Source organism: Vibrio bivalvicida (genome assembly GCF_001399455.2).
Lineage (GTDB): Bacteria > Pseudomonadota > Gammaproteobacteria > Enterobacterales > Vibrionaceae > Vibrio > Vibrio bivalvicida.
In genome coordinates, this window is record NZ_LLEI02000090.1 from 1 (window position 1) to 115,343 (window position 115,343).

At 44.9% G+C, this 115,343-nt stretch carries 92 protein-coding genes, 2 tRNA genes and 1 other RNA gene (1 of these 95 running past the window's edge); 26 read left to right on the forward strand and 69 right to left on the reverse strand.

The window, feature by feature from the left end:
- Positions 1-223: 223 nt before the first annotated feature.
- The 10 genes from deoD to APB76_RS20875 all read right to left on the reverse strand — a co-directional run bounded on the left by deoD (position 224) and on the right by APB76_RS20875 (position 10,387).
- On the reverse strand, positions 224-943 hold the full coding sequence (gene deoD / locus APB76_RS20835; protein ID WP_049842853.1) for a purine-nucleoside phosphorylase: 720 nt from the start codon (positions 941-943) through the stop codon (positions 224-226).
- Positions 944-1,031: 88 nt separating this feature from the next.
- Entirely contained in the window at positions 1,032-2,252 is a 1,221-nt protein-coding gene (locus APB76_RS20840; RefSeq protein WP_049842854.1) for a phosphopentomutase, read from the reverse strand.
- Positions 2,253-2,440: 188 nt separating this feature from the next.
- Positions 2,441-3,769: a thymidine phosphorylase gene (deoA, locus tag APB76_RS20845; RefSeq protein ID WP_054962004.1), complete on the reverse strand. Its 1,329-nt coding sequence runs from the start codon at positions 3,767-3,769 to the stop codon at positions 2,441-2,443.
- 114 nt (positions 3,770-3,883) lie between these two features.
- A complete protein-coding gene (deoC, locus tag APB76_RS20850) occupies positions 3,884-4,660 on the reverse strand; it encodes a deoxyribose-phosphate aldolase (RefSeq protein WP_054962005.1) in 777 nt (258 codons plus the stop codon).
- A 265-nt stretch (positions 4,661-4,925) separates the two neighbouring features.
- Positions 4,926-5,096, reverse strand: coding sequence for a XapX domain-containing protein (locus tag APB76_RS20855; RefSeq protein ID WP_004744928.1), 171 nt, complete (start codon positions 5,094-5,096; stop codon positions 4,926-4,928).
- A gap of 425 nt (positions 5,097-5,521) precedes the next feature.
- Entirely contained in the window at positions 5,522-6,784 is a 1,263-nt protein-coding gene (locus APB76_RS20860; RefSeq protein WP_049842857.1) for a NupC/NupG family nucleoside CNT transporter, read from the reverse strand.
- Positions 6,785-6,988: 204 nt separating this feature from the next.
- Positions 6,989-7,762 carry a TatD family hydrolase gene (locus tag APB76_RS20865; RefSeq protein ID WP_054962006.1) on the reverse strand — a complete coding sequence of 258 codons (774 nt, stop codon included), beginning with the start codon at positions 7,760-7,762 and terminating at the stop codon, positions 6,989-6,991.
- Positions 7,762-7,908, reverse strand: coding sequence for a DUF5363 family protein (locus APB76_RS23190; RefSeq protein WP_160316780.1), 147 nt, complete (start codon positions 7,906-7,908; stop codon positions 7,762-7,764). The genes APB76_RS20865 and APB76_RS23190 overlap by 1 nt, the downstream gene beginning before the upstream one ends.
- A gap of 31 nt (positions 7,909-7,939) precedes the next feature.
- Positions 7,940-8,713 carry a peroxide stress protein YaaA gene (gene yaaA, locus APB76_RS20870; protein ID WP_054962007.1) on the reverse strand — a complete coding sequence of 258 codons (774 nt, stop codon included), beginning with the start codon at positions 8,711-8,713 and terminating at the stop codon, positions 7,940-7,942.
- 243 nt (positions 8,714-8,956) lie between these two features.
- On the reverse strand, positions 8,957-10,387 hold the full coding sequence (locus tag APB76_RS20875) for an alanine/glycine:cation symporter family protein (RefSeq protein WP_049842860.1): 1,431 nt from the start codon (positions 10,385-10,387) through the stop codon (positions 8,957-8,959).
- A 706-nt stretch (positions 10,388-11,093) separates the two neighbouring features.
- Between APB76_RS20875 and APB76_RS20880 the strand changes: the two genes are divergently transcribed.
- Positions 11,094-11,276: a DUF3545 family protein gene (locus tag APB76_RS20880; protein WP_049842861.1), complete on the forward strand. Its 183-nt coding sequence runs from the start codon at positions 11,094-11,096 to the stop codon at positions 11,274-11,276.
- 43 nt (positions 11,277-11,319) lie between these two features.
- Here APB76_RS20880 and APB76_RS20885 read toward each other — a convergent pair whose 3' ends face one another.
- The 3 genes from APB76_RS20885 to nfo all read right to left on the reverse strand — a co-directional run bounded on the left by APB76_RS20885 (position 11,320) and on the right by nfo (position 13,797).
- A complete protein-coding gene (locus APB76_RS20885; protein WP_049842862.1) occupies positions 11,320-11,871 on the reverse strand; it encodes a hemerythrin domain-containing protein in 552 nt (183 codons plus the stop codon).
- A gap of 100 nt (positions 11,872-11,971) precedes the next feature.
- A complete protein-coding gene (ung, locus tag APB76_RS20890; RefSeq protein ID WP_049842863.1) occupies positions 11,972-12,658 on the reverse strand; it encodes a uracil-DNA glycosylase in 687 nt (228 codons plus the stop codon).
- A gap of 245 nt (positions 12,659-12,903) precedes the next feature.
- A complete protein-coding gene (gene nfo / locus APB76_RS20895; RefSeq protein ID WP_193395099.1) occupies positions 12,904-13,797 on the reverse strand; it encodes a deoxyribonuclease IV in 894 nt (297 codons plus the stop codon).
- A 323-nt stretch (positions 13,798-14,120) separates the two neighbouring features.
- Here nfo and grcA point away from each other — a divergent pair, with 323 nt between their 5' ends.
- A complete protein-coding gene (grcA, locus tag APB76_RS20900) occupies positions 14,121-14,498 on the forward strand; it encodes an autonomous glycyl radical cofactor GrcA (protein WP_054962008.1) in 378 nt (125 codons plus the stop codon).
- 592 nt (positions 14,499-15,090) lie between these two features.
- A complete protein-coding gene (locus tag APB76_RS22775; RefSeq protein WP_074181743.1) occupies positions 15,091-16,092 on the forward strand; it encodes a TetR family transcriptional regulator in 1,002 nt (333 codons plus the stop codon).
- A 64-nt stretch (positions 16,093-16,156) separates the two neighbouring features.
- Here APB76_RS22775 and APB76_RS20910 read toward each other — a convergent pair whose 3' ends face one another.
- Positions 16,157-17,224 (reverse strand): 3-deoxy-7-phosphoheptulonate synthase, encoded by a 1,068-nt coding sequence (locus tag APB76_RS20910; protein WP_054962009.1) that lies wholly within the window; start codon positions 17,222-17,224, stop codon positions 16,157-16,159.
- Between the two features lie 378 nt (positions 17,225-17,602).
- Between APB76_RS20910 and APB76_RS20915 the strand changes: the two genes are divergently transcribed.
- From APB76_RS20915 to APB76_RS20935, 5 genes are all read left to right on the forward strand, one after another.
- Positions 17,603-18,223 carry an isochorismatase family protein gene (locus tag APB76_RS20915; RefSeq protein ID WP_054962010.1) on the forward strand — a complete coding sequence of 207 codons (621 nt, stop codon included), beginning with the start codon at positions 17,603-17,605 and terminating at the stop codon, positions 18,221-18,223.
- Positions 18,223-20,151: an anthranilate synthase family protein gene (locus APB76_RS20920; protein ID WP_049842867.1), complete on the forward strand. Its 1,929-nt coding sequence runs from the start codon at positions 18,223-18,225 to the stop codon at positions 20,149-20,151. Before APB76_RS20915 ends, APB76_RS20920 begins: the two co-directional genes overlap by 1 nt.
- A 28-nt stretch (positions 20,152-20,179) precedes the next feature.
- The gene (locus APB76_RS20925; protein WP_049842868.1) at positions 20,180-21,661 is read left to right on the forward strand and encodes an MFS transporter; all 1,482 of its coding nucleotides are present in this window, start codon (positions 20,180-20,182) and stop codon (positions 21,659-21,661) included.
- A gap of 78 nt (positions 21,662-21,739) precedes the next feature.
- The gene (gene car / locus APB76_RS20930) at positions 21,740-25,138 is read left to right on the forward strand and encodes a carboxylic acid reductase (protein WP_049842869.1); all 3,399 of its coding nucleotides are present in this window, start codon (positions 21,740-21,742) and stop codon (positions 25,136-25,138) included.
- 96 nt (positions 25,139-25,234) lie between these two features.
- Positions 25,235-26,101 carry a LysR family transcriptional regulator gene (locus APB76_RS20935; RefSeq protein WP_054962011.1) on the forward strand — a complete coding sequence of 289 codons (867 nt, stop codon included), beginning with the start codon at positions 25,235-25,237 and terminating at the stop codon, positions 26,099-26,101.
- An 8-nt stretch (positions 26,102-26,109) separates the two neighbouring features.
- Here the strand turns inward: APB76_RS20935 and APB76_RS20940 are convergent, their stop codons facing one another.
- The 6 genes from APB76_RS20940 to secA form a co-directional block, all read right to left on the reverse strand.
- The gene (locus APB76_RS20940; RefSeq protein ID WP_054962012.1) at positions 26,110-26,892 is read right to left on the reverse strand and encodes a TSUP family transporter; all 783 of its coding nucleotides are present in this window, start codon (positions 26,890-26,892) and stop codon (positions 26,110-26,112) included.
- 177 nt (positions 26,893-27,069) lie between these two features.
- Entirely contained in the window at positions 27,070-30,300 is a 3,231-nt protein-coding gene (gene carB, locus APB76_RS20945; RefSeq protein ID WP_049842872.1) for a carbamoyl-phosphate synthase large subunit, read from the reverse strand.
- A gap of 16 nt (positions 30,301-30,316) precedes the next feature.
- Complete coding sequence (gene carA / locus APB76_RS20950) at positions 30,317-31,456, reverse strand: glutamine-hydrolyzing carbamoyl-phosphate synthase small subunit (protein WP_049842873.1); 1,140 nt, start codon at positions 31,454-31,456, stop codon at positions 30,317-30,319.
- Positions 31,457-31,938: 482 nt separating this feature from the next.
- Complete coding sequence (gene dapB, locus APB76_RS20955) at positions 31,939-32,748, reverse strand: 4-hydroxy-tetrahydrodipicolinate reductase (protein ID WP_049842874.1); 810 nt, start codon at positions 32,746-32,748, stop codon at positions 31,939-31,941.
- A 91-nt stretch (positions 32,749-32,839) separates the two neighbouring features.
- Positions 32,840-33,238 (reverse strand): 8-oxo-dGTP diphosphatase MutT, encoded by a 399-nt coding sequence (mutT, locus tag APB76_RS20960; RefSeq protein ID WP_049842875.1) that lies wholly within the window; start codon positions 33,236-33,238, stop codon positions 32,840-32,842.
- A gap of 125 nt (positions 33,239-33,363) precedes the next feature.
- Complete coding sequence (gene secA / locus APB76_RS20965) at positions 33,364-36,093, reverse strand: preprotein translocase subunit SecA (protein ID WP_049842876.1); 2,730 nt, start codon at positions 36,091-36,093, stop codon at positions 33,364-33,366.
- Between the two features lie 320 nt (positions 36,094-36,413).
- Between secA and APB76_RS20970 the strand changes: the two genes are divergently transcribed.
- The gene (locus tag APB76_RS20970) at positions 36,414-36,872 is read left to right on the forward strand and encodes a DUF721 domain-containing protein (protein ID WP_049842877.1); all 459 of its coding nucleotides are present in this window, start codon (positions 36,414-36,416) and stop codon (positions 36,870-36,872) included.
- A 92-nt stretch (positions 36,873-36,964) separates the two neighbouring features.
- Here the strand turns inward: APB76_RS20970 and lpxC are convergent, their stop codons facing one another.
- The 16 genes from lpxC to rsmI all read right to left on the reverse strand — a co-directional run bounded on the left by lpxC (position 36,965) and on the right by rsmI (position 55,165).
- Complete coding sequence (gene lpxC, locus APB76_RS20975) at positions 36,965-37,882, reverse strand: UDP-3-O-acyl-N-acetylglucosamine deacetylase (RefSeq protein WP_049842878.1); 918 nt, start codon at positions 37,880-37,882, stop codon at positions 36,965-36,967.
- A 97-nt stretch (positions 37,883-37,979) separates the two neighbouring features.
- Positions 37,980-39,215 carry a cell division protein FtsZ gene (gene ftsZ, locus APB76_RS20980; RefSeq protein ID WP_004744949.1) on the reverse strand — a complete coding sequence of 412 codons (1,236 nt, stop codon included), beginning with the start codon at positions 39,213-39,215 and terminating at the stop codon, positions 37,980-37,982.
- 30 nt (positions 39,216-39,245) lie between these two features.
- Positions 39,246-40,508 carry a cell division protein FtsA gene (ftsA, locus tag APB76_RS20985; protein WP_049842879.1) on the reverse strand — a complete coding sequence of 421 codons (1,263 nt, stop codon included), beginning with the start codon at positions 40,506-40,508 and terminating at the stop codon, positions 39,246-39,248.
- Positions 40,501-41,283: a cell division protein FtsQ/DivIB gene (locus APB76_RS20990; RefSeq protein WP_054962013.1), complete on the reverse strand. Its 783-nt coding sequence runs from the start codon at positions 41,281-41,283 to the stop codon at positions 40,501-40,503. The genes ftsA and APB76_RS20990 overlap by 8 nt, the downstream gene beginning before the upstream one ends.
- 186 nt (positions 41,284-41,469) lie before the next feature.
- Positions 41,470-42,930 (reverse strand): UDP-N-acetylmuramate--L-alanine ligase, encoded by a 1,461-nt coding sequence (gene murC, locus APB76_RS20995; protein ID WP_054962014.1) that lies wholly within the window; start codon positions 42,928-42,930, stop codon positions 41,470-41,472.
- 11 nt (positions 42,931-42,941) lie between these two features.
- Positions 42,942-44,003, reverse strand: a complete 1,062-nt coding sequence (gene murG, locus APB76_RS21000) for an undecaprenyldiphospho-muramoylpentapeptide beta-N-acetylglucosaminyltransferase (protein ID WP_054962015.1) — start codon at positions 44,001-44,003, stop codon at positions 42,942-42,944.
- Positions 43,990-45,186, reverse strand: coding sequence for a cell division protein FtsW (gene ftsW / locus APB76_RS21005; RefSeq protein WP_054962016.1), 1,197 nt, complete (start codon positions 45,184-45,186; stop codon positions 43,990-43,992). Before ftsW ends, murG begins: the two co-directional genes overlap by 14 nt.
- A 14-nt stretch (positions 45,187-45,200) precedes the next feature.
- On the reverse strand, positions 45,201-46,523 hold the full coding sequence (gene murD, locus APB76_RS21010; protein ID WP_082880319.1) for a UDP-N-acetylmuramoyl-L-alanine--D-glutamate ligase: 1,323 nt from the start codon (positions 46,521-46,523) through the stop codon (positions 45,201-45,203).
- A 13-nt stretch (positions 46,524-46,536) separates the two neighbouring features.
- Positions 46,537-47,619, reverse strand: coding sequence for a phospho-N-acetylmuramoyl-pentapeptide-transferase (gene mraY / locus APB76_RS21015; protein WP_049842884.1), 1,083 nt, complete (start codon positions 47,617-47,619; stop codon positions 46,537-46,539).
- A complete protein-coding gene (murF, locus tag APB76_RS21020; RefSeq protein ID WP_054962017.1) occupies positions 47,616-48,974 on the reverse strand; it encodes a UDP-N-acetylmuramoyl-tripeptide--D-alanyl-D-alanine ligase in 1,359 nt (452 codons plus the stop codon). Before murF ends, mraY begins: the two co-directional genes overlap by 4 nt.
- On the reverse strand, positions 48,971-50,455 hold the full coding sequence (murE, locus tag APB76_RS21025; protein ID WP_054962018.1) for a UDP-N-acetylmuramoyl-L-alanyl-D-glutamate--2,6-diaminopimelate ligase: 1,485 nt from the start codon (positions 50,453-50,455) through the stop codon (positions 48,971-48,973). The genes murF and murE overlap by 4 nt, the downstream gene beginning before the upstream one ends.
- An 11-nt stretch (positions 50,456-50,466) precedes the next feature.
- Complete coding sequence (locus APB76_RS21030; protein WP_049842887.1) at positions 50,467-52,191, reverse strand: penicillin-binding transpeptidase domain-containing protein; 1,725 nt, start codon at positions 52,189-52,191, stop codon at positions 50,467-50,469.
- Positions 52,188-52,505 (reverse strand): cell division protein FtsL, encoded by a 318-nt coding sequence (ftsL, locus tag APB76_RS21035; protein WP_049842888.1) that lies wholly within the window; start codon positions 52,503-52,505, stop codon positions 52,188-52,190. The genes APB76_RS21030 and ftsL overlap by 4 nt, the downstream gene beginning before the upstream one ends.
- Before the next feature lie 4 nt (positions 52,506-52,509).
- Entirely contained in the window at positions 52,510-53,460 is a 951-nt protein-coding gene (rsmH, locus tag APB76_RS21040; RefSeq protein WP_049842889.1) for a 16S rRNA (cytosine(1402)-N(4))-methyltransferase RsmH, read from the reverse strand.
- Positions 53,461-53,643: 183 nt separating this feature from the next.
- Positions 53,644-54,074: RNase P RNA component class A (rnpB, locus tag APB76_RS21045), an RNA gene on the reverse strand.
- A gap of 227 nt (positions 54,075-54,301) precedes the next feature.
- Positions 54,302-55,165, reverse strand: coding sequence for a 16S rRNA (cytidine(1402)-2'-O)-methyltransferase (rsmI, locus tag APB76_RS21050; RefSeq protein ID WP_049842890.1), 864 nt, complete (start codon positions 55,163-55,165; stop codon positions 54,302-54,304).
- Between the two features lie 62 nt (positions 55,166-55,227).
- Here rsmI and APB76_RS21055 point away from each other — a divergent pair, with 62 nt between their 5' ends.
- From APB76_RS21055 to APB76_RS21070, 4 genes are read left to right on the forward strand one after another with little or no spacing between them, the layout of a single operon-like run.
- Positions 55,228-57,042 (forward strand): penicillin-binding protein activator, encoded by a 1,815-nt coding sequence (locus APB76_RS21055; RefSeq protein WP_054962019.1) that lies wholly within the window; start codon positions 55,228-55,230, stop codon positions 57,040-57,042.
- Positions 57,029-57,394, forward strand: coding sequence for a YraN family protein (locus APB76_RS21060; protein WP_082880320.1), 366 nt, complete (start codon positions 57,029-57,031; stop codon positions 57,392-57,394). Before APB76_RS21055 ends, APB76_RS21060 begins: the two co-directional genes overlap by 14 nt.
- Before the next feature lie 3 nt (positions 57,395-57,397).
- Positions 57,398-57,988, forward strand: a complete 591-nt coding sequence (locus APB76_RS21065; protein WP_049842892.1) for a phosphoheptose isomerase — start codon at positions 57,398-57,400, stop codon at positions 57,986-57,988.
- A 3-nt stretch (positions 57,989-57,991) separates the two neighbouring features.
- Positions 57,992-58,558, forward strand: coding sequence for a BON domain-containing protein (locus tag APB76_RS21070; RefSeq protein WP_054962020.1), 567 nt, complete (start codon positions 57,992-57,994; stop codon positions 58,556-58,558).
- Positions 58,559-58,610: 52 nt separating this feature from the next.
- On the opposite strand, the gene sspB is transcribed toward APB76_RS21070, so the two are convergent.
- The 8 genes from sspB to zapE all read right to left on the reverse strand — a co-directional run bounded on the left by sspB (position 58,611) and on the right by zapE (position 64,958).
- Complete coding sequence (gene sspB, locus APB76_RS21075; RefSeq protein WP_049842894.1) at positions 58,611-59,102, reverse strand: ClpXP protease specificity-enhancing factor; 492 nt, start codon at positions 59,100-59,102, stop codon at positions 58,611-58,613.
- An 11-nt stretch (positions 59,103-59,113) separates the two neighbouring features.
- A complete protein-coding gene (sspA, locus tag APB76_RS21080) occupies positions 59,114-59,749 on the reverse strand; it encodes a stringent starvation protein SspA (RefSeq protein WP_049842895.1) in 636 nt (211 codons plus the stop codon).
- Between the two features lie 97 nt (positions 59,750-59,846).
- Complete coding sequence (locus tag APB76_RS21085; protein ID WP_049842896.1) at positions 59,847-60,584, reverse strand: cytochrome c1; 738 nt, start codon at positions 60,582-60,584, stop codon at positions 59,847-59,849.
- Positions 60,581-61,846 (reverse strand): cytochrome b, encoded by a 1,266-nt coding sequence (locus APB76_RS21090; RefSeq protein WP_049842897.1) that lies wholly within the window; start codon positions 61,844-61,846, stop codon positions 60,581-60,583. The genes APB76_RS21085 and APB76_RS21090 overlap by 4 nt, the downstream gene beginning before the upstream one ends.
- On the reverse strand, positions 61,846-62,439 hold the full coding sequence (petA, locus tag APB76_RS21095) for a ubiquinol-cytochrome c reductase iron-sulfur subunit (RefSeq protein WP_049842898.1): 594 nt from the start codon (positions 62,437-62,439) through the stop codon (positions 61,846-61,848). The genes APB76_RS21090 and petA overlap by 1 nt, the downstream gene beginning before the upstream one ends.
- A 330-nt stretch (positions 62,440-62,769) precedes the next feature.
- The gene (rpsI, locus tag APB76_RS21100) at positions 62,770-63,162 is read right to left on the reverse strand and encodes a 30S ribosomal protein S9 (protein ID WP_004415472.1); all 393 of its coding nucleotides are present in this window, start codon (positions 63,160-63,162) and stop codon (positions 62,770-62,772) included.
- 15 nt (positions 63,163-63,177) lie between these two features.
- The gene (gene rplM, locus APB76_RS21105; protein ID WP_004744972.1) at positions 63,178-63,606 is read right to left on the reverse strand and encodes a 50S ribosomal protein L13; all 429 of its coding nucleotides are present in this window, start codon (positions 63,604-63,606) and stop codon (positions 63,178-63,180) included.
- 245 nt (positions 63,607-63,851) lie between these two features.
- The gene (zapE, locus tag APB76_RS21110; protein WP_049842899.1) at positions 63,852-64,958 is read right to left on the reverse strand and encodes a cell division protein ZapE; all 1,107 of its coding nucleotides are present in this window, start codon (positions 64,956-64,958) and stop codon (positions 63,852-63,854) included.
- A gap of 152 nt (positions 64,959-65,110) precedes the next feature.
- Between zapE and zapG the strand changes: the two genes are divergently transcribed.
- The 3 genes from zapG to degS all read left to right on the forward strand — a co-directional run bounded on the left by zapG (position 65,111) and on the right by degS (position 68,252).
- Entirely contained in the window at positions 65,111-65,569 is a 459-nt protein-coding gene (gene zapG, locus APB76_RS21115; protein ID WP_049842900.1) for a Z-ring associated protein ZapG, read from the forward strand.
- A 123-nt stretch (positions 65,570-65,692) separates the two neighbouring features.
- On the forward strand, positions 65,693-67,060 hold the full coding sequence (locus APB76_RS21120) for a DegQ family serine endoprotease (RefSeq protein WP_049842901.1): 1,368 nt from the start codon (positions 65,693-65,695) through the stop codon (positions 67,058-67,060).
- A 127-nt stretch (positions 67,061-67,187) separates the two neighbouring features.
- Complete coding sequence (degS, locus tag APB76_RS21125; protein ID WP_049842902.1) at positions 67,188-68,252, forward strand: outer membrane-stress sensor serine endopeptidase DegS; 1,065 nt, start codon at positions 67,188-67,190, stop codon at positions 68,250-68,252.
- A gap of 54 nt (positions 68,253-68,306) precedes the next feature.
- Here degS and parC read toward each other — a convergent pair whose 3' ends face one another.
- The 6 genes from parC to nudF form a co-directional block, all read right to left on the reverse strand.
- Positions 68,307-70,583 (reverse strand): DNA topoisomerase IV subunit A, encoded by a 2,277-nt coding sequence (gene parC, locus APB76_RS21130; protein WP_054962021.1) that lies wholly within the window; start codon positions 70,581-70,583, stop codon positions 68,307-68,309.
- 3 nt (positions 70,584-70,586) lie between these two features.
- Positions 70,587-72,467 (reverse strand): DNA topoisomerase IV subunit B, encoded by a 1,881-nt coding sequence (gene parE / locus APB76_RS21135; protein ID WP_054962022.1) that lies wholly within the window; start codon positions 72,465-72,467, stop codon positions 70,587-70,589.
- A 225-nt stretch (positions 72,468-72,692) separates the two neighbouring features.
- Positions 72,693-73,274 carry an esterase YqiA gene (yqiA, locus tag APB76_RS21140; RefSeq protein WP_049842905.1) on the reverse strand — a complete coding sequence of 194 codons (582 nt, stop codon included), beginning with the start codon at positions 73,272-73,274 and terminating at the stop codon, positions 72,693-72,695.
- Between the two features lie 9 nt (positions 73,275-73,283).
- On the reverse strand, positions 73,284-74,105 hold the full coding sequence (gene cpdA / locus APB76_RS21145; protein WP_049842906.1) for a 3',5'-cyclic-AMP phosphodiesterase: 822 nt from the start codon (positions 74,103-74,105) through the stop codon (positions 73,284-73,286).
- Between the two features lie 9 nt (positions 74,106-74,114).
- On the reverse strand, positions 74,115-74,555 hold the full coding sequence (locus APB76_RS21150; RefSeq protein WP_049842907.1) for a DUF1249 family protein: 441 nt from the start codon (positions 74,553-74,555) through the stop codon (positions 74,115-74,117).
- Complete coding sequence (nudF, locus tag APB76_RS21155; RefSeq protein WP_054962023.1) at positions 74,543-75,172, reverse strand: ADP-ribose diphosphatase; 630 nt, start codon at positions 75,170-75,172, stop codon at positions 74,543-74,545. The genes APB76_RS21150 and nudF overlap by 13 nt, the downstream gene beginning before the upstream one ends.
- A gap of 232 nt (positions 75,173-75,404) precedes the next feature.
- Here nudF and tolC point away from each other — a divergent pair, with 232 nt between their 5' ends.
- Positions 75,405-76,733, forward strand: a complete 1,329-nt coding sequence (gene tolC, locus APB76_RS21160; protein WP_049842909.1) for an outer membrane channel protein TolC — start codon at positions 75,405-75,407, stop codon at positions 76,731-76,733.
- 76 nt (positions 76,734-76,809) lie between these two features.
- Here tolC and APB76_RS21165 read toward each other — a convergent pair whose 3' ends face one another.
- From APB76_RS21165 to APB76_RS21180, 4 genes are all read right to left on the reverse strand, one after another.
- Positions 76,810-77,256, reverse strand: coding sequence for a hypothetical protein (locus APB76_RS21165; RefSeq protein WP_049842910.1), 447 nt, complete (start codon positions 77,254-77,256; stop codon positions 76,810-76,812).
- A gap of 16 nt (positions 77,257-77,272) precedes the next feature.
- Positions 77,273-79,618 carry an aerobic respiration two-component sensor histidine kinase ArcB gene (gene arcB, locus APB76_RS21170; RefSeq protein WP_049842911.1) on the reverse strand — a complete coding sequence of 782 codons (2,346 nt, stop codon included), beginning with the start codon at positions 79,616-79,618 and terminating at the stop codon, positions 77,273-77,275.
- A gap of 126 nt (positions 79,619-79,744) precedes the next feature.
- Positions 79,745-81,493 carry a sensor domain-containing diguanylate cyclase gene (locus tag APB76_RS21175; protein ID WP_054962024.1) on the reverse strand — a complete coding sequence of 583 codons (1,749 nt, stop codon included), beginning with the start codon at positions 81,491-81,493 and terminating at the stop codon, positions 79,745-79,747.
- Between the two features lie 63 nt (positions 81,494-81,556).
- On the reverse strand, positions 81,557-82,504 hold the full coding sequence (locus tag APB76_RS21180) for a TIGR01212 family radical SAM protein (protein WP_054962025.1): 948 nt from the start codon (positions 82,502-82,504) through the stop codon (positions 81,557-81,559).
- A 538-nt stretch (positions 82,505-83,042) separates the two neighbouring features.
- Here APB76_RS21180 and gltB (APB76_RS21185) point away from each other — a divergent pair.
- The 5 genes from gltB (APB76_RS21185) to APB76_RS21205 all read left to right on the forward strand — a co-directional run bounded on the left by gltB (APB76_RS21185) (position 83,043) and on the right by APB76_RS21205 (position 95,917).
- A complete protein-coding gene (gene gltB, locus APB76_RS21185; protein WP_049842914.1) occupies positions 83,043-87,590 on the forward strand; it encodes a glutamate synthase large subunit in 4,548 nt (1,515 codons plus the stop codon).
- Positions 87,590-89,059, forward strand: coding sequence for a glutamate synthase subunit beta (locus APB76_RS21190; protein ID WP_049842915.1), 1,470 nt, complete (start codon positions 87,590-87,592; stop codon positions 89,057-89,059). Before gltB (APB76_RS21185) ends, APB76_RS21190 begins: the two co-directional genes overlap by 1 nt.
- Positions 89,060-89,488: 429 nt before the next feature.
- Positions 89,489-93,952 (forward strand): glutamate synthase large subunit, encoded by a 4,464-nt coding sequence (gene gltB / locus APB76_RS21195; RefSeq protein WP_054962026.1) that lies wholly within the window; start codon positions 89,489-89,491, stop codon positions 93,950-93,952.
- 21 nt (positions 93,953-93,973) lie between these two features.
- On the forward strand, positions 93,974-95,386 hold the full coding sequence (locus APB76_RS21200) for an FAD-dependent oxidoreductase (RefSeq protein ID WP_054962027.1): 1,413 nt from the start codon (positions 93,974-93,976) through the stop codon (positions 95,384-95,386).
- Positions 95,387-95,488: 102 nt separating this feature from the next.
- Positions 95,489-95,917, forward strand: coding sequence for a DUF1499 domain-containing protein (locus tag APB76_RS21205; protein WP_049842918.1), 429 nt, complete (start codon positions 95,489-95,491; stop codon positions 95,915-95,917).
- 68 nt (positions 95,918-95,985) lie between these two features.
- Here APB76_RS21205 and truB read toward each other — a convergent pair whose 3' ends face one another.
- The 10 genes from truB to ubiT all read right to left on the reverse strand — a co-directional run bounded on the left by truB (position 95,986) and on the right by ubiT (position 104,160).
- Positions 95,986-96,936, reverse strand: coding sequence for a tRNA pseudouridine(55) synthase TruB (gene truB, locus APB76_RS21210; protein ID WP_049842919.1), 951 nt, complete (start codon positions 96,934-96,936; stop codon positions 95,986-95,988).
- Entirely contained in the window at positions 96,936-97,343 is a 408-nt protein-coding gene (gene rbfA / locus APB76_RS21215; RefSeq protein WP_049842920.1) for a 30S ribosome-binding factor RbfA, read from the reverse strand. Before rbfA ends, truB begins: the two co-directional genes overlap by 1 nt.
- A 114-nt stretch (positions 97,344-97,457) precedes the next feature.
- The gene (gene infB, locus APB76_RS21220) at positions 97,458-100,145 is read right to left on the reverse strand and encodes a translation initiation factor IF-2 (protein WP_049842921.1); all 2,688 of its coding nucleotides are present in this window, start codon (positions 100,143-100,145) and stop codon (positions 97,458-97,460) included.
- Between the two features lie 20 nt (positions 100,146-100,165).
- Entirely contained in the window at positions 100,166-101,653 is a 1,488-nt protein-coding gene (gene nusA / locus APB76_RS21225) for a transcription termination factor NusA (protein ID WP_049842922.1), read from the reverse strand.
- Positions 101,654-101,677: 24 nt separating this feature from the next.
- Positions 101,678-102,133 carry a ribosome maturation factor RimP gene (gene rimP / locus APB76_RS21230; RefSeq protein WP_049842923.1) on the reverse strand — a complete coding sequence of 152 codons (456 nt, stop codon included), beginning with the start codon at positions 102,131-102,133 and terminating at the stop codon, positions 101,678-101,680.
- Between the two features lie 208 nt (positions 102,134-102,341).
- Positions 102,342-102,418, reverse strand: a tRNA-Met gene (locus tag APB76_RS21235).
- A 56-nt stretch (positions 102,419-102,474) separates the two neighbouring features.
- A tRNA-Leu gene (locus APB76_RS21240) sits at positions 102,475-102,558 on the reverse strand.
- Between the two features lie 31 nt (positions 102,559-102,589).
- The gene (gene secG, locus APB76_RS21245; protein ID WP_049842940.1) at positions 102,590-102,922 is read right to left on the reverse strand and encodes a preprotein translocase subunit SecG; all 333 of its coding nucleotides are present in this window, start codon (positions 102,920-102,922) and stop codon (positions 102,590-102,592) included.
- A gap of 223 nt (positions 102,923-103,145) precedes the next feature.
- A complete protein-coding gene (locus APB76_RS21250) occupies positions 103,146-103,649 on the reverse strand; it encodes a GNAT family N-acetyltransferase (RefSeq protein ID WP_049842924.1) in 504 nt (167 codons plus the stop codon).
- Positions 103,633-104,160 carry a ubiquinone anaerobic biosynthesis accessory factor UbiT gene (gene ubiT, locus APB76_RS21255; protein WP_049842925.1) on the reverse strand — a complete coding sequence of 176 codons (528 nt, stop codon included), beginning with the start codon at positions 104,158-104,160 and terminating at the stop codon, positions 103,633-103,635. The genes APB76_RS21250 and ubiT overlap by 17 nt, the downstream gene beginning before the upstream one ends.
- A gap of 195 nt (positions 104,161-104,355) precedes the next feature.
- Here ubiT and APB76_RS21260 point away from each other — a divergent pair, with 195 nt between their 5' ends.
- From APB76_RS21260 to APB76_RS21270, 3 genes are all read left to right on the forward strand, one after another.
- Positions 104,356-106,395, forward strand: coding sequence for an EAL domain-containing protein (locus APB76_RS21260; protein WP_049842926.1), 2,040 nt, complete (start codon positions 104,356-104,358; stop codon positions 106,393-106,395).
- Positions 106,396-106,512: 117 nt separating this feature from the next.
- On the forward strand, positions 106,513-107,526 hold the full coding sequence (ubiU, locus tag APB76_RS21265; protein ID WP_054962028.1) for a ubiquinone anaerobic biosynthesis protein UbiU: 1,014 nt from the start codon (positions 106,513-106,515) through the stop codon (positions 107,524-107,526).
- A 34-nt stretch (positions 107,527-107,560) separates the two neighbouring features.
- Complete coding sequence (locus tag APB76_RS21270) at positions 107,561-108,439, forward strand: U32 family peptidase (protein WP_054962029.1); 879 nt, start codon at positions 107,561-107,563, stop codon at positions 108,437-108,439.
- A gap of 52 nt (positions 108,440-108,491) precedes the next feature.
- Here the strand turns inward: APB76_RS21270 and APB76_RS21275 are convergent, their stop codons facing one another.
- From APB76_RS21275 to rpsO, 5 genes are all read right to left on the reverse strand, one after another.
- Positions 108,492-109,829 carry an MATE family efflux transporter gene (locus tag APB76_RS21275; RefSeq protein ID WP_054962030.1) on the reverse strand — a complete coding sequence of 446 codons (1,338 nt, stop codon included), beginning with the start codon at positions 109,827-109,829 and terminating at the stop codon, positions 108,492-108,494.
- 45 nt (positions 109,830-109,874) lie between these two features.
- A complete protein-coding gene (locus tag APB76_RS21280) occupies positions 109,875-110,285 on the reverse strand; it encodes a MarR family winged helix-turn-helix transcriptional regulator (protein ID WP_054962071.1) in 411 nt (136 codons plus the stop codon).
- Positions 110,286-110,390: 105 nt separating this feature from the next.
- Complete coding sequence (gene nlpI / locus APB76_RS21285; protein ID WP_049842930.1) at positions 110,391-111,320, reverse strand: lipoprotein NlpI; 930 nt, start codon at positions 111,318-111,320, stop codon at positions 110,391-110,393.
- A 134-nt stretch (positions 111,321-111,454) separates the two neighbouring features.
- Positions 111,455-113,587 (reverse strand): polyribonucleotide nucleotidyltransferase, encoded by a 2,133-nt coding sequence (pnp, locus tag APB76_RS21290; RefSeq protein ID WP_049842931.1) that lies wholly within the window; start codon positions 113,585-113,587, stop codon positions 111,455-111,457.
- A gap of 333 nt (positions 113,588-113,920) precedes the next feature.
- A complete protein-coding gene (gene rpsO / locus APB76_RS21295) occupies positions 113,921-114,190 on the reverse strand; it encodes a 30S ribosomal protein S15 (RefSeq protein WP_004728948.1) in 270 nt (89 codons plus the stop codon).
- 529 nt (positions 114,191-114,719) lie between these two features.
- On the opposite strand from rpsO, the gene mtnN reads away from it, so the two are divergent.
- Positions 114,720-115,343, forward strand: the 5' portion of a protein-coding gene (gene mtnN, locus APB76_RS21300; RefSeq protein ID WP_054962031.1) for a 5'-methylthioadenosine/S-adenosylhomocysteine nucleosidase. It continues 72 nt past the right edge of the window; the window shows 624 of its 696 coding nt (coding positions 1-624); its start codon is at positions 114,720-114,722; its stop codon lies beyond the right edge, outside the window.

Genomic DNA, 115,343 nt, shown 5'->3' on the forward strand with positions numbered 1-115,343 from the left:
CGAGAAGCGAGAAGCGAGAAGCGAGAAGCGAGAAGCGAGAAGCGAGAAGCGAGAAATATTGAAGGGTTGGCACATTGTGTCAACCCTTTACTTTTATATCCAGACAATTAGATCCTAAAAAAAGTATCACTGCCTGCAGTTTTCGACTCACTTACCGCGGCCACATCTCGAAGGGCGAAGCCCGATCTCGCAGCGGAGCGATCTCAAGGACGTAGTCCGCCCCCTACTCTGCGTCACCAAGAAGAACAGAGTCTAGAGCAATGATCATCATATCGTTAAACGTTGTTTGACGCTCATCTGAGGTGGTTTGCTCGCCAGTCTTAATGTGGTCAGAAACAGTACAGATTGTTAGTGCTTTTGCACCATACTCAGCACATACGCCGTAAATGCCTGCTGCTTCCATTTCAACACCGACAATACCGTACTTATCCATCACCTCAAACATTTCCGGGTCTGGGGTATAGAACAGTTCTGCAGAGAACATGTTGCCGACTTTCACTTCAATGCCGCGCGCTTTTGCTGCATCTTCCGCTGCGCGTACCATTCTGTAGTCTGCGATAGCGGCGAAGTCATGACCTTTGAAGCGAATACGGTTTACCTTAGAGTCCGTACACGCACCCATGCCAATCACTACATCACGCACTTTAATATCTTCACTTACTGCACCGCAGCTACCGACACGAATGATTTTCTTAACACCGAAATCTTTAATGAGTTCTGTCGCATAAATTGAGCATGACGGAATTCCCATACCATGCCCCATCACCGAAATTTTGCGGCCTTTGTAAGTGCCTGTGTAACCGTACATATTGCGTACATCACATACCTGAACAACATCTTCTAGGAAGGTTTCTGCAATGTATTTGGCACGTAGCGGGTCACCTGGCATTAATACTACGTCTGAAAATGCACCCATTTCTGCGTTGATATGTGGAGTTGCCATGATTCAATTTCCTTTTATTAAACTGCGTTAGTTTAAGCAAACAAAATAATAGAGGGCTAAGCCCTCTATCTAATTTAGTCGATTTTGATTACAAGAAGTTTTTACCGTAATCCATTGGTGATGTACCAAAATAGCTAGCCAAAGTTTGGCCGATATCAGCAAAGGATTCACGAAGGCCCAATGAGCCTGCTGGCACTTTCTGACCGTAAACAATCACAGGAATATGCTCACGAGTGTGGTCAGTACCTGGCCAAGTAGGATCACAGCCATGATCAGCAGTTAGAATCAGCACATCGTCCTCTTCCATCATCTCCATCACTTCGTGGATACGGCCATCAAAGTACTCTAGCGCCGCTGCATAGCCCGCAACGTCACGGCGGTGACCATAAGCAGAATCGAAGTCAACAAAGTTGGTGAATACGATAGTGTTGTCACCCGCCTCTTTGATCGCCTCTTTTGTTGCTTCAAATAGAGCAGGAATACCTGTTGCTTTGGTCTTCTTAGTGATACCGCAGCCTGCGTAAATATCAGAGATCTTACCGATCGAGTGAACTTCACCGCCCTTTTCATCCACTAATTTTTGCAAAATAGTCGCAGAAGGTGGCTCTACCGATAGGTCACGACGGTTACCCGTACGCTCAAATTGACCTTTACCTGGACCAACAAACGGACGAGCAATAACGCGACCAATGTTGTAATCTTCAAGTTCTTCACGCGCGATCTGACAAAGTTCAAGTAGACGATCAAGACCAAACGTCTCTTCGTGACAAGCAATTTGGAATACAGAGTCAGCAGAAGTGTAGAAGATTGGCTGACCAGTCTTCATATGCTCTTCACCCAAGTCATCAAGAACTTGAGTACCCGATGCGTGACAGTTACCTAGGAAACCGTCAAGACCTGCACGCTCAAGAATGCGGTCAGTTAGCTCTTTAGGGAAACTATTCTCTTTGTCGGTGAAGTAGCCCCAATCAAACAGTACAGGTACACCTGCAATCTCCCAGTGACCTGATGGAGTATCTTTACCAGAAGAGAGTTCTGCAGCATAGCCGTATGCGCCGATGATTTCTGTATCAGCCTCAAGACCCGGCGCAAAACTACCTGTCGACTCTTTGTGCGCCATCGCCAGACCAAGCTTGGATAAATTAGGCAGCTTTAAAGCGCCGCTACGATCGGCGTTATTCGCCAAACCTTTATCACACTGCTCAGCAATATGACCCATAGTATCTGAACCAACATCGCCAAAGTCTTTCGCATCAGCCGATGCACCGATACCAAATGAGTCTAAGACTAAAATAAATGCTCTTTTCATTGCTCTCTTCCTTTAACTGGCCGAGAGCAACAGCTCAATCGACCAATCTAATTAATATTATGTTAATCCCTAAATAATTGGAGTTGCAGCTAGGCGACAAGCAAATTCAGCCCTATGAGCATAGAGGCTCTATGTGATTAGGGTGAATTTGCGCCGTCAACAAAGCTGCAGCTTCAAGTATGACGGGATTAAAGATCTTCAGCGCGAATCTGACGATACACCTCTGGCGTTGATGTGTACTCACCACCAATCGTGATTGCGGCTTTTAGTGCATGCGCTGCTTCTTGCCACTGCTCTTCATTGCGAGCGTGGATAACCGCTAGAGGCTTGTCACTTGACGCCTCTTCACCTAAGCGGATGAAGCTGTCAAAACCCACGGCATAGTCAATAACATCTGTCGCGACGCGGCGACCACCGCCCATAGAAACAACGGCCATGCCAATCGCGCGAGTATCCATGGCTGATACAGTGCCGTTTTCATCAGCATATACTGGCTTGATGATGTCCGCTTTTTCTAGGTAGTTATCGTAGTTTTCAACAAAATCAGCAGGACCACCAAGACCAGCAACCATCTTGCCGAAACACTCTGCGGCTTTACCGTTGTCGAGCACTGCCATCAGCTTAGAACGGGCGTCTTCGGTGTTGTCAGCAAGTTTAGCCAGCACTAGCATTTCTGCACATGACGCCATAGTCACTTCGAGAAGACGAGGGTTGCGGTATTCACCCGTTAAGAACTGAACGGCTTCTCGAACCTCGACCACGTTACCCGCAGAAGACGCCAATACTTGATTCATGTCGGTTAGGATAGCCGTTGTCTTAGTGCCTGCACCATTTGCTACGGCAACAATAGATTTTGCTAGCTCTTCAGACGCTTCGTAAGTTGGCATAAATGCACCTGAGCCTACTTTCACGTCCATCACAAGAGATTCAAGACCTGCCGCTAGTTTCTTAGAAAGAATTGAAGCTGTGATCAGCGAGATGTTATCAACCGTCGCGGTAATATCACGCGTCGCGTACACACGCTTATCGGCCGGAGCGAGATCGCCCGTTTGACCAATGATAGCCACTCCCGCATCTTTCGTGACATCACCAAACACATCATTGGTTGGCGTAATGTTGTAGCCTGGGATCGACTCAAGCTTATCTAGCGTGCCACCGGTATGACCTAGGCCACGACCAGAGATCATAGGTACAAAACCACCACATGCTGCCACCATTGGGCCAAGCATTAGAGAAGTTACGTCGCCAACACCACCCGTTGAGTGTTTATCGACAATTGGGCCGCCAAACTCTTTGTGGCTCCAATCGATGACCATACCAGAATCACGCATTGCACACGTTAGTGCGATGCGCTCAGGCATTGTCATTTCATTAAAGAAGATAGCCATAGCAAACGCCGCTATCTGACCTTCAGATACGGTGTTTTTCGCTACGCCTTGGATAAAGAAGTTAATTTCTTCCGCGGTAAGCACTTCGCCATCGCGTTTTTTACGAATGATTTCTTGAGGTAAGTACATTAGATCCTCCCATGCTTTAGCAAGCAATGGTTATAAGGTAAAGAGGTAATGTGGAGCAGCGGTTCGCTACTCCACCAAACAGACTTTGTTTTTATCTACTCTCGAACGAGAGAATTAGTAAGCTGCTGGATCAGCAGTCTCGTCTGTCACTTCTAATGTATTTAGTAGGTTTGTTAGCAGGCTTGACGCACCGAAACGGTAGTGACGAGCATCAACCCAGTTATCGCCTAGGATTTCATCAGCCATTGCGAGGTAGTCCGCTGCATCTTCAGCAGTACGAACGCCACCAGCAGGTTTGAAACCAACTGTTTGTGCAACACCCATATCACGAATCACTTCTAGCATCATGCGAGCGTATTCAGGTGTTGCGTTTACTGGCACTTTACCCGTTGAAGTTTTAATAAAGTCTGCGCCAGCTTTGATACAGATTTCAGATGCTTTCTTGATTAGTGCTTCTTGTTTTAGCTCACCAGTTTCGATGATCACTTTCAGAAGAATATCACCACAAGCTTCTTTACATTGCTTAACTAGCTCGAAGCCCACTTCTTCGTTACCTGCCATAAGAGCACGGTATGGGAATACGACGTCTACTTCATCTGCACCGTAAGCTACTGCCGCTTTAGTTTCAGCAACAGCAATGTCAATATCATCGTTACCGTGTGGGAAGTTAGTTACGGTCGCAATGCGAACCTCTGGTGTACCTTGCTCACGAAGTGTCTTCTTAGCAATAGGAATAAAGCGAGGGTAAATACAGATTGCAGCTGTGTTACCTACTGCTGATTTTGCGTCATGACAAAGTGAAATAACTTTCGCATCAGTGTCATCATCATTCAGCGTAGTTAGGTCCATAAGTTTTAGTGCACGTAGTGCTGCTGCTTTTAAATCGCTCATTTCTATCTCCGATCAATATTCAAAAAAGTTACTGCCCTAAAAACATTTTTAGAGCTGCAGTCATTTATGAACGGACTTGGTTCCCTGAAGACTCGGCATATACAGCGAGTTTTAATATGCCAATTGCTATCCTTGTCACCGCACAGTACCAGTTTGGTCTATGGCACAACAATCTACGATTGCGGTGTCTAACGTATATGGGCAAACGCCCAAGCAACGGTGTCGTTGCTGCCAGCGCCAATCATACTCCTTGTATTAATTATCGCTAGCTGAAAAACTTCTCAATAATCCATTGATAAGTTACGCCACCAAGATAAACACCAACAATGCCCATTACACCTGCTAAAACAGGCGGGGCTGGTATCGGCAACTTGATAGCGGAAAACAGGACTCCAACGACAAAACCGGCTAAGGTTGCGAGGAAAACTTCATTCATAAGTTTTACCCTACTTTCTATAGATACCTACATTATAGATATTTATCGCGGAACTGTAGTGGCTCATAGAGCGCAAACGGTTTGTATCTCAAAAAAGATTCTGCTTAACGATTGCTCAATCTAATCAGTTGCTCAAACGTTATGAATCTTGTTGTCCGAACTCATTCCAGACCTTCGCACAATCCAACGAAAGCTCTCGTTGTCTTATGCTGAAGTTTTTTCAAAATAGTCAGTGTGAGAGCAAGGCAACGAGGATTTGAATCCCTGGGAGCTTAGCTCGCTAAGTGACTAGGGTGAAAACCGCAGTTAACGCAGCTATCGCACTTACTATGCTGAAAAAAACGAAAAAGCCCCGTAGTACATAGCAAGCTATGCAACTACGGGGCTTAATCAAACGGCGTCTATATAATCTTTCGCTTATTCAATTAGAAAGATAGGAAGAAGCCAGCGATTGTCGCCGCCATTAGGTTAGACAGTGTACCTGCACAAACCGCTTTCACACCCATACGAGCGATGTCGTGACGACGGTTTGGAGCTAGACCACCTAGACCACCTAGTAGAATCGCAATTGAAGATAGGTTTGCGAAGCCACATAGAGCGAATGCGATGATTGCTTGAGTCTTCTCAGACATTACTTGACCTGTTGCTGCAACAACTTGAGCGCCGTCACCAACGTAAGGTACAAAGTTTAGGTAAGCTACGAACTCGTTAACAACCAGTTTCTGACCGATAAACGAGCCAGCTACTGTTGCTTCTTCCCATGGCACACCGATTAGGAATGCTAGAGGCGAGAATAGGTAACCAAGTAGAATTTCTAGAGTTAGCTCAGGCATACCGAACCAACCACCAACACCACCTAGGAGACCATTGATTAGCGCGATTAGACCGATGAACGCCAGTAGCATTGCACCAACGTTTAGAGCTAGTTGTAGACCAACTGAAGCACCACCAGCCGCTGCATCGATAACGTTAGCAGGCTTGTCGTCACCACCGTCGATATCATCACCAAGATTCTCATCTGGTGTATCAGTTTCAGGCTTGATGATTTTAGCGAACAGTAGGCCACCAGGTGCAGCCATGAATGACGCTGCGACAAGGTACTCTAGAGGTACACCCATAGATGCGTAACCTGCTAGTACACCACCAGCAACAGACGCTAGACCACCACACATTACTGCAAATAGCTCAGACTGAGTCATTTTTGGTACAAACGGACGAACCACTAGCGGTGCTTCAGTTTGACCAACGAAGATGTTGGCTGCTGCAGACATAGACTCGGCACGTGAAGTACCTAGTGCCTTTTGTAGACCACCACCAAGAATCTTGATAACCCACTGCATTACACCAATGTAGTAAAGTACAGAGATAAGTGCAGAGAAAAAGATTAGCGTTGGAAGTACTTGGAACGCGAAGATGAATCCGATACCGTCAACTGAGAAGTTAACTAGGCTGCCAAATAGGAAACCAGTACCGTCTTTACCGTAGTCGATAACGTTCTGTACACCAGCTGAGAAACCAGCTAGTAGGTCGCGACCCCATGGTACGTATAGAACGAAACCACCGATGATGAATTGGATAGCAAATGCGCCACCCACAGTTCTTAGATTGATAGCTTTGCGGTTATCAGACAGTAGTAATGCAATTCCTAGCAATACTGCCATACCGACTAGGCTCATAAACAGGCTCATAGTTTATGACTTCCTTATATGTTATTTATTGGCGTGTTACAAAATGGAGCTCAAAAGCGGAGGCAATTATACTCATCCGTCCATTGATAAAGTAATGCCGTCCTCACAGTTTCTAATAAGATTCATCATGCATTCACTCAGTAACGTGAAGCCGGTCACCATTCACCACGTCTGTAATCATTAAAAGAACAATTTAATTAGAAATTATTCACAAAGACCGAATACTGAATGGCTATTTTTCCAAACACTTTCAGCAATCGTTTGCTCTGGTATCCCTTTCAGCAATGCGAGGCAAGATAAAATCTGAGCTAACATCTGTGGATGATTTGAGTTGCCTTGATATCCATAAAGGGGCATATCAGGCGAATCCGTCTCCAAGAGAATACATTCAAGCGGTAACTGAGACACTGCTTGCCGCGTTTTCTTCGCTCTTGGGTAAGTGATCACTCCACCTACTCCGATATAAAAACCCAATTCGACAAACTGCATCGCTTGCTGGTAGCTGCCAGAGAATCCATGTAATACACCTCCTTGCGAGAAACCATACTGTTTAAGCAATTGTAGTAGGCGATTGTGAGTTTTCCGAGCATGAAGGATAATTGGAAGCTGATATGATTGTGCAAGCTCAAGTTGTTGAATGAATACGCGCTCTTGAATCTGACTGTCAACTTTTACCATTGCATCGAGCCCACACTCTCCAACAGCAACGCACTTCTCATTATTTTGGCTCAGTAACTCATCAAGCTGCTCTTGATAGATATGGCTATCTGTATCGACGAAATACGGGTGTATGCCTACAGCGTAATATATCGATGAATATTGAGCAGCAAGCTGTTCAAGCCTGTTCCAGTTTGACGGCCCTATAGAAGGAATAACAAACCGCTCAACGCCGACTTGATTGGCCAATTTAATCTGCGCGGCTAGATTTGGCTTGAATGCATCAAAATCCAAATGGCAATGGGTATCAAAAAGGCGCATTACTTGTGCGCCTTATTGTGGCTATTCGGTGGAGAAGTAGGATCACTGCGATAGGGTACACAACTGCGTTTGTTCTCTGGTGTTAAGCCCATTGAGTGACACCAGGCGTCATATTTCGCTAGCCAGAGCTTAAACCAGTTGAGCATCCTCTACTCCTTACAACCTATGACTCGTTCATTACTGCTCTTCACGTTTAAAGACGAGTTCTGTTGGCGTCGACTCATCTTCAACAAAGTAATATCCCGCAGTATCAAACTTAGTCAGTTCAGCGACGCTTGAAATGCGATTTTCAATAATGTAGCGCGCCATCATGCCGCGGGCTTTCTTGGCATAAAAGCTGATCACCTTATATTGACCATTTTTGCAGTCTTTAAATACAGGTGTAATCACTTGGGCCTCGAGATTTTTGGGCTTAACCGCTTTAAAGTACTCATTCGACGCAAGGTTAACCAATACATTATCACCTTGATCGGCAATCGCCTCGTTAAGCTTATCGGTGATCACATTGCCCCAAAAATGATAAAGGTTGCTGCCTTTGTCGTTAGCAAGCTTAGTGCCCATCTCAAGACGGTAAGGCTGCATTAAATCGAGTGGCTTAAGTAAACCGTACAAACCCGACAGCATACGCAGATGCTTTTGCGCGTAATCAAAATCTTGCTCAGATAATGACTGCGCATCTAACCCTGTGTAGACATCGCCCTTAAAAGCTAAGATAGCTTGGCGTGAGTTATCTGAGGTAAATGTCTCGCTCCACTCTTGAAAACGGCCTACGTTCAGATCGGCGATTTTATCGCTAACCTTCATTAAGCTCGCAACATCAGCTGGTGTCAGTTTACGGCAAACATCAATAAGCTGCTTAGAGTACTCAATTAAATCGGGTTGAGTATATTTCTCTGTTGCCAGTGGCGATTCATAATCTAAGGTTTTCGCAGGTGAAACGACGATTAGCATGACTTAACTCTATCTGTTTAATTATGTTGTTAGATATAGGTTACAAAAAAAGCCATGCAATGTCTGCATGGCTTTTTGAATCGTTTTAATAGTCAAAAGTTATAACCTAAATAATTGGAGCTGTAGCTAGGCGGCAAATCAATTCAGCCCTATGAGCATAGTGTTCCTATGTGATTAGGGCGGCCGGCGCTCCGGGGGATTTATGCGGCCAACGACGCTACGGCTTCAAGTATGACGGTTATATTAATCTTTTTTGCTCTGATCCCAGATACCATCCTCAAGCTGAGACTTCAGCTCTGGGAAGTCGTTTGAATCAAACGTCGGCACTTTACCTTCGTCTAGCTGGCGGTTGTAGTCTTTCGCTAGCTTAATAACGATGCCAGATAGGAGAATAATCGCCACTAAGTTCACAATTGCCATCAACCCCATAGAAACATCCGCCAGCGCCCATACTACAGGTAGCGATGCCACGGCACCGAACATCACCATACCAAGTACGATAATACGGAAAATACCAAGACCTGCTTTATGGTTGTGCTCTAGGAAGATTAGGTTGGTTTCGGCGTAAGAGTAGTTTGCAATAATTGAGGTAAAGGCAAAGAAGAAGATCGCCACAGCAACAAAGATACCGCCCCACTCACCGACTTGAGAACTCAAAGCCGTTTGCGTTAGCTCGATACCTGTTACTTCACCGTGTGGTACATATTCACCCGACATTAGGATGATAGCAACGGTTGCTGAACAGATAACGATAGTATCCATAAAGACACCTAACATCTGCACGTAACCTTGTGATGCCGGGTGTGGTGGATATGGCGTTGCAGAAGCCGCTGCGTTCGGTGCTGAACCCATACCTGCTTCGTTTGAGAACAGACCGCGCTTAATACCGTTGATCATCGCCTGTGCGATTGCGTAGCCAAGACCACCAGCGGCCGCTTCTTGCAAGCCAAATGCACTCTTAAAGATAAGCGTCAGAACTGCTGGTAGCTTCTCTAGATTGGTCAGCATGACATACATAGCAAGCAGCAGGTAAGCCAGTGCCATAATCGGGACGATCAGCTCAGCCACTTTAGCGATACGCTTAATACCGCCGTAAATAACAATAGAAGAGAGTGCAACGACCACGATACCAACATAGGTATCTTCCCAGCCAAATGCGTTGTTCATTGCATTAGCAATAGAGTTCGCTTGTACGGCGTTAAATACTAGGCCAAAGGCAATGATCAGGAATACTGAGAACAGAACCCCCATCCAACGCATTCCAAGACCTTTCTCCATGTAGTACGCTGGACCACCACGATAGTTGCCGTCATCATCTTTGGTTTTGTATAACTGCGCTAGGGTGCTTTCGGCGAATGATGTTGCCATACCTAACATAGCAATTAACCACATCCAGAAAATAGCGCCAGGACCACCTGCGGTAAGTGCAACAGCAACACCTGCCATGTTACCCGTACCGACACGTGCAGCTAAACTTGTACAAAGAGCTTGGAAAGAAGAGATACCGGCTTTGTCTGCTTTACGGCTGTTCTTAAGAACAGAGAACATATGGCCAAAGTGACGAAATTGGATAAAGCCCAAACGGACTGTAAAATAAATTCCCACACCGACCAGAAGGTAAACAAGAATAGAACCCCACAAAAGGTCATTCATTAAATTGATTAAGTCTGTCATAACATCCTCATATTGAGTTTTCGCTGACCTCTGCTTCCAAGCCATCCATCTAACTGCCCAACTAAGTGTCAAGATTGCTTAGTATTGGTTTTGTTGTTTTATGCAGTCTAGACCTGTAAAACTCGCTTCGTGCTTCCATTTTACGTGTCAGCGTATTTTTTGACGGGCGGATAATGCAGCGAAGAGTGACAAAAATCAATATGAAAATAAATTGATATGGTTGTTATTTTTCACTATATGGTCACCACCAATTAACACAAGCCAGAACATATAACCAACACACAACAAACAACCAATACGAGAATTTGCAACATGCGACATTTTCAGAAACATAATTTCATAAGAGCTTCCAGATAAGCAGTTTTCCTTGCTAAATAAGGCATCAAACAGCAGTTACAAAACAACACCCCATATAATCAACACAACAGATAGTCATCAATAATCATATAGTGAGCCATCTATACGAAAGGCTATTATTTACACAGCCAATTAACATTCTCACCAATGCAATTTAATCGTTCTCACCAACTCAACCGTGCAAAAAATCGTCAACAGGGCAATTTTTTTTGTGACTTACACGCACAATATGCGTAAAAACTTCATTGAAACGTAACAAATGAGAAACGAATCAAAGTTACCTTCGTTTTGAATATGGTATTAAAAACTTGCCCCATCTAGAGGGATAAAAATCATAACGAGGTAGCTTATGGAAGGCTTAAACTTTGAAGAACTATTGGAACAGGATTTTCCCAAAGGGCGCGCGGCTCGTTCAAAACCCGTGAAGCGTAAATGGCGCGAAATTGAGGCGATAAAGGATCGTCAGCGTCTGCAAAAAGAGCTGATGGATATGGATATCGGCTTTGATGACCTAGATAAACTTGAATATTAAAAATTAGAAAAAGAGGCGATTGTTCGCCTCTTTTTTGTTTTCGCTAGATACATTCATGCTCAGTTTGATGGACTCGCTCTGCTAGCTGAGCATATTGCTCTGCGATCGTCTCACCAAATACTGGGTCGTCTTCACAGACGCTCCATTGCTCTTCGACTGCTTGCCAATCCTTTACAGTAAATTTCTCAATTAGATAAGGAAATACATTTTTCTCTTCGATCTCGAGATGTCGCTTCTGAGCATCTAAGAAAGATTCTAACTGCTCAATAAACATATCTTGCGGAATCACCGCATCTTGCAACACCATATCAACCACATTTAAGAATTCATGAGTCTTTTCTGATAAAGTTTGGTGTTCAAGTTCAAGATTGTCGATTTCGTAATGGTGGCCATAATGCTCAAGGTAATAGTGGTAAAGAATATCCTCTTTAGGGTGATGCACTTTCTCTGAATGATTAGCGAGATAGTCCACCAGTTCCCTCAACACAGCGTAGTTAACCTGGCGTTCACTTTTGAGCAAGGCCAACTTGTGTCTCAATAGCGCCAATAAGCGCACCATATAACCGTGCTCGCGCCTGATCCTTTCAATCATCATAGCGTTTCTCCTTAACACCTACATTCTTTAAGTGTATAAGAGAAGACCATATTACGCTTTGACATTGTTCGAAATTTGGGCAAATGCTCTGTAAACAAAGCTATGCATCTACCTCTAAAGGCAATCGCCACTCTATCTTGTCTTTTCCTTGTTGCTGTAAAATATCGTTGGTCTGTGAGAAATGACGACAACCGAAAAAACCACGATGAGCAGATAGCGGTGAAGGGTGAGGCCCAGCCAATACAAAGTGTTTACTGCGATCAATAAAGCGCCCTTTTTTCTGTGCATGAGCCCCCCAAAGTAAAAAGACCACACCGGACTGATGTTGGTTAAGTGCCTCGATAACTTTGTCTGTAAAAGTCTCCCAGCCAGTTTTTGAGTGGGAGTGTGCCTTACCTTGCTCAACCGTCAATACCGTGTTCAACAATAAGACCCCTTGCTCTGCCCAACTCTGCAGGTAACCATGTTGAGGGATTTCAAAGCCTTCAATGTCTTGAGCCAGTTCCTTGTACATATTAACCAAAGAAGGCGGCGTCTTTACTCCAGGTAAAACAGAAAAACACAGTCCGTGAGCCTGATTCGGGCCATGATACGGATCCTGACCAATTATCACGACTTTGACATCACCAAACTCAGTGACTCGAAACGCATTGAAGACATCTTTTGCTGGCGGGAACACGACTTTACCAGACGCTCTTTCCCCTTCAACAAATGCCAACGTCTGCTGAAAGTATTCCTGCCGTTTTTCCGCACCAATAACATCATGCCAAGTCATTGACTGACTCATAATCTGTTCCTTCTTCTATATAGGAAAATCAAATTGTCGCAAATATAGCAAAAGGAACAAAGAATTTAGTCATGATGGGCGTTATTTTTCTGCGGTGTTCGATAGTGTCCCTGCCCTGCAATATGACGGTTAGGAGCAGGCAAGCGCGCAGGACGGATAGTGGTATAGCAACGTGAAAAAGGCATAGTAGCACCCTCATATTAGTAAACTCATCTATTGCTATGAAAAAATGATGCCACCTTTGTCTAGCCAACAATTTCAACCAGAGCTTGTGCATGAAAATTACGTAACTGGTTGATCTCATCGGGCCAAGTTTCAGGCTCAATAGTTTCTAAGATCAATGGGATAGCGTCAAAACGAGGATCTTTTGCGATGTACTCAAAACAGCTCCAGCCAATCTCTCCTCTACCCAGTGCCTGGTGCCTATCGACCTTGGCACCTAAGGCAACCTTTGAATCGTTAATGTGCATTGCCCTTAAATAATGCATACCAACAATGCGGTCGAACTCAGCAAACGTTGCCTCACAAGCATCAAAACTACTCAGATCATAGCCAGCGGCAAAGGTATGGCATGTATCAATGCAAACACCGACCCGAGATTTATCCTCTACCTGCTCGATAATCTCCACCAGATGTTCAAATCGCCAGCCCAAATTTGTTCCTTGCCCTGCCGTGTTCTCAATCACAGCAATAACATTGGGCACAGTTTGATGAGCAAGATTGATTGACTCCGCTATTCGCGCTAAACACTCTTTCTCAGATATCTTCTTTAAATGACTCCCAGGATGAAAATTGAGCAGTGTTAACCCCAACTGATTGCACCTTTCCATCTCATCTATAAAAGCCGCGCGAGATTTAGCTAGTTTCTCTTCTTCTGGAGCGCCAAGGTTAATTAAATAGGAATCGTGGGGAAGTATCTGCTCACTACTGAAGCCTAACATTTGGCAATTTGCCCGAAACGCTCGGATGGTTTTCTCTTCTATCGGTTTTGCCACCCATTGGCGTTGATTCTTAGTAAATAGCGCAAACGCATTCGCGCCAATTTCCCTTGCTCTTAGCGGCGCTTGATCGACCCCGCCATCAGCAGAAACATGGGCTCCAATATACTTCTTACCAAACTGATTTTTACGCATTGTCATTTAATCACTTTACACTTTCAGACTATGAACCTACTTACAGTCACTTAGTTGATCCAGTTCAATTTCAAAACCCATTTTGTAGTAAATTTACAACACAATCGGTTATTAAATATTTTTTAAATTATCAAATATATTGTAAACATATTGTTTTCAAAGATTTTATTGATTTAGAACAACAAAATAACCTTTATAAAAGAAATGTTTTTGGTTGTTTTTTGACTTAAATCAATATTATCATAAGGGATATTCGCTATATAATACGTAGCTCAATAAAATTCGAAAATTAACACCAATAAACCACTAAAGTGGACTAGGAGATAGTGATGATCCAAGGTATTCAAATTACAACTGCAGCTAACGACGCTCTACTGAACTCAATTTGGCTTCTAGACAGCGAGAAGAACGAAGCACGTTGTATAGTTGCAAACTCTGGCTTTGAAGCCGATCAAGTAGTAGCGATCAACGAGTTAGGCGAGTACGAGAGCCGTGAAGTTGCTATCGAAACTGCGCCACGTATCGAAGGTGGTCAGCACCTAAACGTTAACGTTCTAAAGCGTGAAACTTTAGAAGACGCAGTCGCTAATCCAGAAAAGTACCCTCAACTAACTATCCGCGTTTCTGGCTACGCTGTTCGTTTCAACTCTCTAACTCAAGAGCAGCAACGCGACGTAATCGCACGTACTTTCACCGAAAGCCTGTAATCTATCCAAGAGTTAAATATAAAGGCGCTGTACATCAAGCGCCTTTTTGCTATCTATTGAACTAAGAAATCCTACAGAACTTGTTTTTCTCAACTCCCCACTCATAAAAGTCGCTACAGAGTTAAAACTCAAACGGGAGCCTCACCCAGTTTTCTCCTAAGTAAGAATCCAGTTTAGGGAGAGTAATGTCTTGACTCGAGATCTCAATAACTTCGCACTCATGAGTATGCCAGAGCGTGTTCATCGACTTCAGGACTGTATAGTGGTTCATTTGAAGCTAGCCTGATTGATACAGATAGCCGAACTCTTATGATAAAATCTTGTTACGAAAAACAATATTGCCCGCTAGAAGCACGAATTGTTCGCCTAAAAAACTGAGCAACCGACAACGTTAACGATCAAAAATGAAAGTTTGGTAACGGAAAATTTGTACTAACAGAAACTCCACCCACAATACACATAAGCAAGCCTAAGCAATATGCATGTTGAAATTTTTCGGTATTCAATGAGGCTGATAGTTGGCACCTTTAGCGGAGTAACAACATTTGCGCTGTGACGTGAGATGCAGAAACAATTTTAATTGAGGTATTGAATGATTTCTTTTGCAAATAAGCAATTTCCACCTGCAACCATTATCATGGCGCTTCGATGGCACGTGTATAATGAATTGAGCTATCGAGAAATAGAAGAATTGCTAAATCGACGCGGTATCAATGTAGATCACGCCACAGTACAACGCTGGATTTCGGAATTCTGCCCTAAATTTGAAGGTAGTTTTTTTGATGCTTCCCCACTTAAAACTTCTCCTTGGCGAATGGAACATAAAGAGATAAAGGTTAAGGGAAAAAAAGTATTTCTTTATGAAGCCATTGATAAAAATGGTGTTTTAATTGATTTTCTAATAACAAATCGTATTGATGAGTCGATGACGAGACAGTTCTTCCAAGATAGCATGCATCTCGCAGATAAAGAGCCTCCTATTGCTCCGAAAGAAGTCAATCGCAGAGAAAGAAAAAAGCAAATGGTGAGGAATGCTCTTTTAGAGGCTTCTTACCAACTTTTTGTGAGTAAAGGCTTTGACGAAACTCGAATAGAAGACATTACAGACATTGTAGATATTTCAAGTCGAACTTTTTTTAGGTATTTCTCTTGTAAGGAAGATCTTGTACTTGACTACTACGAAGTAGAACAGAAAGAGATTTTAGTTGCTTTGGCCTCTCGACCTATGAGTGAATCAATTTATACAGCGATTCGCAAAGCTGCAGTAGAAGTAACCAAAGGTTGTGAAGAGGGTAGCTATGGTATTGATCCAAAGCGATTCGCCACGATAAGAAATTTGATACGTAAGCATCCTATGGTATGTGCTCGAAAACTTTCCCGTTCGGAAAGCTATAACCAAGCTCTTAGCGATCTCATTGCCGCTAGAATGGAAGTATCGATGCTCAAGGATATTAGACCCAGAGTTCTAGCTGCAAGTATCGAGTTTGCATACAGTACTTCCTATGATCTATGGAAATCAGAGAGTCAAAATAATATGTCTTATTACGAAGTGCTCAATGATGTTTTTCTATTTTTGGAAAACAACGAATTGTGAATTCATAGTCATTGAGTTTTGATTAAGGAGAAATAAACTCTCCTTAATCGATTTAAATTAATGACTAAGCAACTGAAAGTAAATTGTAGCGTTTATTTTTTATCGCATTAGCTAAAACGTCGATTATCTGTAACGTATCATCCAAACATAAACAATCATCTGTTACTGATTGCCCTTTTATCAGCTCATTTGAATTTATACACTGTTTACCAGAAACCAAAAAGCTCTCAATCATCACACCTGAAACATTATCCTCTCCGTTGGAAATTTGCCAAGCAACATTATTGGCAACTATAGTTTGATTCTTTGCAACTTTCCCACTATTACCATGACTGCAATCAATAATAACCCTAGAGTTCAAGTTGTTATCCTTTAGTTTTTTAGTCGCATTTTTCACGTGCTTCTCTGTATAGTTTGGCTCTTTGCCACCTCGAAGAATTATATGCCCAAACTTGTTTCCTGATGTCGTTATTGCAATGGGGTTCCCCTTTCCACAAGAGGTATATAATACGTGAGGCTCTAACGATGAAACAATTGCATCTATTGCAATGTCAATATTTCCATCGGTACCATTTTTAAATCCTATTGGACAAGGAAGCCCAGAGGCCATCTGCCTGTGAGGTTGTGATTCTGTAGTTCTAGCGCCAATTGCACCCCAACAAATCAAATCAGAAATATACGGAAATAAGCCACTATCAAGAAATTCCGTGGCGGTCGGAAGCCCAAGATTTAGGACTTTCTCTAAGAAACTTCTCGCTTCATATATACCCTTGCGGACATTAATCCCATCGGTTAAATCAGGCTCAATAAGCAACCCTTTCCAACCAACTCTGGTTCTGGGCTTCTCAAAATATGTCCGCATTACTATTAGCAAGTCTTCACTATACTTATCTGATATTGACGCCAGTTTCTTTGCATACTCGAAGGCATCAGATGTATTATGAATAGAACAAGGGCCTACAATAACTAATAACCTTTCATCTTCACCGGATATTATACTTTCTATTTCCTGTCTCTTTTTTGAAATAAATTCCTGTATTTTTTCTGAGATAGGTAGTTCATCTATCACCTCTTCCAAAATAGGTAAATTTTGATAGTTTTCATAGTTAATCCGTTCAGCCAAACCACGCATTAAATAACTCCTCCTTTATTTTAGAAATAATTAATTTCACAAATCAGTTCCCTGGAATATGAGAGGCCAAATAATGATTGCTGTTTTTTTTCCTGTCAATAGTGAAGTGTCGCATAGTCCTATACATTTACTATTTCATCAAAAGTATTAATAAGAGATGGAGACATGTATTTAGTGGGTTTAGTGTGTTTTTTATCTCCAAGGTACTAATAAATATGTATAAAGTTAAAGTTATCGATATGTGACAAGTTTCACACATCAGCAATAAGCTAGGTAAATACTTCTTGAAAAAAAGTGTCACTAACATAAGTATGGCACCCAAAGAAAAGTGTCATGGACTGACACTTTGTGGGTTTTTAGTATTTGTAAGGGAAAGTAATGACTGGTATTCCAAAAATTTCACCGTATTCAATACCCAATAAAAATGAACTTCCAAGCAATCAAGTAGATTGGCAGTTTGATCCAGAGCGCGCTGTGCTATTGGTCCACGACATGCAGAAATACTTTGTTGAACCGTTTTCTGAAGAAATGCAATCTCTGTTGATAGATAGAGTCTATAAACTCGTGAGCTACTGTCATGACCAATCAGTTCCTGTGTGTTATTCCGCACAACCAGGCTCGATGACTAGTAAACAAAGAGGATTACTTAAGGATTACTGGGGAGAAGGAATGTCTCGTGACGCCTCTCATACATCGATCGTCGAACCGCTTTCTATTCGCGAGCATGATTGGCAAGTTGTGAAATGGAGATACAGTGCATTTCAAAAAACGAACCTCTCCCACATGATGCAAGAAGCCGGGCGTGACCAGCTAGTTATTTGTGGCGTTTACGCTCATGTTGGTGTGTTAATGACCGCTGTTGATTCATTTTCCAATGATTTTGAGACCTTTGTCGTCGCAGACGCTATTGCTGATTTTTCCCGTGAAAATCACCTGCTCGCTCTCGACTACGCGGCACGCAATTGTGCAGTGCTCACAACAACAGAGGAGTTTGTGTAATGGAAGTATGCGCTTCAACTCATGCTTTTAATCGAATATTAAAGGAAAGCTCTCAACCATTTGCAATCATACAACGGTCTGAAAATAGTAAAGATGGTCATATTGACATCATAACCGGAAAAATATCAGAACTTGAGGTTCTTTCCGATATCGATCAAACCATTAACAGCTCTGTTCTTTATTCCCAGCTGGTGCTCGTTCCTTATCGTCAAATAAGAGAAAAAGGGTTTGAGTATGTTGATGATAAGACGCCGTTACTCTCTCTTTCTATTCAAAATCATCATACGATGACGTCTAGCACTTTTTTGTCATTGGCACCGGATCTCGACATTGCTCTGGTAAATGAGCATTTCGATATAGAAGATCATGAATATCAAAACATCGTCACTCGGATCATTGAAGACGAAATTGGCATGGGCGCAGGTGCAAACTTTGTGTTGAAGAGGCATTTTCAGTGTCAAATTAACAACTTCGACCGGAACTTGGCACTGTCTTTGTACCGTAAGCTCATCGAAAATGAATCTGGGTCTTACTGGACATATATTGTTTTTACTGGTGAGCGCTACCTTATTGGGGCAACGCCAGAAAGACACGTCACTTTGAACAACCAATCTGCTGCAATGAATCCGATTAGCGGAACCTATCGCTACCCGAGTTTGGGCCCTGATAGGCATAGCTTTGAGCAGTTCTTAGATAACGGCAAAGAGAAAGACGAACTCTTCATGGTTGTCGATGAAGAACTGAAAATGATGTCTAGTATCTGTGAACACGGAGGCACTGTTCTTGGGCCCTTAATAAAGTCAATGTCTAAGGTCGCCCATACAGAATATTTAATACATGGGCAATGCCATCTCTCACCATCAGAGGTTCTCAAACAAACCTTATTTGCCCCCACAATCACAGGAAGTCCATTAGAAAACGCGTGTAGAGTGATTCGCAAATATGAACCGGAAGGGCGCGGATACTATAGCGGCATCATTGCATTGGTAGGAAACGACGCATCCGGCCTTGCGACCATGGACTCTGCCATCCTTATTCGCAGTGCAGACATTAGCCTTCAAGGCGAGTTAAAAATTGCTGTTGGTAGTACACTGGTTCGCCACTCTAACCCCAAAGAAGAGTCAGAAGAAAGTCGAGCTAAAGCTCAAGGTTTCCTCTCTGCAATTAAGAAGCAAACCAAAGGTAGACATACAGAGGACTTTCACTCCTTTTTTGAACACACCACACTTCAAGAGAAGTTAACGGCTAGAAATACTCTAATTTCACCATTTTGGCTCACTCATGCCGAGAGAAGACAGAGTTCACATCCAAACACGTCCCAGTACCGAGTGCTTATCTTAGATGCTGAAGACACATTTACTGATATGATCGCTCATCAGTTTCGCGCATTGAACTGCCAAGTTACCGTCAAGAGTTGTGAAGATAAATACGATACTGATGATTATGATTTGACTGTTCTCGGTCCCGGCCCAGGAAATCCCGCGGATTTTACCGACTTGAGAGTCACCGCGCTCAATAGAACATTAAACCATCTCCTTGAGCATCAAAAGCCTTTCATTGCCGTATGCCTAAGTCATCAAATCTTATCGATGAATTTGGGCTTTCAAGTTAAAAGAAAAGAGCAGCCGAATCAGGGCGTCCAGAAACAGATTGACCTATTTGGCTCTGCTGAAAACGTCGGTTTCTACAACTCTTTTTCTGCCTACGTGCCAGAAGATCACAGCAATAGATATTTTTGCAAAGGCATTCGCTTTAGCTACGACTTTGACTCCCTAGAGGTTCATGCGCTTCGTGGCGAACACTTCGCATCATTTCAATTCCACCCTGAATCTCTTCTGACTCAACGAGGTATGGAGATTTGGCAAGGTAGCCTAAAACGTCTTTTAGGCGATAACAACACAATAATCACTCACAACGCAGTAGCTTAGTTTAATTAAAACCGGAGATTAATATCAAATGGATGATATAGCAGTAAAGCACTCAAGTGCTTCCGATAGTGCAACCCAAAAAGCTTGGTTAGGCTTGCTTATGGTTTTAGGCCCTGTCGGTCTCGTCGCCATGGACGGCTCAGTCCTTTATTTGGCCATGCCCAAGATTACTACGGCACTGATGCCGACAGCAGACCAAGCCCTTTGGATACTCGATATTTACGGATTCATAGTTGGTTCCTTACTCGTGGCATTCGGTAACATTGGTGACCGCTTTGGCCGTTTAAAACTGATGATGATTGGGGCACTTATTTTCGGCTTAGGTTCTGTCGGTGCTTCATACTCTACCTCACCAGAAATGCTAATTGGATTTAGAGCGTTAATGGGGCTTGGTGGAGCGACTTTACTCCCTTCCGGTTTAGCTATCGTGAGTGAACTCTTTCCTAACCCAAAACAAAGAGCTCAAGCCATAGGTATATTCGCAGCAACATTTGCAGGCGGTTTTGCAGTTGGACCTTTAATTGGAGGGCTTTTACTTGGTAAGTTTGCTTGGGGAGTGGTTTTTCTTATCAATATACCCATAGTTGTACTGTTTCTGATTTTTGCTCCAATTCTACTAAAAGAAGTTAGAGATGAAGGTGTTGGTAAAATTGATCTACTAAGCCTCGTGCTCTCTTTTGTCGGCATGCTGTTATTTACTTATTCAATTAAAACCGCAGCGGCTGAAGGTTTTTCAACCGAGCAGATGTTAACAGGTGCCATTGGCGTGTTCGCGATGCTTTGGTTTATTCGCCGTCAACGAGTACTTGATGACCCATTACTTGACCTTTCGCTATTCAAAGATCGTGTTTTCACCGTAGCGATCCTGACAGGCCTACTTTCGCTCGTTGTTTGGTCAGCAACGGGCTATCTTGCTGGAATTTACCTTCAGTCAGTTCTAGGGTTGCCTGTTCTAACTGCCGCTTTGGTCACCATTCCGGGGGCTGTGGTCTTAACTGTCACATGTGTTATCACCAACAAAATTGTTGAGCGAACCGGAAGAAAATATGGCTTAGTTCTCACCCACTTTTTGATAAGTATCGGCTCATTTATTCTGTTGTTTACAACAACCGATAATGGGGTATTGCTGTTTATCGCTTCAACCATAATCGCTGGAGTTGGCTATGGCTTATCTTTTAGTTTGGTTGCTGATATTGCAGTTTCTGCCGCGCCACCAGAGCGAGCGGGAGCAGCCGCAGCGATTGCAGAAACAAGTAATGAAATTGGAAATGCGCTTGGAATTACATTGTTGGGCTCATTGGCAGCACTGACCTTTCGTATTTCAGGACCGGGTGAAGCAGGGACTTTAAACGAAACTTTAGATGTGGAAGGGATCTCAATTGACACCATTGCACATGCTCAAAATGCCTATATGGAAGGGATGCATCTAGCACTAGGTGCTGCCGGGATCATGACGCTTATCGTGGGTATTCTTGCCATTATTTGGGTTCCTAGAACACTCCCAGAATAACCTTTTCAACATCTACCTCTATGCCTGAACGAACTTATCTTCGTTCAGGCTCTATACACTATTCGGAGAAACACCACGATGCAATTGCTCCAAATTGTACGCTCTGTAATGGAAAAATATGCTCACCGTCCAGCTATTTCAGAACGTAGAAGACGCAAGCCTCTACCAAGCTCAAACCAAACAGCTCCTCAACCATCGCTAGATAACGAGTACTCTCATATGAGTTATCAGCAAGTATGGCAAAATGCTGAAAACACGGCCAAAGCACTTTTCTTTTGCTCTAAAGCTCCAGTTTTTAATCAAACTAAAGTGGCATTTTTATCCTTTACAAGCGGCCAGTATGCGGTCTTTGACTTAGCATGTATTCGTTTAGGTGCGGTTTCAGTTCACTTACAAACTAGCTCCAACGAAGAGCAGTTATCTCATATCATTAAAGAGACGCACTCCAATACTCTAGCTGTTAGCCACAACTACCTTAGCACTGCTCTCAGCCTTCTAGCACACTGTTCGTGCATAAAAAGAGTCGTTATTCTTGATCATGACCACAAAGACAAAACACACCAGAATAGCTACCAAGATGCACTTAAAACTCTGTCAAAACAACAAACAGATATCGAATTAACAAGCTTAGAACTGTTAATTGACGACGGTCACTCCCTCAGAGAATCAATACCGGATTTTGAAGAGCAAGATGATGAACTATCTATGCTTATTTATACTTCGGGTAGTACAGGGACTCCAAAAGGGGCAATGTACACCAAGAAGCTGGCGGCAGGAATGTGGGGAGGAACTTGGGCAAGCCTTTTTTCCGACCAACCGACTTCGACTTTTCACTATATGCCAATGAGCCACGTTGCCGGGCATTCTTCCTTAAAGAACACATTTGTTCGTGGCGGAAACTGCTTCTTCGCCTCTGAAAGTAATTTATCAAGTTTCTTCGAAGACATAGTACTTGCACGACCAACTGAGCTGTCACTAGTGCCACGTGTTTGCGAAATGATCTACCAAAAGTTCGTTTCAGAGCTGAACAGACGACGCCAAACTGAAAGCCTAGTATCGAAAGAAATAGAACAAGCACTCAAACACGAATTTCGGACAGAAGTTTTTGGCGGGCAGGTAAACTGGATCAGTTGTGGTTCGGCTCCATTGTCAGAGCAAATGAAATCTTTTATGGAATCACTGTTTGATCTGGAGCTCAACATAATATACGGCTCTACGGAAGCTGGAGCTATTGCAGTCTCTGGTCAATTATTGTCTCCTCCGGTAGAAAACTATAAGTTAGTCGATGTACCGGAATTGGGGTACTCAACGCAAGATTCTCCCTATCCCAGAGGTGAGCTATTAATTAAAACTCAGTCGATCATACCTGGATATTTTAATCATCCAGAGCTCGATAAAGAGCTGTTTACACTTGATGGATACTATAAAACTGGTGATATATTTGCGGATCATCAGAACGGAAAAATACGTTATATTGATCGCCGCAGTAACGTTATAAAATTATCACAAGGTGAGTTTGTCACAACTGCAAGCCTAGAAGCTATCTACACTTCAAGCCCACTAGTACGCCAAATTTTTGTTTATGGTAATAGCCAGAGATCCAGCTTGCTCGCAGTGGTTGTGCCTAAAGAAGAGCTACTTAACAAATACGAAAACGAACTAAATACGCTAAAGCGACTTATTTCAGAGTCTTTCCGCTCTCTGGCCAAAGCTTATACACTGAATGGTTATGAGATTCCTAGGGACTTCATCATTGAACCTCAAGCCTTTACGCATGGTAATGGACTACTTTCAGATCACGGCAAAGCACTGTTCCCTAAACTCAGATTAAAATATGAAGATAAGCTAGAAAAACTATACGAAAGCTTGGAGCAGCAAGAATCCAGCCTAGTTAGTGAGTTACATCAAAACAGTGCACATTTGACGGTAGAAGAAATCGTCTTAAGAGCAGCCACCAGCCTCATCGGTAACGATAGCCATGAGGTTCTGACAAGTGATAATTTTCGTGACCTCGGTGGCGACTCCTTATCTGCAGTTTCATTTGCGACCATGCTAGAGGAGCTGTTCCAAGTTCGCGTACCTGTCGATATTGTTATAAGTCCAGCCTATGACCTGAAATACATAATTGAATTTATCGCCGACAACAATCAAAACGGCAACGCACCCAGCTTTGAAGATATTCACGAAATAGGAGCAACTGATGTCTATGCCGAACAATTAAAAATAGATAAGTTTATTGATGAAAGTATCCTAAAAAAAGCCCACAACCTACCTAGTTCAGAAAAACCACAAGTGGTTCTATTGACTGGTTCAAGCGGTTATTTAGGGCGATTCCTACTATTAGATTTGCTTGAGAAAGCTGAGCAATCTGATGGGAAAGTCATATGCTTAGTTCGAGCCCGAGACAAACAGCAAGCCATTAGCCGTATTCGTGATGCCTTTTCTTACCTCGACGAAAAAATAAGCATAAGACTAGATAAACTCATTTCACAGCGACTTGAGGTTATTAATGGAGACTTATCACAACCCAAATTTGGTTTAGAATCCACGCAATGGCACTACCTTACTACTGAAGTGGATACCATTATCCATGCTGGTGCCTTGGTAAATCACGTACTGCCATACCGAGATTGCTTTGACGCGAATGTAGTTGGAACCGCTCAACTAATAGCTCTAGCTCTTGAAAATAAGATCAAACACTTCTCTTTTCTATCCAGTATTGCTGTCGCAGATCGAGGGGAGCGAGAACCAATTGATGAGTATCAAGACATTCGAATCATCGAACCAGTACGAGTCATAAGTGATAGCTATGCGAGTGGTTACGCAACGAGTAAGTGGGCATGCGAGGTGTTACTGCGTGAAGCACACCAGCATTACGGTTTACCAGTGACAATATTTCGCTCTAGCATGATTCTCGCTCACAGCAAATACGACAATCAACTAAACTTACCGGACATGTTTACCCGACTGCTAATTAGTTTAATTGAAACTGGGATAGCACCTAAGAGCTTCTATGCCAATCAAGGAGTACTTCCTCACTATGATGGCTTACCAGTCGACTTTACTGCTAGTGCGATCATTAGACTGGGCTCAGAAAACGAGTCTGAATTCCACACCTACAATCTAGTCAACCCTCACCATGATGGTATCTCGTTAGATACATTTGTCGATTGGCTAGAAGAGATAGGAGTAAGATTCCACAGAATTGAGCAATATTCCGCTTGGTATCAATTGTTTAAAGAGGCTCACCAACAACTAGGAGAAGAGCGTAAGGCTGAATCTTTGTGGCCACTTATTCATAGCTACCACTCACCGTTAGCTGCCGTTTCTGGCTCGCCTATTCCTTCAAAACACTTTGAATCAAAGGTAGCTAAAACCAAAATTGCTGATTTTGGAAATGGTATTCCAAGAATAGATAAAAATTTGATTAATAAGTACTTTAATGATCTCACTAGATTGAAAAAAGTAAGTATCTAATCACAAGTAGTATTTAGCTTCAGTCGGCGCTCATTGAGCGCCGCTTTTTTATTGGGTACAGTATCACACCTCTTCGACTCTCAGGGACATGATGGCATGCTGTTAGAAGGTATAGAAACACTGTTAGCGCTCAGTAAGGCCAAAACCATGAGCCGTACTGGCAGCCAGCTCTATATTAGTCAATCAGCGGTCAGCAAACGCATTGCCAACCTTGAGAAGAAGCTTGGCAAAAAGTTGATTGTTCCGGATGGAAGAAATGTTCAGCTCACACAAGATGCAATCAATCTTATCGAGAGTATTGGCCCAACCTTCAATGAACTAAGAGGCCGTATCTATGAGCAGCAATCGATGGAGGAGCAGAGCACAATAACCCTTGACTGCTCTGAAACTTTAGTGGCGAGTTACCTTGCAGATATCCTTGGTCAGCACTTTAGATCAGATCCTTACATTCGCATCACCACTAATCATACACCACGAATCGTTGAGCATGTTCAGTCAGGCAAAGCGCATCTAGGTATTTGCGCGGGTTTACTTCCCCCGCAGCATGGGCTAAAAACATTTCATCTAATCGACGAGCCGTTTTTTATTGTCGCCGATCGCCCTCTTAAGCAACTGCCAAGGACGATCATTACCAATGATCTTGCCAACACTGCCAATACGTACCAGCTAAAGATCCTCAAAAATCTTGCTATGACACCGGTTATGGAGATGGACTCTTATGCCGCGGCAGCCCAGCTTGCCCTTTCTGGGATTGCTCCTGCTTTGGTGCCCTTATCAGTCATCCAAACGCTAAAGATCGAGCAACAGCATTGCCATCACTTTGAGCAGTTACAGCCACTCTATCGCCCACTGCATGTGTGCCTGCGCGCTTCTTCGTATAAGAATCAACGAATCAAAGCCCTAGTTGATAAAGTGGTTGCTTCGGTAGCTAAGTCAGCAAATACATCACTTAATACTCACTAACTAAAACGCTAGGCAATAAAAGAGAGTAACCATTGTGAATGCTCTTGCCACAATAACTTTGCTGCCATCAGTATCGACATCGTAATCACCAATGGGCGAATCCACTGTTGTCCTTTGCTCACCACCACTTTAGCGCCGAGCCGTGCCCCAATAAATCCTCCGACGGCCATCACAAGCCCTAACTCCCAAATCGGCAATCCGGCAAAAATAAAGAACAGCAGTGCTGCAATATTGGAGGTGAAGTTAAGCACCTTAGTACGCGCTGTCGCATCCACCAGCGAGAAGTGACCTAATGCAACAAAGCAAACTGTGAATATCGATCCTGTGCCCGGGCCAAAGAAGCCATCATAAAAGCCGACACCTCCGCCAACCGAGAAAGCAAACATGGCTTCAGATAGCTTTGCCTCACCTTTATGCTGTTTCGCTTTAGGCATCATTAGGAAATAGAGCGAGATCGCAACCAAACAAATCGGAATTAGGCTCGTAAGTACCCCGGCATCTATGTACTGGACGGCTTCTGCACCCACCGCCGAGCCAATAAAAGTACAAACGATCGCAAGGCGCATCTCTTTAATGCTGACAATACCATTGCGCACGAAATACCAACTGGCAGAAAAGCTGCCAAATGAACTCTGAAGCTTGTTTGTAGCGAGCGCCTGAGTCGGAGGGACACCAGCCGCGAGTAGAGCGGGCAGAGTAAGTAGCCCCCCTCCCCCAGCCATGGCATCAATGAAACCCGCTGCGGTCGCCACGAAGAAAAGTATCGTCAGTAATTCGAGTGTCAGTTCCATTCTCAATCAATCGGTTATCTACTTATGTCTGTCAAAATACCACTAAGTTAACAATTCCCTTAGAGAAAGATTAGACTTTAATTCATTCCAACTATTCATCAATAAAACAAAAGCCCACTCAAATGAGTGGGCAATGATGTTGTCATATAAGCTCTAAGTTGAGCTTACTGATTTTTATTACGCTTCGTTCGCTTTCACCTTTGCGTGTAGCTCTTGAACTGAAGTTACCGACGTTTTCGCGTCAGCCGTATGTGCCATACATACTGCAAATGCAGCGTTCAACGTCGTTGTATAGTTCACCTTCTCAGCTAATGCGCCACGACGAAGTACTTTAGAGTCTTCAATCGCTTGACGGCCAGCAGCCGTGTTCACGATGTAGGTGTACTCGTTATTCTTGATACGGTCAAGAATGTGTGGACGACCTTCGTGTACCTTATTCACTAAACGTGGGTTAATACCCGCTTCACCCAGAATAACTGCCGTACCATGCGTTGCATCTAACTGGTAGCCAAGCTTAGTCAGCTTAGACGCTAGGTCAACAACACGCTGCTTATCACCTTCACGTACAGATAGCAGTGCACGACCACCTTCAGGGTAAACCGCTCCACAGCCTAGTTCAGCTTTAGAGTACGCTTCTGCGAATGTTGCACCTACACCCATTACCTCTCCTGTTGAGCGCATTTCTGGGCCTAACAGTGGGTCAACACCAGGGAATTTATTGAACGGTAGCACCACTTCTTTTACAGAGTAGTATGGTGGGATGATTTCTTTGGTAAAGCCTTGAGCTTCTAGAGATTGACCCGCCATAACACGTGCCGCAATCTTAGCGATTGGTGCGCCCGTTGCTTTCGATACAAACGGTACAGTACGTGCTGCACGAGGGTTAACCTCGATTAGGTATACTTTGTTGTTCTTAACGGCAAACTGTGTGTTCATCAGACCACGAACACCCAACTCGAACGCTAGCTTTTCAACTTGCTCACGCATTACGTCTTGGATTTCTTGGCTTAGGGTGTATGCAGGAAGAGAACATGCTGAGTCACCTGAGTGAACACCTGCTTGTTCGATGTGCTCCATGATACCGCCGATAACGACGCGCTCACCGTCACAGATAGCATCGATATCCACTTCAACTGCGTCGTCTAGGAAGCTATCAAGAAGAACTGGAGATTCGTTCGATACGCTTACTGCTTCGTTGAAGTAGCGACGTAAATCTTGCTCGTCGTATACGATTTCCATCGCACGACCACCCAGTACGTATGAAGGGCGTACAACTAGTGGGTAACCAATTTCACGCGCTTTCTCTACCGCTTGTTCCATTGTCGTTACAGTCGCGTTCTCTGGCTGTAGAAGACCTAGACGGTCGACAGCAACTTGGAAGCGCTCACGGTCTTCTGCACGGTCGATAGCATCTGGGCTAGTACCGATGATTGGCACGCCTGCGGCTTCAAGTGCGCGTGCTAGTTTCAGTGGCGTTTGACCACCGTACTGAACGATAACGCCTCTTGGCTTCTCAACGCGAGCAATTGCTAGTACGTCTTCCAGTGTTACTGGTTCGAAGTACAGGCGGTCAGAAGTATCGTAGTCTGTTGAAACTGTCTCAGGGTTACAGTTAACCATGATAGTCTCATAGCCATCTTCACGTAGTGCTAGTGATGCGTGTACACAACAGTAGTCGAATTCAATACCTTGACCGATACGGTTAGGACCACCGCCAAGAATCATGATCTTGTCTTTATCAGTTGGGTTCGCTTCACACTCGTCATCGTAAGATGAGTACATGTAAGCGGTATCAGAAGAGAACTCAGCCGCACAGGTATCTACGCGCTTGTAAACTGGGTGGATATCGTACTGGTCACGTAGGCGACGGATTTCACTTTCAGACACACCTAAAATCTTAGATAGGCGAGCATCTGCGAAACCTTTACGCTTCAGCTTTTTCAGTTCTTCTTTGTTCAAGCCTGCGAAACCTTTCACTTTAAGCTCTTGCTCAAGCTTCACGATGTCTTCGATTTGAACTAGGAACCAGCGGTCGATTTGCGTTAGGTTGAATACGCCATCTACTGACATACCAGCACGGAATGCATCCGCGATGTACCAAATACGCTCTGCACCCGCTTCTTTAAGCTCATGACGAATTGTTGTCAGAGCATCAGGAGCATCTAGGTCGACCATTTCATCAAAGCCAGTTGCACCTACTTCTAGACCACGAAGTGCTTTTTGTAGCGATTCCTGTTGGTTACGGCCGATAGCCATAACTTCACCAACTGACTTCATTTGCGTCGTTAGACGGTCGTTCGCGCCAGCAAACTTCTCGAAGTTAAAACGAGGAATCTTAGTCACGACGTAGTCGATTGTTGGTTCAAATGATGCAGGAGTTGCACCACCAGTGATATCGTTCTGTAGCTCATCAAGAGTGAAGCCAACCGCCAGTTTTGCTGCAATCTTCGCGATTGGGAAACCCGTTGCTTTCGATGCTAGAGCAGAAGAGCGAGATACACGTGGGTTCATCTCGATGATAACCATACGGCCATCTTTCGGGTTAATACCAAACTGTACGTTTGAACCACCCGTTTCAACACCGATTTCACGCAGTACCGCTAGAGATGCGTTACGCATCAGTTGGTATTCTTTGTCTGTTAGTGTCTGAGCTGGAGCAACTGTGATTGAGTCACCGGTGTGGATACCCATTGGGTCAAAGTTTTCAATCGCACATACGATGATACAGTTATCCGCTTTGTCGCGAACCACCTCCATCTCGTACTCTTTCCAGCCGATTAGTGATTCATCGATTAGAAGCTCGTTAGTTGGAGAAAGGTCTAAACCACGGCGACAAATCTCTTCGAACTCTTCTTTGTTATAAGCGATACCACCACCGGTACCACCCATAGTGAATGATGGACGGATGATACATGGGAAGCCAACCATATCGAGAACGCCGTAAGCTTCTTCCATGGTTTTCGCTGTATCTGCACGCGGACACTCAAGGCCAATAGACTTCATCGCTTTATCGAAGCGAGAACGGTCTTCTGCTTTATCGATAGCGTCAGCAGTTGCACCAATCATTTGCACGCCAAACTCTTCAAGTACGCCGTGTTTTTCTAGATCTAGAGCACAGTTAAGCGCAGTCTGACCACCCATTGTTGGTAGTACGGCATCTGGACGCTCTTTCTCAATGATCTTACGAACTACTTCCCATTGGATCGGTTCAATGTAAGTTGCATCCGCCATGTCTGGGTCAGTCATGATAGTTGCAGGGTTAGAGTTCACAAGGATAACTCGGTAACCCTCTTCACGCAGTGCTTTACATGCTTGAGCACCAGAGTAGTCAAACTCACATGCCTGACCGATAACAATCGGGCCGGCACCTAGAATTAGAATACTTTTTAAGTCAGTACGTTTTGGCATTCTCTACTACTCCGAATTAAGCGCTGTGTTGTTTAATGAGTTCGATAAAGTGGTCAAATAACGGTGCCGCATCTTCTGGACCTGGGCTCGCCTCTGGGTGACCTTGGAAGCTAAACGCTGGCTTGTCTGTACGGTGAATACCTTGCAGTGAACCATCAAATAGCGATACGTGAGTTGCACGTAGATTCTCAGGTAGTGTTGCTTCATCCGCAGCAAAACCGTGGTTCTGAGAAGTGATCATTACAACGTTACGATCTAAATCTTTAACTGGGTGGTTAGCACCGTGGTGACCAAACTTCATCTTCACAGTCTGTGCACCAGACGCTAGCGCTAGGATTTGGTGACCTAGGCAGATACCAAAGATTGGCAGGCCTTTTTCTAGGAATACTTTTGTCGCTTCAATCGCGTAAGTACATGGTTCTGGGTCACCCGGGCCGTTTGATAAGAACACACCGTCTGGATTAAGAGCCAATACTTCTTCTGCTGATGTTTCAGCAGGAACAACCGTTAAGCGGCAGCCGCGGTCAACAAGCATGCGCAGGATGTTGCGTTTTGCACCGAAGTCGTAGGCAACAACGTGATATGGCAACTCGCTGTCGTCTTTCGCTTCAGGAAGTCCACTCTCAAGCGTCCACGAACCTTGTTTCCATTGATACGCTTCTTTTGTTGTAACTTCTTTCGCAAGGTCCATACCTTTTAGGCCAGGGAATTCTTTCGCTTTAGCTAGCGCTAGAGCCTCGTCTAGGTTGTTACCCGCAACGATACAACCGTTCTGTGCGCCTTTCTCACGCAGAATACGAGTAAGCTTACGCGTATCGATATCAGCAATGCCGACGATATTTTGCGATTTAAGGTAATCAGAAAGGGATTGTTCGTTACGGAAGTTGGAAGCGATAAGAGGAAGGTCGCGAATCACAAGGCCTTGTGCGTGGATTGAAGAGGATTCTTCATCTTCGGAATTGGTTCCGGTATTGCCAATGTGAGGGTAAGTAAGAGTAACAATTTGTTGAGAATAGGAAGGATCAGTGAGGATTTCTTGGTACCCCGTCATCGAGGTGTTAAAAACGACTTCACCGACAGCAGAACCATCTGCGCCAATGGATTCACCGTGGAATACTGTCCCATCTTCTAGGACTAGCAGTGCTGACTTACTCAAGACAACCTCCGGAATAAAGATGCATTAAAATTGATTTAATTTGCAAATCTACCTTCCCGCAACACTCAAAAGTGCGTGTTTATGGAAATTAGACAAATTGGCGGTATTCTAATGATGGTTGTGATTTGTGTCAACAGAGTCGTTAAAATAAGTTGGACATTTAGAGCAGTTAAATCAAAAAAGGGTTTTAGATGGCTAAAAAACAAAGTTTAGTCAGGAGATTGGGGCGATGATATGAAAACTTTATGAAATGTGTCATTTTTTACTCATCACAGATCACAGTTTTGTTTATGGCTTTTGCGCAAACGTTGAACAAACAAACTTCACTTATACTTTTAAGCAATTGTGGTAAAAAACACATTCAAACAATCAAAATCAGCACTAAAAACCAATACAACTAGTGCACTTTACCATGTTTATTAAAGAGACATTATTAGCTAGATATAAAAAGCGCCGGGCAAGCCCAGCGCATAATTATTGATTTAAAGCTCATTGAGTCCTAACACATCGGTCATGGTATAAAAGCCCGCTGGCTTCTCATTTAGCCACACGGCGGCTTTAACAGCGCCGTTAGCAAAAGTCATTCGGTCTGTCGCTTTATGGGTCACCTCAACTCGCTCACCGATATCAGCAAACATTGCCGTGTGCTCACCAATAATGTCGCCCGCTCGAATCGTAGCAAAACCTATCTCATCTTTAGTACGCTCACCGGTAATACCTTCACGAGCATAGACAGCGACATCATTGAGCTTGTTACCCATCGCATCGGCAATCGCTTCACCCATGCCAATAGCCGTACCAGAAGGCGCATCTACTTTATGACGGTGGTGTGCTTCGACAATTTCAATATCGCAATAATCTCCCATCACCTTGGCCGCTTTCTCAAGTAGCTTAAAGACCAAGTTAACGCCAACCGAGTAGTTCGGTGCCATCACTACAGGCACTTCTTTGGCAATCGTATCTATGAGCTCTCGCTCTTGCTCAGTAAACCCCGTCGTACCAATAACGATGCTCTTACCGTGTTGACGACACAGCTCCAAATTTACAAGCGTGCTTGCTGGTGCCGTGAAGTCGATAATGACGTCAAAGCTTTCAATCTCTTTTGCTAGGTCGTCAGTCAGAACAACATCAAACTTACCTTCACCACAAAGTTCACCAACATCAACACCGACTAGTGAAGACTCAGGTCGCTCTGAACCCGCACCTACTTGCGCTTGTTGATTTAAGTAAGTTGCTTTAACTAGGTTACGGCCCATTCGGCCTGCTGCTCCTGCAATTGCAATACGTACCATTGCACTTCTCCGTTTCGAGTAATCGTTTTTATAGCCAATCCACTAAAACTAACAGTATTCACCACCTCTGGCTAGGGGGGCTTTGACGGGTTTAAGAAAACTCTTTTAGCACACGCTCTAAGATCGGCACATTAGCCTCTGGGAATGTATATTTGCCAAGGTCGCTGATATCAACCCACTCGCCTTGCTGCCCCTCTTTTCCATAAGGTTGGCCGCTAAATTCAGTAACGGTAATAAAATCAAACTTTAAAGACTTGTCAGGATAATCAAATTCAATATGTTCAAATAACGCTTGTTCAGTGGTTGTAATTCCAACTTCTTCTTCAAGCTCGCGAACCATAGCTTGCTCGATGCTTTCACCCTGTTCTACTTTGCCGCCAGGAAACTCCCAAAAACCACCTTTATGCTTATCATCTGGGCGCTTAGTAATAAACACCTGCGATTTATCTCGGTTGAAGATAATTCCCGCTACGATATGAATTCGTTTCATCAGACTTCCTATTTACTTTCCATTGTCATGCCCTGCATTGTGGCTGACGATTATTAAGATAACCATTAGATAAAAAAAGAGCCGCCTAAGCGACTCTAAAATTAATACTTGTTTGAGGCAAAGCATCAACCGATTTTGCCGTGGCATTGCTTGTACTTTTTACCACTACCACATGGGCAAGGCTCATTACGGCCTACTTTACGCTCTTCACGGACCATTGGTTGGTGAGCGCCTTCGTCTTCTTCTTCACCATCCGAAAGCTGGCTTTGCGCTGATGCATGCTGGGCTTGAGCATGGCGAGCCGCTTCCTCAGCTTGAGCACGACGCTGCTCTTCCATGCGCTCAACTTCTTCTTGTTGCTGAACGCGAACTTTAGACAGAATGGTAATCACATCTGACTTCAGTGCGTCTAGCAGTCCTTCAAATAGCTCAAACGACTCACGCTTGTACTCTTGTTTCGGGTTTTTCTGTGCGTAACCACGAAGGTGAATACCTTGGCGAAGGTGATCCATAGCTGCTAGGTGTTCTTTCCATAACGTATCTAGCGTTTGTAGCATCACTGATTTCTCGAAGTTGCGCAGCACTTGCTCACCAACGACTTCTTCCTTCTGCTTGTAAACCGTGATAGCCGTTTCGATAATCTTCTCACGAAGTGCTTCTTCGTAAAGTTTGTCATCCTCTTCGAGCCACTGCTTCACTGGCGCATCAAGATCAAAGTCATTTTTAAGGCGATCCTGTAGGCCTTCGACATCCCACATATCTTCAAGAGATTGTGGTGGGATGTATTCATCGATCACCGCTGTTAGCACGTCTTGACGGTTCTGTTCGATCATCTCGCTGATATCGTCAACAACCATCAACTCGTCGCGAAGTTCGTAAACAACCTTACGTTGGTCGTTGGCAACATCATCGTATTCAAGTAGCTGTTTACGAATATCGAAGTTACGGCCTTCAACTTTACGTTGCGCTTTTTCGATAGAACGAGATAGCATCTTAGATTCGATCGCTTCACCTTCATCCATACCGCTTTGAATTAAGCTTGCCATACGGTCAGAAGTGAAGATACGCAGCAGAGAATCTTCCATTGATAAGTAGAAGCGAGATGAACCTGCATCACCTTGACGACCAGAACGACCACGCAGCTGGTTGTCGATACGGCGAGATTCATGGCGCTCTGTACCAATAATGTGCAGACCACCTGCTTCTAGTACTTGGTCATGAATCACTTTCCAATCAGCTTTAATCTTATCGATCTGCTCTTGCGTTGGGCTTTCGAGCTTGTCAACTTGAGCCTGCCAGCTACCCCCCAATACGATATCAGTACCACGACCAGCCATGTTGGTTGCAATCGTTACAGCGCCAGGAGTACCTGCTTCAGCAACAATTTCGGCTTCTTTCTCGTGGAATTTTGCGTTCAGGACGTTGTGCTTAATCTTCGCTTTCTTCAGCGCATTAGACAGAAGCTCTGACTTTTCGATAGACACAGTTCCCACTAGAGAGGGCTGACCTTGTGCAACGCGTTCTTTAATATCCTCAATGATCGCATTGAACTTGTCAGCTTCGGTACGATAAACCACATCAGGCATATCGTTGCGAACCATTGGCTTGTTGGTTGGAATAACCACCGTTTCTAGACCGTAGATCGATTGGAACTCGAACGCTTCGGTATCCGCAGTACCTGTCATACCTGACAGTTTTTCGTATAAACGGAAGAAGTTCTGGAAGGTGATAGAAGCCAGAGTCTGATTCTCGTTCTGGATCTTAACGCCTTCTTTGGCTTCCACCGCTTGGTGTAAACCTTCAGACCAACGACGACCAGGCATAGTACGTCCTGTGTGTTCGTCAACGATAACCACTTCACCGTCTTCGTTAACGATGTAGTCAACGTTCTTTTCGAACAATACATGGGCACGAAGCGCTGCGTTCACGTGGTGCAATAAGCTGATATTAGTTGGAGAGTAAAGCGTATCGCCCTCTTCCATCAGGCCATTCTTGATCATCAATTCTTCAACAAATTCTTGACCTGTTTCGGTCAGATGAACTTGCTTAGATTTTTCGTCAACCGTGTAGTGACCATCACCACGGTATTCTTCTGAATCTTCTTGATCTTGTTGTTGTAGATGAGGAATCAGAGTATTGATACGAATGTAAAGCTCTGAACTATCTTCAGCAGGACCAGAGATAATCAGTGGTGTACGTGCCTCATCAATAAGAATCGAGTCGACCTCATCGACCACAGCAAAGAAACGCTCACGTTGCACACGGTCTTCAGCGCGGAAAGCCATATTGTCACGAAGATAGTCGAAACCAAACTCGTTGTTCGTACCGTAAAGAATATCCGCTAGGTAAGCTTCTTTTTTCTCTTGAGGCGGCATGTTTGGCACGTTGATACCAACCGTCATGCCTAAGAATTCGAATAGAGGTCGGTTAGTTTCTGCGTCACGCTTAGCTAGGTAATCGTTGACGGTAACAATGTGTACGCCCTTTCCTGGTAGCGCGTTGAGATAGGCTGGTAGCGTAGCCGTTAGCGTTTTACCTTCACCGGTACGCATTTCTGCAATTTGGCCTGCGTTTAGTACCATACCACCGATAAGCTGTACGTCGAAGTGGCGCATACCATATACACGCTTAGACGCTTCACGTACTGTGGCGAATGCTTCTGGTAGTAGTTTATCTAGAGTTTCACCCTGCTCTAAACGCTGACGGAACTCAACGGTTTTTGCTTTTAGCTCTTCATCAGAAAGTGCTTCAAACGCTGGTTCGTAATTATTAATCTCTTTTACAATTTTTCTCAGGCTGCGCAGTGTTCGATCATTGCGACTGCCAATCACCTTTGTCAGTAGCTTAGTTATCATTTGCTATGAATCTCTCTTTATTCAGATCGGGCCCGATCTACTTTTAATGCCTTCAGTCTCTAACAGTTTTGAACTAAGAATACTGAGATAAATCACTTTCCTCAGATATTGTGATGACAACTATAGATTTCAAGGCTTATATCACTATAAGTGGCGGATAGTTTATGGGATTTTGCCTCTCACAACCAATAACAAGGTGATTTGTTTGAAGCATTCTTTATTTTTTATCGTTATATGATTGAAGTTTATTCGTCTTAAGCTCTATCTTCGTTCTAGCCCATTGACTAAAATAGAATTGTCGACTTGATTAGAGGCTCAACATGAGAGACCACCGCCCGACTTTAGGGGATGAGATAATTGCTGATTCACGACTATCCCAACTGCAACAACACGCTCAAGAGATCATATTGATCAATCGAGAGCTAAAATCGATCCTGCCTAGAGGAACGGAAGATCATTGCCGGGTGGCAAACATTCGCGATAATCAACTGATCCTAGAAGTCGCAAGTGCCGGGATCAAAATGAAAATTGATTACGAACGGTTGAGTATCTTGAATCAGCTACGATCAAAAGGATTTGCCCGCTTGATTGCGGTGAGTGTCCAGATCAACCCTGAACTGTATCGAAGTAAGAACCGTAGCGAAGATAAACCAAAACCTCGTGATCCAATATCCGGTACAGCGGCGCAGTATCTAGAAATGATCGCCACAGGTGCATCGCCTAAAGTCAAAGCGAGATTAGAGAGCTTGGCAAAACTGGCGAAAAAAGATCAAAGTTAGCCGAGACAGGCAAACAAAGCCTAAAGCTTATTTAGGATGGGGCATAAAACAAAAAAGCCAGACTCTCGTCCGGCTTTTTCTAATCAATCTTGTTATGCCATAACCACGTTTGGTTCTGCAAATGCAACTGGTGATGTCGCTTCTTCTTCGAAAGTTACCCATTCCCATGCTTCTTGATCTGCAAGCACTGAACGAAGTAATTGGTTATTCAAACCGTGACCAGATTTAAACGCGCGGAACTCACCAATGATTGGGTGGCCGCACATATAAAGGTCACCAATAGCATCCAACACTTTGTGAGTAACAAACTCATTGTCAAAGCGCAGACCTTCTTCGTTAAGAATACGATATTCGTCTAATACGATGGCACAATCAAAGCTACCACCTAAACATAGGTTTTGCGACTGTAAGTACTCAATATCGCGCATGAAACCAAAAGTACGTGCACGAGAGATATCTTTGACAAAGCCTTGCGATGAGAAATCAAACAGTAGGTGCTGCTCGTCAGATTCAATGGCTGGGTGGTTGAACTCGATTTCGAAGTCCATACGGAAACCGTTGAATGGCACGAATTCAGCCCACTTATCGTCATCTTCAAAGCGTACTGGCTTTTTGATGCGGATAAAACGTTTTGGTGTATTTTGCTCTTCAATACCTGCTTGTTGGAGCAGGAACACGAATGGGCTAGCACTGCCATCCATGATTGGAATCTCTGGAGCATCAACTTCAACGATGATGTTATCGATACCCATTCCCGCTAGAGCTGCGTTTAAGTGCTCAACAGTAGAGATACGTACACCTTCGTCATTAACCAGTGCTGTACATAGCATTGTATCGCGAACGGACGCAGGATCCGCAGGAAAATCTACAGGAGGATTCACATCAGTACGGCGATAAACGATGCCAGTATTTGCAGCAGCAGGGCGCAGAGTAAGCGTGACTTTACGACCAGAGTGGAGACCCACACCAGTTGTTTTCACTATTTCTTTCAGAGTACGTTGTCTGATCATCTACTTTGCCTCAGTAAAAATGCTACAAATCACGGTCAATGGTGACATTGACCGTGCATGCTACCACAAAATTGAACAGTGTCAAATTGTAGTTATTTTAGTCAGCTTGACGACGTAAGAACGCAGGGATATCAAGATAGCCGCTTTCTTTATCTGCCTTAGGCGCTGCTGCACTTTGCCCCGCACCTGAACCAGACGGTGTTGATGTCGTTGGCTGAGGAGTTACCTGAGGTTTTTCTTGCAAAGTTGGTGCCGCTTTTTCTTCCACTTTATTGACAGTCTGCTGAGCAGGCGCTGTTTGTGGCTGAGTCTGCGGTTGAGCAACAGGAGCGACTTTCGCTTTGCCACCCGCAACTAAAGTAATATCAGGTTTCTTCTCGTTACCAATACCAGTCGCAACAACTGTCACACGGATTTCATCAGCCATATCAGGATCTAATGAAGTACCGATTACAACGGTTGCGTTATCTGAAGCAAACGCTTTTACTGTGTTACCCACGGTTTCGAATTCATCTAGACGCATATCTAGACCCGCCGTGATGTTAACTAGCACACCGCGTGCTCCAGCAAGATCGATATCTTCTAGAAGTGGGCTAGAAATTGCCATTTCTGCCGCTTCTTCAGCACGATCTTCGCCTTTAGCAACACCGCTACCCATCATGGCATGACCCATTTCTGACATCACTGTTCTTACGTCAGCAAAGTCGACGTTAATCATGCCTGGACGAGTAATCAGTTCTGCAATACCTTGTACTGCATTCTTTAATACATCGTTCGCGCTAGCAAATGCTTCAAGTAGTGTAATACCACGGCCAAGTACCTTAAGAAGCTTCTCGTTAGGAATCGTAATTAACGAGTCCACGTGCTTAGAAAGCTCTTCGATACCTTGCTCAGCAAAAGCTAAACGCTTTTTGCCTTCGAAGCTAAATGGCTTAGTTACAACAGCAACCGTTAGGATACCTAACTCTTTTGCCACTTCTGCAATAACAGGAGCTGCTCCTGTACCAGTACCACCGCCCATACCAGCTGCGATAAATACCATATCGGCACCGTTTAGCTCTTCTTTAATGCGATCGCGATCTTCGAGAGCTGCGTCACGTCCTACTTGAGGGTTCGCACCTGCTCCAAGACCTTTGGTCATATCACCACCAATCTGAATAACACTATTCACACTGGTTTTACGAAGCGCCTGAGCATCAGTATTAATACTAATGAACTCAACACCTTCGATGGATTCACGTACCATGTGTTCAACGGCGTTACCGCCACCGCCACCAACCCCAACGACCTTAATAACTGCGTCGTCAGACATTTCCATCATCGGTTCAAACATGTGTTATCTCCGTTTTTCCTGCTGCTCAGGTTAAAACTCTTTTTGTATCCAATTACGCAAACGACCAAACAACCCCGTTACTGACGAGCGCGTCGGCTCGTTGTACTCAGTATCGTCGTTAATTTGACTGTCTCTCGCATAATGAAGTAAACCAACTGCCGTAGAATGATACGGCTCTTTTACATAATCTGTTAAGCCGCTCACCTCTAGAGGTTTGCCGACTCTTACTTGGTTGCGGAATACACGTTCCGCACACTCGACCAGCCCTTCAATCTGTGCCGCTCCACCGGTGAGCACCACTCCTGCTGCTAGGTGATGTTTAATCCCTTCTTCGCGCAGCTTCTCTTGAACTGTATCGATAGTTTGGTTAACCAGTCCCATTAACTCAGTATAACGAGGCTCAATCACTTCAGACAAAGTCTGTCTTTGCAAACTGCGTGATGGACGCCCGCCAACGCTAGGAACGTTAACCGTGTCATCTTTGCTGACTAACTCACTTAGAGCACAGCCATATTTTACTTTTATCTCTTCCGCATCACTCACTGGTGTACCGAAAGCAAAAGCAATATCACTTGTCACAGCATTACCCGCGTACGAAAACACTTCTGTATGGCGTAAAGCGCCGCCAGTCCAAATGGAAACATCCATAGTACCAGCACCAATATCGACAACACATACGCCCAGTTCTCGCTCATCTTCTGTGATAACCGCATTACTCGCTGCTAAACCAGAATAAACAAGATGCTCGACTTTAAGTCCACATCGCTCGACTGCTTTTATGATATTTCTCGCCATATCATTGTGACAAGAGATTAGGTGTACGCTAACTTCCATGCGTACTCCTGATAAACCTAGCGGATTTTTAATCCCTTCTTGATAATCAATCGTAAATTCTTGAGGAATTACATGCAGAATGCGTTGTTCGTCACCAATTTTGATCGATTTTGCCGTATGGATTGCACGATCCATATCTTCTTGAGAAACCTCTTCATCAGAGATAGTTCCCATGCCTTTTTCTATACGACTGGCAATGTGACGCCCTGACAGCGAAATAAATACATTGCTAATTTGGCACTCTGCCATCAATTCGGCTTGGTCAACAGCACGCTGAACCGACTTAACCACCGATTCAAGGTCGTTAACACCACCTTTGTCCATCCCGCGAGACGGGCTACTGCCTGCGCCAATAATGTTAATTTGACCATCAGGCAATACTTCGCCTACGAGAGCCGATACGGTAGCAGTGCCTATATCAAGACCAACAATAATGTTGTCATCAGCGGTCTTAGTCATCTGTAGTCTCTTGTTCTAACTCTTGTTCTGGGAACCATCCAATTGATGCTCCCGTATCATACCTGAGGTCGATGTAGCTCACTCGCTGAGTATCACTACCCAAATTCTTATAAAGCGAAATAAAGCGTTCTATCCGCTCTTCCAACGACTCTTTGCCTAGTTCTAAACGAATACCATTATCGAGGATGATTTGCCACGCTCGACGATCATTTAAAACCAACGATGTCATCGTTAGATTAAGTGCCTCAAATCTAGGGCTAATGCCGCGCCATACCTGAAGTACTTCTTCACTTGTACCTTTCGGTCCATATAACTTGACCCGTTCTTCTTCTAACTTGCCAATATCACCATCAAAAACCTGACCGTAATCATTGAGCAATGCATTACCGTTCCAGATGGCTTCTGCATGATGTTCGGTAAGAAAAACTTTAACCGTGTCTGGCCACTGTTTACGAATCGAGGCATGAGATACCCAAGGGATCGACTCCGCCATGTTCTGCAACACATTCACATCCTGAGACATAAATGTTCCAACATGTTCAAGGCGAGCAAATACGCGTTGAACATCTAAAGCAGAGACATAGTGTAATTCACCCTGAAGCACTATTTTCGAAAGGGGGAGACGTTGGTCATCCCACATCCAAGAGATCGTGGAGTAAAGGAGAGAGCCAATTAACAACAAGACCACTAGCAAGAAACTGCCACCAACGACATGTTCTTTTACCAGTGGCATAGCGGTTAAACGACGGCCTTCATTAAAAGCACTTTTAATCAAAGTCCATAGTCCTTGCCATTAGCTCGCTTATTCTTTCCCTATCTCAATTCGTACAATAGAGGCAAAAGCACTTACTTTAACCTTCGGATTATACTGGCGTCCAAGAAAGTATCAAACACTGAAAGTGATAAATCACTACTTAAAATTCAATAAGTGACGCAAATACCCAAAATTCGATGTTTTAAACTATGCCTGTACCATCTTATCGATATTTAACTCAAAAGCCGCGAGCTGTTTCGCCACTTTACCAACATCACCTGCCCCCTGAGTGAGCACTAAGTCACCGTCTTGTAAAACATTGGCGAGAACTGAAGGTAACGCCTTGCTTTCTGGGACAAAAATCGGGTCAAGCTTACCACGACTACGAATCGTGCGACATAGAGCGCGACTGTCAGCCCCCGCAATTGGCTTTTCACCCGCAGAGTAAACATCTAACATGATCAAAACATCTACTTGCTCTAATACGTTAGCGAAATCATCATAGAGATCGCGCGTTCGACTATATCGGTGCGGCTGGAAGATCATCACTAAGCGCTTCTCTTTCCAACCATTGCGTGCTGCTTGAATTGTCACATCGACTTCTGTTGGGTGGTGCCCGTAGTCATCAACTAACATTGCCTGACCATTACCTGTATCAAACTCACCCAGATGATCAAAGCGACGCCCAGTCCCCTGAGTGCCCGCCATTGCATTCAAAATCGCTTCGTCGGCAATATCATCTTCTGTTGCTACGGCAATCGCTGCTGAGGCATTCAGAGCATTGTGGCGACCTGGAATATTCAAGGTAATATCTAAGTCTGCTTTGCCCTGACGGATAACCGTGAACTTACCTTGCTGCCCTTCTTGACGATAGTTATCGATACGAACATCAGCATCTTCTGCAAAGCCGTAGGTAATCACTTGACGACTGATCTTTGGCACCAGTTCTCGTACAACAGAATCGTCAACGCAAACAATCGCTTGGCCATAAAACGGTAGATTATGTAAGAAATCGATAAAAGTTTGCTTTAAGGTCTCAAAATCACCGCCATAGGTATCCATATGGTCAGCTTCGATATTAGTAACAATGCTTACCATGGGTTGGAGGTGTAAGAAAGATGCATCACTCTCATCCGCTTCAGCGATCAGAATCCGGCTTGAACCTAAACGCGCATTGGTCCCTGCACTCTTAACCAGACCACCATTGACAAAAGTAGGATCGAGGCCTGCTTCAGAATAGATCTGAGTGACTAGCGCTGTGGTGGTCGTTTTACCGTGTGTTCCCGCAACTGCGATACCATGACGAAATCGCATCAATTCTGCCAACATCTCTGCGCGGCGAACCACTGGAATACGCGCTGCTCGCGCCGCGATAATTTCTGGGTTTTCTTCATTGATTGCAGTAGAAACCACTACCACACTCGCCTTGGCAACGTTCTCTTGCGCGTGACCGATGTAAACCGTGGCACCTTTTTGAGTTAAACGCTCTGTCACAGGGTTCTCGGCTATATCAGAACCCGATATTTGATAGCCTTCGTTAAGTAGTACTTCTGCAATACCACTCATTCCAGCACCACCGATACCAATAAAGTGAATACACTTCACGCGGCGCATTTCTGGCACCATAGCGCGAATTTGAGCTAAATCTTGAGTATGTTGAATTGTCATGAATCTTCTCGTTATTTCGTCAGTGCAACAATGGCTTCAGATACCACTTTATCTGCATCTAACTTAGCAGCCTTGCGAGCTTTATTTGCCATCGCTAATAGATTGCTACGATCTAATGCCTGAATTTCAGACACTAACTTATCGACCGTCAGCTCTGGCTGCTCAATCATTTTTGCTGCACCACATTCTACCAAGTGATCAGCATTTAAAGCTTGTTGTCGGTCTTTATGCATAAATGGAACAAAGATTGCGCCCACTCCTGCTGCTGAAACTTCGGAAACCGTTAATGCCCCCGAGCGACAAACCAGTAAATCAGCCCAGTCATATGCCTTGGCAACATCATCAATAAACTCGGTTACATCTGCATTTTGCACATTGTTGACTTGGTATGCCTGTGCAACTTCGTTATGGTTATTTTTGCCCGCTTGATGACGAATCTCATATTCACCACCTAGCTTGGCCATTACGTCAGGTAAGGTGCGATTAAGTATTTGTGCCCCTTGACTGCCTCCCATGACCAAAATACGCACTTTGCCATCACGCTCTGCCATACGTTGATCTGGCTCACTAATCGCAGCCACATCTTCCCTCACTGGGTTGCCAACAACCTCTGCTTTAGAAAATGCCCCTGGGAATGCTTGAAAAACTTTCTTGGCGATTTTGGATAGCCACTGATTGGTCAAACCTGCCACTGCATTTTGCTCATGCAGTACAACAGGGATGCCCAATAGCCACGCCGCAACACCACCCGGTCCACTAACGTAGCCGCCCATGCCAAGTACCGCATCTGGTTGCCAACGCTTCATATGCGCTTTGGCCTGTATAATCGCATTTAAGATCTGAAAGGGTGCTTTAAGTAAGCGGGCAATGCCTTGACCTCGTAGACCTTTTACCTTGATAAAATCGATCTCTATTCCGTGTTTGGGAACCAGATCAGCCTCCATACGATCCGCAGTACCTAACCAGCGAATCTCCCAGCCTTGGGATTGGAGTTGTTTGGCAACCGCGAGACCAGGAAATACGTGACCACCTGTACCACCGGCCATCACCATTAGTCGTTTATTCTTTTTCATCGCTATCTATAATTTGTTGTATTTCTGCACTGGATAAGCGGCATTCATGGTCAATGCGCAATAGTATCGACACCGCTACCGCCATAATAATCAAACTTGAACCACCATAACTGATCAAAGGTAAGGTTAAGCCTTTGGTCGGCACCATTCCTGCGGCGGCCCCCACATTGACTAACGTTTGAAATGCGAACCAGATTCCAATGCCGAACGCTAGGTAACCGCCAAACAACTGGTTGCTATCGAATGCTTTACGGCCAATAAAAATCGCTTTAAGAACCAAGCTAAAAATCAGTATCAGAACTAAAACAACACCGACATAGCCTAATTCTTCAGCAAGAACAGCAAAAACAAAATCGGTATGTGCTTCAGGTAGGTACTCTAATTTTTGAATTGAGTTACCAAGTCCTTGACCAAACCACTCACCGCGCCCAAATGCCATTAAAGACTGAGTCAACTGATAACCACTGCCGAAAGGATCTTCCCAAGGGTCTAGGAATGAAGTTACACGGCGCATTCGGTAGGGTTCGATATAAATCAATGTTGCAACAGAGAGCAAACCGACCACCATTAGTGCCAAAAACTGAGTCAGCTTGGCCCCAGCAATAAACAGCATACCAAATAGGGTCACCAGCATCACGACTACAGTACCTAAGTCTGGCTGCAACAGCAGTAAACTGGCTAAGGTGGCAAAGACAATAATAGGTTTGATAAAACCACCGAAGAAGCTCGACCTGACTTCTTCATTTTTGCGCACAAGATAACCTGACATAAATATAAACAGCGATAACTTAGCCACCTCTGCAGGCTGTAAGTTAAACAGCCCGAGCGGAATCCAACGCGATGCACCATTGACCGATTTCCCGGCGACGAGTACAACAAATAGTAAGAATATCGACAGTAACAACAGCCAAGTACTGAACTGCGCCCACCGCTTAGTTGGCACTTGTAATATCACTGCCGAAGTAGAAAGCGCTAATACGAGGAAGATGGCATGGCGAAACATAAAGTGGAATGGCTGATCCGTCAGGCGTGAGCTGATTGGGAACGAGGCAGATGTTACCATCACCAAGCCTGTTAGCATTAGACCCAGTGAAATCCATACTAATTGACGATCATACAAAACCTCAGGTGATGCGGTGGTCACCCAACGTTTAATACTGCCAAAAACGTTTCGAATTTGCATATTTCTCGGTTTATTTAAGCGTAGGCTTTTGCAAGCTCAGTAAATGCGTCGCCACGGGCCATAAAATTATTGAACTGATCAAAACTCGCACAAGCTGGTGACAATAGCACCATATCACCACAAGAGACTTGAGTGGCAAGCCATTGGATGATTCCGTGCATAGTGTCAAAACGTTTCGCACTGCTATGTAGTGGCATAAATTGTTCGCCATCCTCTCCAAAGCAGCACAGCTGAACATTGAGCGATTCCAAAACTGGAGCAAGCTCAGAGAAGTCAGCACCTTTACCGACCCCACCAACAAGCAAGTAAAGCTTTCCGTCAAGCTCTAGTCCTGCAAGCGCCGCTATGGTGCTAGCAACGTTGGTTGCTTTCGAGTCATTGACCCACTTGACCCCTTGATTATCTGCAACCACTTGGCACCTGTGTGTCAAACCGCTGTAAGACTTAAGTACGGAGAGTCCTTTGGTGACATCCACCTCCGCTTCCGTCAACAGGGCTAATACCACTAAAGCATTGGCTACATTATGACGACCTACTAACGATAACTCACCACTGGCACAAATCGGCACACCATCAATTGCAAGATACTCAGTATCATCTTGAACAATGACAGAATAGCGAGTCTTCTGTTTGAGGCTAAACTCGGCCAAATTAGCCGCATGAACAGGATAGGTTTCGCGGTCATCTGCATTAACAATACAAGATTGAGCATGATCGAAAATACGCAGTTTTGCTTGTCGGTAATCTTCCATTCCTTGGTAACGGTCCATATGATCTTCAGAAAGATTGAGAAAGGCCGCTGCTTTCGGAGCTAATGACGAGGTAGTTTCAAGCTGAAAGCTCGACAGCTCTAACACATAGAGATCTGCCTGCTGCTGAAGTAGGTCTAATGCTGGAACACCAATATTTCCACCAACTCCCACTTTTAAGCCTGCTGCTTTAGCTACTTGACCTGTCCAGTCGGTAACTGTGCTCTTGCCATTAGAGCCTGTTATCGCAATGACAGGCTTATTGACTTGCCAAGCAAACAGTTCGATATCGCCCACTACAGGAATTTTAGCTTCAAGTACCTGTTGTATCTCTGGCAGGGCAAGGGCTATGCCAGGGTTTGTCACCACTAAATCTGCGGACATCAACCATTCTTGATTCCAACTCCCTGAGTGTAGCGCGACATCTTGAGGCAATTGGTCACTACCCGGAGGGTTATCGCGTGTGTCAATTACACGGATTTCAAGAGCCTTGGATAATTGTTGCAAGTGCTTAACGACAGAGAGCCCGGTGATACCGAGCCCTACAACCACCACATTCTCAATACCTTGCCAGCGGTCCATGGTCATGATGCTGATTTCCTTATCGAACTTTAAGAGTCGCTAAACCAATAAGAACGAGAACAATCGAGATGATCCAAAAACGCACAATTACTCGTGGTTCTGGCCAGCCTTTTAGCTCGTAGTGATGGTGGATTGGTGCCATACGGAAAATACGTTGACCACGTAGTTTGTATGAACCAACCTGAAGAATAACAGACAAGGTTTCCATAACAAAAACGCCACCCATGATGACCAGCACAAACTCTTGGCGAACTAATACTGCAATTGTGCCTAACGCACCACCGAGAGCCAGTGAACCGACATCACCCATAAACACTTGAGCCGGATAAGTATTAAACCATAAGAAGCCTAGCCCTGCTCCGACAATCGCGGTACAAACAACCACCAATTCAGACGCCTGAGGTATGTGCGGAATATGCAGGTAGTTAGCAAAATTAACGTTACCCGTCGCCCATGCAATCGCGGCAAAACCTGCAGAAACAAGTACTGTCGGCATAATGGCTAAGCCATCAAGACCATCGGTTAAGTTTACCGCGTTACTAGTACCAACGATAACAAAATAGGTAAGGACGATATACATCAGACCAAGCTGAGGCATTACCTCTTTAAAGAAAGGCACCACCAATTGAGTCGCTGCGGTATCGTTACCATATACATACAGTGCAAATGCGACCACTAAGGCAATCGCCGATTGCCAGAAATATTTCCAGCGTGCAATCAAACCATCGGTATTTTTACGAACCACCTTACGGTAATCATCGACAAACCCAATTGCTCCATAGCCAAGAAGAACGGCTAACACCGCCCAAACATATGGATTAGATAGATCGGTCCAAAGTAATACCGTGGTCACTATCGCCGTCAGAATCATGATGCCGCCCATTGTTGGCGTTCCACGTTTACTGAAATGAGACTCTGGGCCTTCATTACGGACAACCTGTCCAATCTGCAACAATTGCAAACGTCGGATCATAATCGGCCCCATCCACAGCGAGATGCCTAATGCGGTTAAAACGCTGACAATCGCACGAAACGATAGGTATTCGAATAATCGGAAGAATGAAAAATATGGCTGTAGCAGCTCGGCGAGCCAAATAATCATGTATACATCTCCTTGACAGCAGCAGCGATTTTACTCATTCCGGCACTGTTTGCCCCTTTGACTAACAGTGTTTGCGGTTGTTGATGCTGTTCAATCTGCTGTTTTATATAATCAATCATGCTTTGGTGATCTTCGAAGTGAATACCACCACACTCTTCGCTGATCGCTTTTGCGTCAGCACCAAAAGTGAGCACGTGTTCAAATTTGAATGGGGCAGCATGTTCCCCGACTTGACGGTGAAGTGCAAGACTTTCGTTACCTAACTCGGCCATATTGCCCAAAATTAGCCAACGTTCACCACTAAAACCAGACAAGAGATCAGCAGCCGCTTTCATAGCAGGTACACTCGCATTGTAACTGTCATCGATTAGCTTGATATTGGAACTAAGCTCGACCAGCTCAACACGACCTTTTACTTTGCCGAGTTGAGCCAAACCCGTTTTCACCATCTCAAGTGATGCGCCAAGCTCCAGTGCAAGCGCTGTTGCCGCTAAAGCATTGGAAACATTGTGCTGACCTATAATGCCGAGCTTGACATCGATACTGCCAAGCGGTGTTACAAGAGTAAATTGCGCTTCGCTAATCTCATTGAGTGAAATGTTCTGGGCAAAGTAGTCTGCTGAGGCATCATTGAGCGAGAAAGTCTTCACTGTTTTGTCTGCCAGCACCGCCTGCCAATTATCACCACCATTGCTGTCAAGGTTGACGATTGCTACCGCCCCCGCTTTTAAACCTTGGTATATCTCACCTTTGGCTTGCTTTACTCCATCTATAGATCCAAAACCCTCAAGGTGCGCAGCAGCCACGTTGTTGACCAGCGCGACATCAGGTTGAACAAGTTGCGTGGTATAAGAAATTTCACCAATATGGTTGGCGCCCATCTCGATCACGGCAAAATCGTCTTCAGGTGTTGAGCGCAGCAGAGTCAAAGGAACGCCAATATCATTGTTGAAGTTTCCAGCAGTAAAAAGAACGCGCCCTTCTTGTTCCATAATGCTGGCAACCATCTCTTTCACTGTGGTTTTGCCACAACTACCGGTAATCGCAACAGTCGGAGTAAGGCAGGTTTGATGAACCAAAGCGCCTAACTGACCTAACGCAATCTTAGTATCTTTAACCAACAGTTGAGGAACATCGGCTTCTACTGGGCGACTGACTAGCAAAGCGCCTGCGCCAGACTCAACAGATTGGGAAACAAAGTTGTGCGCATCAAAGCGCTCACCGATCAAAGCGACAAATAGTGCGCCTTTTTCAATTGCACGTGTATCAGTCGAGACCGAGCTGATCACTATATCGTTACCAATCAGTTCAGCATTTAGAGCTTCAGCAAGCTGACTTAACATCAGAGAAATCATAAGCCTTGCTCCAAAAGTTCAATGGCAGATTCACGATCCGAATAGTGTACCGTCCGATCAGCCATCACTTGGTAATCTTCATGCCCCTTACCAGCGAGAAGAATAATGTCTTCTGCTCGGCTGTTACCTAACGCGAATTGCAAAGCAGCGAAACGATTATGCTCTACAACGGCTAGGTTTGGTTGTTTCATTCCCGCAAGCATGTCCTGGACGATCGCGACTGGAGATTCACTACGTGGGTTATCATCGGTGAGAATAACTTTATCTGCCAGTTGTTCAGCGATACTCGCCATCATAGGACGTTTACCCTTATCACGGTCTCCACCGCAACCGAAGATAGTCCAAAGCTTGCCTTGGCAATGAACACGCAAGGCTTGAAGCGCTTTTTCAAGTGCATCTGGCGTGTGAGCATAATCGACCACAACTTTAGCCTTGCCCTGGGCAGAAAACAGCTCCATACGACCAAGAACCGGGGTTAGTGAACTTGCCGTTTCGATGAGTTTCTGTTTATCAATACCCAAGCATAGTAACGTCACCATAGCGAGCAATACGTTGTTGGCATTGAACTCACCGATTAACGGAACAGTAAAGCAACCAGCACCGAAAACACCATCAAAACTGAGCGTGATACCCGATTCAGAATAATTGACTTGCTTGGCCCACATCGCGCGCGGGTGATCACAAGGTTTTAGGCTAACAGCAATAGCGGAATCTAGGCGATCAAACCAATCTGCACCAACAGGATCATCAATATTGATCACCGCCTGTTTACAGATATGGTGGCTAAACAGAGAAAATTTCGCCTCGGCATACTCATCCATCGTACCGTGATAATCTAAGTGATCACGACTTAAGTTAGAGAACGCTCCAACTTCAAACTCCAGAGCTTTGACACGCCCTTGAACTAAACCATGGGAAGAAACTTCCAGCGCGGTATAGTCAGCCCCCTGCTGCTCTAATGAATGCAAGGTTTGCAGAATTTCAATCGCGCTACCTGTGGTATTTTTTGTAACTTGTAGATCGTTTAAAAAACCATTGCCTGTGGTGCCCATCACTGCTGCTTTGCGCTCGACAAGCTCAAGCCACTGAGCGATTAACTGAGTAATGGTTGTTTTACCATTCGTGCCCGTTACACCAATCAGCTTATTATGCTTTAAAGGGTAAAGTCGTTGCGCAAGATCGGAGAGATGACGACCTAAATCCACCAAGTAGATCACCGGTATCGCGCCAATAAGTTCAATCTTACCGTGCGGATGAACATCGCACGCTTGGGCGATGACCGCGTTTGCGCCTTGCTCGATAGCTGTGGGAATAAAGCGTCGCCCATCCACTGCGTGGCCCTTTACCGCGACAAAAGTTGTGCCTTTCGAAACATTCCGGCTATCCAGTTCAAGGTTCTGTATCACTACATTCGCTTTATCATGGCTAGAGATATCTAACCAAGGTGCAAGCAATAGCGCTAAGGTCAGCTCCTTCGACATAGTAAACTCACTTAATCTTGTTTAAATCTGTTTTCATCAGGTGCAACGTTGAGAATTTGCAACGTGCCCTTTAAAATTTCGGCAAACACAGGTCCTGCCACTGAACCGCCATAATAGTTATCCCCCTGCGGCTCATTAACCACCACCACAAGTGCGACTCTAGGATCACTAGCTGGTGCAACTCCAGCAGTATAGGCGAAGTACTCGTCACCATAGCCACCCGCAATCGCTTTACGTGAAGTGCCCGTTTTAGCAGCGACACGATAACCAGGTACCGCAGCCTTAGTCGCAGTGCCGCCTGGTTGGGTGACCGTCTCAAGCATATCCAACACTTTTTGCGCGTTGTCGTGACCTATGACCTGCTTTGATAAATCTTGCTGGTTGTTTTCGATAATATGGATCGGTTGATACTCACCTAAATTACCTAAAGTAGCATAAGCATGGGCAAGCTGAAGAGGAGTAATGGTGAGTCCATAACCAAATGAAAGTGTCGCTATTTCAAATTTCGACCAACGACGTCGATTAGGGAAAATACCTTGCGTTTCACCTACAAGGTTCAACCCAGACACTTCCCCGAAGCCAACTGAACTGTACATGCCTAGTAGGGCTTCAAGTGGCATATCTAGAGCAAGTGTCGCGACACCAATGTTACTCGATTTTTTCAATATGGTGGTTAAGTCAGCCTTGCCCACTTTCGATGTATCACGCACGCGACTACCGCCAATCTGCATAATACCGTTGCCAGTATCTATAATCGTATCATCGTCTGCGATACCATTTTCTAATGCAGCTAAAACAACAAAAGGCTTCACTGTTGAGCCAGGTTCAAAAGCATCGGTAATCACTCGATTACGCATTTTGGCTGATTGCAGATCGGCACGGTTATTTGGGTTATACGATGGCGCATTAACCATTGCCAATACCGCACCAGTTTTCACATCAAGGATAACCGCGGAACCAGAAGTAGCACGGTAATCTGCCACCGCCTGTTTGATCGCACGGTAAGCGATTGCCTGAATTCGCTGATCTATGGTCAGTTCTAATGGCTTACCTTCTTCTCGCTCTTCAAGAGAGATGTTTTCAACTACACGACCATAACGATCTTTACGGATAATACGCTTACCCGCTTCACCAGTGAGCCACTTATCGTAACTGCGCTCAACCCCTTCTAAGCCATGACCATCTATTCCTGTCACTCCCACTAAGTGAGCACTAACTTCTCCTGCTGGATAGTAACGCCTTGATTCAGCTTTCAGGCCAACACCAGATAGCTTTAACTCACGAATATAATGCGCCATCGCCGGGCTAACTTGACGTTGCAAATAGATAAATCGTTTGCTCTTATTCCGATTAATTTTGTCGATTAATCCTTGGCGTTTTAAACCAAGCACATCCGCAAGTGCGTGCCAACGATCTAATTCGACCAACCCACCTGCTTTAAAGATCGCTACTGGGTCTGCCCACACAGCCTCAACAGGCACACTCACGGCCAAAGGCTCACCATTTCGATCAGAAATAATGCCGCGTGCAGAGTGAAGGGTTTTCGCTCGAATGGAGCGTAAATCTCCCTGCTTAATTAGGTTGTCTGGCTCAACAATTTGGATGTATGCAATACGGCCTACAAGTGCAGCAAAAGCACAAAAGACAAAAAACAGCACTAAGTAGAAACGCCAACGAATCAAAGTCGCTGGCTTGTGTTCAGTTTTAGACTCTACAGGTTTAACTTTTTTGCTCATGGCAGGTTGATGATGACTTCTTTGTCTGAATCAGGGCGTTTCATCTCTAGATCTTTCTTAGCCACAGCTTGCACACGGCTATGCTCGGCCAATGCTGTTTCTTCGATAAGTAAGTTACGCCATTCATTGTCCAATCGTTCACGCTCAACAAGTGCCTGGTCTTTTTCGGTAATTGCCTGACGTGTGTGATGAGTAATAAAAACCACTCCCATCGCGCTACTAAAAATCAGTACCAGTAGAATTAGCGGTACTCGGCCAATACTTAAAAGGTCGAGTGCAATCACCTTGGCAAGATTTGGAGCAGACTTACTCATAGGGTTATAGTTTTTCTGCTAAGCGAAGCACAGAGCTGCGTGAGCGAGCATTTTCTTCGACTTCTTGTTTAGAAGGCTTGATCGCTTTACCAACAGGCTTAAGGTTGGCACTGCCTAGCGCTTTAATTTGATCTTCCGTCATTGGAATGCCATGAGGAACCTCTGGTCCTTTGCTCTCTTTACGAATAAAGCGCTTCACCATTCGGTCTTCTAAGGAGTGAAAGCTGATCACAGATAAACGGCCTTGAGGAGCCAAAATACTAGCAGCCCCTTTTAGCGCCGTGTCGATCTCTTCTAGTTCACTATTGATGTAAATACGAAACGCTTGGAAAGCACGCGTAGCTGGATGCTTTTTCTCTTTAAAACTCTTTGGCGCTGCCTCAGAGATCAATTTTGCCAGTTGGCCAGTGCGTGTTAGAGGTTCGTTATCTTCGTTTTCACGGTAAGCTACTATCGCTTTAGCGATACGACGGGCATGTTTATCCTCACCAAACTCTCGAATAACCCAAGTAATATCGTCTAGGTCTGCTTCCATTAGCCATTGAGAGACTGGAATACCTGACGTGGGGTCCATGCGCATATCAAGTGGGCCATCTTTCATAAAACTAAAGCCGCGTTCTGCATCATCCAACTGTGGAGAAGAGACTCCAAGATCGAGTAAAACACCGTCAACCTTACCGATAAGATCGTAGTCAGCGGCATATTCAGCCATGCCTGAAAAAGGTCCATGGATGATAGTAAAACGTGGGTCGTCAATTTTACTTGCCTCAGCGATAGCTTGAGGGTCACGGTCAATACTATATAGGCGACCATTTTCACCGAGCTTTGACAGAATTGTACGGCTGTGACCACCGCGACCGAATGTACCATCAATGTATATACCGTCGGGTTTAATCGCTAAACCCTCGATCGATTCATGAAGAAGTACAGATATGTGTTTAAAGGATTCGGTCATAATTATCTCATGTGGCTGACGCATTGACGAATTCAGACTCTCCAGTGTACTGATTTAATGGCTTATCGCCACCACTAGCGAGTGAGAACACGTGATTTTGCGCTAAGTTTAATGGTTCGAAAATAAATTTGGTCAATAAAAAGCAAAAAACCCATCATAACAAAGTTACGATGGGTCTCGAATAGGTGGAGCCGACACATAAGCCGGGTTCTGTTCCGCTTGCGCGGCGGTAGCCATTCGTCTAGGCCAGCAATCACTCACTGGCTCGAGCAACCTACCCGCCTCCTTACGCGAGCAACGCAATGTGGAGGCCTATTTGGTCTTGCTTCAGGTGGAGTTTACCCTGCTACGAACTATTACTAGCCGTCCGGTGCGCTCTTACCGCACCCTTTCACCCTTACCTGTTCCCTTACGGGCCATCGGCGGTCTTCTCTCTGCTGCACTTGTCGTGGGCTTGCGCCCCCCAGGCGTTACCTGGCACCTTGCTCTATGAAGCCCGGACTTTCCTCCCCTTTGTCAGTCTCCCGAAGGACGTCAACGTCAGTCTCCTAAAAGGACCTCAACGTCAGTCTCCCGAAGGACATCAACAAAGCAGCGACTACCCAGTCGACTCCGAGGGCGGATTGTATAGAGTTCAGAGAGAAGTGTCTAGCGAGATCACATAATTGCTGAAAATGAACGGTTAAGCGGTTAAGGAATAGTCAGAACGCTGCGCTATGGAGAGCATGTTCGGGCTTCACCCTGCGAGAATCTGAAACAGACTTCGTCCTTCGAGAGTTGAGAAGTAGATTTTAGAGCCAAGAATACATCTTCTCGATTCTCGACTCTAATTTCTCGATTGTTAGTCCAAATTCTCTAAACCCCACTTATAGAGTGCATTCTTTTTCAGGTTGTAGATTTCCGCCGCCATCGCTGCTGCTTTCTTTAATGGCAGCTCTTTGGTCAAAATAGTCACTGTACGCTTGACCTCTTCTGGAATAGAGTCATCTTCTGATGAGCGGTAGCCATGGATCAGCAGCGCCATTTCACCACGCTGCTGGTTAGAGTCCGACTTGACCCATTCAACCAGTTCACCTAGTGGCATACCCTGGATGGTTTCGAAGGTTTTAGTCAGCTCCCGAGCTAATACCACTTCTCTGTCTGGGCCCAAGATTTCAAGCATATCGTCAAGAGAGTCTAAGATGCGGTGCGGTGATTCATAAAACACACAAGTACGCTCAACTTTGGCAATTTCTAAGAATTTGTCTTTGCGCCCTTTACTCTTAGCTGGAAGGAACCCCTCGAAGCTAAAGCGATCAGATGGCAAACCTGACGCACTGAGTGCAGTAATAACCGCACAAGCGCCAGGAAGTGGGACAACTTTGACTCCCGCCTGACGACATTGCGTCACAAGATGGTAACCTGGATCACTAATTAATGGGGTACCAGCATCAGAAACTAACGCAATTGAGTGCCCAGCCAGTAATTTATCGACTAACACTTGCGCTTTTTGCTGTTCGTTATGATCATGAAGAGCAAAAGTTTTAGTTTGGATACTGAAGTGAGACAATAACTTACCAGTGTGGCGCGTATCTTCAGCAGCCACGAGGTCAACATTGGATAAAACTTCGATCGCTCGTTGAGTAATATCACCTAAATTGCCAATTGGCGTAGGCACGATATAGAGAGTTGGAACCTCAGTTGGTAAGGTTTTGTTATCTGTCATTTGTTTACCATCACTTCAACGATTAATATAGACACAATCTTATACGGAATTAAAAAGAACTCATGGCCATGAATAACCACAAGCGTCTAAGTGTAACACGCTTACTGACTCCTGTAGCACTTGCTGTCACATTGGCAGCGTGTTCTTCTGCTCCTAAGACGCCGCGAAGTGTCGATATTACCTTAGATCCCAACCAGTCAGTGCAAACTTACTTGATGCGAGCTGACAGCAGTCAAGGCAGCTTGCAAAATGATTGGTTGATCATGGCATTAAAAGCATCCATTGATACAGGTGACACGGCTCAGTCAGAGCTTCTTATCAAACGCCTAGCTCGTCAGTCACTAAATGAAATGCAGCAAGCTGAGTGGCAACTTGCACGAGCGGAACTGCTCATTTCTCGTGATAACCACGCAGAAGCACTGCAGATCCTAAACTTCAAACCGTCGTGGCAACTAGGTGAAGACCAGTGGCTTAACTATCACCAATTGCGCGCTTCCCTATTTACTAAGCAAGGTGACTTCTACAATGCGACTCGAGAACTCTCTTTAAGCAGCCGTTACCTAGCCGAAAGTGAACAAGCCTTTGTTGCACAGGGGATCTGGAACAACCTAAATCAGTACTCGGCGCAGCAATTAGAAACGTTGAAGCAGCAAGAAACTGATCCTGTGGTATCTGGTTGGCTAGAACTAACTGGCTTAACTAAGACTCTAGCAAGCAACCTTCCACAACTTAAAGCCGGGCTTGAACAATGGCTAACAGATAACTCAAATCACCCAGGGGCTATCTATACCCCACAATCGGTGACAGATATTCTCGCTCTAGAAATTACCAAGCCAGTCAATACCGCACTATTGCTGCCACTTTCTGGTAAATTTGCTAAACAGGCTCAGCTCATTCGTGATGGCTTTATTCTCGAAATGATGAACGATAGCGAGCGAGATGAAAGTGCCACGCTAACCGTCATCGATACCAATGCAGCTTCGCTAGAAGAGCTTGAATCGGTATTGGTCGAAAAGCAGATTGACTCTGTTGTCGGGCCACTGTTAAAAAGTAACATAGAGAAACTTCAGCAAGCTCAAGCTAACTTTGTAAATCCGCTGCCAACGCTGGCTCTAAACATCCCAGATGAGATCCAAGCTGGTAACAGCACTTGCTACTTAGCACTATCTCCAGAGCAAGAGGTGGCCCAAGCGGCAAAACATTTGGCACAGCAAGGTTACCAATACCCTCTGATACTTGCACCTCAAGGGCGTCTCGGCTCTCGAGTAGTTGAAGCATTTGACAAAGAATGGCAAAAACACAGCGATACCAAAGTTGCAATCAATCTGTTTGGCGACAAACGCCAGCTTCAACGCGATATTAACAAAGTATTCGGCCTACAAGGCAGCCAGCAACATATCGCGCAGATGGATTCGTTACTCGATATACCGTTAGAAAGCCAACCACGTAGCCGCCGTGATATTGATGCAGTTTACATTGTGGCAAACGGCTCTGAACTTACGCTCATCAAACCGTTTATTGAAGTCGCGATAAACCCAGATACAACGCCACCAAAACTATACTCGAATTCGCGAAGTAATAGTGGTCGCCAGCAATATGAAGATCTATCGGGCGTAATATACAGCGATATACCGCTACTAATTCAACCAGATGCGGCCTTAAAAGCCCAAATGGAACAATTGTGGCCCAAAGACTCTAATGCAGAAAAACGTCTGCAAGCTCTGGGGATGGACGCTTACCGCTTGATGGAACATCTGCCACAGATGAAAGTGGTCCACGACTATACCATTAGCGGCAGTACCGGAGTGCTAAGCATCAATGATGACTGTATAGTACAACGTGAGATTAGTTGGGCGGAGCATAGTGCTAATCAATAAACGAGCACAAGGGCAACATTATGAAGTTGCAGCTGAAAAGTATCTTATCAGTTGCGGCTTGTCGCCAATTGAGAGAAACTTCCTAGTTAAAGGAGGCGAACTCGACCTGATTATGAAAGATGGCGAGACGATTGTTTTCGTTGAAGTTCGCTATCGTAAAAGCCAAGCTTATGGGCATGCTGCGGAAACCGTCACTACGAGCAAAATGAGAAAGCTCATCAAAGCAGCAACACTGTGGCTGAGCAAGAATGGCTTATCTGTATATTCAACTGATTTCCGCTTTGACTTAGTGGCAATGCACCAACAAGGTCAACAAATCGAGTGGATCAAAAACGCAATTACTCAAGGATAATCGATGCTAGATAGCATTAAAGACAGCTTTACAGAAAGTATTCAAATTCAAATCGCGGCAGCCGAAGCGTTGCCAGACGCTATTACCCATGCCGCTCAAGCCATGGTAGCTAGCCTACTCAATGGCAACAAGATCCTTTGCTGCGGAAATGGAGGCTCTTCTTCAAACGCGCAACAGTTTGTTTCCTGTCTTTTAAATCGTTTTGAGACTGAGCGACCTAGTCTACCCGCCATGGCTCTTACCGCTGATAATACCACGCTAACTGCGGTGGCTAACGACTACCACTATGAAGAGATTTTCTCCAAACAAGTTCGCGCCTTTGGCCAAACTGGCGATATCCTACTTGCAATCTCAACCAGTGGTAACAGCAAAAACATCATCAAGGCGATGGAAGCCGCAGTAACGCGAGACATGACCATCATCGCACTGACTGGTAAGGACGGTGGCGAGATGGCAGGTTTACTTGGCGAAAATGACGTTGAGATCCGTATCCCCTCTCACAGAACGGCGCGAATTCATGAAGTTCACATGGTGACTATGCACTGCTTGTGCGATCTTATCGACCAAGTATTGTTTCCCGCTCACGAAGAGTAAGTTATGAAAATATTTAAAGGCTTATTGCTGTCCTTATTTGCCCTGAGCATGACAGGGTGTGCCGGCTTATTTGTTGCGGGTGCCGCAACCACCGCGAGTATTGTCATTGATCCCAGAACCACTCAAGAGATATGGGACGACAACAACATCGAGTTCGAGGTTGCAGGGATTGGTAACAAGACCCCGTTCAGAGGTAATGCACGCGTAACCGCAAGCTCATACAATGGAACGGTTGTTTTGATGGGCCAAGCGAATACCGAGCAGCTAAAACGTGAGATTGAGAGCCGAACCCGTGATATTAAAGGTGTGGAACACATCCATAACCAACTACGAATTAAACCACCCTTATCTGTTGGCGCAATCAGTCATGATAGTTGGATCACGACTAAGGTCAAATCAGCCTTGATTGCCAATTCAGAGTTGAGCGGTACAAAAATTAAAGTGATCACTGAAAATAAAGAAGTATTCTTACTCGGCTACGTTTCTGAGGAGCATGCAAAAATTGCAACTGATGTTGCGCGTAATGTTTCCGATGTAAAACAGGTAGTAAGGGCTTTCTACCAAGAGTAATCGTTAGTGATAATCTCTAAATACAAAAAGCAGCGCTAGGCGCTGCTTTTTATTATTTGACGACTCTCAGGCTTGGTCTGCCTTTAGGCCTAGGTGGTTCGTCTCCAGCAACGTCTGACTCAACGGTTTCTTGCTCCGTTTCTGTTGCTACTGATAGTGGCTGAAGGTCATCAATGACCTCATCAATACCTTGTTCTTCCTCATACTCAGCCATATAAGCCTCTTCAGGCTCAAACATGGTACCTGCGCCGTTTTCACGTGCGTAGATAGCCTGTACTGCATATAGAGGCACAATGATCGACTGAGGACGACCACTAAAGCGCGCATTAAACGTAATCGCTTCGTTACCTAACTCTAAATTACCCACTGCTCGTGGAGCAATATTAAGGATAATTTGGCCGTCTTGAACAAACTCCAGAGGCACTCGAACACCAGGTAGTTCTGCTGCCACAACCAAATGTGGAGTTAAATCGTTATCCACCAGCCAATCATAAAATGCACGAAGCATGTATGGTCGGCGAGGTGTCATGTTTGCAATATCCATCTTCTCGCCGATTAACGAGTTAGACGCATTTCACGTTCAGCTTCAGTTAGAGAAGCTAGGAATGAATCACGTTCAAATACGCGGTTCATGTAAACTTTCAGCTCTTTAGAACCAGGGCCTACAAGCTCAATACCAAGTTGAGGTAAACGCCATAACAACGGTGCTAAGTAGCAGTCAATTAGGCTGAACTCTTCACTCATAAAGTATTCGTACTCAGCAAATACTGGACCTAGAGTCAGAAGGTCGTTACGTAGTTTATTACGTGCAGCTTCTGCTTCTTCAGCGTTGCCTTTTACCACTTTCTCGGCAAGCGTGTACCAGTTTTTCTCAATACGGTAGATCATTAGACGGCTGTTACCACGAGCTACTGGGTAAACAGGCATCAATGGGGGATGAGGAAAACGCTCATCTAGGTATTCCATAATGATCTTTGAATCGTAAAGCGCTAGTTCACGGTCTACTAACGTTGGTACTGTCTTGTATGGATTAAGTTCAATAAGCTCCGTCGGTAGATTTGCTTCATCGACAAGTTCTACTTCAACACTTACACCTTTCTCTGCTAGAACAATACGTACCTGATGGCTATACATATCAGATGCACTTGAAAATAGAGTCATCACAGAACGTTTATTGGCAGCTACAGCCATGGAGCCCTCCAGCACACTTACAAATATAAAAACAATGGAGGCCAAGCCTCCATTGTTAAGTTCAAAAATTGGGAATTAGCACAGTATGATAGCACAATTAGTGCACATCACGCCAATACTCTTTCTTAAGTAACACAACCACGATAGTGAAGATCACTAGGAAGCCCATCACCCACCAGCCAAGAGCGTGACGCTCAAGTTTTACTGGGTCACCAGAGTATTCCAAGAAGTTGACCAAATCGCGAACAGCGTCATCATATTCTTCACTGTTCAGCTCACCTGTACCATCGGCCTCAACACCAACAACTTTTGTCACTTCTTTACCATCTACGACATGAGTTTCAAAAACTGGCTTAGGAATACCTTGCAGCTCTTCTAATACATGCGGCATGCCAACACTTGGGAATACAATGTTGTTCACACCAAACGGACGGCTTGGATCTTCGTAAAACGAACGTAGGTAGGTGTATAACCAATCCGTGCCACGAACACGAGCAACTAATGTTAGATCTGGTGGTGGAGCACCGAACCATTTCGCTGCAGACTTCTCAGGAATCGAATTTTCCATCAAGTCACCGACTTTAGCTTCAGGATCAAAGATTAAATTATCTTTCAACAGCTCAACCGGGATACCGATATCACGAGCAACACGCTCGTAGCGCTGATACTGGGCTGAGTGACAACCGAAACAGTAGTTCATAAACAGTTTCGCACCATTTTGCAGTGACGCTTGGTCACTCAGATCATTGTTCGCCTTATCAAGTGGTACGTTCGCGCCCGCTGCCATCGCCAATGAAGGCAGCATTGCAAATAAAATTACAATCCATTTTTTCATTTGAATGTCACCCTTTCTGGTAGTGGCTTAGTCGCTTCGTTCTTACTGTAGAAGTACAGCAGTACGAAGAACATGAAGTAAGCTACGCTAAAGATCTGAGCTAGTAGCGTGTATGTTGGTGTTGCGGGTAGCGCACCAAGAATACCTAACGCGATAAAGCTAATCGTAAACTGGATGATATTGAATAAATGGAACTTACTGCGGTAGCGGTAAGAACGTACACGACAACGGTCTAACCATGGTAGAACAAATAGAACCGCAATCGATGCCCCCATAGCGATGACACCTATAAGCTTGTCCGGAACCGCACGAAGAATCGCGTAGAACGGAGTAAAGTACCATACAGGAGCGATGTGCTCAGGTGTTTTCAATGGATTTGCAGCTTCAAAGTTAGGCGGCTCAAGGAAGTATCCGCCCATCTCCGGGTTAAAGAACAGCACGTAACAGAAGAAGAATAGGAAACCTGCAACACCTACCATATCTTTCACAGTCCCGTACGGGTGGAAAGGAATAGAGTCAATGATGTCGTACTTCTTAGTGTAATCCTTGTGGAATGGGAACTGAGTCTGGTAGTCGTCGCCCATTGTCCCTTTAGGAAGCTTAGTTTCGATACCATCTGGGTTATTTGAACCCACTTCGTGTAGTGCTAGTACGTGAAGAACGATCAGCAGCAGCAACACGATAGGAAGAGCAATGACGTGTAGTGCAAAGAAGCGGTTTAGCGTAGCACCAGAAATAACGTAGTCACCACGAATCCATAGCGTTAGGTCATCACCAATAACAGGAATCGCACCAAATAGGGAAATGATTACCTGAGCACCCCAGTAAGACATCTGTCCCCAAGGTAATAGGTAACCCATAAATGCTTCTGCCATCAACACTAAGAAGATAAGCATACCGAAGATCCACAGTAGCTCGCGAGGCTTCTGGTATGAACCGTAGATTAGGCCGCGGAACATATGTAGGTAAACAACAACGAAGAAGGCTGACGCACCTGTAGAGTGCATATAACGCAGCAACCAACCGTATTCAACATCACGCATGATGTATTCGATTGAGGCGAAGGCTCCGTCGCCAGATGGGACGTAGTTCATTGTTAACCAGATACCCGTCAGGATTTGGTTAACCAAGACAAGCATCGCTAGCGAGCCAAATAGATACCAGAAGTTAAAGTTCTTTGGCATCGGGTACTCAGAAAGGTGCTTCTTGTACGCATTCATTGCGGGTATGCGTTTTTCTACCCAATCAAGTAGAGCTTGCATTATGCCTCCCCTTCTTCGTCAACACCGATCATAATCTTGGTATCACTTAAGTATTGGTGTTTTGGAACAACTAGGTTTAATGGCGCTGGTACGCCTTGGAAAACACGGCCTGCCATGTCGAACTTAGAACCGTGACACGGACAGAAGAAACCTGATTTAACACCCTGAACTTGCTCATTAAAACTGTCAGGCAAATACGTTGGAGAACAACCAAGGTGTGTACAGATACCTACCGCAACAAAATACTCTGGCTTAATTGAGCGATAAGCATTCTGAGCATAAGTTGGTTGTTGTTCTTCTGCTGAAGATGGGTCGCGTAGCTGACCATCGATAGCTTTTAATCCTTCGACTACAGACTGTGCACGGCGGACAACCCATACAGGTTTACCACGCCATTCAACACGTACCATTTGCCCTTCTTCAAGTTTACCGATATCAACTTCAACAGGGGCACCTGCAGCTTTGGCTTTTTCACTTGGGTTCCAAGATTTAATAAAAGGAACGGCGACAGCAGCGGCTCCTAGACCACCCACAACAGCTGTTGTAGCGGTTAAGAAACGTCTGCGACCGTTATTTAAAGGCGCATTGCTCATCCAAACATTCTCCCATTTGCTCCTTGTGGATTTATTGTTATTCCGCTTAAAGAGCATGGCTAACAAAATACGAATTTAGTTGTATTTATTTGATGGCAAATGATAAATAAAACCCTACTTTTTGACAAGATAAAGCTACCTTTTTGTAACATTTGTGAAGCGAATCGCCTGTTAGGTCACAAAAGGAAGAGAAGTAATATAAATCAAATGATAAGTGACGCTAGGAAAGGAATTTTTTAACGAATAAAAACAAAAAAGCCTGGCAAGAAGCCAGGCTTTTGGTACCACATTCCAATGTAAACATTGGAAGCGAATCTTTTCGAAAAAAGATTAACGCTTAGAGAACTGTGGACGACGACGTGCTTTACGTAGACCAACTTTCTTACGTTCAACGCAACGAGCGTCACGAGTAACGTAACCCGCAGCACGTAGAGTAGGACGTAGAGACTCATCGTATTCCATTAGAGCGCGAGTGATACCGTGACGGATAGCACCTGCTTGACCAGAAATACCGCCACCTTTAACAGTAACGTATAGGTCTAGTTTCTCAGTTAGTTCAACTAGCTCTAGAGGCTGTTTAACAACCATGCGAGAAGTTGGACGACCGAAGTACTCATCAAGGCTACGCTTGTTGATTACGATGTTGCCGCTGCCTGGTTTAACAAAAACACGTGCAGCTGAGCTTTTGCGACGGCCAGTACCGTAGTATTGATTATCTGCCATTTTCGAAATCCCCGATTAGATGTCTAGTACTTGAGGTTGTTGAGCAACATGGTTGTGCTCAGCGCCAGCGTAAACTTTCAGCTTACGGTACATAGCACGGCCAAGAGGACCACGTGGTAGCATACCTTTAACTGCTAGCTCAAGAGCCATCTCTGGCTTGCGATCAATTAGCTTCTCGAAGCTGATTGATTTTAGGCCGCCAGGGAATTCAGTGTGACGGTAGTAAATCTTACCTTTTGCTTTGTTACCAGTTACAGTAACTTTCTCCGCGTTAACAACGATGATGTAATCACCAGTGTCACAGTGTGGAGTGTATTCAGCTTTGTGTTTGCCACGTAGGCGAGATGCAATTTCACTTGCTAGACGGCCAAGAGTTTTACCTTCAGCGTCTACAACGTACCAGTCGCGTTTTACAGTTTCTGGTTTAGCAACGAAAGTTTTCATGCTAATAATAACCCGTTCAATAATTAAATTTACACTTAAGGAGCTTTCGCTCCCACTGACTAAGAGTCCAGTTAACACCCCTTCGAGTGATTGGCACTCTCGACCCGCTATGTCGAAATACCTTCGATAATAAGGTCTGCAGTAACGGTGGGTCGCAGGATTATAGAGAAGTCAGTAGAAAAAATCACCTCTTTTCGTGTGAAAACTTCATTTTTTTTCAATTATGCACACTTCGCTCTAACCAGCTATGCTAAATGCTCTTTGGCCAAGTAATCATGGCTTTGCATTTCTATCAAACGCGACTGACAGCGCTTAAATTCAAACTCAAGCTGACCACCTGCATAAAGTGCTTCCAGCGGTACTTCCGCAGAGATAATCAGTTTGACATGACGCTCATAGAATTCATCGACTAATGCAATGAAACGTCTTGCTGCATCATCTATCGTTCGATCCATCTGCTGTACATCCGCCAACAATACGGTGTGATAAATTCTCGACATCTCAATATAGTCATTTTGGCTTCGTGCAGAACGACACAACTGTTCAAAACTGGCATGCAAGACATCTTCTGACGCTTGAATGACTTCTATATCACGGTGATTAATCTCGATGCTCATAACACCTTTCTTTCCCTCCCCCACCAACTGCTCGTAGTAATGTCTAAGGTTTTTGTCTGCTTGTTCATCAAGAGGCGAGTGATAGATCTCTGCTTGTTCTAGAGTTCGCAAGCGGTAATCAATACCACTATCAACGTTCAACACTCGACAGTTTTTCTGAATCAGTTCAATAGCAGGAAGAAAACGAGCGCGCTGTAAGCCATTACGATACAAATCTTCTGGTGGGATGTTTGAGGTTGCAACCAAGATCACACCACGCTTAAACAAGGCTTGAAACAAGGTGCCTAGAATCATGGCATCAGTAATGTCTGAAACAAAAAACTCATCGAAGCAGATGATTTCCGCCTCAGCTTTAAATTTGTCGGCCACTAGTTCAAGTGGATCGTTGACATCCCCTAACGCATTTAGCTCATCGTGGACGCGATACATAAAGCGGTGAAAATGGACACGCATTTTCTTGTCCGTGGGTAGGGCATCAAAAAACGTATCAACCAAATAGGTTTTCCCACGCCCTACTCCTCCCCAAAAATAAAGGCCTTGCGGCGCTAGGGGTAACTCTGGCTCTTTTTTACTAAACCAAGCTTTCCATCCACTCGGCTTTTCTACTGGCGTGTTAACGTAGTCGATGAATTCATGGTAGAGATTATCTAAGGCTGTAACCGCTTGAAGCTGCGCGGCATCCTTTTGAAAACCATGTTGTTTTATATCGTTGTTATAGATTTCTAATGGCGTCATTGCTTCTTTACCTATTCAAGAAGACTGTCAAACTGCTATGTAGAGCACATGCATTTTTCTTTATTGGCTTAAGTTCTCATAGTACCATGTGATTTGAACATGTGTAACCAACCAGTAAAAAACATGTTAAATAACAATGATAAGGAGCAATTATGCCTTGGATTTATGCCCTTGTAGGCTTGCTTATTGGTACGGTATTGGGTATTGCAATTTCTCGCCTAACAACGCCTGGATACAAAAAGCAAAAGAGCGTCCAGAAAGACCTCGACAACGCCAAGTTCGAATTAGAGCAACAAAAACAAGACCTTGCAGATCATTTTGCGCAAACGGCGGAAATGTTAGACTCTGTGGGTAAAGAGTACACTAAGCTATATCAACATATGGCTAAAACGTCTTCTGAACTTTTACCTAACATCCCAGAGCAAGACAATCCATTTGTGAAAAAGGTTGTCCAGCAATCAGATGACAACACACTAGACAATGGTGAGCTTGATATTCAACTATTAAATGAAGCACCTAAAGATTATGCTTCAGGTTCCACTGGTCTATTAAAAGAGCAGAAGAAAGAAATTCTAGACTCTCAAGATGTGGTCTCAGCAAAAGCGTCGTAATTGAAAACTATCTTTGCTGAACTTTGCACAGGTTTTTGAGTCATAACTCCTACGAGTGACCATTGAATTCTGATTTTTAAGACAAATATCAGATCTAGGTCCTTAATCAACTAGGAGTTTCCGATGAAAAAACCTTTGCTTGCCCTAACAGTCCTGTCATTAAGCCTAAGTTCAATCATCACACCAATGCAGGCTACTGCCGCTTTACCTTTTACGGTTGATGGCGAACAGTTACCAAGCCTAGCTCCAATGCTAGAGAAAGTGACCCCTGCGGTGGTCAGTATCTCTGTTGAAGGAACGCAAGTTTCAAAACAGCAAATCCCCGAACAGTTCCGCTTTTTCTTTGGTCCTGATTTTCCAACCGAACAACTTCAAGAGCGTCCATTCAGAGGCTTGGGCTCTGGTGTTGTGGTTGATGCCAAGCAAGGCCATATTGTGACTAACTATCACGTTATCAATGGCGCGGAAAAAATCCGCGTTAAGTTGCGTGACGGTCGTGAATACGATGCCGAGCTGATAGGCGGCGACCAAATGTCTGATGTAGCGTTACTCAAACTGGAGGAAGCGAAGAACCTGACCGAAATAAAAATTGCTGATTCAGATAAGTTACGCGTCGGTGACTTCACTGTTGCCATTGGTAACCCATTCGGGCTCGGGCAAACCGTCACCTCTGGTATCGTTTCTGCTCTGGGGCGTAGTGGACTAAATATTGAAAACTTCGAAAACTTTATTCAAACCGATGCTGCCATCAACAGTGGTAACTCGGGCGGTGCGCTAGTAAACCTAAATGGTGAACTGATAGGTATCAATACAGCAATTCTAGGGCCAAATGGCGGTAATGTTGGTATCGGCTTCGCGATTCCCTCCAACATGATGAAGAACTTAACCGCCCAAATTCTTGAGTTTGGCGAAGTAAAACGCGGCATGCTTGGTGTACAGGGCGGCGAGATCACCTCGGAACTTGCAGAAGCGCTTGGGTATGAATCGAGTAAAGGCGCCTTTGTTAGCCAAGTAGTTCCAGACAGTGCCGCAGATAAGGCAGGCTTAGAAGCAGGAGATGTGATTGTCTCAATTGGTGGTAAATCAATTCATTCATTTAGTGAGCTGCGCGCAAAGGTCGCGACGCTAGGTGCTGGAAAAGAGATTACGTTAGGTGTTGTCCGTGACGGTAAGAAGAAATCATTCGACGTCACGCTAGGTGAACAAACAAATGTCAAAACCACTGCTGACAAGTTACATGAAGGTCTATCAGGTGCTCAGTTAACAAACACGAATGCGAGCGATCAAGTACAAGGCGTAAAAGTGACATCGGTTGAGAAAGGTTCAAATGCCGAGGCTTACCAGTTGCAACCAGATGACATCATCATAGGTGTTAACCGTCAACGAGTGAAAAACCTCGCTGAGTTTAGAAAAGTGGTTGAGAAACAATCTGGAGTACTGGCACTTAACATTCAGCGCGGCGAACGCAGTATTTACCTTGTCATTCGATAAAGGTAATTTATAAAAACGCGATATCGGCTTGAAAGGACAGCGGTTACTGCCGCTGTCCTTTTATTATTTTCTCATCTAGTGCTATTCTTCACCAACTTATCCATTTTATGCTCATAAAGAGGAAAGCATGCTGCAATTTTTGTTGCGCTCTATTGGCTTAGGCCTAGCAACGGCTGCTCTGTTATTAATCGCTGTACCGTCTCTGCGGTCGAATATAATTCCTCAAACCAATCAATCTGCTGCGACTGACTACTCACAAGTTCAGGTGTCATTTAATCAAGCAGTGCGTAACGCAGCACCTGCTGTAGTGAATATCTACAGCCGTAAATACCAAGAAAGTGATCGTTCCAAACTACTGACGCAAGGGCTTGGTTCTGGTGTCATTGTCAGTGAGAAAGGCTACATCATCACCAACTACCATGTGGTTGCACAAGCAGATCAAATTATTGTTGCCCTGCAAGATGGTCGAATCGCTGCCGCGCAACTGGTCGGGAAAGACCGCAGAACCGACATTGCTATCCTAAGAGTTGAAGACGAAAACTTACCCGTGATTCCACTTAATCCTGAGTATTCTCCGAAAGTTGGTGACATAGTGCTTGCGATTGGCAACCCTTATAACCTTGGGCAAACAACCACTTTCGGTATTATCTCAGCAACAGGGCGCTCGTCGATCAGCGCTGATGGTCATCAGGCGTTTATCCAAACTGATGCTGCGATCAATGAAGGTAATTCAGGTGGTGCTTTGGTCAATACTCGTGGCGAGCTAGTCGGTATCAATACAGCATCATTTCAACAGGCAACCGAACTAGAAACTTACGGCATATCTTTCGCCATCCCATACGCACTAGCCGATAAGATTATGCAAAAAATCATTGCCGATGGGCGTGTGATTCGTGGCTACATCGGTATCGATGGGCAAGACATTAACTCTGTCACCTCTCGACTGCTGGGTAACAAACACCTTGGTGGTATCGTAGTATTAGGTATCGACCCGAATGGTCCCGCCGCTGATGCTGGGTTTGAAGCTCAAGATATCATCCTGAAAATTGATGGTCAGAAGGTCAATGGACGTCAAAGCGTGATGGATATTGTTACCGAGCTAAGGCCTGGTTCAAAGATCAACGTGCTGATCTTACGTAAAGGGGTAGAGAAAACCCTAGAAGTCACGATTGAAGAAGACAGCCGCGAATAACAGGGCTCAATTTCACCACAGTAAAAACCCATGCTATGCATGGGTTTTTTATAACTATTCTGAAGTGTCACTATCTGGCACTGCACCAGATTCGACTTCAATGCGAGTCACGCGTTGCAAACCTCTTGGTAACAAACCACCTCGACGTCCACGTTCTCCGCGGAAGTTCTCTAAGTCAGCAGGCTTAAGACCAAGCTTACGTTTACCTGCGTATAAAGTAACAGAAACTCCTTGAGGCAGGGCAATCAAGTGAGAAACCAGTTCTTCACGTTCTTTCGCTTTCGCCGCCGGAATATTGATAATCTTATTACCCTTACCTTTACCTAACTGAGGCAAGTCTTTGATTGGGAATAACAGCATGCGCCCCTGGTTAGTGATCGCTAGGATCTCATCCGCGTCTAGATTACCGACAGTTTGCGGTGCAAGAACTTCAGAGTTTTGCGGTAGCGTCACTAAGGCTTTACCACTGCGGTTCTTCGACAAGAGATCACTTCCCTTACATACGAAACCATAGCCTGCATCAGAACCGACTAACCACAACTGCTCTTCTTCCCCCATCACGACATGACGAATATTGGTCCCGGCACTAATATTCAAGCGCCCAGTAATAGGCTCACCTTGGCTTCGCGCTGACGGTAATGAGTGCGACTCTAATGAGTAGCTACGGCCATCACTTCCAAGGAACACGGCTTGCTGGTTGCTCTTACCACGAGCATGAGCAAGGTAGTTATCACCCGACTTGTAGTTTAACCCGTCAGCCTCAACCTCATGCCCTTTGGCATGACGAATCCAGCCTTTCTCAGAAAGAACTACAGTAATTGGTTCACTAGGAACAAGATCTCGCTCAGTTAGCGCTTTAGCTTCTGCACGTTCAACCATAGGTGAACGGCGATCATCTCCGTACTTGTCAGCATCGGCTTTGATCTCTTTCTTCAGTAGCGTATTTAGACGACGTTCAGAGCCTAGCAGTTGTTCTAGCTTTTCACGCTCTTTTTCTAGCTCTTCTTGCTCACCGCGAATCTTCATCTCTTCAAGTTTCGCAAGGTGACGTAATTTGGTGTCTAGGATCGCATCAGCCTGAATATCCGTAATCCCAAAGCGCTCCATTAGCACCGCTTTGGGATCATCTTCGGTACGGATTATCTCAATCACTTCGTCAAGGTTGAGGTATGCAATCAACAAACCTTCCAAGATGTGCAAGCGAGCCATTACCTTGTCTAAACGGTGTTGTAGACGGCGGCGTACTGTGGAACGACGGAATTCAATCCATTCAGATAGGATTTGTACTAACCCTTTCACCTGAGGACGGTTGTCCAGCCCAATCATGTTTAGGTTTACACGAAAGTTCTTTTCAAGATCCGTAGAAGCAAACAGGTGATTCATTAGCTGGTCGCAATCAACACGATTCGAGCGTGGAACAACCACGATACGTGTTGGATTTTCGTGATCCGATTCATCACGTAGATCGTCAACCATAGGCAGCTTTTTAGCGCGCATCTGGTTAGCGATTTGCTCAAGAAGCTTAGCGCCTGACACTTGATGAGGTAGCGCTGTAATTACGATCTCTGAACCTTCTTTATGCCATACTGCGCGCATTTTGATGCTACCACGCCCAGTACGGTAAATCTTTTCTAGCTCCGCTTTAGGTGAAATGATCTCTGCTTCAGTTGGGTAGTCAGGCCCTTGAACAAAGTTCATCACGTCGGCAAGTTCAGACTTAGGATTATCGATTAAATGAATCGTTGCTTCCGCTACTTCACGTACGTTGTGAGGCGGAATATCGGTTGCCATACCCACCGCAATGCCCGTCACACCGTTCAGTAGAATGTGTGGTAATCGCGCTGGCAACATTTGCGGTTCTTTCATCGTTCCGTCAAAGTTAGGCTGCCACTCAACCGTGCCCTGGCCTAACTCACCAAGCAGAACTTCAGCAAATTTAGATAGCTTCGCTTCGGTATAGCGCATCGCCGCGAACGATTTAGGGTCATCTGGAGCACCCCAGTTACCCTGACCATCAACCAGTGGATAACGGTAAGAGAAAGGTTGCGCCATCAGCACCATAGCTTCGTAACAGGCAGAGTCACCGTGTGGGTGATATTTACCTAACACGTCACCAACAGTACGAGCAGATTTTTTGTATTTTGCTGCTGCCGAGAGACCAAGCTCTGACATTGCATAGATGATACGTCGTTGAACCGGTTTTAAACCGTCACCAATATATGGCAACGCACGATCCATAATGACGTACATCGAGTAATTTAGATAAGCGTCTTCGGTGAACTTGCGCATTGGCAACTGTTCAACGCCATCATAAGTAATTTCTGTAGACATCCGTTAAACCTCTGCCATGTCGCCGTTGTTTTGCAACCAAGAGCGACGATCATCAGCACGTTTCTTACCAAGCAGCATATCCATCATTTCCATGGTAGCTTGGTTATCATCAATGGTTAGCTGCACTAAGCGACGAGTATTTGGATCCATCGTCGTTTCACGAAGTTGCAGCGGGTTCATCTCACCCAAACCTTTGAATCGCTGTACGTTGATTTTGGCTTTCTTCTTCGATAAGCGCTCTAGTACACCCTCTTTCTCGTCATCATCAAGGGCATAGAATACTTCCTTACCACAGTCGATACGATAAAGAGGAGGCATAGCCACATAAATATGTCCTGCTTCGACCAAAGAGCGAAAATGACGAGTAAAGAGCGCACAAAGTAGCGTTGCGATATGCAGACCATCCGAGTCGGCATCAGCAAGGATACAGATCTTACCGTAACGAAGGCCGTCTAGGTTTTCGCTATCAGGATCAATACCTAAAGCAACTGAGATATCGTGTACTTCTTGCGAAGCGAGCACTTGGTCTGGCGAGACTTCCCAAGTATTAAGGATCTTACCACGTAGCGGCATTACCGCTTGGAACTCACGGTCACGAGCCTGCTTGGCGGAACCACCCGCTGAGTCACCCTCGACAAAAAAGATTTCGGTACGATTTAGATCTTGTACCGAACAGTCTGTCAGCTTACCCGGTAATGCAGGGCCAGAAGCCACTTTCTTACGCACGACCTTTTTACTCGCACGCATACGGCGGTGAGCATTGGCGATACACACTTCAGCAAGTAGTTCTGCCAGTTGCGGTTTTTCGTTAAGCCACAGACTGAATGCATCTTTAACCACACCGGAAACAAAAGCAGCCGTTTGGCGAGAGGATAAACGTTCTTTAGTTTGACCGGCAAATTGCGGGTCTTGCATTTTGACCGACAAAACGTAAGAACAACGGTCGAAAACATCGTCACCGGTTAACTTCACACCACGTGGTAGCAGGTTACGGAATTCACAAAATTCGCGCATAGCATCAAGCAGACCTTGGCGTAGGCCATTCACGTGCGTACCGCCTTGAGCAGTCGGAATCAGGTTAACGTAGCTTTCGGTGATCATTTCACCGCCTTCTGGTTGCCAGATTACCGCCCAGTTAGCTGCTTCAGTTTCCGCAGAAAACTCACCGGTAAATGGTTCTTCTGGTAGAACGGTATAACCTTTTACACCCTCAGCTAGGTAGTCTTTTAAGCCATCTTCATACAGCCATTTATAGTCGTTACCATTCACTTTATCAGTAAAGGTAATTTCTAAGCCCGGACAAAGTACGGCTTTGGCACGTAAATTATTAACTAGGCGGGTTACCGAGAAGTTGGCTGAATCAAAGTACTTCGCTTCGGGCCAGAAATGAACGCTGGTGCCTTTGTTGCGGCGACCACATGTGCCAGTAACAGTTAAATCTGAGACTTTATCACCGTGTTCAAAGGCAATTTCGTACACTTGACCATCGCGACGAACCGTCACTTCCACACGTTTAGACAGGGCATTTACGACGGAAATGCCTACCCCGTGTAGACCACCTGAGAATTGATAGTTTTTATTCGAGAACTTACCACCTGCGTGAAGCTTACATAAAATAAGTTCAACACCAGAGACTTTCTCTTCTGGGTGGATGTCTACAGGCATACCACGACCATCATCGATCACTTCGAGTGATTGGTCCGCATGCAGAATTACTTGAACCTTTGAAGCGTGTCCGGCGAGCGCTTCATCGACACTGTTGTCGATGACTTCTTGGCCCAAATGGTTTGGGCGTGCTGTATCCGTATACATCCCAGGTCGGCGACGTACTGGCTCCAAACCATTAAGAACCTCAATGGCTCCAGCATTATATTGTTCAGTCATAATACGGAATATCGTTATAAAGAATAAAAAGGCTACTTGTTGGGTGAAATATAAGGCGTTGGCTCACAAAGTAAGCAATGACTGTTGGCAGTCATGCATGTGGCAATCATCTAATTGCGTCAAACCCACACAAGTACTGGTGAGACATAGTCTGGAACAGACCCAATTATGTCAAGAGAGATAACTAAGTAACAAGCAAAATTATGACTCTTCCCTCAATGAGAGTCAGAGTTGTAAGAATTCTATGATTTGAGCAGGATAGCGTTCGAAATCTATAAAGCTATGATCACCGCCCTGTTCAACGTTCTGTTTGGCCCCCGAAAAATGCTCTACCGCTTGCTTATAATCCAGTACTTCATCTTCAGTTTGTTGTAATAACCAAAAATCACTCGGCGTTTCAATATACGGCGTATCAAGTGCTCTTAGCTCCTCGATATGTTTTGCCTCTAACAGGTAGCGCTCTTTGGTATATGGATTTTCTTGCTCACCTAAATAGTCCACAAGCAGCTCATAGGGCTTCACTGCTGGGTTAACCACTACCGCTTTAAAACCAAACTGAGCATTGAGCCACATCGACATATAACCGCCCAAAGAGCTACCAACAAGTCCAATGGTGTAGTCATCTTTGTACTGATTAACAATATCTAACAACTGCTGCGCGGCTCGCTGCGGAAAACAGGGTAAGCGTGGCGTCACTAACTTGATATCTGGTCGCTTAGCTTGGCAATACTCCTTCATCACATTGGCTTTGTGAGACAAAGGTGAGCTGTTAAAACCATGAATATAGAGCAGTAGTGACGGTTTCATTTGGTTTCCTTAATAACCCGCTGAATTGAAGTCGGGCTGGAAGCAACCATACGGCAGGCGTTTGACTTGCGTTGTTAACTGACCATCGGCATGCAATTCTAACTCACGCCAGCCAGGAGACAATGTATCAAGCGCAAAGTCATCACTGTTTGGCTTAAATTGAACACAAGTTGAAGGCGTTGCCATGACTCGCACACCATTATAAAGAACATTCATATCTTGATGAACGTGGCCACAAAGTACCGCTTTAACATTTTGGTGTTTTTCAACCACATCCCAAAAGTGATTGGCATCTTTCAAGGCATGTTGATCTAACCAACGACTGCCGACTAAGAGCGGATGATGATGAAGCAGCACTAGAGTATGTCTTTCTGGGTATTGAGTAAGTTTTTCCTCAAGTAGGGCTAGCTGGTGATCACTTAATCGGCCATGGGGCACCCCTACCACTTGCGAGTCAAGGAGCACCATTTGCCACTGTTCACCAAGCAAAACGTGATCAATTTGCTTAATCTGGGTCGAGGGTAGTACCGATGTCATGCTAGGTTTGAAGTCGTGATTGCCCGGCAACCAAAAACAAGTTTTTTCTAGTGGCGCGATACCTTGCTCAAAACGCTGATAAGACTCAGCAGTGTGATCTTGCGAAATATCTCCGGTCGAGATAATGCTATCAAAGGGTTGATTTTCTTCAATGATCGCCGAAACAACAGCATGAAAACTGTCTAATGTATTAACGCTGAGCAAACTGCCATCGGCTGGCTCAAACAAATGAGTGTCAGTAATCTGGAGTAGCTTAATACTGTCGCTATCTGATGAACTTGACGTTACTTTCAAAACAAAAACCTAAATATTCAATGGAGTACGGCTAATACCCTGCTTTAAACAAAATGTCAGCCATTCGCCTAAAAAACGATTGAGTTGAACCTTTTCATCTTGTTGTAGCATCTTATCGTTTGGGTAATCATATCGGGCATTGACACGCTTTAGATGGTCACAACGAGACACTTCTGCTACGCGTGCATCGTGGTAGAGCCTGACAGACATTGTCGGTAATGGAAATACTGGAACGTCATCGCTTTGACAAATATCGACCAAAGTTGTGTACTTTGTGACTTCTACCACTTGAATTTGATAGGTCAAATAAGCAGCTTGATAACAGCGTACGTCGCCCACACTCGGTTGATTCGGCAACAAAGCGTTAAGCTTGGCGTAATTTGTTTCGTATGTTCGCATCAAATCAGCAAGATCAACATGATACGGTTTCTTTAGTGCTACTTGTGCCATTGTTCCTGTAGTTTTTTATGGTTTAACTCTAACCACTGCAAGGCAATGATAGAGGCACCATTTTCAAACTTTCCTTCTTCTACCCATTGATACGCTTGTCGGCGGGAAACAACGTGTACACGAATATCTTCCCCTTCATAGTCTAAACCATGAACGCCATACGCTGTACTCGCATCCACCTGACCAACAAAAACATCTAATTTTTCAGAGCAGCCTCCTGAAGACGGGTAATAAGAGGTTACTTTATCCAGTTCTCCTATTTCAATGCCCGCTTCTTCTACGGCTTCTCGCCTTACAACATCTTTGGCCTCTTCGCCTTTGTCTATCATGCCAGCGATGATTTCCAACTGCCATGGGCTGCGGTGCTCTAACGCACCAACACGAATTTGCTCAATAACAACAACCTGATCTCTAACAGGGTCATACGGTAACATTGCCGCTGCATGTCCACGCTCGAACATTTCACGCTCTATCGGTTCACTCCAACCGCCTTCAAACAATTTATGTTTGAAGCGATACTTAATCATTCTAAAAAAACCCTGAAACAGTGTTTCTTTTGAGATTATTTCCACATCTTGGGGAGTAAACTGCTGATGTTGGCTGTCAGACTGTTGCATTTGGCACCTCTGTGAGTGAATCTTATAGTTTACGCAGACAAAAGCTTAACTTCCAAGGACATGGCTCAACTTTTTGTACAATTTTTATAGTTTAAGTTAAATTGATGAATTATTTTTATTGCACAAGTGGATAATTAAGTGTAAAACTTTGCAAAGTTTTTGAGTGATTCGCAATCAATTGAGTTAAACTCTTGAAGACAAATATTTTTCGCATTTGGCAGGAATAGGAACTATGAAAAAACTGCTTCCACTATTTATCAGTGCAGCACTAGGCAGCTTAAGCACCAACGCTTTCGCTGATACTCTGACGGAAATCTACAATCAGGCAAAAGAGAATGATCCAACGCTACTTAGCGCTGCGGCAAAGCGTGATGAAGCCTTTGAAGCAGTGACTTCTAGTCGTGCAGCTCTATTGCCACAAATTAATTTAACTGCTGGTTACAACGTTACCCGCGGTGAAACTGAATTGAAGAACGCATCTAATACAGATAATGACAACGAAACACTATCTGCTGGGGTGACATTCTCTCAAGCTTTGTATGATCGTAGTAGCTGGATTACGCTAGATACAGCGGAAAAAAGTGCTCGTCAGAGCGATGCTTCTTATGCCGCGGCGCAACAAGCTCTCATTCTGCGCGTTTCAACTGCATACTTTGACGTACTGCGCGCGCAAGATAACCTAGTCTTTGTTCAAGCAGAAAAAGCCGCTGTTGGCCGTCAACTAGAGCAGACAAAACAGCGCTTTGAAGTTGGTCTATCTGCTATTACCGACGTACATGACGCGCAAGCTCAATACGATTCAGTATTAGCCGATGAAGTTTTAGCGCAAAACAGCCTAGTCAATAGCTACGAAGGTTTGCGTGAAATTACCGGCCAGGAGCACTCAAATCTAGATGTTCTTGATACGCAACGCTTCTCAGCTCAAAAGACTACTTCAGCTATTAATGAACTAGTAGATGAAGCACAAGAAAAAAACTTAAGTCTTCTATCAGCGCGCATTACTCAAGATATCGCAAAAGATAAAATTTCTAACGCAAGTTCTGGTCATCTACCGAAATTAAGTCTCGACGGTGGTTACAGCTATAGCGATGTATCAAATGCGACTTCTTCAGATCCAACCACGAATGATTTCAAAGTGGGCGTAAACCTAAACGTACCACTATACACTGGTGGTTCAACAACCTCGCTAACCAAACAAGCTGAGTTTAGCTATGTCTCTGCAAGCCAAGACCTAGAGAAAACTTACCGTAGCGTAGTCAAAGATGTTCGCGCGTTTAACAACAACATCAGCGCTTCTATTGGTGCCCTCCGCGCTTACGAACAAACTGTCGTCTCAGCACAATCGGCACTGGAAGCAACAGAAGCAGGCTTCGATGTGGGTACACGTACTATCGTTGATGTTCTAGATTCGACTCGCCGTCTGTACGATGCAAACAAAAACCTATCTAACGCACGTTACGATTACATCCTAAGCGTACTGCAGTTGCGCCAAGCAGTCGGTACACTAAGCGAGCAAGATGTTCTAGATGTGAATGCGGGTCTAAAGACAGCAAGCAACTAATCTAGCTTAATGAATAGAAAAAGGCTTGTTCCGATATGGAGCAAGCCTTTTTGTTTATCTGCTATTAGGTTGGAATCTAATAAACCATATCAATCTTGACGTTCTTCTCTACCAACCATTCCACTTGGCCGTTATTGTTAAGCATTAAAGCGACATTGACAGGCTTTGCTGCATCAATTGGAAACTGCCAGACAAATACGACTTCCCACTGGTTTTGATTGTGAGTACGCAGCTCTACTAGGTCGCCATCAATCTGCCAAGTTTCTTCACCTTGTTGGATCGAGATACTCTCAACATCTAGCTCTGCCGGAAGGGCTTTGTCAGACTCAAGGTATAAAGCACCGTGTAAGGTATTATCTTGCACTTCACCGATAGTTGGCATTTTATTCAGCCAAAGATTACTTTTCAGCGAAACTGTCACCTGTGAAATAATGACTTGATTATCTTGCTCCCACCCTACTGGCTCTGACGCACAACCAGCAAGCAGAGCGACACCGAGTGACATCAATGCTAATTTCTTCATATTTTAACCTCTGACGTTACGACTGCTGCCCTAACCATTCTTTAAGTATTTGAATATCATTTTCATACTCATTCTTCATTTCTTCAACCCAATCATCAATATTTTCCCACCAAGCTGGTAGATCTGGTGATTGCGCTTTCTGGGCGACACTTTGAATGTGCTTTAATCCGATAGAACCTGCCGCACCTTTAATCTTATGCGCTTCTGAAACAATACCTTCTTGATGTTTAGCAATCATATTGGAATCTAAAACCTGTAGATAGTCAGGCATCATTTCTTCAAACATAGTAATGCTGTCAAGGACGGGCTGAGAGCCCACAATGCCGACATAGGATTCAAGCATGTCTAGATCTAACAAACGTGAATAGATTTCTCCCCCTTCGACAGACATCTCCTCTTTCACCACTTCAGCAACCCTCTCAGTCACCGGCTGTTGAGTAAACTTGGCCAACACATCTTGTACAGCGGTAACCGAGAGCGGTTTACTGATTGCGTCATCCATCCCTTTATCAAGGTATTCTTGTTTATTTTTAAGCACGTTGGCGGTCAGGGCAACTAATGGTGGTAAGTCAGAGTAAGTACGTCTGAAATACTCTGCGACATCAAAACCTGTCATATCTGGCAATTGAATATCGAGGAACACAAGATCGTAGATTTCTGGGTCAAACATTTCCATAGCTTCCATCCCCGTCATCGCAACGGAAACTTCATGTCCCATACTCTCAAGTAAAGAGCGGGCAACGGTAATATTGAGCTCGATATCTTCGACCATAAAAATATTAAGTTCTTGGGAGTTACTGGTGGTCTCGACGGTTGACTGTTCACACTCAGCAAGAGGCACGCGAATCGTCACCGTAAACGTACTACCAAAGCCCTCTTCGCTAGAAACGGTAATATCACCATCCATCATGTTGATCAGCTGTTTTGAAACTGCAAGACCAATACCTGTACCAACAGCGTGAAGGTTGTCTTTACCCGATTTGACTTGATAATACATGGCAAAGATTTTATCCAACTCCGCTTCAGGAATACCAATCCCACTGTCTTCGACTTCCATGGTGATATGTGCGTATTCCTCATCTACCTCAGAGCTAACGGTCATTACTACCCCACCTTCTTTGGTAAATTTCATTGCATTGCTGATCAGATTCCATAGAACCTGACGCAGACGCGTGGCATCGACTTCAATAGCCGTTGGCAACTCGCTCAGCCGCTCTAAATCAAATCGGAGTCCTTTTTGCGACGCCATTAATGCCGAGATACTCTCCATCTCAGCGACAAATTCCTCGAAATTCAGCGCAGAGGGATAAAGCTCTAGCTTACGGCGATCAAACTTGTCCATATCGATGATGTCATTGAAAATATTCCCTAAAGTGATCGCACTGACATTTATGGTTTGCATATGGTTCCGCTGCTCAGACGTGAGCTGAGTATCTAGTAGCATTCGGCTTAAGCCAACAATGCCATTAAGCGGCGTTCGTAGTTCATGACTAATGGTAGATATAAAGGTGGTCTTATCGCGGCTCGCCTTTTCAAGCGACTCTTCGTGACGCTTCCGCTCGGTGATATCACGGCCAAAACCGACTAAACCTAAGTGGCGACCATCTTTGCTGTAAAAAGGCACTTTTCGCAATTCAAAGTAGTTGCGGCGACCATCTGGATACTCAAGCCACTGCTCATAGGTAAGCGCTTGGTTGTCTGAAAATACTTTCTGGTCAGTATCAACAATCTGCTGAGCAACTTCCTTACTGTAGACATCCCACGGCGTTAATCCGACCAATTGATTCTCTTTTTTTCCGGTTAACTCTTCCATAGCTCGGTTACACCCCGAGAAAACACCATCAGCGTTACGGTAATAAATAAGATCGGGTGAAGCATCAATAAATGAACGGAGTAACGCGGTTCTTTCAGCTAACTCGACTTGCGTTTTCTCACGTTGATAGACTTCATTTTCAAGATCTTTCATAGCCTCTTCACGGGCTTCTTGTGCCTTGATACGTTCCTCGATCTCTTGATTCAACTTAGCAATATTTTGTTGCAGCTTGTGATTTAGCTCTTGGTCTCGAGAACGCATATCTTTGAGTTTAGACACCAACTTAGACAATCTTTGGCGAGACTCTTCTAACTGGTCTACAACCACAGATAAAAAGTAGACCGCCCAAGGGGTTATAATAAGACCGAAGAAAACAGAACGAACGATATCAATATCATCAACATGTCCGCTTAAGACTAAGGTGATACCAACTTGGACTACAACAGCTAAAGCGACTAGGGCGAGAGCAAGGAGAATTGAAAAACGGAGGATGCCCAGCTTAACTAGCAAGTCGACATAGTATTGGGCAAGATTTTTAATCGGCTTCATTGACAGCTCCGAAAGGTAAAACAAAGCAACAGCAATCTAAACAAAGGCTTGCCTTGCATAGACAGGTCTAAGCCATACTACCTTTTTTCACCAATGACGGCGAAAATAATCCCGAGCAGTTGGAGGTTAATTTTCGGATGTGTGATGCACACAGGTTTGGTTTCGACCATTTGCTTTCGCTTGATATAAGGCACTGTCAGCCAAAGCGACAATAGAGTCACTAGGATCTAAACGTTGTGGAACAATAGAAACTAATCCAATACTCACGGTGACTAAATCAGAAGCGAGTGATGATTCGTGTTCGAGCGCCAGATTTTTCACCTCTTGATGGATTTTATCTGCGACAAGTAACGCACCTTCGATGGTGGTATTGGGCAGTATAAAACCAAATTCTTCGCCACCGTAGCGAGCAACACAGTCGCTCGAACGGCTGAGCACTCTTTTGAACACTTCCGCAACCTTAATCAAAGCATCATCACCACGTTGATGTCCATATAGATCGTTATAACCTTTGAAGTCATCAATATCACACAGCATAACCGTTAGCGGCTGCTGCTCACGGGTGTGCAAATACCATAAGGTTTCCAGTTGTTCATCAAAACGGCGACGGTTTGAAATTTGAGTCAGGCCGTCAATAAAACTCAACCGTTCTAACTCCTGGTTCGCTTCTTCTAGTTTCTGCTCAGCCAAATATCGCTCAGAAACATCACGCGCCATCACAAGCACGCCATTGGTCCCTGATGCTGGATCTCTGAATGGAGATTTCACCACATCATACCAAGTGTATTGCCCATTACTGCTTATAACACGGTCGATATAACGCAGTGACTTACCCTCATAGAGTACTTTTTTATCTGTTTCAGACAGGCGGGCATAAGTTTCATTTGGAATCACATCTTGCAATCGCTTGCCAATCAGCTCATCGACATCTGATATCCCTAACGCTTTAACAAAAGGTTGGTTACATGCTTGATAAACCATATTCTCATTGAAGATCCCAATAGAGTCAGGGCTAGACTCTAGGATATTTTGTAATATGGTATCTCTTTGTGCCAAAGCCACTTCAGTATCTTTACGTTTCTCCATTTCGTCACGTAGATTTTGCTGCATATCATGCCAGTCAGTCACATCATGGCTAATACCTAATGTGCCAATTTTTTCACCTTCTGGTGAGATCAAAACACTTTGGTAACTCTCTAGTAGACAACTTCTTCCTGCGGGGTTGGTCGTCCAGCTACGTTTACTCGCTCTCCCCTTAATCACGCTTTGGATATCTGCTGCCCCTTCCTCTTCCCTGTTATTCCAAAAACGTTGAAAAGCGCGATTACTTGAAATGATTTCGCCATAATTGTTTTTTATAAACACCAGCTCAGACAAGTTATCAAAAGCGCTTTTGATCATTGAAAGTGAATCGACTTCCTTCTTCAATTCAAGATCTGTGATTTGGTAGGGAGTGAAATAGAGTAACCAAACTGGGCGTCGGCGATAAGTAGTCTTTCGACCTGTGACATTTAACTTGATGACGCGACTTTCTGATATCGGCCAACTAAGTTTCTGTTCGGTAATTATGCCATCAGCCTTGGGAGACAAGATCGAAAGAATAAATTGAGGAGTCACTACTTCAGGTAACAGGTAACTTTTGCCAACCTTACGCACACCTAGAACTTGATTGGCTACGATATTAGCCAGCTTTAGTTCCCCCGTTTTACTATCGACTAAAAGCAGTGCAATGGGGGCTGTTCGCAGTAATTGCGTTAAATGAGTTTGGTGTCGGGTGTAAATAACAGCAACGGTAATGATCGAGAGCAAAATGACAACAAGATCAAATCCATGCCCGTGGGAGGTGTCCCACAACCAAACTAATACTTGTTCCATTCAGCTTCTCAAACCTATCTTTATTACACCTTTGTAAGTGTATAAAAGATATCAGCTTATTGCTCAATAATCAGCCTTTAATATTGGTTTTGTATATATAAATGACTGATTTGTTAATGAGCCCTGTGCACCTTCACGATTAAGTGTTCGACCTATTTCCGTCATAGCAAGCCAGCGATTCTCACACCAAAGTGGAGCAAGTAGTGTCGGCTTACGAGCTGCAGAAGAGACTCGATGGTAAACCACTTCTGGTGGCGTCATGCGAATCAGTTCACTCGCGATCGCAACATATCCCTCTAGATCAGGGGCGTTTAATTTGCCCGCTTTCCATGCCTTGGCCATGGTACTGCCTTCAACAATATGCAATCCATGCAGTTTGATGCCATCGGTCCCAACATCAAGCACCTTGCTTAAAGTCTCAGTATTGTCTTCTCGGGTCTCTTTGGGCAATCCTACGATAAGATGAGTACAGACCTTGATCCCCAGTGCACGAGCGCGCTTAGTGATCTCCGCGTAGCACTCAAAGTCATGACCGCGATTGATACGCTTAAGAGTGCGGTTGTTCGCCGTTTGCAATCCAAGTTCAAGCCAAATTTCGTAACCTTGCTCTACATAGCTTGACAGTAACTCTAAAACGGCATCTGGCACACAGTCAGGCCGAGTACCGACACAGAGACCAACAATGTCGGCTGTTTTAAGCGCTTCTTCGTACATATTCTTAAGCACCTGAACTTCGGCATATGTGCTGGTATAGGCTTGGAAGTATGCGAGATAACGCTTGGCACGATCAATCTCTCCTGCCCTGTCTGTCAGTTGGTCTTGGATGCTTTTGATCTGCGCCTCTTCGTCAGCAAAAGAAGCAACATTGCAAAACGTACAGCCACCTCGACCTATTGTGCCATCTCGATTAGGGCAGCTAAATCCACCATGAAGCGTTAGCTTATGGACTTTTTCACCGTAGCGACGTTGTAAATCTTGTCCGATGGTATTGACCAACTCATGAAGCTGCATTATTGACCTCTTACCTGAATCGAAATAAATCTCATTAAGATCCATGTAATTTAATTACAATTATGAAAAAAATGGAGGATGCAAAGTAACGATTTCAAACAATCGAAGCATTAATCAATATCAATAAACATGCAAAAATAACGTGCCTCACGCAGATTGTTACGCAAAAGTTAAACATAATATTCATTTATAACCCAAAAAAAGTGGGCAACAGCATCGAGTTTTGATTGCATTTCATCCTCACTAAATTGTAGGATACTTACAGATTTCGCTGGTTTTTGTGATTTTAGTTACATAAAAACTCGGTGAAACGTCGGTGTTATCCCACTCCCACCTATATAAATCACTAGATTGTGATACTAAAAACCGGGATTCCACCAAGGATTGTTTTTCTCGCAATATTTTTCTGCGAGATACGGAAAGGAATCAAAGTCGCCAACCTAGGCTGACTTCGAATCAAAACTATAAAGGACAGGACGTAGAACTGAACTAGTTTCGACTAGCACATTTGCGCCTATTGAACTGGAAGGATGTATCTATGGTAGATAGAGAGCAAAATGCCCAAGGTCTATACACTCCGGAACTGGAGCATGACGCTTGTGGTATCGGTTTTGTTGCTCACCTTAAAAACCGTAAATCACACGAAGTAGTTACTCAGGCACTGGATATGCTAGCCCGTATGGAACACCGCGGTGGTCAAGGTTGTGACCCGTGCAGTGGCGACGGTGCAGGTATCTTATTGCAAAAGCCCCATGAATTTCTGCTAGAAGAAACGGTAAAGCTTGCTATCAAGCTGCCCTCTTTTGAGAAATACGGTGTCGGTGTTGTACTTTTCCCCAAAGATGAACACAAACGAGCGCAATGTCGCGATATTTTAGAACGTAATGCACAGCGTCTAGAGCTAGACGTTATTGGTTACCGTGTTCTACCAACTGACAACTCAATGATCGGCGCAGATCCTCTAAGCACCGAGCCTCAATTTGAGCATGTGTTTGTCTCTGGAGGACCAGGTATTACGCCTGAAGAATTAGAGCGTAAGCTTTACGTACTGCGAAATTACACTGTTCGCGTATGTCTAGAAAGCGTGTCGAATATTGGCGATGACTTCTACATCAACTCGATGTCTTACAAGACAGTGGTGTACAAGGGTCAGCTAACGACAGAGCAAGTACCTCAATACTTCTTAGATCTACAGAATCCAACAATGGTGAGTGCGCTTGCGCTTGTTCACTCTCGATTCTCTACCAATACATTCCCACGCTGGCGTCTTGCTCAGCCTTTCCGTTACATTGCTCACAATGGTGAAATCAACACAGTTCGCGGTAACCTGAACTGGATGAAAGCTCGTGAGGCGATCATTGAATCTGACTTGTTTACTCAAGCAGAGATCGACATGCTACTGCCTATCTGTCAGGAAGGTAGCTCGGATTCATCTAACTTCGATATGGCACTTGAGCTCCTAGTCCTATCTGGTCGCAGCCTGCCACATGCGTTGATGATGATGATCCCTGAAGCATGGCAAGAAAACAAAAACATGGACCCAACTCGTCGCGCGTTCTACCAATACCACGCAAACGTAATGGAACCATGGGATGGCCCTGCATCGGTGTGTTTCACTGACGGTGTTCAAGTAGGTGCGACGCTTGACCGTAACGGTCTACGCCCTTCTCGCTACACAGTGACCAAAGATGACTTCCTAGTGATGGCTTCTGAGTCTGGTGTTGTTGAGATTGAGCCTGAGAACGTTGAGTTCCGCGGTCGTCTACAACCAGGTCGAATCTTCGTTGCTGACCTAGAACAAGGCCGCATCATTTCTGATGAAGAAGTGAAAGATGGCATTGCATCAGCGCAGCCATACGAAAAGTGGGTTGAAGAAAACCTACTGAGTTTGAAGAAGCTGCCTGATGCAAGTAACGAATTCAACCAACCATCACCAGAGAAGCTACTGCACAAGCAGCAAGCATTTGGCGTAAGTTCAGAAGAAGTTAACGAAATCATCGTACCTATGGCGAAGGATGGCAAAGAGCCACTTTCAGCAATGGGTGCTGACTGGCCGCTAGCGATTCTTTCGCACCAATCGCAACATCTTTCGAACTACTTTAAACAGCTATTTGCTCAGGTAACCAACCCACCTATCGATCCGATTCGTGAGCGCATGGTTATGTCTCTGAACACTTACCTAGGTAAAGATCAGAACCTGCTTGCTGAGTCACCACAGCACTGTCAAAAAGTAGAGCTTGAGTCTCCAGTTCTATCTAACTCTGAGCTTGAGAAACTGCGTGCGATTGATAACGAACACCTTCAAGCCAAGACGCTAGACATTGTTTTCCAAGCAAGCGAAGACGAAGGTAAACTAGAGCGCGCGCTTAAGCGTATCTGTCAGTATGCTGAAGATGCAGTCATCGATGGTTACTCAATCATCCTTTTAACTGACCGTGCCGTTAACTCTAACCACGCCGCGATTCCAGCTATGCTGGCCGTTGGTGCTGTTCACCACCACCTGATCCGTAAAGGTCTACGTGCCAAGTGTGATATCGTGGTTGAAACAGGTGATGCACGTGAAACGCACCACTTCGCAACGCTTGTCGGTTATGGTGCTAACGCTGTTAACCCATACCTAGTTATCGAAACTATGGTTGAACTGCAGCGCACTAAGAAGCTTGATCCTGAAACAAATATTCGTGATCTATTTGAGAACTACCGTAAGTCTATCAACGGCGGTCTACTGAAGATCTTCTCTAAGATGGGGATCTCGACGCTACAGTCTTACCACGGAGCACAGATCTTCGAAGCGCTAGGTATCAGCAAGTCCGTTGTCGATAAGTACTTCACAGGTACGGTTTCACGCATCCAAGGTCTAACGATTGACGATATCGCGAAAGAAGTACTAGTGCGTCATCGCATTGGTTACCCTACACGTGAAATTCCAGTACAAGTTCTTGATGTCGGTGGTGTTTACCAGTGGAAACAGCGTGGTGAAAAACACCTGTTTAACCCTGAGACAATTTCACTACTGCAAGAATCGACTCGCAACAAAGATTATGCCCAGTTCAAGGAATACGCGAAAGCAGTTGATGATCAAGGCGATAACGCAGCAACACTGCGTAGCCAGCTAGATTTTGTTAAAAACCCAGCTGGTTCAATCCCGCTAGCAGAAGTCGAGCCAATCGAAAACATCCTTAAGCGTTTCGCAACAGGTGCGATGTCATTCGGTTCTATCTCGTACGAAGCACACTCAACGCTGGCAGTTGCGATGAACCGCATTGGCGCGAAATCGAACTCTGGTGAAGGTGGTGAAGACCCAACTCGCTTCGAGCGCAAAGAGAACGGGGATTGGGAACGCTCAGCAATCAAACAGGTTGCTTCAGGCCGCTTCGGTGTGACTTCTTACTACCTCACTAACGCAGATGAGCTACAGATCAAGATGGCTCAAGGTGCGAAACCAGGTGAAGGGGGTCAGCTACCAGGTGATAAAGTTGATGACTGGATCGGTGCAACACGTCACTCGACTCCTGGTGTCGGTCTAATCTCACCACCGCCGCACCATGATATCTACTCAATCGAAGATTTGGCCCAGCTAATTTACGACTTGAAGAACGCTAACCGCGCTGGTCGTGTCAACGTTAAGCTCGTTTCGGAAGCTGGCGTAGGTACTATCGCGTCAGGTGTAGCGAAAGCCAAAGCAGACGTTGTCTTGATCGCCGGCTTCGATGGCGGTACAGGGGCATCACCGATGTCGTCTATCCGTCACACAGGTCTACCTTGGGAGCTTGGTCTAGCAGAAACGCACCAAACTCTAATCAAGAACGGTCTACGTAACCGTATCGTGGTTCAGTCTGATGGTCAGATGAAAACACCTCGCGACCTTGCAGTAGCAACGCTGCTAGGTGCTGAGGAATGGGGCGTGGCAACAGCAGCATTGGTTGTTGAAGGTTGTATCATGATGCGTAAGTGTCACAAGAACACCTGTCCTGTTGGTATCGCAACTCAGAATAAGACTCTACGTGAGCGCTTTGATGGCCGCGTAGAAGACGTAGTGACATTCTTCCACTACATGGCTGAAGGTCTACGTGAAGTGATGGCTGAACTTGGCTACCGCACTATCGATGAGATGGTTGGTCAGTCGCACAAACTCAAAGTTCGTGAAGACATCAAACACTGGAAATACAAGAACCTAGACCTATCACCTGTGCTTCATATCGAGCAAGCACGTGAAGGCGATGGCATCTACAACCAAACAGAGCAAAACCACAACCTAGAACAAGTTCTAGACCGCAAGTTGATTCAAGCTGCTATCCCTGCACTTGAAAAAGGCGAAGCAGTGAATGCTGAATTCCCTATCATCAACACGGATCGCTCTGCAGGTACCATGCTATCGAACGAAATCTCTAAGGTTTACAAAGATACAGGTCTACCACAGCCAATGAACGTCAAGTTTACAGGTTCTGCGGGTCAGTCATTCGGTGCCTTCCTGGCTAAGGGCGTGAAGTTCGAGGTAGAAGGCGATGCGAACGATTACTGGGGTAAAGGTTTATCTGGCGGTACGTTAGTGCTTTACCCAGACGCAAAATCTTCAATCGTCGCTGAAGATAACATCGTTGTTGGTAACGTATGTTTCTACGGTGCAACGTCGGGTGAATCATACATCCGCGGTATGGCTGGTGAGCGTTTCTGTGTACGTAACTCAGGCGCGAAAGTTGTTGTTGAGGGTGTTGGTGACCACGGTTGTGAATACATGACAGGTGGTGTCGCAGTAATCCTTGGCTCAACAGGTCGCAACTTTGCAGCTGGTATGAGTGGCGGTGTGGCTTACGTTTGGGATAAGTCAGGCGACTTCGAAACCAAGCTAAACCCTGAATTGGTAGACCTAGATCCAATCGAAGCAGAAGATCGCGAACTACTGAAAGATATGCTAACTAAGCAAGTTCAATTCACAGGAAGTGAAGTTGCTCAGTCTTTCCTAGACAACTTTGAAGCAAGCCTAGAAACCATGGTTAAGGTAATGCCGCGTGATTACAAAGCGGTACTTCAGAAGCGTAAGGCTGAAGCAGAGCAAGCACAAACGGAACAAGTGGAGGCAGTATAATGGGTAAGCCTACTGGATTTTTAGAACATGGTCGTGAGCTTCCAAACAAGCTCGACCCTTCGGTTCGTATTGAAGACAACAAAGAATTCGTTCTGAACGAAGAGTTTGGTGACAAGATCAATACTCAGGCTTCTCGTTGTATGGACTGTGGTGTTCCTTTCTGTCACAGCGGTTGTCCGATTGGCAACATCATCCCAGAATTTAACGACGCGGTTTACCGTGACAGCTGGGAAGAAGCTTGGAACATTCTAAGCTCAACCAACAACTTCCCTGAATTTACTGGTCGTGTATGTCCTTCTCCTTGTGAGAGTGCATGTGTTCTCGGTATCAACCAAGACCCTATCACTATCTGTAACATCGAGAAAACGATTGTAGAAACTGCATACCGTAAAGGGTACGCAAAACCGAAAACACCTCGTTCTCGTACAGGTAAAACCATCGCGATTATCGGCTCAGGTCCTGCGGGGCTTGCTGCGGCTGAACAGCTAAACAGTGCTGGTCACTCAGTGACAGTATTTGAGCGTGACGAAAAAGTCGGTGGTCTCCTGCGCTTCGGCATTCCAGACTTTAAATTGGGCATGGATGTGATTGATCGTAAGATCAACCTAATGGCTGATGCGGGCGTTGAGTTCAAAGTAAACCAACACATCGGTGTTGACGTTAATGCGCAACAGCTTCGTCAAGAGTTCGATGTGGTACTACTAACCGGTGGCTCAACGGTTCCACGTGACCTTCCTGTTCCAGGTCGTGAACTGAAAGGCGTTCACTTCGCAATGGAATTCCTAGGTCAAAACAACCGCCGCGCAAACGACATGGATCTTAAAGGTGAAGAAATTCACGCCAAAGACAAGCACGTTGTGGTTATCGGTGGTGGTGATACTGGTTCTGACTGTGTTGGTACGTCTAACCGTCATAAAGCAGCAAGTGTTACTCAGGTTGAGATCATGCCGATCCCACCAGAGAAGCGCCCAGCAAACATGCCTTGGCCTCAATACCCAATGATCATGAAGACAACCACTTCTCACGAAGAAGGTTGTGATCGTCATTGGAATATTTTGACTAAAGAGTTCATCGGTAACGAGCAAGGTCAAGTAACAGGTCTACGCATTGCTGATATCGTATGGAAAGATGCAGTACCTGGTGAGCGCCCTACTTTTGAAGAAGTTGCGAACTCTGAACGTGTTATCCCATGTGATATGGCCTTCCTAGCCATGGGTTTCTTACACCCAGAACCAACAGGTGTACTTGCTCAACTTGATATCAAACTTGATGAGCGCGGTAACGTAGCAACTGAAGGCTTTTCAACCAATCAGAAAGGTGTCTTTGCAGCTGGTGATATGCGTACAGGTCAATCACTTGTCGTCCGTTGTATCAACGAAGGTCGCGAGTGTGCGATTGCTATTGATGATTACCTAATGGGTAACTCCAATCTTGAAGCAAAAGCAGACTCACTGATGCTCTCAGCATAATAATTAGCCACCTAAGAAACTCATTTAGTAGATTCTAGGTGGTTAAGCATAAACAATCATTCCTTCCAAACTTTTCCAATTGACCAGTACATTGTGCTGGTCTTTTTTATTTTCCCAAAACACCCTTTGTTGCAAAATTGTAACAATAAAAACCTTAAACTTCTGAATTATATAGGTTATTACAGCGCATTCAGTGGTAAATCGCATATTGGCGTGATATTCCACCAAGAACTTGACCTTTTTTGCAATAACCTATACGTTGTGAAGTCGATGAAAATGAATTCGTCCAATTTTGTTAAATATTTTAAGAATATTTACTGCATATCTATCCGATATATAACAATTAGAACGCATAGTTAGTCATACATACCAACCCTTTTGATGTTGGTAGTTCTGTCGGGATGACAGAGAAGCAAAGGGAGAATTGCAATGGCTTTATATGATCCTCGTCTTGAAAAAGACAACTGTGGATTTGGCTTGATTGCACATATGGAAGGTGAGCCAAGCCATAAACTGGTACGCACCGCAATTTCAGCACTTGACCGCATGACCCACCGTGGTGGTATCGCCGCTGACGGAAAAACGGGTGATGGCTGTGGTCTTTTATTACAAAAGCCCGACTCATATCTTCGTCTTATCGCTGAAGAAAATGGTTTCAACCTCGGCAAACAATATGCTGTAGGTATGATTTTTTTCAATCAAGACCCTCTTAAAGCTCAACAAGCTAAAGACATTATTAATCAAGAGCTTGCAAAAGAGACATTGACCGTCTCAGGTTGGCGAGAAGTGCCGACCAACTCGGCAGTGTTAGGCCCAATTGCGGCTGATTCACTGCCCAATATTCAGCAAGTTTTTATCTCAGCACCTGCCGGGTGGCGTGAGCGCGACATTGAACGACGCCTGTATATCGCTCGCCGCCGAATTGAAAAACAGATCGTTGACGATAACGAGTTTTATATTTGTAGCTTGTCGACTCAAGTCATGGTGTACAAAGGTCTGTGTATGCCCGCAGACTTACCTAGGTTCTACTTAGACCTCGCCGATCTACGCATGGAATCAGCTATCTGCCTGTTCCACCAGCGTTTTTCGACTAACACTCAACCGCGTTGGCCTCTGGCTCAGCCATTCAGGTATCTCGCCCATAATGGTGAAATCAATACGATTCAAGGCAATAGGCAGTGGGCGCGAGCACGTGCTTATAAATTTGCTTCGCCGCTCCTACCCGACCTGCAAACGGCCGCACCTTTCGTCAATGAAACGGGATCAGATTCATCAAGCTTAGATAACATGCTCGATCTGTTCTTAGCGGGTGGTATGGATATCTTCCGCGCTATGCGAATGCTTGTTCCACCTGCGTGGCAAAACCACCCGGATATGGACCCAGATCTACGCGCCTTCTACGACTTCAACTCGAAACATATGGAACCGTGGGACGGCCCGGCTGGTATCGTGCTTTCCGATGGTCGATATGCGGCATGTAACTTAGATAGAAATGGCCTACGCCCTGCTCGTTATGTGATCACTAAAGACAAGCTGATCACTCTTGCATCAGAAGTCGGTATTTGGGATTACGCACCGGATGAAGTCGCAGAAAAAGGCCGCGTAGGCCCCGGTGAACTGCTCGTGGTGGATACTCGCCAAGGCAAGCTATGGCAATCAAGCGAAATTGATAATGATCTTAAAGGTCGCCATCCATATAAAGAGTGGATGGATAGCAATGTTCATAAACTTACACCATTCTCGCAGTTAGCCGAAGATCAAGTAGGTGAACGTAGCTTTGACGATGACCAACTTAAGACCTACCAAAAACAGTTTGCGATGAGCAACGAGGAAGTCGATCAGGTCCTTCGTGTTCTGGGTGATATGGGTCAAGAAGCCGTTGGCTCAATGGGTGATGACACGCCAATGGCAGTGCTCTCTTCAAAAGAACGCCTTGTCACTGACTATTTCCGTCAGAAATTCGCGCAAGTAACCAACCCACCGATCGATCCATTGCGTGAAAAACACGTTATGTCGCTTGCAACCAGTATTGGTCAGGAGATGAATGTCTTCTGTGAAACCGATGGTCACGCCCATCGAGTCACCTTTGATTCGCCTGTTCTGCTTTACTCAGATATGAAGCAGTTGCTCGAGCTAAACGATCAACACTATGGCAACTCAGTACTGGATATTAACTACGATCCTCAAGAGAAAGATCTCGAAAAGGCAATCTTAGATCTTTGTGAACAAGCTGAGCAGGCAGTAAAAGATGGCTCTGTGCTCGTGGTTCTTTCCGACCGAGCATTACGCAAAGGCATGTTGCCTATCCCAGCCGCGATGGCAGTAGGCGCAGTGCAAAGCCGCCTAATAGAAGCTAACTTGCGCTGTGACGCTAACATCATTGCTGAAACAGGAACGGTGCGCGATCCGCATCAATTTGCGGTTCTACTTGGCTTTGGCGCAACCGCGGTTTACCCGTATCTCGCCTATGAAGCCTTAGGCAAAGTGATTGATGATGGAGCGATCGATAAGAGCTATCGCGAAGTGATGCAAAACTACCAGTACGGCATCAACAAAGGCCTGTACAAGATTATGTCTAAGATGGGCATTTCAACGGTCGCTTCATACCGTTGTTCTCAGTTGTTTGAAGCTGTCGGCCTAAGTCAGGAAGTTGTCGAGCTATGCTTTAATGGTGTTACAACCCGAATTCAAGGTGCAAACTTTGAAGACTTTGAGCAAGACCTTTACAACCTTTCTCGCAAAGCTTGGGCGAAACGCAAACCTATCGAACATGGTGGGCTGCTCAAATATGTCCACGGTGGTGAATACCACGCCTACAACCCAGATGTTGTAGGAACCTTACAAACCGCAGTTAAGTCCGGCGACTCTTCCGACTATAAGAGTTTTGCCAAACAGGTCAATGATCGCCCTGTGGCTATGCTGCGTGACTTAATGCAACTGAAGAAATCAGACTCACCGTTAACACTGGAACAAATCGAACCAAGCACTGAACTGTTCAAACGATTTGATTCAGCAGCGATGTCTATTGGTGCTTTAAGCCCTGAAGCTCATGAAGCTCTGGCAGCCGCTATGAACCGACTGGGTGGCTACTCAAACTCCGGTGAAGGTGGTGAAGATCCACGCCGTTTTGGTACTGAACGTAACTCTCGTATCAAGCAGATTGCCTCAGGACGTTTTGGTGTAACACCTCACTACTTAACTAATGCTGATGTCTTGCAAATCAAGGTTGCACAAGGGGCGAAGCCTGGTGAAGGCGGTCAGTTACCGGGGCATAAGGTCACGGCTGAAATCGCTAAACTGCGCTATTCAGTGCAAGGGGTAACCCTTATCTCCCCTCCTCCTCATCACGATATCTATTCGATTGAGGATTTGGCTCAGCTTATCTTCGACCTTAAACAGGTCAATCCGAATGCTCTGGTATCGGTGAAGTTGGTTTCTGAACCTGGTGTCGGCACTATCGCAACAGGGGTTGCCAAGGCTTACGCCGATCTGATTACCATTTCTGGTTATGACGGCGGTACGGCAGCAAGCCCACTCACCTCAGTAAAATATGCAGGTAGCCCTTGGGAACTCGGCCTTGCCGAAACTCAGCAGGCTCTAGTTGCCAATGGTCTTCGCCACAAGATTCGCCTCCAAGTTGATGGTGGCTTGAAAACTGGCTTAGATGTGGTCAAAGCGGCAATTCTTGGTGCAGAAAGCTTCGGTTTTGGTACCGCCCCAATGGTCGCGATGGGTTGTAAGTTCCTACGTATTTGTCACCTAAACAACTGTGCGACAGGTGTTGCTACGCAAGATGACACCTTACGTAAAGAATACTTCAAAGGCCTACCTGAGATGGTAATGAACTACTTTGTCGGTCTTGCTGATGAAGTGCGCGAGCTGTTAGCTGAACTTGGTGTTGAAAAGCTAACAGATCTCATTGGTCGTACCGATCTACTGGAAGCAGTAGAAGGTATGACAGCCAAACAAAGCAAGCTCGATCTATCTAGTATTCTTGAAGCACCAGTGTCACCACAAAACCATCCGCTTTATTGGACCGAGCCAAACGCTCCATTTGACAAGGCAGAACTCAATCAAAAGATCGTTGAAGATACCTTAGCGGCTGTAGAGGCTAAGCAAGGTGCTGACCTCTTCTATAACGTCATTAACACTGACCGTTCAATTGGCGCTCGTCTTTCAGGTGAAATAGCCAAACGCTACGGTAACCAAGGTATGGCTGCAACGCCGATTAAACTTCATCTGGATGGTACCGCGGGTCAGTCATTTGGAGTCTGGAATGCGGGCGGTGTTGAACTCTACCTGACGGGTGATGCCAATGACTATGTCGGTAAAGGCATGGCTGGCGGTAAGATTGTTATCAAGCCGCACCAAGGTACCGCCTTTAGATGTAATGAGGCGACCATCATAGGCAACACCTGTTTGTATGGCGCAACAGGCGGCAAGCTATTTGCGGCAGGTACTGCAGGCGAACGCTTTGGGGTGCGTAATTCTGGCACCATCTCTGTGATTGAAGGCGCTGGCGATAATGCTTGCGAATACATGACAGGCGGTATTGTTGCCATTCTTGGTGCGACTGGCGTGAACTTTGGTGCTGGTATGACAGGCGGCTTCGCTTACGTCTTGGATGAAAACGACGACTTCCAAGGTCGCGTGAACCAAGAATCGGTAGAGGCAGTTGCCCTTTCTGAGCTCTATATTCATCAGGAACATTTACGTGGCTTAATTGCAGAACACTTAGAAGAGACAGGATCTGCTCACGCAGAAAACATCTTAGCGAACTTTGATGAATGGATTCCAAAGTTCTACTTAGTGAAACCTCAAGCAGCAGACTTAAACACCCTGCTAGGCCATCAAAGCCGCAGTGCCGCAGAACTGCGCGTTCAAGTCCAATAATTCATGGAGGATGTTTGAATCATGAGTCAGAACGTATACCAATTTATCGACGTACAACGCGTAGATCCTGCGAAAAAGCCGATTAAAACTCGTAAGATTGAGTTCGTCGAAATTTATGAACCCTTTACTAAGCAGCAAGCCACTGCGCAAGCAGATCGCTGCTTAGACTGTGGTAACCCTTACTGTGAATGGAAATGTCCGGTTCACAACTATATCCCGCAATGGCTAAAGCTCGCCAATGAAGGACGCATATTAGAAGCGGTTGAGCTCTCTCACCAAACTAACAGCTTGCCTGAAGTATGTGGTCGAGTATGTCCTCAAGATAGGCTGTGTGAAGGCTCTTGTACCCTAAATGACGACTTTGGTGCGGTAACGATTGGTAATATTGAAAAGTACATTACCGATAAAGCGTTTGAGATAGGCTGGAAACCAGACATGTCCAAAGTCGAGTGGACAGATAAGAAGGTTGCCATTATCGGCGCAGGACCAGCGGGCCTTGCAGCGGCAGATATCTTAGTTCGTAACGGCGTCAAGCCCGTTGTTTTCGATCGCTACCCTGAAATTGGTGGCCTACTCACTTTCGGTATTCCATCGTTTAAGTTGGAAAAAGGGGTCATGGAGAATCGTCGTCGAGTCTTTAGCGAAATGGGCGTCGAGTTCAAACTCAACATTGAGGTGGGGAAAGACATCCAAATGCAGGAGCTTGTCGATGAGTATGACGCTGTTTTCCTTGGCGTCGGCACCTACAAGAATATGCGTGCGGGTCTAGACAACGAGGATGCTCCTGGTGTCTATGACGCTCTACCTTTCTTAGTATCAAATACCTATAAGGTAATGAGCTTAGAAGATGACCAACCATTTATTGATATGGCAGGGCAAAAAGTGGTCGTCCTTGGTGGTGGTGATACCGCCATGGACTGTGTACGTACATCAATTCGTCAAGGTGCCGATAACGTCATTTGTGCTTACCGCCGCGATGAAGCCAACATGCCGGGCTCTCGTCGTGAGGTAAAAAATGCCAAAGAAGAAGGGGTTAACTTTATGTTTAACCTTCAGCCACTAGGACTTGATGTCGACAGCTCAGGCAAAGTCAGCGGTGTCAAAGTGGTCAAAACGGCATTGGGTGAACCAGATGAAGCGGGGCGCCGTCGCCCAGAACCTGTAGAAGGCAGTGAACATGTATTGGAAGCCGATGCCGTTATCATGGCATTTGGATTCCAACCCCACCAGATGAGTTGGCTTGAACCATATGGCGTAGAACTCGATCAATGGGGACGTATCAAAGCACCATCTGATCAAGAGTTTATGTTCCAGACGAGCAACAAAAAGATCTTTGCCGGAGGAGATGCCGTTCGCGGATCTGATCTTGTTGTTACTGCGATTGATGAAGGGCGTAAAGCAGCAGAAGGCATTCTCGATTATCTAGAAGTCTGATCCAATTTTTGCCTCTATCAACATCACAAAAGGATCCTATGATTGGATCCTTTTTTCTTGCGGTACATATAATTAAGACAAAATAACAAACAGGAATTCAACATGAAGAAAGCAGCTCTCCTTTCCATTACAGTGTTGGGTTTAACCGCTTGTAGCCAAGGAGTTCAAACCATGACGGATCGTTCTGCTTCACCATGTGGAGATAAACCCAACTGTGTCTCGACCCAAGATAACCGTGAGAAATATCAGCTCGCCCCCTTCCCCCTAACAGCAGATGCTAATATCGACAGTATTGAACAAGCAGCTCTCAAGCTAGCAGGGGCGAAAACTGCGGTCAAAGAAGGAGGGTATTTGCGTATCGAGTGCACCTCGAAGATCATGCGCTTTGTTGACGACTTAGAGCTAAAAATTGAAGGCGATAAACTAGTGGTGCGCTCTGAGTCACGTGTTGGCTATTCGGATTTTGGTGTTAACCGGAAACGAGCCGATGAACTGCGCGAGCGACTAAAAGAAAGCGGCCTTATCAAGTAAACGCCTAGCGGCCAGATACAAAAAACCGAAGCATTAGGCTTCGGTTTTTATATTAGCGGGAAAGCTAATTACTGCTCGGCTTCATCACGGAAAACAACGAGGCGCTTAGGCGCGACCTTACCGTCGTCATTGACTTCTGCAACACCAATAAAGAGTTTCTCTTCACCAGAAGTCATACGCAGTGGCGTCCCTTCTGGTGCACCTAATACTTGTACCGGCATACCGTGTTGTACTAGGTTGGTTAACTCAGCACTCAAATTCACCTCTGGCAAATCTTCAACTGCGGTATCCATTGGCAATAGCAACGGATCGAGCAACTCTTTAGGAGCGACTTCATCACGATGTGCTTGCTCAAGTAGCTCATTTAACTGCTCAAGTGTCACCATCTTCCCATACGGGTATTTTGCAACCCCAGTACGACGAAGCATAGTCACATGAGCGCCACAACCTAGCATTTCACCCAGATCATCGACGATAGTGCGGATATAGGTGCCTTTAGAACAGTGTACTTCCATCTCCACTTCATCACCTTCAAAGCGATGCAGGACAATTTCATACACGGTAATCTTGCGTGATTCACGCGGCACTTCAATGCCTTTACGCGCATACTCATACAGAGGCCTACCTTGATACTTCAACGCAGAAAACATTGAAGGTACTTGGTCAGACTCACCACGGAACTTATCGATAGATGCTTCTAGCTTGTCTAGAGACACATCGACTGGACGAGTTTCGACAACCTCACCGTCAGAATCTGATGTATCAGTGCGCTCACCTAGTTTAGCTATCACTCGGTAACGCTTATCTGAATCGAGCAAAAATTGAGAAAACTTGGTTGCTTCACCAAGGCAAATTGGCAGCATACCTGTCGCTAGGGGATCCAGAGCACCGGTATGACCTGCTTTTTCTGCAAAGTAAACACGCTTTACTTTTTGCAGTGCATCATTAGATGAAATGCCTGTTGGTTTATCCAGAAGGATAACGCCATTAATTGGACGACCTTTACGACGACGAGCCATTACTCTTCACCTGCCTGGTCTTCTTCGCGACCTGAGTCTTGTTGCTTGCGCTTGTCTTCGCTTACCACCTCAGACACAAGGTTCGACATACGCATACCCTCAACAAGAGTATTGTCGTAGTAGAAGCGAACTTCTGGCGTTAGACGTAGACGAATACGCTTACCTAGCATCATGCGAATGTGCACTTCGTGCTCACGTAATGCTTCTAGGCAAGATTCTGGTGTTTGCTCACCAACACATAGGAAAGTAACGAATACTTTTGCATACGCTAGATCACGTGACACTTCTACATCAGAAATGGTCACCATACCTAGGCGAGAATCACGAACTTCACGTTGAAGGATCATCGCAAGTTCTTTTTGCAGCTGCTGTGAAACACGCTGCGTGCGGCTAAATTCTTTTGACATATCTTTTCTCTTATTAGAAAGAATGGGGGGATGGATAAATTCCAGCCCCCCATGGCGTATTCAACAACCAATTACTGCTTATTCATCAATGAGTAAGCCAGCAATGTTAGTCAATTAGTCAAGAGTACGTTTAACTTCTACGATTTCGAATACTTCGATCTGGTCACCAACGCGAACATCATTGTAGTTCTTAACGCCGATACCACACTCGTAGCCGTTCTTAACTTCTTGAACGTCATCTTTAAAGCGACGAAGTGACTCTAGTTCACCTTCATAGATAACAACGTTCTCACGTAGTACGCGGATAGGGTTGCTACGTTTGATGATACCTTCTGTAACCATACAACCAGCGATTGCGCCCAGTTTAGGTGACTTAAATACGTCACGCACTTCAGCAAGACCAATGATCTCTTGCTTGAATTCTGGAGCTAGCATGCCGCCCATTGCTTGTTTCACTTCATCAATCAATTGGTAAATGATTGAGTAGTAACGTAGGTCAACGTTAGCTGATTCGATTGCACGACGCGCTGAAGCATCTGCACGAACGTTGAAGCCAAGGATGATAGCGTTTGAAGCTTCAGCAAGAACTGCGTCAGTTTCAGTAATACCACCAACACCAGAACCTACGATATTCACTTTCACTTCGTCAGTAGAAAGTTTCAGTAGCGAGTCTGCGATTGCTTCAACAGAACCTTGAACGTCAGCTTTAAGAACAACGTTAAGTTCAGCAACTTCACCAGCAGTCATGTTAGAGAACATGTTCTCTAGTTTAGATTTCTGCTGACGAGCAAGTTTCACGTCACGGAATTTACCTTGACGGTAGTTTGCAACTTCACGCGCTTTACGCTCATCACGAACTACAGTTGCTTCGTCACCTGAAGATGGCACACCAGATAGACCGATGATTTCTACAGGGATAGAAGGACCTGCTGAAGTGATTTCTTTACCGTTTTCATCGCGCATTGCACGAACGCGGCCGTATTCTTGACCACAAAGTAAGATATCACCTTTGTTTAGCGTACCTGATTGAACAAGTACTGTTGCTACTGGACCGCGACCTTTATCTAGACGAGATTCAACAACAACACCCGACGCCATGCCTTCTTCAACTGCAGTCAGTTCTAGAACTTCAGATTGTAGAAGGATAGTCTCTAGAAGACCTTCGATGTTTGTACCCTGTTTCGCAGAGATGTGAACGAACATGTTCTCACCGCCCCACTCCTCAGGAATAACGTCGTATTGAGCTAGCTCGTTCTTAACGTTATCTGGGTTTGCGTCTTCTTTATCAATCTTGTTGACAGCAACAATCAGAGGAACACCTGCCGCTTTCGCGTGCTGGATTGCTTCGATTGTCTGTGGCATTACGCCATCGTCTGCTGCTACTACTAGAACAACGATATCTGTTGCTTGAGCACCACGAGCACGCATTGCTGTAAATGCCGCGTGTCCAGGAGTATCAAGGAAAGTGATCATACCGTTATCAGTTTCTACGTGGTACGCACCAATGTGCTGCGTGATACCGCCTGCTTCACCTGAAGCAACGTGTGCTTTACGGATGTAGTCAAGTGTAGAAGTTTTACCATGGTCTACGTGACCCATGATAGTTACTACTGGTGCACGAGGCACTGATTCCAAGCTGTTATCACGATCTGATAGTACCGCTTCTTCTAGCTCGTTTTCTTTACGTAGGATAACTTTGTGACCCATTTCTTCAGCAACAAGCGCCGCTGTTTCTTGGTCGATCACTTGGTTGATAGTCGCCATTGCGCCCATCTTCATCATTACTTTGATAACTTCTGTGCCCTTAACAGACATCTTGTTAGCAAGCTCTGAGACAACGATAGTTTCGCCGATAGCAACATCTGCTTTCGCTACAGTTGCAGTTTTATCAAAACCTTGTTGCATTGAAGTAGGTTTAGCTAGTTTACCTTTGTTGCGACCACGGCCACCACGTTGGTTACGGCCACCACGGTTTTGGTCATCGTTGCCAGAAGTTTTCTTCTTCTTCTTACGACGGCCACCTTCTTCTTTACGGTCAGCTGCATCTTCAGCTTCACGAGCGTAAGTAGAAGTCGTTACATGGTAGTCAGAATTCTCTAACTCTTTCTTCTTCTTCTCTTCTTCAGTCCAACGAGCTTCGTTTTCTTCAGCTAGCTTACGAGCTTCTTCAACAAGCTTCGCAGCTTCTTGTTCCGCTTTACGTTGGGCTTCTTCTTCCTGACGACGCTTCAGCTCGTCAGCTTCTTTTTTCGCTTGAGTATTCACTTCTGCATTTTTTGCATTCATGTCTTTCTTAGCCTTATCAGCTTGGGCGCGTTTAGCCTTATCTTCAGTGTCGCGTTTTGCATCCGCTTCTCGCTTCGCTTTCTCTTCGGCCTCGCGTTTTGCTTTCTCTGCAGCTTCACGTTTTGCTTGCTCTTCAGCCTCACGCTTCGCAAGCTCTTCCGCTTCACGCTTTGCTGCTTCCTCAGCCTCACGTTTCGCGTCGTCTTCGATAATGCTGCGCTTCACATAAGTGCGCTTTTTACGCACCTCTACTTGAACATCCTTACTCTTGCCACCACCAGCGTTAACGCTTAGTGTGCTGCGAGTTTTACGCTGTAGCGTTAAGCGAGTAGGCTCCGCGTCACCAGATGTGTCGCCGTGCTCTTTCTTAAGGTGAGTCAAAAGTTTCTGCTTTTCTTCATCAGTAACTTGATCACTACCCGCTTTATTCATGCCAGCGTCAGCAAGTTGTTCAATTAAGCGGTCCACTGGAGTACCAATTTCTTCACTCAGTGCCTTAACAGTAATTTGTGTCATCCGCTTTCTCCTTGCTGAAATTATTCGTCGTCGCCGAACCAACAAATGTTACGAGCTGCCATAATTAGCTCACCCGCACGTTCTTCGGTTAGACCTTCAATACCTTCGATATCATCGATACCCTGATCAGCCAGGTCTTCTAGTGTTGCTACACCTTTAGCTGCCAGTTTAAATGCCATCTCACGCTCTAGCCCTTCTAGACCAAGCAGGTCTTCGGCAGGCTCAACACCTTCGAAAGACTCTTCTTGCGCAAGAGCGAGAGTAGTTAGTGCATTCTTAGCACGATTACGTAGTTCTTCGACTAGATCTTCATCTAGGCCGTCAACTTCTAGAAGCTCATTTACTGGTACGTAAGCGACTTCTTCTAGAGTAGAGAAGCCTTCTTCAACAAGTAGTTGAGCGAAATCTTCTTCAATATCTAGGTGCTTCATGAAGCTTTCAATTGCAGCTTGAGATTCTTCAGCGTGTTTCTTGTGAAGATCTTCAACTGTCATTACGTTTAGTTCCCAACCAGTCAGCTGAGATGCAAGACGTACGTTTTGACCATTACGGCCAATTGCTTGCGCTAAGTTGTCTGCTTCAACCGCGATGTCCATCGCGTTTGTATCTTCATCAACGATGATAGAAGCAACATCTGCAGGCGCCATAGCATTGATAACAAACTGCGCTGGGTTATCGTCCCAAAGTACGATATCGATACGCTCACCACCAAGCTCACCAGAAACAGCTTGAACACGCGCACCACGCATACCAACACACGCACCAACAGGGTCAATACGTTTGTCATTTGTTTTAACAGCAATTTTTGCACGAGAACCAGGATCACGTGCCGCGCCTTTAAGCTCGATGATCTCTTCAGCAATTTCAGGAACTTCTACACGGAATAGTTCAGCCAGCATTTCTGACTTAGAGCGCGTAACGAATAGCTGAAAACCACGTGCTTCTGGAGCCACTTTGTATAGAAGGCCACGAACTCGGTCACCTGGACGGAAGTTTTCACGAGGAAGCTGGTCGTCACGTAGGATCACTGCTTCAGCGTTGTTACCTAGGTCAAGGACCACTGTTTCGCGGTTAACTTTCTTTACCACACCAGTAACTAACTCGCCTTCGTTATCAATAAACTGCTCAACGATTTGTGCACGCTCAGCTTCACGTACTTTTTGTACGATAACTTGCTTAGCCGTTTGAGTCGTAATACGGTCAAACGTTACCGATTCGATGTCATCTTCAACGTAGCCACCTAGCTCAAGCTCTTCGTTTTCAAACTTAGCAGCTTCTAGAGAGATCTCTTTAGTTGGGCTCTCAACGTCTTCGACAATTAACCAACGACGGAACGTTTCGAACTCACCCGTTTTACGGTCAATTTCAACACGAACATCAATTTCCATTTCGTGTTTCTTCTTGGTAGAAGTAGCCAGAGCAATTTCTAGGGCTTCAAAGATACGCTCACGAGGTACCGCTTTCTCGTTCGATACCGCTTCTACTACCGCTAAAATTTCTTTACTCATTTTAAATAGCCTCTAAGACTTTAATTAAAATTTAGGGATCAGGTTAGCTTTTGAAATATTGCTTAGGGCAAACTCTTCCTCGTTACCTTCAACAGTAACTGAGATAGTTTCACCATCAACTGAGTGGATTACACCTTTCCACTTGCGACGGTTGCCAACAGCCATCTTCAAAACGATGCTTACCTCGTGACCAACAAATTGTTCATAATGTGCTGCTTTGAATAGTGGTCTTTCTAAACCTGGTGAAGACACTTCAAGGTTGTAAGCCACTGTGATTGGATCTTCAACGTCCATTACCGCGCTAACCTGGCGGCTAACTTCAGCACAATCTTCAACATTAATACCGTTCTCGTGATCAATGAAGATACGTAACGTTGAGTGTTCACCTGCGCGAACAAATTCTAATCCAACTAACTCATAACCTGATGCTGCTACAGGAGCTTCAAGCATTTCAGTAAGTTGTCTTTCTAAACCAGTCATTTAAACCACTCCAGAAACAAAAAAAGGGCTCAGAGCCCAATTTAAATTCCAAGCAAAGCTCCAAATTCTCAATTAGAAAATTCAGATAACAAAAAACCCCGAAAAGTCGGGGTTTTTTGTTGCTGGACCCTGATATGTTAAGTGCTATCTATGCCACTTAACTCGCAATATTGCTATTGCGCAAACTTGTCCTAATCCTTAGAGGATTTGGTTGCGGGGGCCGGATTTGAACCGACGACCTTCGGGTTATGAGCCCGACGAGCTACCAAGCTGCTCCACCCCGCGTCCGACTTGTCGAGCATTATACGCTCTCCAAGGTGTTTTACAAGTTTGTAAATCAATGGTGCCGAGAGAGGGACTCGAACCCTCACACCTAAGGCACTAGCACCTCATGCTAGCGTGTCTACCAATTTCACCATCTCGGCAGCTAATTCTATTTTTCAGCTAGAAAATAGCTTATTGAGGAATTTCATCGCCTTGAGGGGCTGGAATTTCACTCGCATCGTCAGCTTGCTGGATAACTTGACCTTGAGATGGGTCTACCCATTGTGACTCAGTTTTATGCGTAGACATATTACCAAGCACTAAGCTAAGGATGAAAAATACTGTTGCAAAAATTGCAGTCATTCGGGTTAGGAAGTTACCTGAGCCGCTTGCGCCAAACACTGTGTTTGATGCGCCTGCACCGAATGAGGCTCCCATATCTGCGCCTTTACCTTGTTGAATCAGCACTAGGCCGATTACACCAACCGCTGCCAACAGGTAAATCACAAGTAGAACTGTAAACATGATTTCCACCTATGTTCCAAATTGTTGAGCCAGCGCCGCTCGAAAACTCTTTGAAAGAAATTTTGAACAAGGCTAGCGACCTCCTTATCGAAGGCCGAGCAATACTAGCGAAAGCCGATTACGCTGACAAGTAGATTTTTTCAAAAAGGTACATGTTGAGAGCTAAACGGTCAAAAAAAGGACAAAAGCACACATTAAGCGCTTTGTATTGACCCAATTCAAATTAAAGCTCTGAAAATTCAGGACAGTACTCGATTAGGCCAGAGCGATGGTCAAACTCGCCTTCAACCAATGACAGGACTTGAAATGCACCTTGCGGAACATCCCATTGACAACGCATTTGGCGTTTTTCACTATCGATAAAACCAAAACGGCTATAATAAGCAGGGTTACCTAAGACAACACAGGCTGGGTAACCAAACTCGCGTAAAGAAGATAACCCTTCCTTAACCATCTCAGCAGCTAAACCTTGATTACGATACTTTTCTTCGACCGCTAATGGTGCTAAACCTTGCCAATTCAAATCGCTGCCTTCTAGCGTAACCGGGCTAAATAATACATAGCCAACCACTACACCTTCATCGTTACAGGCAACTAATGACAAGGTGCGGCGACTATTTTCTCTTAGCTTCATGACTAAATTAGCTTCAGCCTCTGTTTCAAACGTCGATTTTAGCAATCGATCAATGGCAAGTATATCTGCCGGCGCTTCAGTTCGAATAAGCATTTATAACCTCTTTATGTGTTGCAGGCGATTGTAAGCCTTTTTGCACAAAATCGGCTAGCTGATTTAACAAGGTTTGCAGAGGCTTTGGCAAAGATTCTAGATCAACACTATCCATAAGGTTCTTAACCTCAAGTCCCAGCTCAGTGTCCCCTTCAATCGTTAGACGACGTTGAAAGAATAAGGTGTCTGGATCTTCTTTGCGTCCTGCGATGAGCACCAAGTCGTTAAGACAACCACTAAACAAAACATCTTCTTGTACTGCTTTGTCTGCAACGACAATTTGTTCGTTTTCATAACTAATTAGCCAACTCAATTGCAGATCTTTTACTTCAACTCTTAACCACTTACCTTCTAGGAATTCGAAGTCACCGTCTTCAAGTGCTTCTTTAAACACAGTTTTAAGCCCTTCAAGCAAGGCTTTTTTTTGTACAACCTGAGGCAAGAAGTGGACTGGAGATCGCAAAATTGATGCTGCATTTTGCACTAGTTGAGTGCGTATCTTGTTAATCACGCGAGATATCCGTTACTTTGTTAGCTAGAATCACTCATCATAGAGGATGTTTGACTAGGCATTCCTGTCATTTATCAAAGAATCTGCGCTAAGCCTTAACTCTTTAAACTCTGCGCAAGGACAGTTATAGTTAACACATCACTCACATTCGCTCCCTAGTGGATAATTTGCTCTTTGGAGAGTCGGAAAAACTTGATGCTATCGCAACAAATTCAGCACTGGTTTACAAAAATCACGGCCAACAGTCCGTTTTTTTTCGCCATTTTGGATAACCAGCATAACTATGCCATGGTTAATGGCCGCTATTGCGATATCGCAGGGCTAACTCCAACTGAACTGATTGGTATGTGCGATAGTCAAATCATGGGTCAGCAGTTTTATGAGCACCTTAAGCCTTATTATCAACGGGCATTCAAAGGTGAGTCCATAGAAGCAGAGATGACTATGGGCGATCTCGATTTAGAGACAAGCCTACACTTCAACCTGTCTCCAATTGAAACCGAAGGCAAAGTAGAGCATGTCATCTTCCACGCGCTTGATACCTCCGAAAAACAAATCTTAATTCGTTCACTTGAAGAGTCAGAAGGAAAGTTTTCCAAGCTCACGTCACTTTTACCTGAGGGCATTTTTTTAGTCGAGGATGACTGCATTCTTTCCGCGAACCCTGCAGCTCTAAGATTATTGGGATTCAATTCTATCCAAGATGTGCTGGGCGAAAGCTTATCGCGTCTGTTTGTTGATGAAAAAACTAAGACCGTTTTTTCTAAATCATTCTCCAATATGCTTGGGGAAACCCCGCTGACCTGTTTAACCAGTCCTCGTTGTGGCTTTGAACGCAAAGTTCACTTACAGGCTGATGCAGCGATGATTCTTGGCAGTGACTCACAACTCATTCTGATTCAAGATGCAGAATCAACACCCACCGCACTTACTACCAGCAAACAAGACGATATTCATCTCGATTCGCTAACAGGCCTGTACAACCGATTTGGCTTTACCAAACGTTTAGAGCAGTTGATCCACAACGAAACGCCGTTAATCATGCTCTACCTCGATATTGACAACTTCAAGAATATCAATGACTCGCTGGGCCATCACATTGGCGACAAAGTGATCAAAGAAGTTTCTTCACGCTTAAAACGCTTGTTACCTCAACAAGCAGTATTGGGCCATTTAGGTGGTGACGAATTTGGGATAATCCTACCTGAACCAGAGAATAATCGTATGGCAGAAATGCTATCCGAACGGATTATTTCTCTTATTAATCAGCCATTTGATTTACACCATTTTAGTAAGCGCCTCGCCTGCTCTATCGGTAGTGTCGCTTATCCAGGTGACGGTAATGATGCACGAATCTTACTACAAAATGCTGACACAGCCATGTATGAAGCAAAAGATCGCGGTCGTAACCGTCTGATTAAATTCAATGATCAGATGAACAAAGAAGCGCGGATGCGTTTATGGCTCGAGATCGAGCTACAAAAAGCGCTTCAGCAAAACGGTTTAGAGGTTTGGTATCAGCCGAAAGTTAACGCACGCGATTTCAGCATTAACGGAGCTGAAGCACTGATCCGTTGGAAACACCCGGTAGAAGGCTATATCAGCCCAGGGGCATTTATTCCTGTTGCTGAACGAGCCGGGTTAATCGAACATCTTGGGCGCGTTGTGATGCGCGAAGTTTTTAGTACGGTTAAGCGTTGGAAACTCCAAGGTATTTTACCTGGCCGTGTGGCAATCAACTTGTCTCCTGAACAATTTGGTAACCCAAAGCTCATCGACTATATGGAAAAACTGCTACGCACCACTGAACTTGACCCGAGTAGCATCACTTTCGAACTGACAGAAAGTGCGGTCATGAGCGACAGTGAGCACACGCTACAAATGCTCAATGCCATTAAGAAGCTTGGATTTGCGCTATCGATCGATGACTTTGGTACTGGTTACTCATCACTCTCTTATTTAGCTCGATTTCCCATCGACGAGCTTAAAATTGATCGCGCCTTTATCTCTGATATCGATACACTGCCAAAACAAATTACCGTGATAGAAAACATCATCAACCTTGGTAAGTCGCTTGATTTAACTGTAGTTGCAGAAGGTGTTGAAACTCAGCAACAAGCGACTCTTCTGTCTAACCTCAACTGTCACTCTATTCAAGGCTTTCATTTCTACCGTCCACAGCCAAGGCAAGAAGTGGAAGAACTGTTTGCACAAAACCGTCGCCACAAAAACTAACTCTAAGTGATTATTTAACTTAGAAACTCACTCAAACCTGCTGTATATCAAATTTGCCGTTCATATTTCTTCATAAAATGCTCAACAAATTCAGAATAGACAGTCATGGTGCGAGCAATGGAACTCCTATGCCCAGCAGGCAATTTGCCTGCCTTAAAAACGGCAATTGATTGTGGTGCTGACGCGGTATATATCGGTTTTAAAGATGATACTAACGCCCGCCACTTTGCAGGTTTGAACTTTACTGGTAAGAAACTCGAAAAAGCCGTTCAATATGTCCACGCTAACAACAAAAAAATCCACGTTGCGCTAAACACCTTCGCCCATCCTAATGGTTTTGAACGTTGGACTGAAGCCGTAGACCGAGCAGCAGATAACGGGGTTGATGCATTAATTGTTGCTGATATCGCAGTGTTAGAATACGCAGCACAGAAATATCCACACCTCGAACTTCACCTATCCGTACAAGCCTCTGCCACTAACGTCGCGGCCATTGATTTCTACAAACAGAACTTTAACGTCAAGCGAGTGGTATTACCGCGTGTACTTTCTATTCATCAGGTTAAGCAGCTATCGCGCAATATCACCAGTGATGTAGAACTAGAAGTGTTTGCTTTTGGTAGTCTATGCATTATGTCTGAAGGTCGCTGTTACCTTTCTTCCTATATGACAGGTGAATCGCCAAATACAGTTGGTGCTTGCTCACCTGCCAAATATGTTCGCTGGCAAGAAACCAACCAGGGTCTAGAATCACGCCTCAACGACATCCTGATTGATCGTTATAGCGATGGTGAAAATGCGGGTTACCCTACATTATGTAAAGGGCGCTTTATTGCCGATTTACAGCAACAGACCAAGGCATATCACGCACTCGAAGAACCTACCAGTTTAAACACACTTTCTATGCTTCCCGATCTTTTCGCAGCCAATGTCGCGTCAGTAAAAATAGAAGGCCGCCAGCGTAGCCCTGCCTATGTAGAACAAGTTACTCGTACATGGCGTGCTGCTATCGACCGATACTTAGCCAACCCAGACAACTATCAAGTTGAGCCGAGCTGGGATTCCGCACTGTCAAACGTGTCAGAAGGTACACAAACTACACTTGGTGCTTACCACCGTAAATGGCAGTAGAGCTTTACTTGTAGAAATAACAATGGAAAACAACATGAAATACGCACTTGGTCCACTGCTTTACTTCTGGCCAAAACAAGATGTAGATGCGTTTTATGAGCAAGCGAAAACCAGCTCGGCAGATATCATCTATCTTGGTGAGAGTGTCTGCTCAAAACGTCGTGAGATGAAACCAGCGCACTGGTTTGATATCGCTAAAGAACTCAGCAGTGCAGGTAAACAAGTAGTGCTTTCCACGATGGCGCTACTCGAAGCACCGAGTGAAGTTAACGTGATGAAGAAGTACATCGACAATGGTGAATTCGCCATTGAAGCCAACGATGTTTCTGCGATTCAACTTGCCTCTGAGCACAAAGTTCCTTTCGTTGTGGGCCCAGCAGTCAATACCTACAATGCGCACACCTTGAACCTGTTCTTGAAACAAGGTATGACTCGTTGGTGTATGCCGGTAGAGCTTTCACGAGAGTGGTTGGGAAAAGTACTGAACCAATGTGATGAGATTGGTATTAAAGGCAAGTTTGAAGTCGAGGTATTCAGCCATGGTTATCTACCCCTAGCATACTCTGCACGCTGCTTCACTGCCCGTGCAGAAAATAAAGCTAAGGATGACTGCGAGACCTGCTGTATTAAGTATCCGACTGGCATTCAAGTCAGCAGTCAGGAAGGACAAGAAGTATTTAACCTCAACGGTATCCAGACTCAGTCCGGCTACTGCTATAACCTTATCAACGACCTACCAAGTATGCAGGGGTTGGTCGATGTTGTCCGTTTAAGTCCACTCGGTATTGATACCTTCTCACAAGTAGATAAATTCCGAGCGAACGAATACGGCAACAACCCAGGTAAAATAGAAAGCCGACAATGTAATGGCTATTGGCACCAATTGGCTGGCTTAGAAGTCAAAATTGTCTAATTCGCCTCTACGATTGAAAACAATAAAGGGCTCAATAGAGCCCTTTATCATTTTATGCCACCGCTTGTTGTAGTTGTAACTCTCTAAACTGGCGTAAATCTTTCAGCAACAGAATGATGACAACGATACTCAAAGCGATATTCGAAAGCGGGTAGGCAACCCATATCCCCGGCACACCGAAGAACTTTGGCATCACATACAAGAACGGGAGTTGAACGAGCATATTGCCTATAGTGACAAAAAGCGCCTTACTGCCTTTATTAATCGCTTGGTAGTAAGCTCCCGCCACCACTAAAAAACCGTCCAGCGCCAAAGCAAACATGTGTAGGCGAATCCCCAATACCGTATACTCCACTAACTGAGTATTGCCTTTGTTGAACACAGACACAAATTGCGTCGGGAACAAGTTGAGCAGTATGACGAATACCACACCAACAGACACTGCACTATACATTGCCACTTTCAACAGTTTACGAATGTTCTCTTGATTACGAGCACCATGGTTATAGCTCACGAGTGGCTGCATACCATTCGCAATCCCTTCCGCTGTTAAGTAATAAACCGTGACGATATACCCCAGAATCGCATAAGCACCAATCATCAACTGATCACCGTACTGTGAGAACAGAGCATTGTGCAGTGCAACCATCATTGAACCATATGCGTACATAAAGAAGCTTGACGTACCGATGGCAAAAATCTGTGGGATCACAGCGAACTTCAATCTCAACTCTCTCCAACGCAGACGCAGCTTGGCTTTTGCTGAGAAGAAGTAAAATAAACCTAATCCTGTTACCACCAGTTGTGCAATCGCAGTAGCCAATGCAGCTCCCGTTAGCTCCCACTCAAACCAAGCAATAAACAGGTAATCAAGCACGATGTTAATCAACGCGCCGATCACCATCAAGATTGTGGCAAGGTTTGGGCTATCGTCATTACGAAGCAAAAATGGCATGGCAATCGAACCTAGTGTGAACGCACACGCGCCGATCAAGATATGAAGGTACTGAATACCGAGATCAAATACGCGCCCTTCTGCCCCCTGCCAATAAAGAAAATCTTCAGCGAAGAAGAATAAGACCCCTGATACGATTGGAGTTAAAGCCAATAACAAGACTAAGCCAGTCGCTAATATCTGCTTTGCACCTTGCGTATCTTGCTCGCCTTGACGAATGGAAACTAACGCCCCCGTACCAACGCCCACCAGCATACCAATGCCGAGAATTGAGCCAATCACAGGCCACGCAATATTGATCCCAGCCAACCCATCAGCACCTACATATCGACCGATAAAAATTCCATCTACCACTTGATATAAACCGTTGACCAGCATTGCTGCCACAGTTGGGATAGTGTATTTCCAAAACTGTTTATAAATAGATGTTTGCATGTTTCTCTGCTCTAGTTAGCAAGGCTAACTAAATAGTTAAATGTATTACGACAGTGTTTTGTTTAACAGGCTAACTAGCTGTGTCGCTTCTTGTTCGGACAACTTTGCGTTCATCGTTTCTGCAACTTCTTTATAGACGACGTTTTCTAACGACATTGCTTTAATCGCACTTTCTGTTAGTACTACTTTCTTGGCACGAGCATCTTCATTGCACAAGATTCGTTTAACGAGTCCTTTTTTCTCGAGCCGCACGACCATATTTGAAGCAGAAGGCTTAGTCACTTTCATTTCATCGGCTAAGTCCGTGATACGAACTCCTTCAGGAAAGGCTTGGACTACTCGTAAGTAATCAAACTCATTAAAGCTCAACAGCGATAAGGGGTCTTCTTTCGCATAGACACGCCAAGCCTTAGAGCAAAAGCGCTCAAGCTCTATCAAACTAGTTTCCAAACTCATCGCCAAAACCATTTAGTTAGCCAAGCTAACTATAGTACGCCATTTTTTTTAACAAGCAATAAAAAAGCGCTGATACCAGCGCTTTTCTAATCTGAGTTAGATTTGCTAATCAAGCCGATTAGCGGCTTGTTGAGCTTTCGCTCTCGCAATCACTTGCGCTTGAAGGTCTTCATAGATATTTGTCAGCTCTAATATCGCGTAACGATGCTCAACATACTCAAATACATTAAATGAGATTGCGAGTCGATAAAAAGAGATTGCTTTGGCAATATCTCGTTCAGAGTCACCTTCTTGGTAGCGCTTGCCTAAGTAGAAATAGGCTTCTGTTAAGTGCTGAGCAAGAACGACTTTATCACGTGTGCTCTCAACAATTGCTTTAAAGGCTTGTTTTTCAGACAGCTCACCTAAAGTCAGCGCGACCATGATCCAACCCCATTTATCATTGCGGTTTTGATAGCTCTGCTCTAGCTCTTGCTTCGCCATTTCAGGTGAGACTTTAGACTTGATGATATAGAGCCACAAAGCACTGAATGGGTCGCTTGAGTCTTGATCATACTGCTGTTGCATCTCTTCTAAAGCTAGATCAAAACGACCACCATAGTAGAGCGCAATGGCTCTGTTGCGAGCTGCATAGCTGTTATTCGGTGCAAGTTCTAAAGCAGAATCAAACGCATCATAGGCGGCATCAAAATTTCTCTTTTCGGTAAAGTAAACCCCAAGTAAGTTGAACAGATCTGCTTGAGCTGGGTAAATTGCAAGCGACTGTTCATAGTCTAATCTAGCAAGGTTTCTCAACCCAACGCTGTCGTAGTAATTCCCTCTTTCATAGAGTATTTTAGCGCGCGTTTCGTTGGGTAAATCGGTTCGGCCAAGTAGTTGACTTAAACGTGCGATCTGAACCTCTTGTTGCAAGCTAGGTTGAAGTGCCTCGACCATTGGAGGTAGCACCCATTCAGCTTGTTGGTTCGATGTTGACACACAGCCTGCAGTTACTAATAGAGCAAGGCTAAGCGTTGCGGTTTGAAACCATTTCACAAATAAATACTCCTGTAGCTAAGTCTTCTACTTAGCGTCATCCGCATTAAAAAAGGGAGCGTAGTGCTCCCTTTATAACATGCTTTTAGCAAAATTGGCTAATTCACTGAACCAGCCAGTTTAATTGCTTTGCATTATGCGTCTGTTGCTGGCTTCTCTTCAGTAGCCGCTTCTTCAGTCTTTTCAACCGCTTCTTTCATGCTTAGACGAACGCGGCCTTGACGGTCAATCTCAAGTACTTTCACTTGAACTTCTTGACCTTCAGCTAGGTAATCAGACACCTTCTCAACACGCTTGTCAGCAATTTGTGAGATGTGTACCAGACCATCTTTACCAGGCAAGATTGTAACGAACGCACCAAAGTCAGCCAGACGAGCTACTTTACCTGTATAGATACGGCCTACTTCAACTTCAGCAGTGATCTCTTCGATACGACGGATTGCTTCTTTCGCAGCTGTACCTTCAGTTGCAGCAATCTTGATTGTACCGTCGTCTTCGATTTCGATAGTGGTACCAGTCTCTTCAGTTAGAGCACGGATAACAGCACCGCCTTTACCGATAACGTCTTTGATCTTCTCTGCGCTGATCTTCATTGTGTGAATACGCGGAGCAAACTCAGAGATATCTTCACGAGCACCAGAAATCGCTTCATCCATTACAGATAGGATGTGCTTACGTGCACCTTGCGCTTGGTTAAGTGCAATTTGCATGATTTCTTTAGTGATACCTTCGATCTTGATATCCATCTGAAGTGCAGTGATACCGTCGTTAGTACCTGCTACTTTAAAGTCCATGTCACCTAGGTGGTCTTCGTCACCAAGGATGTCAGAAAGAACAACAAAGTCGTCGCCTTCTTTAACTAGACCCATTGCGATGCCCGCAACAGAAGCTTTAATTGGAACACCCGCATCCATAAGTGCTAGAGAAGTACCACATACAGAAGCCATTGAAGAAGAACCGTTAGATTCAGTGATTTCTGATACTACACGTACTGTGTATGGGAACTCATCTACAGATGGCATTACAGCAGCAATACCACGCTTAGCTAGCTTACCGTGGCCGATTTCACGACGCTTAGGAGAACCTACAAAACCAGTTTCGCCTACACAGTATGGAGGGAAGTTGTAGTGCAGTAGGAAGTGATCTTTACGCTCACCTGTTAGCTCGTCGATGATTTGCGCATCGCGTTGCGTACCTAGTGTAGCTGTTACTACTGCCTGAGTTTCACCACGAGTAAATAGTGAACTACCGTGAGTACGTGGAAGAACACCAGTACGTACATCTAGTGCACGAACCATGTCTTTTTCACGACCATCGATACGTGGGTTGCCTGCGATGATGCTACGGCGTACAACTGTCTTCTCTAGATCGTGGAAGATAGTGTGGATTTCTTTGGTGTTCGCTTCTGGATCTTCAGCAAGTAGCACTTCGTTTACTTCAGCAGCAATCGCGTGAATACGGTCGTAACGAGCCATCTTCTCAGTGATTTGGTAAGCTTCTACAAGCTTAGCTTCTGCAAGTTCAGCAATCTTAGTGTTTAGTGCTGTATTCTCTTCAGGAGCAACCCAATCCCAAGCTGGAGTCGCTACTTCAGCTGCGAATTCATTGATTGCAGAGATAACAACTTGCTGTTGATCGTGACCGAATACAACTGCAGAAAGCATCTCTTCTTCTGTTAGGTTGTCTGCTTCAGACTCAACCATAAGAACAGCGCCTTCAGTACCGGCAACAACTAGATCGAGCTTAGACGTTTCTAGCTCAGTGTTGCTTGGGTTCAGAACTAGTTGACCATCGATATGACCAACACGAGCTGCACCAATAGGACCGTTAAACGGAATACCAGAGATAGCAAGAGCAGCAGACGTACCGATCATTGTTACCATGTCTGGCTGAACGTCTGGGTTTACTGACATTACTGTCGCGATAACCTGAACTTCGTTTTTGAATGCGTCTGGGAATAGAGGACGAATCGGACGGTCGATTAGACGAGCCGTTAGAGTTTCGCCTTCAGATGGACGACCTTCTCGCTTGAAGAAGCCACCAGGGATTTTACCTGCAGCGTAAGTACGCTCTTGGTAGTTAACTGTTAGTGGGAAGAAGTCTTGACCTTCTACTGCTTCTTTCTTACCGACAACTGAAACGAATACTGCTGTATCGTCCATTGTAACCATAACGGCAGCCGTAGCTTGACGTGCGATAACGCCAGTCTCAAGAGTAACTGTGTGGTTACCGTACTGGAACGTTTTAACAACTGGTTTTTCGAACATTGTTATTCCTTGTTTCTAAGCTCATCAGTCATGACTTACTCAGAGTGTATTAGTTGATACTCAAGGCATTACAAATCGCGACTAGTAAAAATGAACTGAGAAAAGCTGAATTCATTTTGAATAGTCGCGACCCTTTGGTCGACGTGGTTGACTGTAATGCAGTGAGCTTATTGCTGACACTTTCAATACCGATATCAGTATTGGAAGTATGCGGGGCGTAGTATAGCGAGATTAATTCGGTTTGGCTAAGCTATAGCAACCAAAATAAGTAACGGGCAACAAAAAAGGGGCTAAAAGCCCCTTTTTCGACAAACTGTTCTATGCAGCCGCTGATTAGCGACGTAGGCCTAGACGCTTGATTAGGTCTTGGTAACGAGAAAGGTCTTTGCCTTTCAGGTAGTCAAGAAGCTTACGACGGCTAGAAACCATACGTAGAAGACCACGACGGCTGTGGTGATCGCCTTTGTGTGCTTTAAAGTGACCTTGAAGGTGGTTGATAGAAGCAGTTAGTAGAGCTACTTGAACTTCTGGTGAACCAGTATCGCCTTCAGCGCGTGCGTATTCTGCAACGATTGCTGCTTTAGTTTCTGCATTCAGAGACATAATTCTCTCCTGATAAGAGTAAGTTTAAATTTGTAGCAGCCAATCTCTGATTCAGCCGCTACGCGAAGCGCGGATTATAGGGGATGTATAGAGCTTAAGCAATAGGTAATTGCGCGCTTCGCGCGGGAGGCGGATGCGGGATACGGGAACGGACTGCGTCCTATTGGAAGCAGGAGAACTGGAGACGCCAGGTATAAGTGCATCCCTTTTCATAAGAGTCATTCCCGAGAGCGAGGCACCAGCGGGTTGGGGATCTCTAAAAGCGAGTCGAATACACTATGAGATTCCCTACTCCTTCCTTCGTCAGTCTATGGAATGACAGTTTACCTCTCGAAAGACGCGGTCCACCCTAGGTTCTCAACGCGTAGCACTCTAGCAGGGCGAAGCCCCTTCCCGTTTTCCCGAAACGAAGTGTTCCATAAGGCGAAGTCCGTTGCCAACTCCATAGGGCGCAGCCCGTTCCCATCTTTCCCTTTTCTGTTACACTTAGCTTATCCAAACCTACCTATTTGAATTAACAGGATTCCTTATGAAAATCGGCGTCATCGGTGCAATGGAGCAAGAAGTCTCTATTCTTAAGCAAGCTATTGAAAACTGCCAAGAAGTATCAAAAGCGGGCTGTACTTTCTACGCTGGCCAGCTTAATGGTGTAGAAGTTGTATTACTTCAATCAGGTATTGGTAAAGTTGCTGCAGCAATAGGTACAACTATCCTGCTTGACGAATATCAGCCTGATGTCGTGATTAACACTGGTTCAGCAGGTGGCTTTGACTCTAGCCTGAATCTTGGTGATGTCGTCATTTCAACTGAAGTTCGCCACCACGATGCAGACGTTACCGCATTTGGCTACGAAATGGGTCAAATGGCACAGCAACCCGCCGCTTTTATGGCCGATGAAAAGCTAATGGATGTGGCAGAAAAAGCCCTTGAACAAATGGAAGACAAACACGCTGTACGTGGTTTGATCTGTACTGGTGATGCTTTTGTTGCAAGCGCAGAGCGTCAAGCTTTTATTCGCAAGCACTTCCCTTCAGTCATCGCTGTAGAAATGGAAGCGTCAGCAATCGCTCAAACCTGTCACCAGTTTAAAGTCCCATTTGTTGTAGTACGCGCAATTTCTGACGTCGCAGACAATGAAGCGGGTATGAGCTTT

Coding starts and splice junctions, on each gene's coding strand:
- deoD (WP_049842853.1), bottom strand. CDS start 943: ATGGCAACTCCACATATCAACGCAGAAATGGGTGCATTTTCAGACGTA.
- APB76_RS20840 (WP_049842854.1), bottom strand. CDS start 2,252: ATGAAAAGAGCATTTATTTTAGTCTTAGACTCATTTGGTATCGGTGCA.
- deoA (WP_054962004.1), bottom strand. CDS start 3,769: ATGTACTTACCTCAAGAAATCATTCGTAAAAAACGCGATGGCGAAGTG.
- deoC (WP_054962005.1), bottom strand. CDS start 4,660: ATGAGCGATTTAAAAGCAGCAGCACTACGTGCACTAAAACTTATGGAC.
- APB76_RS20855 (WP_004744928.1), bottom strand. CDS start 5,096: ATGAATGAAGTTTTCCTCGCAACCTTAGCCGGTTTTGTCGTTGGAGTC.
- APB76_RS20860 (WP_049842857.1), bottom strand. CDS start 6,784: ATGAGCCTGTTTATGAGCCTAGTCGGTATGGCAGTATTGCTAGGAATT.
- APB76_RS20865 (WP_054962006.1), bottom strand. CDS start 7,762: ATGCGCCTTTTTGATACCCATTGCCATTTGGATTTTGATGCATTCAAG.
- APB76_RS23190 (WP_160316780.1), bottom strand. CDS start 7,908: ATGCTCAACTGGTTTAAGCTCTGGCTAGCGAAATATGACGCCTGGTGT.
- yaaA (WP_054962007.1), bottom strand. CDS start 8,713: ATGCTAATCGTCGTTTCACCTGCGAAAACCTTAGATTATGAATCGCCA.
- APB76_RS20875 (WP_049842860.1), bottom strand. CDS start 10,387: ATGACAGACTTAATCAATTTAATGAATGACCTTTTGTGGGGTTCTATT.
- APB76_RS20880 (WP_049842861.1), top strand. CDS start 11,094: ATGGAAGGCTTAAACTTTGAAGAACTATTGGAACAGGATTTTCCCAAA.
- APB76_RS20885 (WP_049842862.1), bottom strand. CDS start 11,871: ATGATGATTGAAAGGATCAGGCGCGAGCACGGTTATATGGTGCGCTTA.
- ung (WP_049842863.1), bottom strand. CDS start 12,658: ATGAGTCAGTCAATGACTTGGCATGATGTTATTGGTGCGGAAAAACGG.
- nfo (WP_193395099.1), bottom strand. CDS start 13,797: ATGACAATGCGTAAAAATCAGTTTGGTAAGAAGTATATTGGAGCCCAT.
- grcA (WP_054962008.1), top strand. CDS start 14,121: ATGATCCAAGGTATTCAAATTACAACTGCAGCTAACGACGCTCTACTG.
- APB76_RS22775 (WP_074181743.1), top strand. CDS start 15,091: ATGATTTCTTTTGCAAATAAGCAATTTCCACCTGCAACCATTATCATG.
- APB76_RS20910 (WP_054962009.1), bottom strand. CDS start 17,224: ATGCGTGGTTTGGCTGAACGGATTAACTATGAAAACTATCAAAATTTA.
- APB76_RS20915 (WP_054962010.1), top strand. CDS start 17,603: ATGACTGGTATTCCAAAAATTTCACCGTATTCAATACCCAATAAAAAT.
- APB76_RS20920 (WP_049842867.1), top strand. CDS start 18,223: ATGGAAGTATGCGCTTCAACTCATGCTTTTAATCGAATATTAAAGGAA.
- APB76_RS20925 (WP_049842868.1), top strand. CDS start 20,180: ATGGATGATATAGCAGTAAAGCACTCAAGTGCTTCCGATAGTGCAACC.
- car (WP_049842869.1), top strand. CDS start 21,740: ATGCAATTGCTCCAAATTGTACGCTCTGTAATGGAAAAATATGCTCAC.
- APB76_RS20935 (WP_054962011.1), top strand. CDS start 25,235: ATGCTGTTAGAAGGTATAGAAACACTGTTAGCGCTCAGTAAGGCCAAA.
- APB76_RS20940 (WP_054962012.1), bottom strand. CDS start 26,892: ATGGAACTGACACTCGAATTACTGACGATACTTTTCTTCGTGGCGACC.
- carB (WP_049842872.1), bottom strand. CDS start 30,300: ATGCCAAAACGTACTGACTTAAAAAGTATTCTAATTCTAGGTGCCGGC.
- dapB (WP_049842874.1), bottom strand. CDS start 32,748: ATGGTACGTATTGCAATTGCAGGAGCAGCAGGCCGAATGGGCCGTAAC.
- mutT (WP_049842875.1), bottom strand. CDS start 33,238: ATGAAACGAATTCATATCGTAGCGGGAATTATCTTCAACCGAGATAAA.
- secA (WP_049842876.1), bottom strand. CDS start 36,093: ATGATAACTAAGCTACTGACAAAGGTGATTGGCAGTCGCAATGATCGA.
- APB76_RS20970 (WP_049842877.1), top strand. CDS start 36,414: ATGAGAGACCACCGCCCGACTTTAGGGGATGAGATAATTGCTGATTCA.
- lpxC (WP_049842878.1), bottom strand. CDS start 37,882: ATGATCAGACAACGTACTCTGAAAGAAATAGTGAAAACAACTGGTGTG.
- ftsZ (WP_004744949.1), bottom strand. CDS start 39,215: ATGTTTGAACCGATGATGGAAATGTCTGACGACGCAGTTATTAAGGTC.
- ftsA (WP_049842879.1), bottom strand. CDS start 40,508: ATGACTAAGACCGCTGATGACAACATTATTGTTGGTCTTGATATAGGC.
- murC (WP_054962014.1), bottom strand. CDS start 42,930: ATGACAATTCAACATACTCAAGATTTAGCTCAAATTCGCGCTATGGTG.
- murG (WP_054962015.1), bottom strand. CDS start 44,003: ATGAAAAAGAATAAACGACTAATGGTGATGGCCGGTGGTACAGGTGGT.
- ftsW (WP_054962016.1), bottom strand. CDS start 45,186: ATGCAAATTCGAAACGTTTTTGGCAGTATTAAACGTTGGGTGACCACC.
- murD (WP_082880319.1), bottom strand. CDS start 46,523: ATGACCATGGACCGCTGGCAAGGTATTGAGAATGTGGTGGTTGTAGGG.
- mraY (WP_049842884.1), bottom strand. CDS start 47,619: ATGATTATTTGGCTCGCCGAGCTGCTACAGCCATATTTTTCATTCTTC.
- murF (WP_054962017.1), bottom strand. CDS start 48,974: ATGATTTCTCTGATGTTAAGTCAGCTTGCTGAAGCTCTAAATGCTGAA.
- murE (WP_054962018.1), bottom strand. CDS start 50,455: ATGTCGAAGGAGCTGACCTTAGCGCTATTGCTTGCACCTTGGTTAGAT.
- APB76_RS21030 (WP_049842887.1), bottom strand. CDS start 52,191: ATGAGCAAAAAAGTTAAACCTGTAGAGTCTAAAACTGAACACAAGCCA.
- ftsL (WP_049842888.1), bottom strand. CDS start 52,505: ATGAGTAAGTCTGCTCCAAATCTTGCCAAGGTGATTGCACTCGACCTT.
- rsmH (WP_049842889.1), bottom strand. CDS start 53,460: ATGACCGAATCCTTTAAACACATATCTGTACTTCTTCATGAATCGATC.
- rsmI (WP_049842890.1), bottom strand. CDS start 55,165: ATGACAGATAACAAAACCTTACCAACTGAGGTTCCAACTCTCTATATC.
- APB76_RS21055 (WP_054962019.1), top strand. CDS start 55,228: ATGGCCATGAATAACCACAAGCGTCTAAGTGTAACACGCTTACTGACT.
- APB76_RS21065 (WP_049842892.1), top strand. CDS start 57,398: ATGCTAGATAGCATTAAAGACAGCTTTACAGAAAGTATTCAAATTCAA.
- APB76_RS21070 (WP_054962020.1), top strand. CDS start 57,992: ATGAAAATATTTAAAGGCTTATTGCTGTCCTTATTTGCCCTGAGCATG.
- sspB (WP_049842894.1), bottom strand. CDS start 59,102: ATGGATATTGCAAACATGACACCTCGCCGACCATACATGCTTCGTGCA.
- sspA (WP_049842895.1), bottom strand. CDS start 59,749: ATGGCTGTAGCTGCCAATAAACGTTCTGTGATGACTCTATTTTCAAGT.
- APB76_RS21085 (WP_049842896.1), bottom strand. CDS start 60,584: ATGAAAAAATGGATTGTAATTTTATTTGCAATGCTGCCTTCATTGGCG.
- APB76_RS21090 (WP_049842897.1), bottom strand. CDS start 61,846: ATGCAAGCTCTACTTGATTGGGTAGAAAAACGCATACCCGCAATGAAT.
- petA (WP_049842898.1), bottom strand. CDS start 62,439: ATGAGCAATGCGCCTTTAAATAACGGTCGCAGACGTTTCTTAACCGCT.
- rpsI (WP_004415472.1), bottom strand. CDS start 63,162: ATGGCAGATAATCAATACTACGGTACTGGCCGTCGCAAAAGCTCAGCT.
- rplM (WP_004744972.1), bottom strand. CDS start 63,606: ATGAAAACTTTCGTTGCTAAACCAGAAACTGTAAAACGCGACTGGTAC.
- zapE (WP_049842899.1), bottom strand. CDS start 64,958: ATGACGCCATTAGAAATCTATAACAACGATATAAAACAACATGGTTTT.
- zapG (WP_049842900.1), top strand. CDS start 65,111: ATGCCTTGGATTTATGCCCTTGTAGGCTTGCTTATTGGTACGGTATTG.
- APB76_RS21120 (WP_049842901.1), top strand. CDS start 65,693: ATGAAAAAACCTTTGCTTGCCCTAACAGTCCTGTCATTAAGCCTAAGT.
- degS (WP_049842902.1), top strand. CDS start 67,188: ATGCTGCAATTTTTGTTGCGCTCTATTGGCTTAGGCCTAGCAACGGCT.
- parC (WP_054962021.1), bottom strand. CDS start 70,583: ATGTCTACAGAAATTACTTATGATGGCGTTGAACAGTTGCCAATGCGC.
- parE (WP_054962022.1), bottom strand. CDS start 72,467: ATGACTGAACAATATAATGCTGGAGCCATTGAGGTTCTTAATGGTTTG.
- yqiA (WP_049842905.1), bottom strand. CDS start 73,274: ATGAAACCGTCACTACTGCTCTATATTCATGGTTTTAACAGCTCACCT.
- APB76_RS21150 (WP_049842907.1), bottom strand. CDS start 74,555: ATGGCACAAGTAGCACTAAAGAAACCGTATCATGTTGATCTTGCTGAT.
- nudF (WP_054962023.1), bottom strand. CDS start 75,172: ATGCAACAGTCTGACAGCCAACATCAGCAGTTTACTCCCCAAGATGTG.
- tolC (WP_049842909.1), top strand. CDS start 75,405: ATGAAAAAACTGCTTCCACTATTTATCAGTGCAGCACTAGGCAGCTTA.
- APB76_RS21165 (WP_049842910.1), bottom strand. CDS start 77,256: ATGAAGAAATTAGCATTGATGTCACTCGGTGTCGCTCTGCTTGCTGGT.
- arcB (WP_049842911.1), bottom strand. CDS start 79,618: ATGAAGCCGATTAAAAATCTTGCCCAATACTATGTCGACTTGCTAGTT.
- APB76_RS21175 (WP_054962024.1), bottom strand. CDS start 81,493: ATGGAACAAGTATTAGTTTGGTTGTGGGACACCTCCCACGGGCATGGA.
- APB76_RS21180 (WP_054962025.1), bottom strand. CDS start 82,504: ATGCAGCTTCATGAGTTGGTCAATACCATCGGACAAGATTTACAACGT.
- gltB (WP_049842914.1), top strand. CDS start 83,043: ATGGTAGATAGAGAGCAAAATGCCCAAGGTCTATACACTCCGGAACTG.
- APB76_RS21190 (WP_049842915.1), top strand. CDS start 87,590: ATGGGTAAGCCTACTGGATTTTTAGAACATGGTCGTGAGCTTCCAAAC.
- gltB (WP_054962026.1), top strand. CDS start 89,489: ATGGCTTTATATGATCCTCGTCTTGAAAAAGACAACTGTGGATTTGGC.
- APB76_RS21200 (WP_054962027.1), top strand. CDS start 93,974: ATGAGTCAGAACGTATACCAATTTATCGACGTACAACGCGTAGATCCT.
- APB76_RS21205 (WP_049842918.1), top strand. CDS start 95,489: ATGAAGAAAGCAGCTCTCCTTTCCATTACAGTGTTGGGTTTAACCGCT.
- truB (WP_049842919.1), bottom strand. CDS start 96,936: ATGGCTCGTCGTCGTAAAGGTCGTCCAATTAATGGCGTTATCCTTCTG.
- rbfA (WP_049842920.1), bottom strand. CDS start 97,343: ATGTCAAAAGAATTTAGCCGCACGCAGCGTGTTTCACAGCAGCTGCAA.
- infB (WP_049842921.1), bottom strand. CDS start 100,145: ATGACACAAATTACTGTTAAGGCACTGAGTGAAGAAATTGGTACTCCA.
- nusA (WP_049842922.1), bottom strand. CDS start 101,653: ATGAGTAAAGAAATTTTAGCGGTAGTAGAAGCGGTATCGAACGAGAAA.
- rimP (WP_049842923.1), bottom strand. CDS start 102,133: ATGACTGGTTTAGAAAGACAACTTACTGAAATGCTTGAAGCTCCTGTA.
- secG (WP_049842940.1), bottom strand. CDS start 102,922: ATGTTTACAGTTCTACTTGTGATTTACCTGTTGGCAGCGGTTGGTGTA.
- APB76_RS21250 (WP_049842924.1), bottom strand. CDS start 103,649: ATGCTTATTCGAACTGAAGCGCCGGCAGATATACTTGCCATTGATCGA.
- APB76_RS21260 (WP_049842926.1), top strand. CDS start 104,356: ATGCTATCGCAACAAATTCAGCACTGGTTTACAAAAATCACGGCCAAC.
- ubiU (WP_054962028.1), top strand. CDS start 106,513: ATGGAACTCCTATGCCCAGCAGGCAATTTGCCTGCCTTAAAAACGGCA.
- APB76_RS21270 (WP_054962029.1), top strand. CDS start 107,561: ATGAAATACGCACTTGGTCCACTGCTTTACTTCTGGCCAAAACAAGAT.
- APB76_RS21275 (WP_054962030.1), bottom strand. CDS start 109,829: ATGCAAACATCTATTTATAAACAGTTTTGGAAATACACTATCCCAACT.
- APB76_RS21280 (WP_054962071.1), bottom strand. CDS start 110,285: ATGAGTTTGGAAACTAGTTTGATAGAGCTTGAGCGCTTTTGCTCTAAG.
- pnp (WP_049842931.1), bottom strand. CDS start 113,587: ATGTTCGAAAAACCAGTTGTTAAAACGTTCCAGTACGGTAACCACACA.
- rpsO (WP_004728948.1), bottom strand. CDS start 114,190: ATGTCTCTGAATGCAGAAACTAAAGCAGCAATCGTTGCAGAATACGCA.